This is a genomic window from Rhizobium sp. H4 (assembly GCF_003013335.1).
Classification (GTDB): Bacteria; Pseudomonadota; Alphaproteobacteria; order Rhizobiales; family Rhizobiaceae; genus Rhizobium; species Rhizobium sophoriradicis.
On sequence record NZ_PSOW01000018.1, the window covers coordinates 54,369 to 153,213 of the forward strand.

General features: G+C 61.2%; 98 protein-coding genes and 7 pseudogenes (1 of these 105 running past the window's edge). 40 read left to right on the top strand and 65 right to left on the bottom strand.

Annotated elements, in window-relative coordinates:
- A protein-coding gene (locus tag C4N04_RS24895; RefSeq protein WP_106797264.1) for a PBP1A family penicillin-binding protein crosses the window boundary here: on the top strand, nucleotides 1-612 show its end. 1,686 nt of this gene lie to the left of the window's left edge; 612 of the gene's 2,298 nt are visible here — the last part of the coding sequence; its start codon lies off the left edge, out of view; its stop codon occupies nucleotides 610-612.
- 82 nt (nucleotides 613-694) lie between these two features.
- Here C4N04_RS24895 and C4N04_RS24900 read toward each other — a convergent pair whose 3' ends face one another.
- Nucleotides 695-1,561, bottom strand: a complete 867-nt coding sequence (locus C4N04_RS24900) for a LysR family transcriptional regulator (RefSeq protein ID WP_184313585.1) — start codon at nucleotides 1,559-1,561, stop codon at nucleotides 695-697.
- 71 nt (nucleotides 1,562-1,632) lie between these two features.
- Here C4N04_RS24900 and C4N04_RS24905 point away from each other — a divergent pair, with 71 nt between their 5' ends.
- Nucleotides 1,633-2,604, top strand: coding sequence for a quinone oxidoreductase (locus C4N04_RS24905; RefSeq protein ID WP_106797266.1), 972 nt, complete (start codon nucleotides 1,633-1,635; stop codon nucleotides 2,602-2,604).
- A gap of 196 nt (nucleotides 2,605-2,800) precedes the next feature.
- Nucleotides 2,801-3,754 carry an NmrA/HSCARG family protein gene (locus C4N04_RS24910; RefSeq protein ID WP_106797333.1) on the top strand — a complete coding sequence of 318 codons (954 nt, stop codon included), beginning with the start codon at nucleotides 2,801-2,803 and terminating at the stop codon, nucleotides 3,752-3,754.
- Nucleotides 3,755-3,788: 34 nt separating this feature from the next.
- On the opposite strand, the gene C4N04_RS24915 is transcribed toward C4N04_RS24910, so the two are convergent.
- The gene (locus C4N04_RS24915) at nucleotides 3,789-4,709 is read right to left on the bottom strand and encodes a LysR family transcriptional regulator (RefSeq protein ID WP_106797267.1); all 921 of its coding nucleotides are present in this window, start codon (nucleotides 4,707-4,709) and stop codon (nucleotides 3,789-3,791) included.
- 112 nt (nucleotides 4,710-4,821) lie between these two features.
- Nucleotides 4,822-5,859: a LacI family DNA-binding transcriptional regulator gene (locus tag C4N04_RS24920; RefSeq protein ID WP_038687552.1), complete on the bottom strand. Its 1,038-nt coding sequence runs from the start codon at nucleotides 5,857-5,859 to the stop codon at nucleotides 4,822-4,824.
- A gap of 495 nt (nucleotides 5,860-6,354) precedes the next feature.
- Between C4N04_RS24920 and C4N04_RS24925 the strand changes: the two genes are divergently transcribed.
- A complete protein-coding gene (locus C4N04_RS24925) occupies nucleotides 6,355-7,857 on the top strand; it encodes a DegQ family serine endoprotease (protein WP_106797268.1) in 1,503 nt (500 codons plus the stop codon).
- A 432-nt stretch (nucleotides 7,858-8,289) separates the two neighbouring features.
- Complete coding sequence (locus C4N04_RS24935) at nucleotides 8,290-8,490, top strand: hypothetical protein (RefSeq protein ID WP_106797270.1); 201 nt, start codon at nucleotides 8,290-8,292, stop codon at nucleotides 8,488-8,490.
- Nucleotides 8,491-8,793: 303 nt separating this feature from the next.
- Here C4N04_RS24935 and C4N04_RS24940 read toward each other — a convergent pair whose 3' ends face one another.
- The 27 genes and pseudogenes from C4N04_RS24940 to C4N04_RS25080 all read right to left on the bottom strand — a co-directional run bounded on the left by C4N04_RS24940 (nucleotide 8,794) and on the right by C4N04_RS25080 (nucleotide 31,318).
- Entirely contained in the window at nucleotides 8,794-8,979 is a 186-nt protein-coding gene (locus C4N04_RS24940; protein WP_004669502.1) for a hypothetical protein, read from the bottom strand.
- Nucleotides 8,980-9,170: 191 nt separating this feature from the next.
- Nucleotides 9,171-9,446: pseudogene (locus C4N04_RS24945) on the bottom strand (DUF1515 domain-containing protein); the annotation flags it as partial.
- The gene (locus C4N04_RS24950; RefSeq protein WP_245425657.1) at nucleotides 9,445-9,879 is read right to left on the bottom strand and encodes a hypothetical protein; all 435 of its coding nucleotides are present in this window, start codon (nucleotides 9,877-9,879) and stop codon (nucleotides 9,445-9,447) included. The gene C4N04_RS24950 and the pseudogene C4N04_RS24945, both read right to left, overlap by 2 nt.
- Nucleotides 9,880-10,132: 253 nt before the next feature.
- Nucleotides 10,133-10,561 carry a hypothetical protein gene (locus tag C4N04_RS24955; RefSeq protein WP_039618517.1) on the bottom strand — a complete coding sequence of 143 codons (429 nt, stop codon included), beginning with the start codon at nucleotides 10,559-10,561 and terminating at the stop codon, nucleotides 10,133-10,135.
- 12 nt (nucleotides 10,562-10,573) lie between these two features.
- Nucleotides 10,574-12,433: a hypothetical protein gene (locus C4N04_RS24960; protein WP_106797273.1), complete on the bottom strand. Its 1,860-nt coding sequence runs from the start codon at nucleotides 12,431-12,433 to the stop codon at nucleotides 10,574-10,576.
- Entirely contained in the window at nucleotides 12,430-12,657 is a 228-nt protein-coding gene (locus C4N04_RS24965) for a hypothetical protein (protein WP_106797334.1), read from the bottom strand. The genes C4N04_RS24960 and C4N04_RS24965 overlap by 4 nt, the downstream gene beginning before the upstream one ends.
- Before the next feature lie 4 nt (nucleotides 12,658-12,661).
- A complete protein-coding gene (locus C4N04_RS24970; protein WP_106797274.1) occupies nucleotides 12,662-13,024 on the bottom strand; it encodes a hypothetical protein in 363 nt (120 codons plus the stop codon).
- Nucleotides 13,024-13,488 (bottom strand): lysozyme, encoded by a 465-nt coding sequence (locus C4N04_RS24975; protein ID WP_106797275.1) that lies wholly within the window; start codon nucleotides 13,486-13,488, stop codon nucleotides 13,024-13,026. Before C4N04_RS24975 ends, C4N04_RS24970 begins: the two co-directional genes overlap by 1 nt.
- On the bottom strand, nucleotides 13,463-13,717 hold the full coding sequence (locus C4N04_RS24980) for a hypothetical protein (protein ID WP_106797276.1): 255 nt from the start codon (nucleotides 13,715-13,717) through the stop codon (nucleotides 13,463-13,465). Before C4N04_RS24980 ends, C4N04_RS24975 begins: the two co-directional genes overlap by 26 nt.
- 96 nt (nucleotides 13,718-13,813) lie before the next feature.
- Entirely contained in the window at nucleotides 13,814-14,953 is a 1,140-nt protein-coding gene (locus C4N04_RS24985; protein WP_106797277.1) for an acyltransferase, read from the bottom strand.
- A gap of 449 nt (nucleotides 14,954-15,402) precedes the next feature.
- A complete protein-coding gene (locus C4N04_RS24990) occupies nucleotides 15,403-15,963 on the bottom strand; it encodes an acyltransferase (RefSeq protein WP_106797278.1) in 561 nt (186 codons plus the stop codon).
- 50 nt (nucleotides 15,964-16,013) lie between these two features.
- The gene (locus tag C4N04_RS24995) at nucleotides 16,014-17,372 is read right to left on the bottom strand and encodes a hypothetical protein (protein WP_106797279.1); all 1,359 of its coding nucleotides are present in this window, start codon (nucleotides 17,370-17,372) and stop codon (nucleotides 16,014-16,016) included.
- Between the two features lie 117 nt (nucleotides 17,373-17,489).
- Nucleotides 17,490-18,119: a hypothetical protein gene (locus tag C4N04_RS25000; RefSeq protein ID WP_106797280.1), complete on the bottom strand. Its 630-nt coding sequence runs from the start codon at nucleotides 18,117-18,119 to the stop codon at nucleotides 17,490-17,492.
- Between the two features lie 321 nt (nucleotides 18,120-18,440).
- Nucleotides 18,441-18,749 (bottom strand): hypothetical protein, encoded by a 309-nt coding sequence (locus tag C4N04_RS25005; RefSeq protein ID WP_106797281.1) that lies wholly within the window; start codon nucleotides 18,747-18,749, stop codon nucleotides 18,441-18,443.
- Nucleotides 18,746-19,750, bottom strand: a complete 1,005-nt coding sequence (locus C4N04_RS25010; protein WP_106797282.1) for a tail fiber domain-containing protein — start codon at nucleotides 19,748-19,750, stop codon at nucleotides 18,746-18,748. The genes C4N04_RS25005 and C4N04_RS25010 overlap by 4 nt, the downstream gene beginning before the upstream one ends.
- A complete protein-coding gene (locus C4N04_RS25015; RefSeq protein WP_106797283.1) occupies nucleotides 19,716-20,132 on the bottom strand; it encodes a GNAT family protein in 417 nt (138 codons plus the stop codon). Before C4N04_RS25015 ends, C4N04_RS25010 begins: the two co-directional genes overlap by 35 nt.
- Nucleotides 20,129-21,952, bottom strand: a complete 1,824-nt coding sequence (locus C4N04_RS25020) for a hypothetical protein (protein ID WP_106797284.1) — start codon at nucleotides 21,950-21,952, stop codon at nucleotides 20,129-20,131. The genes C4N04_RS25015 and C4N04_RS25020 overlap by 4 nt, the downstream gene beginning before the upstream one ends.
- Nucleotides 21,949-22,656 carry a hypothetical protein gene (locus C4N04_RS25025; RefSeq protein ID WP_106797285.1) on the bottom strand — a complete coding sequence of 236 codons (708 nt, stop codon included), beginning with the start codon at nucleotides 22,654-22,656 and terminating at the stop codon, nucleotides 21,949-21,951. Before C4N04_RS25025 ends, C4N04_RS25020 begins: the two co-directional genes overlap by 4 nt.
- A gap of 234 nt (nucleotides 22,657-22,890) precedes the next feature.
- Entirely contained in the window at nucleotides 22,891-23,454 is a 564-nt protein-coding gene (locus C4N04_RS25035) for a hypothetical protein (RefSeq protein WP_106797287.1), read from the bottom strand.
- A 264-nt stretch (nucleotides 23,455-23,718) separates the two neighbouring features.
- Nucleotides 23,719-24,504, bottom strand: coding sequence for a hypothetical protein (locus tag C4N04_RS25045; RefSeq protein ID WP_106797289.1), 786 nt, complete (start codon nucleotides 24,502-24,504; stop codon nucleotides 23,719-23,721).
- 21 nt (nucleotides 24,505-24,525) lie between these two features.
- On the bottom strand, nucleotides 24,526-25,500 hold the full coding sequence (locus C4N04_RS25050; RefSeq protein WP_064817688.1) for a phage major capsid protein: 975 nt from the start codon (nucleotides 25,498-25,500) through the stop codon (nucleotides 24,526-24,528).
- A 32-nt stretch (nucleotides 25,501-25,532) separates the two neighbouring features.
- Complete coding sequence (locus C4N04_RS25055) at nucleotides 25,533-26,558, bottom strand: hypothetical protein (RefSeq protein ID WP_106797290.1); 1,026 nt, start codon at nucleotides 26,556-26,558, stop codon at nucleotides 25,533-25,535.
- A 93-nt stretch (nucleotides 26,559-26,651) separates the two neighbouring features.
- Nucleotides 26,652-26,963 (bottom strand): hypothetical protein, encoded by a 312-nt coding sequence (locus tag C4N04_RS25060; protein ID WP_106797291.1) that lies wholly within the window; start codon nucleotides 26,961-26,963, stop codon nucleotides 26,652-26,654.
- Nucleotides 26,960-29,056, bottom strand: coding sequence for a hypothetical protein (locus C4N04_RS25065; RefSeq protein WP_106797292.1), 2,097 nt, complete (start codon nucleotides 29,054-29,056; stop codon nucleotides 26,960-26,962). Before C4N04_RS25065 ends, C4N04_RS25060 begins: the two co-directional genes overlap by 4 nt.
- A complete protein-coding gene (locus C4N04_RS25070; protein WP_106797293.1) occupies nucleotides 29,056-30,627 on the bottom strand; it encodes a terminase in 1,572 nt (523 codons plus the stop codon). The genes C4N04_RS25065 and C4N04_RS25070 overlap by 1 nt, the downstream gene beginning before the upstream one ends.
- Nucleotides 30,593-31,063, bottom strand: coding sequence for a terminase small subunit protein (locus C4N04_RS25075; protein ID WP_106797294.1), 471 nt, complete (start codon nucleotides 31,061-31,063; stop codon nucleotides 30,593-30,595). The genes C4N04_RS25070 and C4N04_RS25075 overlap by 35 nt, the downstream gene beginning before the upstream one ends.
- Before the next feature lie 18 nt (nucleotides 31,064-31,081).
- Nucleotides 31,082-31,318, bottom strand: coding sequence for a hypothetical protein (locus C4N04_RS25080; protein WP_004678143.1), 237 nt, complete (start codon nucleotides 31,316-31,318; stop codon nucleotides 31,082-31,084).
- Between the two features lie 1,061 nt (nucleotides 31,319-32,379).
- Here C4N04_RS25080 and C4N04_RS25085 point away from each other — a divergent pair.
- Entirely contained in the window at nucleotides 32,380-33,225 is an 846-nt protein-coding gene (locus C4N04_RS25085; RefSeq protein ID WP_183739156.1) for a dienelactone hydrolase family protein, read from the top strand.
- A gap of 783 nt (nucleotides 33,226-34,008) precedes the next feature.
- On the opposite strand, the gene C4N04_RS25090 is transcribed toward C4N04_RS25085, so the two are convergent.
- The 4 genes from C4N04_RS25090 to C4N04_RS25105 form a co-directional block, all read right to left on the bottom strand.
- Nucleotides 34,009-34,542: a YidB family protein gene (locus tag C4N04_RS25090; RefSeq protein WP_096763972.1), complete on the bottom strand. Its 534-nt coding sequence runs from the start codon at nucleotides 34,540-34,542 to the stop codon at nucleotides 34,009-34,011.
- Nucleotides 34,543-34,688: 146 nt separating this feature from the next.
- Nucleotides 34,689-35,030 carry a hypothetical protein gene (locus tag C4N04_RS25095; RefSeq protein ID WP_039618494.1) on the bottom strand — a complete coding sequence of 114 codons (342 nt, stop codon included), beginning with the start codon at nucleotides 35,028-35,030 and terminating at the stop codon, nucleotides 34,689-34,691.
- Between the two features lie 119 nt (nucleotides 35,031-35,149).
- Nucleotides 35,150-35,965, bottom strand: a complete 816-nt coding sequence (gene aac(3), locus C4N04_RS25100; RefSeq protein ID WP_106797296.1) for an aminoglycoside 3-N-acetyltransferase — start codon at nucleotides 35,963-35,965, stop codon at nucleotides 35,150-35,152.
- Between the two features lie 89 nt (nucleotides 35,966-36,054).
- The gene (locus C4N04_RS25105; RefSeq protein WP_086156146.1) at nucleotides 36,055-36,951 is read right to left on the bottom strand and encodes an alpha/beta fold hydrolase; all 897 of its coding nucleotides are present in this window, start codon (nucleotides 36,949-36,951) and stop codon (nucleotides 36,055-36,057) included.
- Nucleotides 36,952-37,123: 172 nt separating this feature from the next.
- Here C4N04_RS25105 and C4N04_RS32255 point away from each other — a divergent pair, with 172 nt between their 5' ends.
- Entirely contained in the window at nucleotides 37,124-37,363 is a 240-nt protein-coding gene (locus C4N04_RS32255; RefSeq protein WP_245425658.1) for an NUDIX domain-containing protein, read from the top strand.
- A gap of 340 nt (nucleotides 37,364-37,703) precedes the next feature.
- Here C4N04_RS32255 and C4N04_RS25115 read toward each other — a convergent pair whose 3' ends face one another.
- Both C4N04_RS25115 and C4N04_RS25120 read right to left on the bottom strand, forming a co-directional pair.
- Nucleotides 37,704-37,928 (bottom strand): hypothetical protein, encoded by a 225-nt coding sequence (locus C4N04_RS25115; protein ID WP_086156145.1) that lies wholly within the window; start codon nucleotides 37,926-37,928, stop codon nucleotides 37,704-37,706.
- A 44-nt stretch (nucleotides 37,929-37,972) separates the two neighbouring features.
- Nucleotides 37,973-38,335 carry a hypothetical protein gene (locus C4N04_RS25120; RefSeq protein ID WP_086156144.1) on the bottom strand — a complete coding sequence of 121 codons (363 nt, stop codon included), beginning with the start codon at nucleotides 38,333-38,335 and terminating at the stop codon, nucleotides 37,973-37,975.
- 168 nt (nucleotides 38,336-38,503) lie between these two features.
- On the opposite strand from C4N04_RS25120, the gene C4N04_RS25125 reads away from it, so the two are divergent.
- From C4N04_RS25125 to C4N04_RS25140, 4 genes are all read left to right on the top strand, one after another.
- Nucleotides 38,504-38,836 (top strand): metalloregulator ArsR/SmtB family transcription factor, encoded by a 333-nt coding sequence (locus C4N04_RS25125; protein ID WP_009986347.1) that lies wholly within the window; start codon nucleotides 38,504-38,506, stop codon nucleotides 38,834-38,836.
- A complete protein-coding gene (locus C4N04_RS25130; protein WP_106797297.1) occupies nucleotides 38,829-39,314 on the top strand; it encodes an SRPBCC domain-containing protein in 486 nt (161 codons plus the stop codon). Before C4N04_RS25125 ends, C4N04_RS25130 begins: the two co-directional genes overlap by 8 nt.
- A complete protein-coding gene (locus tag C4N04_RS25135; protein WP_199852500.1) occupies nucleotides 39,307-39,927 on the top strand; it encodes a glutathione S-transferase family protein in 621 nt (206 codons plus the stop codon). Before C4N04_RS25130 ends, C4N04_RS25135 begins: the two co-directional genes overlap by 8 nt.
- 172 nt (nucleotides 39,928-40,099) lie before the next feature.
- Nucleotides 40,100-40,912 (top strand): alpha/beta hydrolase, encoded by an 813-nt coding sequence (locus C4N04_RS25140; RefSeq protein ID WP_106797335.1) that lies wholly within the window; start codon nucleotides 40,100-40,102, stop codon nucleotides 40,910-40,912.
- Between the two features lie 36 nt (nucleotides 40,913-40,948).
- On the opposite strand, the gene C4N04_RS25145 is transcribed toward C4N04_RS25140, so the two are convergent.
- A complete protein-coding gene (locus C4N04_RS25145; protein WP_096770809.1) occupies nucleotides 40,949-41,293 on the bottom strand; it encodes an antibiotic biosynthesis monooxygenase in 345 nt (114 codons plus the stop codon).
- 141 nt (nucleotides 41,294-41,434) lie between these two features.
- Between C4N04_RS25145 and C4N04_RS32260 the strand changes: the two are divergent.
- Nucleotides 41,435-41,509 (top strand): annotated as a pseudogene (locus tag C4N04_RS32260) (glutathione S-transferase family protein); the annotation flags it as partial.
- A 48-nt stretch (nucleotides 41,510-41,557) separates the two neighbouring features.
- Here C4N04_RS32260 and C4N04_RS25155 read toward each other — a convergent pair.
- Both C4N04_RS25155 and C4N04_RS25160 read right to left on the bottom strand, forming a co-directional pair.
- A complete protein-coding gene (locus C4N04_RS25155; protein WP_106797336.1) occupies nucleotides 41,558-41,917 on the bottom strand; it encodes a VOC family protein in 360 nt (119 codons plus the stop codon).
- A gap of 275 nt (nucleotides 41,918-42,192) precedes the next feature.
- Entirely contained in the window at nucleotides 42,193-42,939 is a 747-nt protein-coding gene (locus C4N04_RS25160) for a glucose 1-dehydrogenase (RefSeq protein WP_038687527.1), read from the bottom strand.
- Between the two features lie 106 nt (nucleotides 42,940-43,045).
- Between C4N04_RS25160 and C4N04_RS25165 the strand changes: the two genes are divergently transcribed.
- Entirely contained in the window at nucleotides 43,046-43,417 is a 372-nt protein-coding gene (locus C4N04_RS25165) for a helix-turn-helix domain-containing protein (RefSeq protein ID WP_106797337.1), read from the top strand.
- Between the two features lie 184 nt (nucleotides 43,418-43,601).
- On the opposite strand, the gene C4N04_RS25170 is transcribed toward C4N04_RS25165, so the two are convergent.
- The 4 genes from C4N04_RS25170 to C4N04_RS25185 all read right to left on the bottom strand — a co-directional run bounded on the left by C4N04_RS25170 (nucleotide 43,602) and on the right by C4N04_RS25185 (nucleotide 46,418).
- Nucleotides 43,602-43,859, bottom strand: coding sequence for a GlsB/YeaQ/YmgE family stress response membrane protein (locus C4N04_RS25170; RefSeq protein WP_009986535.1), 258 nt, complete (start codon nucleotides 43,857-43,859; stop codon nucleotides 43,602-43,604).
- 179 nt (nucleotides 43,860-44,038) lie between these two features.
- Complete coding sequence (locus C4N04_RS25175; RefSeq protein WP_106797299.1) at nucleotides 44,039-44,446, bottom strand: GFA family protein; 408 nt, start codon at nucleotides 44,444-44,446, stop codon at nucleotides 44,039-44,041.
- 380 nt (nucleotides 44,447-44,826) lie between these two features.
- Nucleotides 44,827-45,093, bottom strand: coding sequence for a DUF2277 domain-containing protein (locus tag C4N04_RS25180; RefSeq protein ID WP_096763962.1), 267 nt, complete (start codon nucleotides 45,091-45,093; stop codon nucleotides 44,827-44,829).
- Between the two features lie 248 nt (nucleotides 45,094-45,341).
- The gene (locus C4N04_RS25185; protein ID WP_106797300.1) at nucleotides 45,342-46,418 is read right to left on the bottom strand and encodes a class I SAM-dependent methyltransferase; all 1,077 of its coding nucleotides are present in this window, start codon (nucleotides 46,416-46,418) and stop codon (nucleotides 45,342-45,344) included.
- Nucleotides 46,419-46,598: 180 nt separating this feature from the next.
- Here C4N04_RS25185 and C4N04_RS25190 point away from each other — a divergent pair, with 180 nt between their 5' ends.
- A complete protein-coding gene (locus C4N04_RS25190) occupies nucleotides 46,599-47,669 on the top strand; it encodes a helix-turn-helix domain-containing protein (RefSeq protein WP_106797338.1) in 1,071 nt (356 codons plus the stop codon).
- A 40-nt stretch (nucleotides 47,670-47,709) separates the two neighbouring features.
- Here C4N04_RS25190 and C4N04_RS25195 read toward each other — a convergent pair whose 3' ends face one another.
- Entirely contained in the window at nucleotides 47,710-48,612 is a 903-nt protein-coding gene (locus C4N04_RS25195; protein WP_096763959.1) for a LysR substrate-binding domain-containing protein, read from the bottom strand.
- A 138-nt stretch (nucleotides 48,613-48,750) separates the two neighbouring features.
- Between C4N04_RS25195 and C4N04_RS25200 the strand changes: the two genes are divergently transcribed.
- Nucleotides 48,751-49,629 carry an NAD(P)-binding domain-containing protein gene (locus C4N04_RS25200; RefSeq protein ID WP_106797301.1) on the top strand — a complete coding sequence of 293 codons (879 nt, stop codon included), beginning with the start codon at nucleotides 48,751-48,753 and terminating at the stop codon, nucleotides 49,627-49,629.
- Nucleotides 49,630-50,076: 447 nt separating this feature from the next.
- The gene (locus C4N04_RS25205; protein ID WP_245425659.1) at nucleotides 50,077-51,171 is read left to right on the top strand and encodes a PHB depolymerase family esterase; all 1,095 of its coding nucleotides are present in this window, start codon (nucleotides 50,077-50,079) and stop codon (nucleotides 51,169-51,171) included.
- A gap of 66 nt (nucleotides 51,172-51,237) precedes the next feature.
- Here C4N04_RS25205 and C4N04_RS25210 read toward each other — a convergent pair whose 3' ends face one another.
- The 7 genes from C4N04_RS25210 to C4N04_RS25240 form a co-directional block, all read right to left on the bottom strand.
- Nucleotides 51,238-53,013, bottom strand: coding sequence for an adenylate/guanylate cyclase domain-containing protein (locus tag C4N04_RS25210; protein ID WP_106797302.1), 1,776 nt, complete (start codon nucleotides 53,011-53,013; stop codon nucleotides 51,238-51,240).
- Nucleotides 53,014-53,322: 309 nt separating this feature from the next.
- Nucleotides 53,323-54,678 carry a PQQ-dependent sugar dehydrogenase gene (locus C4N04_RS25215; RefSeq protein WP_199852501.1) on the bottom strand — a complete coding sequence of 452 codons (1,356 nt, stop codon included), beginning with the start codon at nucleotides 54,676-54,678 and terminating at the stop codon, nucleotides 53,323-53,325.
- 63 nt (nucleotides 54,679-54,741) lie between these two features.
- Nucleotides 54,742-55,269, bottom strand: coding sequence for a cytochrome c (locus C4N04_RS25220; RefSeq protein ID WP_106797339.1), 528 nt, complete (start codon nucleotides 55,267-55,269; stop codon nucleotides 54,742-54,744).
- A gap of 162 nt (nucleotides 55,270-55,431) precedes the next feature.
- Nucleotides 55,432-57,204, bottom strand: a complete 1,773-nt coding sequence (locus tag C4N04_RS25225) for an adenylate/guanylate cyclase domain-containing protein (protein ID WP_106797304.1) — start codon at nucleotides 57,202-57,204, stop codon at nucleotides 55,432-55,434.
- Between the two features lie 227 nt (nucleotides 57,205-57,431).
- Entirely contained in the window at nucleotides 57,432-57,962 is a 531-nt protein-coding gene (locus C4N04_RS25230) for a nuclear transport factor 2 family protein (protein WP_106797305.1), read from the bottom strand.
- A 405-nt stretch (nucleotides 57,963-58,367) separates the two neighbouring features.
- The gene (locus tag C4N04_RS32265) at nucleotides 58,368-58,943 is read right to left on the bottom strand and encodes an alpha/beta hydrolase (RefSeq protein WP_245425660.1); all 576 of its coding nucleotides are present in this window, start codon (nucleotides 58,941-58,943) and stop codon (nucleotides 58,368-58,370) included.
- Between the two features lie 90 nt (nucleotides 58,944-59,033).
- Entirely contained in the window at nucleotides 59,034-59,816 is a 783-nt protein-coding gene (locus C4N04_RS25240; protein ID WP_245345060.1) for an AraC family transcriptional regulator, read from the bottom strand.
- Nucleotides 59,817-59,986: 170 nt separating this feature from the next.
- On the opposite strand from C4N04_RS25240, the gene C4N04_RS25245 reads away from it, so the two are divergent.
- Nucleotides 59,987-60,490: a nuclear transport factor 2 family protein gene (locus tag C4N04_RS25245; protein ID WP_106797306.1), complete on the top strand. Its 504-nt coding sequence runs from the start codon at nucleotides 59,987-59,989 to the stop codon at nucleotides 60,488-60,490.
- Between the two features lie 30 nt (nucleotides 60,491-60,520).
- Here C4N04_RS25245 and C4N04_RS25250 read toward each other — a convergent pair whose 3' ends face one another.
- Nucleotides 60,521-61,591, bottom strand: coding sequence for an acyltransferase (locus C4N04_RS25250; protein WP_106797307.1), 1,071 nt, complete (start codon nucleotides 61,589-61,591; stop codon nucleotides 60,521-60,523).
- Nucleotides 61,592-62,223: 632 nt separating this feature from the next.
- Between C4N04_RS25250 and C4N04_RS32270 the strand changes: the two are divergent.
- From C4N04_RS32270 to C4N04_RS25330, 14 genes and pseudogenes are all read left to right on the top strand, one after another.
- Nucleotides 62,224-62,487: pseudogene (locus C4N04_RS32270) on the top strand (DUF982 domain-containing protein); the annotation flags it as partial.
- Between the two features lie 382 nt (nucleotides 62,488-62,869).
- A pseudogene (locus C4N04_RS25265) lies at nucleotides 62,870-62,974 on the top strand (ATP-dependent DNA ligase); the annotation flags it as partial.
- Nucleotides 62,975-63,125, top strand: a pseudogene (locus C4N04_RS32275) (3-oxoacyl-ACP reductase); the annotation flags it as partial.
- 143 nt (nucleotides 63,126-63,268) lie between these two features.
- Complete coding sequence (locus tag C4N04_RS25275; protein ID WP_106797308.1) at nucleotides 63,269-64,279, top strand: substrate-binding domain-containing protein; 1,011 nt, start codon at nucleotides 63,269-63,271, stop codon at nucleotides 64,277-64,279.
- A gap of 42 nt (nucleotides 64,280-64,321) precedes the next feature.
- The gene (locus tag C4N04_RS25280; protein ID WP_106797309.1) at nucleotides 64,322-65,596 is read left to right on the top strand and encodes an ABC transporter substrate-binding protein; all 1,275 of its coding nucleotides are present in this window, start codon (nucleotides 64,322-64,324) and stop codon (nucleotides 65,594-65,596) included.
- Nucleotides 65,597-65,668: 72 nt separating this feature from the next.
- Entirely contained in the window at nucleotides 65,669-66,520 is an 852-nt protein-coding gene (locus C4N04_RS25285; protein WP_086156124.1) for a sugar ABC transporter permease, read from the top strand.
- Nucleotides 66,517-67,374, top strand: coding sequence for a carbohydrate ABC transporter permease (locus tag C4N04_RS25290; protein WP_106797310.1), 858 nt, complete (start codon nucleotides 66,517-66,519; stop codon nucleotides 67,372-67,374). Before C4N04_RS25285 ends, C4N04_RS25290 begins: the two co-directional genes overlap by 4 nt.
- 13 nt (nucleotides 67,375-67,387) lie before the next feature.
- Nucleotides 67,388-68,446, top strand: a complete 1,059-nt coding sequence (locus C4N04_RS25295; protein WP_106797311.1) for an ABC transporter ATP-binding protein — start codon at nucleotides 67,388-67,390, stop codon at nucleotides 68,444-68,446.
- An 18-nt stretch (nucleotides 68,447-68,464) separates the two neighbouring features.
- Complete coding sequence (locus C4N04_RS25300) at nucleotides 68,465-69,733, top strand: trehalase family glycosidase (RefSeq protein WP_096763944.1); 1,269 nt, start codon at nucleotides 68,465-68,467, stop codon at nucleotides 69,731-69,733.
- Between the two features lie 43 nt (nucleotides 69,734-69,776).
- Nucleotides 69,777-70,757 (top strand): AraC family transcriptional regulator, encoded by a 981-nt coding sequence (locus C4N04_RS25305; protein WP_106797312.1) that lies wholly within the window; start codon nucleotides 69,777-69,779, stop codon nucleotides 70,755-70,757.
- Between the two features lie 59 nt (nucleotides 70,758-70,816).
- A complete protein-coding gene (locus tag C4N04_RS25310; protein WP_106797313.1) occupies nucleotides 70,817-72,025 on the top strand; it encodes an MFS transporter in 1,209 nt (402 codons plus the stop codon).
- 502 nt (nucleotides 72,026-72,527) lie between these two features.
- Nucleotides 72,528-73,658 (top strand): TRAP transporter substrate-binding protein, encoded by a 1,131-nt coding sequence (locus C4N04_RS25320; protein WP_106797314.1) that lies wholly within the window; start codon nucleotides 72,528-72,530, stop codon nucleotides 73,656-73,658.
- 59 nt (nucleotides 73,659-73,717) lie between these two features.
- Complete coding sequence (locus C4N04_RS25325; protein ID WP_038687478.1) at nucleotides 73,718-74,362, top strand: TRAP transporter small permease subunit; 645 nt, start codon at nucleotides 73,718-73,720, stop codon at nucleotides 74,360-74,362.
- Nucleotides 74,359-75,786 carry a TRAP transporter large permease subunit gene (locus C4N04_RS25330; RefSeq protein WP_106797315.1) on the top strand — a complete coding sequence of 476 codons (1,428 nt, stop codon included), beginning with the start codon at nucleotides 74,359-74,361 and terminating at the stop codon, nucleotides 75,784-75,786. The genes C4N04_RS25325 and C4N04_RS25330 overlap by 4 nt, the downstream gene beginning before the upstream one ends.
- A 479-nt stretch (nucleotides 75,787-76,265) precedes the next feature.
- On the opposite strand, the gene C4N04_RS25340 is transcribed toward C4N04_RS25330, so the two are convergent.
- The gene (locus C4N04_RS25340) at nucleotides 76,266-76,631 is read right to left on the bottom strand and encodes a DsrE family protein (RefSeq protein WP_106797317.1); all 366 of its coding nucleotides are present in this window, start codon (nucleotides 76,629-76,631) and stop codon (nucleotides 76,266-76,268) included.
- 100 nt (nucleotides 76,632-76,731) lie between these two features.
- On the bottom strand, nucleotides 76,732-78,438 hold the full coding sequence (locus C4N04_RS25345; protein WP_106797318.1) for an adenylate/guanylate cyclase domain-containing protein: 1,707 nt from the start codon (nucleotides 78,436-78,438) through the stop codon (nucleotides 76,732-76,734).
- A 273-nt stretch (nucleotides 78,439-78,711) separates the two neighbouring features.
- Here C4N04_RS25345 and C4N04_RS25355 point away from each other — a divergent pair, with 273 nt between their 5' ends.
- A complete protein-coding gene (locus tag C4N04_RS25355; RefSeq protein ID WP_096763937.1) occupies nucleotides 78,712-79,002 on the top strand; it encodes a hypothetical protein in 291 nt (96 codons plus the stop codon).
- Nucleotides 79,003-79,025: 23 nt separating this feature from the next.
- Here the strand turns inward: C4N04_RS25355 and ligD are convergent, their stop codons facing one another.
- The 7 genes and pseudogenes from ligD to C4N04_RS25395 all read right to left on the bottom strand — a co-directional run bounded on the left by ligD (nucleotide 79,026) and on the right by C4N04_RS25395 (nucleotide 84,010).
- Nucleotides 79,026-80,078: a non-homologous end-joining DNA ligase gene (gene ligD / locus C4N04_RS25360; protein ID WP_096763936.1), complete on the bottom strand. Its 1,053-nt coding sequence runs from the start codon at nucleotides 80,076-80,078 to the stop codon at nucleotides 79,026-79,028.
- A 168-nt stretch (nucleotides 80,079-80,246) separates the two neighbouring features.
- A complete protein-coding gene (locus C4N04_RS25365) occupies nucleotides 80,247-81,209 on the bottom strand; it encodes a sterol desaturase family protein (protein ID WP_039618418.1) in 963 nt (320 codons plus the stop codon).
- A gap of 211 nt (nucleotides 81,210-81,420) precedes the next feature.
- Nucleotides 81,421-81,562: pseudogene (locus C4N04_RS32280) on the bottom strand (ATP-dependent DNA ligase); the annotation flags it as partial.
- Nucleotides 81,563-81,685: 123 nt separating this feature from the next.
- Nucleotides 81,686-82,021 carry a response regulator gene (locus C4N04_RS25375; protein WP_086156116.1) on the bottom strand — a complete coding sequence of 112 codons (336 nt, stop codon included), beginning with the start codon at nucleotides 82,019-82,021 and terminating at the stop codon, nucleotides 81,686-81,688.
- Between the two features lie 263 nt (nucleotides 82,022-82,284).
- Nucleotides 82,285-82,634 (bottom strand): annotated as a pseudogene (locus C4N04_RS25385) (DUF2200 domain-containing protein).
- A gap of 231 nt (nucleotides 82,635-82,865) precedes the next feature.
- Nucleotides 82,866-83,057, bottom strand: coding sequence for a DUF6494 family protein (locus C4N04_RS25390; protein ID WP_064830019.1), 192 nt, complete (start codon nucleotides 83,055-83,057; stop codon nucleotides 82,866-82,868).
- Nucleotides 83,058-83,338: 281 nt separating this feature from the next.
- On the bottom strand, nucleotides 83,339-84,010 hold the full coding sequence (locus tag C4N04_RS25395; protein WP_199852502.1) for a hypothetical protein: 672 nt from the start codon (nucleotides 84,008-84,010) through the stop codon (nucleotides 83,339-83,341).
- 383 nt (nucleotides 84,011-84,393) lie between these two features.
- Here C4N04_RS25395 and C4N04_RS25400 point away from each other — a divergent pair, with 383 nt between their 5' ends.
- The 4 genes from C4N04_RS25400 (at nucleotide 84,394) to C4N04_RS25415 (ending at nucleotide 88,737) form a co-directional block, all read left to right on the top strand.
- The gene (locus C4N04_RS25400; protein WP_106797320.1) at nucleotides 84,394-84,855 is read left to right on the top strand and encodes a hypothetical protein; all 462 of its coding nucleotides are present in this window, start codon (nucleotides 84,394-84,396) and stop codon (nucleotides 84,853-84,855) included.
- 687 nt (nucleotides 84,856-85,542) lie between these two features.
- Nucleotides 85,543-86,169: a class I SAM-dependent methyltransferase gene (locus C4N04_RS25405; protein ID WP_106797321.1), complete on the top strand. Its 627-nt coding sequence runs from the start codon at nucleotides 85,543-85,545 to the stop codon at nucleotides 86,167-86,169.
- Nucleotides 86,170-86,498: 329 nt separating this feature from the next.
- The gene (locus C4N04_RS25410) at nucleotides 86,499-87,203 is read left to right on the top strand and encodes a carbonic anhydrase (RefSeq protein WP_106797322.1); all 705 of its coding nucleotides are present in this window, start codon (nucleotides 86,499-86,501) and stop codon (nucleotides 87,201-87,203) included.
- Between the two features lie 4 nt (nucleotides 87,204-87,207).
- Entirely contained in the window at nucleotides 87,208-88,737 is a 1,530-nt protein-coding gene (locus tag C4N04_RS25415; RefSeq protein ID WP_106797323.1) for a SulP family inorganic anion transporter, read from the top strand.
- A gap of 86 nt (nucleotides 88,738-88,823) precedes the next feature.
- On the opposite strand, the gene C4N04_RS25420 is transcribed toward C4N04_RS25415, so the two are convergent.
- Nucleotides 88,824-90,596 (bottom strand): SLC13 family permease, encoded by a 1,773-nt coding sequence (locus C4N04_RS25420; protein ID WP_106797324.1) that lies wholly within the window; start codon nucleotides 90,594-90,596, stop codon nucleotides 88,824-88,826.
- A gap of 366 nt (nucleotides 90,597-90,962) precedes the next feature.
- Here C4N04_RS25420 and C4N04_RS31635 point away from each other — a divergent pair, with 366 nt between their 5' ends.
- Both C4N04_RS31635 and C4N04_RS25435 read left to right on the top strand, forming a co-directional pair.
- Entirely contained in the window at nucleotides 90,963-91,202 is a 240-nt protein-coding gene (locus tag C4N04_RS31635; RefSeq protein ID WP_141399558.1) for a hypothetical protein, read from the top strand.
- Nucleotides 91,203-91,938: 736 nt separating this feature from the next.
- On the top strand, nucleotides 91,939-93,570 hold the full coding sequence (locus C4N04_RS25435; protein WP_106797325.1) for an EAL domain-containing protein: 1,632 nt from the start codon (nucleotides 91,939-91,941) through the stop codon (nucleotides 93,568-93,570).
- 317 nt (nucleotides 93,571-93,887) lie between these two features.
- Here C4N04_RS25435 and C4N04_RS25440 read toward each other — a convergent pair whose 3' ends face one another.
- Nucleotides 93,888-94,283 (bottom strand): DoxX family protein, encoded by a 396-nt coding sequence (locus C4N04_RS25440; protein ID WP_106797326.1) that lies wholly within the window; start codon nucleotides 94,281-94,283, stop codon nucleotides 93,888-93,890.
- Between the two features lie 16 nt (nucleotides 94,284-94,299).
- Nucleotides 94,300-95,148: an SDR family oxidoreductase gene (locus C4N04_RS25445; protein ID WP_106797327.1), complete on the bottom strand. Its 849-nt coding sequence runs from the start codon at nucleotides 95,146-95,148 to the stop codon at nucleotides 94,300-94,302.
- 126 nt (nucleotides 95,149-95,274) lie between these two features.
- Here C4N04_RS25445 and C4N04_RS25450 point away from each other — a divergent pair, with 126 nt between their 5' ends.
- Nucleotides 95,275-95,664 carry a helix-turn-helix domain-containing protein gene (locus tag C4N04_RS25450; protein ID WP_106797328.1) on the top strand — a complete coding sequence of 130 codons (390 nt, stop codon included), beginning with the start codon at nucleotides 95,275-95,277 and terminating at the stop codon, nucleotides 95,662-95,664.
- Nucleotides 95,665-95,972: 308 nt separating this feature from the next.
- Here C4N04_RS25450 and C4N04_RS25460 read toward each other — a convergent pair whose 3' ends face one another.
- Nucleotides 95,973-96,473 (bottom strand): GFA family protein, encoded by a 501-nt coding sequence (locus tag C4N04_RS25460; RefSeq protein ID WP_106797330.1) that lies wholly within the window; start codon nucleotides 96,471-96,473, stop codon nucleotides 95,973-95,975.
- 487 nt (nucleotides 96,474-96,960) lie between these two features.
- On the opposite strand from C4N04_RS25460, the gene C4N04_RS25465 reads away from it, so the two are divergent.
- The coding region (locus C4N04_RS25465) for a cadherin-like domain-containing protein (protein WP_158775595.1) at nucleotides 96,961-98,845 on the top strand (1,885 nt) is incomplete at its 3' end.

Below are 98,845 nucleotides of genomic sequence, written 5' to 3' on the forward strand. Positions count from 1 at the left end.
CTGGCCGATACGCCGTCTTTGGCACTCGGCACATCCGAAGTAAATCTGCTCAACCTCACCAGCGCCTATGCCTCCGTCCAACTCGGCAGGGCACCCGTCAAGCCCTGGGGCATCATCGACTTCCAGGCGGCAGGGCAGCCCAACACATTTCGCGTTGGCCAACAATCAAAGCCGAATGTCGATCTTTCCCCCTACCAGTCCGATCTCCTCGGCCTCCTGCAGTTGGTGGTCGAGCACGGCACTGGACGCGGCGCCGATCCCGGCACCTTTGCGGCCGGTAAGACCGGCACAAGCCAGGACAATCGTGATGCCTGGTTCGTCGGCTTCACGGACGCGCTCGTCGTCGGTGTCTGGGTTGGCAATGATGATGACGCGCCGATGAAGGGGGTGACGGGCGGCAGCCTGCCAGCGCATATTTGGCGGGACTTCATCCGCGGGGCGACGACCGAACCGACGCTGAACGGCGTGCGATCGGCCGAAGCGGCAGTCGATGGTCAAGGCGCACCGCAGTCCTGCAACATCAGCGCCTGCTCGCGCAGTTACCGCTCCTTCCGGCCATCCGATTGTACCTATCAGCCCTATTCCGGCGGCCGACGGCTCTGCGAAAAGTAAAGTGGCTCCAGAGCGCCGGCCATGCTCGCCCGGCGTGCGGTGTTTCCGATCAGCTGCAGCAGGCGCCCGCGAACCAGACGCACTACTCCCCCAGAACGTCTTTCAGCGCATCGATGACGACGCGAATGGAGGGGACGTCTTTGATATCCGAATGAACAACCAGCCAGACCTCTCTCGTCAAAGGATGTTCCGTCTCGATGCGCTGGAGACCGCTGGACTCCAGGACGACGAAATCGGGTAGCATGACGACCCCTGCGCCAAAACCTGCGGTTGCGGCCTGAAACTCCAGAACGGACGACCTGACCGCGATCGGCCGGCCGGCAGCCAGCTCGATCAGCCGCAACTGTTGCGGCGAGGCATTCATGGTTTCGTCGTAGCCGATGAAGGTCCAGTCCTGCGGTGGAACGGTTTCAAGATAGGTCTTTGTTGCGTAAAGGTGAAACCTTGTCTCGCCGAGCTTGACGATTGAATAATCGCCGTCCTCGGGACGCGACATCCGCACGGCGATGTCGGCCTCTCGTCTGTTCAGCGAGGCGAGGCGCTTTTCTCCGACAAGCGTGATCTCAACGCCGGGATGGTCGCGCCTGACGGCCGCGATCGGCTTTGCCAGCAGCACGCTCGAGAGTGCGGGGGGCGCGCTGATCCTGACGTGACCGCGCAATTCCGTCGTGCTGCTGCGACCGAGCTGCTCGATGGCCGCTGTCTGGACCGCGACGAGAGCTGCATGCCTGGCAACCTGCTCGCCGTCCTGGGTCAAATTTATGCGCCGTCCGCGCCGGTCGACGAGCTTGCGATCGAGACTGGCTTCAAGCGATGAAATCCGCCGGCTTATCGTGGCGTGTTCGACGCCGAGCTGCTTTGCGGCGCCAAGCAGCGTTCCCGACTGGGCGAGCGCCAGGAAATGCCGAAGATCGTCCCAGTCGATATTTGTGAATTCTCTCCCAATCATTGTGAAACAATAGGGAATTTTCACACATCACGCCATCGCTTAATTTTCCGGCATAAAGGAGAGCACGAGCGATGACCGAGCAAATCGTATGGCTGAGCGCCCCCGGCGATGTCACCCAGTTCCATGTCGAGCAGCATGATTGCAAGCCTCCCGGTGACGGCGAGATCAAAATTCGTCATGAGGCGATCGGAACCAACTTTCTCGACGTCTATCACCGAAAGGGCCTTTATCCGATGCCGTCCTACCCCTCAGTGATCGGCGCCGAGGCGGCGGGCATCGTCGAGGACGTCGGCGCCGGCGTCTCGATGTTCAGAAGGGGTGACCGCGTCGCCTATGCCGGGCCTCCGGTTGGCGCCTATCGCTCCGCGCGGAATATTGCCGCTGAAAGGGCGATCAAGCTTCCGGATGCCGTTTCAGCAAAAACGGCAGCAAGTTCGCTTCTCAAGGGCATGACGGCCTACATGCTGTTCAAAAAGACTTATGATGTGCGTGGGGGAATGCAGGTTCTGATTCATGCTGCCGCGGGCGGGCTCGGCAGCATCCTCGTTCGCTGGGCCAAATCGCTGGATGCCACGGTGATCGGGACGGTCGGTTCTGCCGAGAAGGCCGTGCTCGCCGCATCATGTGGAGCCGATCACCTTATCGTTGGACGAGACGCCGATGTCGTCGCGGAAGTAAAGCGGCTGACGAACGGGCTCGGCGTAGACGTCGCCTATGACGGCATAGGCGGCGACACGCTCCTCAAAACCATACGCTCTGTCCGGCCATTCGGCATGGCTGTCACCATCGGTCAGGCCGCCGGTGCCATTCCGCCTGTGCCTGTCGAGGAACTTCGCCCGGGCAAGGCCCTCTGCCATCCGAGCATCATGGCCTGGTGTGCTGACATCGCACAGTATCGCGAGGCCGCGCTCGCTGCAGTCGGCGCGATGGAAACAGGAATCGTTTCGCAGATCGCTGCCGAATACCGTTTGGCCGATGTTGCCAAGGCGCACGAAGAGATGGAATCCGGGCGCTCGGCGGGCAGTATCCTGCTGATACCCTGAGTGCTGATAGGAGAGGCCTCGGTCATTTATCCAAAAATCGGCATTATATTATGCATTATAGATATCTACAGCTGTAGTCCGTGTTGAGCTAAAGGTGCCTGCCATTGAGGTGGGCTATCGGCATTGGCCGACCGCCCTCCCGGCATGAGACGCCCGGCTATCCAGCCGGCAGCCAATGAAGGGAAGGATGAAAGCCATGTCTACAGACAATAAGCCGCTGATCGCGGTTACCGGTGCAACGAGCAAACAGGGGCGCAGCGTCGTTGCGACACTTCTTGGAAGCCAGCGCTTCCGCGTCCGCGCTTTCACGCGCAGAAAGGATTCGCCGGAAGCTTTACGTCTGAAAAGACTCGGCGCTGAGATCGTCACCGTGCCTCTCGAACTCGGCCGTCAGGAGGATCTCGTTGCCGCCTTCAAGGGCGCGGATGGCGCGTTTGTGATGACGCCGCCGATCGCCGCGCCGGAGGAAATCGAGGCGCCTCTCGGCCGGCAATTGGCGGATGCGGCGGTGGAGGCCGGCGTCGGGCATATTGTGTTCAGCACGCTCGAGAATGTCGACAAGATCACCGGTGGGACGAAATATGCCCCGCATTTTACCGACAAGGCCAGCGTTGCAGATTACATTCGCGACCTGCCGGTCTCGCATTCCTTCATCATGCTGGCATTCTTTTACACCAATCTAATTGAATATTATGCGCCTCGCATGGAAGGTGACACCCTGCAGTTGCCGATTTATCTTCCTGAAGATTTCGCCGCACCTTTTGTCGATCCGCTGACCGCGACCGGACCGGTTGTGCTCGAGATCTTCTCACACCCCGAGCGCTACAACGGCAAAACGCTGCCGGTCATCGGCGAGATCATTTCTCCGCGGGAGATGGTCGAAACCTTTCAACGCGTGACCGGCCGCAAGGCCGAGTATCGGAACGCTTTCGACAGGGAGGGCCTGCTCAACTATTTTCCGGAGTTTGCCGCCAACGAATTTTTCGTTCGAGAGCTTCTCGGGATGGTCGAATATGCCGTCGAGTATGGCTATTTCGGCAAGGAGCACGATCTCGAATGGAGCCGGCGCCTGGCTCCCGAGACGCTCAACTGGGAGCAGTTTCTGCGGACGTCGGGGTGGCGCGGCGACAAGCGGTCTTTCGGAGCTTGAAGCCCTTCTCGCGATAACGGCATGCTTCAAAGACTTACGATGGCCGGATGCCCGGCAGCTTGGCGATCTCGGCGGCAAGAAAGTCGACGAGGAGCCGAACCCGGGCAATGGCTGCACGCTCCGGCACAATCAGCAAGCTCACCGGAACCGGAAAAGGCTGATAGTCTCCAAGCACGACCTCGAGCCGGCCATCGTCGAGAAGATCGTGAACCAGCCAGAGATGAGTAGGACCAATGCCGCGCCCGGCGGCCAGGGCTGCGCGCGCCGCAAGCCCGTGGTCAACACGCAACCGCCCGCTGACCGGGATTGTCAGGCTGGCGCCGTCGGGAGCGGAAAGAAGGAGCTGATTGCTGCCTGCGACGTTGGACATCACGACGGTTTCGTAGCGTGACAGATCGGCCGGGCGCTCCGGCCGTCCCCGAGCGGACAGATAAGCCGGAGCGCCGACCAGCAGGCGCTGGCTCTCTCCGACCGCATGAAGTTTCATCGAGCTGTCGGAGAGAGGTCCAAGACGCAGCGCCACGTCAACGCCTTCGCGAACCAGATCGATCCGCTCGTCCGTCAGGTTGAGATCGATGCGGATATCAGGATGCCTGTCCTGGAAGGCAAAAATCATTCGCGTGACATGCATGACGCCAAGCGCTGCCGTACAGGAAAGGCGAACTGCGCCGGCGGGCGCCTGGCGGGCATCTCTGGCTTCTTCAGCAGCCTGCTCGACCAGGCGCAAGATCTGCAGGCAGTTGGTATAATAGCGACTGCCTTCCTCCGTCAGGGTGACGCGACGCGTGGTGCGGCTGAGAAGCGCCACGCCGACAGCCTCCTCCAGTTCATTGAGGTGCCGCGTCACGGTGGATTGGCCGACGCCCAGCTCCCTTGCGACCACCGACAGGTTGGCGCGCTCGGCGACGCGAACAAAGGTACGCATTCTGTCGAAAGACAAGCCTAGCTTATCCATTTTTGAGCACAGTGATTGTCATTCTGTCCATATACGGAATAGTCCCGATGATGCCCAGCCCAGGCTTCAGCAAGGCTCGCCTACACGCCTATTGTCGCGGTGTCTTAACAGATCACCGTGTCGAGCCGCGCGGGATGATCGAAAAACCGCAATTGACCCTGTCTTCGTCAGGCGGTTCGTCGCGGATGGCGCGCAGCAGCATGTCGGCGACGCGGTAACCGATGTCCTGGCGCGGGATGTACACCGTCGTCAGCGACGGCTCGATGAAGGCGGAGAATTCCAGATCGTTGAAGCCGCAGATGCCGACCTCCTCCGGCACGCGGATGCCGCGCGCCTTGCATTCGATAAGGACGCCGAGCGCCAGTTCGTCGCTCTGGGCAAAGACGGCATCGACATCGGGCACGCGTTCGATCAGCCGGGCAAACAGTTCCCTGCCGAGGCCGGTGCGGCTTGTCGCATCGCCGCCGATAATGAGAGCGGGGTCGAAACACCGGGCTTCCCGCATCACCGCCTCATAGCCTTCTATCCGCCGGCGCGAGCGGACATCGGCGCCGCGGCCGAAGAAGGCGATCCTCTTATAGCCTCTCGACAACAGGAAGCGGGTGGGTTCGGCACCTGCCGTATAATGATCGAGGCCGACGACCAGCTTCTGCGGCTCCTGGCTGAGATCGGTGACATGGGCGATGGGACAGGCGGCATTGTCGATCAGCGGCAGAAGATCGCGGTAGGATTCTGCGCCGGCAATGATGACGCCGGCCGGCTTCTGCGTCAGGAAGGATTTCAACAGGCCGGCTTCGCCCTCGGCATGGCGCAGCGTATTGGAATATTGCACGGTGAGATCGGTGTCGCGGAAACGATCCTCGATACCGACCATCAGGCTGGTAAAGCCGTATTGGTGCAAGGCGGGCGTGATGACGGCGACGATGCCGTTGTGGCGGCCGGCCAGCGCCCGGGCGGCGAGATTAGGAATATAGCCCATCTCCTCGACCGCGCGCAGGATCTCCTCGCGCAGATCCTCCGAGACGATTTCGGGATTGCGCAGCGCGCGCGAGATGGTGATCGGGCTGACACCCACCTTCTTCGCCACATCGCTGAGCTTCACAGGCGCGCTGCGCCTCGGCTTCTTCCCCCGCTCCACCGACTTGCTCATCGCCTCCCCGTCTGCCGCTGCGGACTCGGCGATTCTCCGCCATTACTTTCTGCAGAAGAAATAATTTAGAGTCTACTAACATCGTATGATGACGACATATTTCGCGCAGGCAGCGGGATCGTCTGCTGCCAATAAGCCTATTGTTTTCGATGGAAATCCGAGCGGAGGGGATATGCCTGAGAGAACCAGTCGGCATTTGCCGATGCGCGCAGCCGCCTTGAGCGGCGGTGGAAAATGAAGGTAAACCCAAGTGAAACCTTACAAATCGGCAATATAAACATGATCGATATTTAATTTGTAAATCGGTCCGGCGGGATCATATGAATCCCAAGCGCGAATTCTTCCATTCGCCAGGCCGCCGCCCCCGACGACTGCGCGTGTCCCAAAGAGAATTGGCGCCATACGCCATCCGACGCCAGGTCCCATGACATGGAACCACGACGCCATCAAAAGCCAATCTTCTTCCAAAGGGCGACCGCCCAAGGGATTACCGCCATGTCACACACCCTCCGCAAACACCGCACCGCAGCGCTCGTCGGAGCCGCCATCATCGCCGGCGCGGCTTGCCTGCCCTTTGCGATCAACAGCACGACCGCGCTGGCCGCCCCTTCGGATAGCGGCGGCATCCTGGCCGCAGGCGGCTCATTCGCCGCAATCGTCGAGGCCGACAAGCCGGCTGTCGTCACCATCACCACGACGATGAAGGCGAGCGACGTCAGCGCCGATCAGCAATCGCCAATGGACGAACAATTCCGCCAGTTCTTCGAGGATCAGGGCATCCCCCTGCCCCGGCAGGCGCCGCGCGATCGGCCCTCGCAGCATGCGATGGCGCTCGGCTCCGGCTTCATCATCAGCCCCGACGGCGTCATCGTCACCAACAATCATGTCATCGACAATGCTCTCGACATCAAGGTGACGCTCGACGACGGCACCGAACTGCCGGCCAAGCTGATCGGAACCGATCCCAAATCCGATGTCGCCGTGCTGAAGATTACGGCCGGCAAGCCGCTGCAGACCATCGCCTGGGGCGATTCCGACAGGCTAAAGCTCGGCGACCAGATCCTGGCGATCGGCAATCCCTTCGGCATCGGCACCACGGTGACGGCCGGCATCGTCTCGGCGCGCGGCCGCGACCTGCACAGCGGGCCCTATGACGATTTCATCCAGATCGACGCGCCGATCAACCACGGCAACTCAGGCGGCCCGCTCGTGGACCGCGAGGGCAAGGTGGTTGGCATTAACACCGCCATCTATTCGCCGAACGGCGGCAGCGTCGGCGTCGGCTTCGCCATTCCCTCCGACGAGGCCAAGGCGATCGTCGCCAAGCTTGAGAAGAACGGCTCGATCGACCATGGCTATCTCGGCGTGCAGATCCAGCCGGTCACCAAAGACGTCGCCGATGCCGTCGGTCTCGACAAAACAGGCGGGGCGCTGGTGGCCGCCGTGTCCGCCGATACGCCGGCCGCCCAGGCCGGCCTGAAACCCGGCGATATCGTCACCTCGGTCGGCGGCGAGGCCGTCAAGACGCCGAAGGACCTGTCGCGGCTCGTCGCCGATCTTTCGCCCGGCACGCGGGAATCCCTCGGCGTCTGGCGTGACGGCAAGACGATCGATCTCAACGTCACCGTCGGCACCCACGAGGACGGCCAGAAACAGGCGGCGGCCGAAAACCCGGAAACGCAGGGCCAGGCTTCGGGCCAGCCGAGCCTCGGCATCGGCCTTGCCGACCTGACGCCCGACGTGCGCCGGCAGCTCGACCTGCCGCGCTCCGTCAGCGGCGCCGTGGTCGCCAGCGTCAATCCCGACAAATCGGCGGCCGCTGCCGGCATTCAGTCGGGCGACATCATCGTCTCGGTCAACGACCGGCCGGTGCACAATGCCCGCGACGTCAAGGCTGCGATCGCCGAAGCCGGCAAGGCCGGCCGCAAATCGGTGCTGCTGCTCGTCGAACGCGACGGTAGTAAAACCTTTGTCGCCGTACCCTTCGCCGCGGCCTGAGAGGGGCGGCTCGTTGCGTCATCCGAACTGGAGATGGAAGCCCGTGGAGAGGGGCTCTTCCTTGCCTCCGTCCCGGCCCGGCACATGGCTGCAGCCTCCGGGCCATTCCCGCCGCTCCGCATGGTAAATTCCGACATTTTCGGCGAAAACCCGACGAGGCCGGCGGTTTTCCGTGCCGGAAAGCGACACCAAAACAAGCTGTTGCGCCATTGCCTGACAAGCCGGCGTGCGGCAACATGCTGCCGCCGGGCGAATTAACCCTACCGGCTTACCTTAATATCAGCATCCGCTTGAATGCCCCCCGCCCTATGCCATCGTATTTTCACGATTACTAATTGTCCGGAACAGCTCACCGGACCCATAGCCCGCCTTTCCCTGGAGAGACCGGCTTCATGCAGCAAGGGCGCAGCAACATCAAACGGAGGATATGCCATGAGCAATGTCGTGGAATTTCGTGCCAAATGCCCGCATGTCGAAACTGTGTCGGACTGCCGGCAGGCGCTTGAAGCGCATGTGATGAAGATCGTCGCCGAGGCGGTCGGCTGGGGCTTTGCGCCGGCGGAAGCGGCCATGGTGGTCGCCGACATTGCAGATGATTACATTCTGATGCTGTCGCGCCAACTGCGGCATTGAACGGCCGGCGCGGACGACCGCATGCCGCCCCAGCCAAGGGTGGTTTCAGTGGGCCGCGCAGCGCCTGCAGGGGTAGCAGGGGATACAGGAGACGAAAACCCTGCCACGCGGCCCTGCGACCAAAACACCGGCTCGCGCCGGAAGTTCCGAGTGGAGATACTGAAACGGCAGAGTATTTCCTAACTTATTTCTCGATACGGAAATATTCCGTGAGGCACAGTCGCGCAGCCCGAGTAAAAATTTACTACACTATTTGTAGCTGCCGGAGTTTCTGCTTCCGTCTTCGGAAATACAGACAGCAAGTCACCGCCATTTCGGCTGGCGCGGCGGCGCATTGGCCTGGATCTCGTGTAGCGGCGCGTGAGACCCGAGCAGCTTTTTCAGCTTCTTCTCCTCCGCCGGCCCAATGCCAAACTTGCGGCAATGCTCCGCGACATCATGCTCCCGCGGACCGGGAATGCGAACTTGGCGATTGTTCATGCTCTTCATGTCTGTTTCCTCCTGAAAAGGATAACAAACAGACGGCGGTTTGGTTCGTTAGAGAATGCTAAAATTTCGATATGCTGGTTGAGCTTCGGCTGTAGCAATATATCAAACCGGGCGGCTGGCGCTTTGCTGCGTTTACTTGGAAATGTTTCCGCCACATGCTGGATTGCGAGCACCAGGAATGATGATCTTGCTCAACTGATCTTCAACCAATGCCTGAGCGCCGCCACCGCGCCATCGCTGGCATAGGCGACAATCCCGCCGGTCGTCAGTCCGGCAAAAGCGATCAGCCCCGAAATGCCGTAGCCGATCGATTTCATCCGTTTCCACTCCTCAAGCGCCGGCCCGACGGTCTCCTGGTTCTTCTCAACGGTTTCCTTGAGCGTGCCGATCTCGGCGCGGTCTGCGCGTTCCGCTCCGCCTGTGATTGCCACTCTCGTGTCGAGCTAGGCGATCTGCCACCTGGCCTCAATCGCCAACACTGTTTTTCGCACTGGATTGGCCGGCAAACAGCGCCCAGATTCCGAGACTTAGTCCAGCTACTGCAGGAACGCCCATGAGAACTCCAATATAAACTGCGATTGGAAAGTCATGAATTCCGATAAATAATTCCTGCCCAGCGCACTTATCAGCCATGTATCCTATGAAATGTTCACACTTCCCGGCGTCGAGAAACAAAAAGAAAAGCCCGTCAACAACAAGCAGGACACTCAGGCAGATGCCCATGCCGCGAAACTCTTTCACGCCGGGACGCCTGAGAGACAGCTCCGGTTTCGTTTTTTGAACGGACCACAGGAACTTGCCAAGCAGGAAGCACGCACCCGTTCCGAGAAGTTGGGCTATCATCAGAGCAAGTGTCTGGTCGATGGCGGGCCTCACGACTTGGGCAGTGAGTGCTGCCATGAATGCCACCAGCCCCAGTACTGAAACTACTGAAGCCCACGTAACTCCATCGCGTGTTACAACTGCACGGTAAAGACCGTAAGACGCCCAAGCAGTCATGGCTATTGGAATGGGACCGATGGGCCAAGGGAACGAGAGATCAAGCATGCCCTGACTATGCCTGATCAAATGGGTTACTCAACCTCGAAGTCAGTTATACACAAACACAACCCGACCTTCGTCGTAGCAATTGGTAAGGCCGGGCAAAGCGCGTCTAGTTGATCTTCAGCCAATGCCGCAACGCCCCCACCGCTCCGTCGCTCGCATAGGCAATGACCCCGCCGGTCGTCAGGCCGGCGAAGGCAATCAGCCCAGAGATGCCATAGCCGATTGTTTTCATCCGTTTCCACTCTTCGAGCGCCGGGGCAACCGTTTCCTGGTTCTTCTCGACGGTTTCCTTGAGCGTCAGGATCTCGTCGCGGAGCTGCGCATCGGCTCCGCCGCTGATCGCCGCCCTGGTATTGAGATGGGCGATCTGCCTTGCCTGCTCGTCGAGGCGCTTGTGGATCACGGCTCGGCTCTCATGGGCATTGGCTTTTTCCTCGCTCATCTCCTGGCGCAGCAGCGCGACATTTTCCTCGATGCCGGTCAGCCGGCCCTCCACGCGCCCGAGGGCGCGCAGGATATCGTCATTCGATGTCATATCGGCACCCTGTTATGAATTGAATTTCAGCTTTTCGGATTGGGGAATGCCGCTCGCGATGCGGTCGATCATGATGGGTTGCGGGTGAACAAGGGATAGCGGCGAGAGCTCGCCGACAGATGGGGCTGGGCGAACGATGGAGCCCACCGGCAGGATGACGGCGCTGGATCCCATATAGGTGACCACATTGCCCGAAATGCCGGCGATGGTCTGGGTGCTGAGACGAACGACGCCCTCGGGACCGGCGTAAATATGCAGCTGCTGCTCAGGCCTGAAAATGCTCGCATCCGCGACGGTGATCTGGTTATACGTCGTGACGCCATCCGTTCCGGCCTGCACGGCGATTGTCGTACTCGGAAGCTCCAGCATGCCGGGCCAGGCGCCGCCTTTCTCGGTCGATGCCCAGGCTGCGTAGGTATCAATTGCGTCATCGCAGCAGGCCGAAGTCCCGGCGAGAATGTCGTCACGCAGACGCCATTTACCGGAAGCGTCGGTTCCGTCGGAAGGGTAAATGTTGTTTGCGCCGTAAGACTGCCAGGCGGCCCGCATGCCCAAATCATTGACAATGATTGATCCTGTCGCCGGAGAGGTGGCCGAGCCGGCGAACTGATAGGTAAACTGCGTCGGGCTCAATACCGTCACCACGACGTTGCCATTGTATTCCGCCTGAGCTGCACCAGAGATCGTGACTGTCTGCCCTGTCACAAGTCCGCCCGTCGCAGTGGAATGGGTTGCCGTGACCGTCGTTCCCACCGACGTCAGCGTTGCGGACTTGGTGACGGTCGTGCGGCCGAGCGGAGGGAACGCGACGATCTTGACGCCGGCATATTCGGCGCGGATGCGGTTGACCAGCGACCGATAGTTCGTGTTGAACCAGGTGCTGTAGGACGTCGAAGTATCGTTCTGCCCCATCTGGTTGGCGATGACGGTGAAGGGCAGCTTGTTGCCGTTGAACGCCTTGATCTCGCGGACGATATCCCTTCGCCGGGTTGCGATGGACGATCCGGATCCGGTGTATTCGCGGACCGATCCGGCGCCGGGCATGCCGATCAGGCAATGCGGAATTCGTCCGGCGCCACCGTCCTTGTCGAGCCAGCGGCGCAACCAGCCGAGATTGCCGCGGCTGTCGGCGGCAGAGGAATATTCCTGGCGCGCCTCGCCGATGCTGTCGACGAAACCGAGGGCGACCGGCCTTCCGTCCCAATCGCCCTTGGCGACCATGAAATCGGCCCCCCAATATTGCGGCTGCGCCTGCTGGCCATAGTTCACATCGAGTGCAGCCGTGCTGTCGGCGAGCGGCGTGTCCTTGAAGGCAAGCAGCGTGTCGAGATCGCCGGCGCCCCAGACGCGTTCGCCGCGATGCTTCTGGATGCGATAGACCGGCCACACCTTTTCGCCGACCGCGGTGTGATAAAACAGCCAGATTTCGATTTCGCTTTCCGGCGCGACGTCGGCAATGGTCAATTCGTCCGTCCAGGCGCCGTTCGTCTGGTCGGCGACCGTCACCGTGTTCGAGCCGGCGAAGCTGCATTGGTAGAAGATGCCGGCGACGCGGATGAACATGGCATCGGCGATGACCGAATTGCCGGGCGCGCCGATCGTGCCGGTGACGACAGTTTCCTGCGGCGAGTTTCCACCCTCCGTCGAGGCGAAGCCGGAGAGGTGAAAGCGGAAGGTCCGCGTCTTATATTGCGGCGTGCCGACGACGATCTTGCTGCAGACATAATTCGTGCCGGCAGCGGCGGTGACGATGCCGCCCGACGGCATGCGGTTGCGGGTGGCGAAGAACATGTAGCGGTCGGGATCTCCCGCATTGCCGCCCGTCCCGCTCAGCAGCGGATTGGCAAGGGCAAGCGAAATGGCGTTCATCATCGGCGTGTTCCGTATCGGCTGGTGAGGTCGTCGTAAAATTGCACTGTGCGCCCCTGACGGGCATTGGCGCGGTCGAGCGCCTGGCGCTCACGGGCGAGGATGGCGATCAGCGGCTCGCCTTCGCGCACGGGCGCATGCGCTTCCTGCCTTCTCAAATCATCGGGCAGCGGCGGCAGCACAATACCGGCCGCAGCCCTCCCCTTGGCAACCGCCGCCTGGTTCAGGCGCTCAGTGGCGGAGCAGCCAGTCACGATCAGCAGCAGTGACAGCGCAAGCGCGGTTCTTTTCCGAAAGCTCGAGTTCATAGGATCGGATCTCGTTTTCCAACGTGTCTCTGGCGGTCTGCTCGGCGGCCTTGGCCGCCTCCAGCCGCTTGCGATGCTCTTCACCGGCGCGGGCCGCCGCATCGCGCTGGCGCTGCATCTCGGCGGCCCAGGCTTCGGCCGCCGCCTTCTCGGCCAGCACGACGTAACCGGCGCGCGCCTCACGCTCTGCGGAGGGATAGCCGATCGCGACGGCATAGAGGTGATAGAGGAGGAGCCCGGCGGCGATGCCGGCGGCCATCTTCAGCGTATCGAGAAGGCCGAACATCAGTTGCCCTCCAGGCAGAAGGCGCGTTCCTTCTGCCGGCGCCGCGTCAGGCCGGGAAAGGTGATGCCGGCGGCGCGGTTCCATTTCAACAGCGCCTCGCAGCCCTCGGCCGTCCTGCCCTGGTTGATCAGCCGGACCGCGCTCGACCCGCAGGCAGCCTTGACGCCGACATTGTAAGCAAACGAGGTCAGCGCCACGAAACGCGCATCCGGCAGCGGCACGCGCACGCAGCTTTCGATGCCGCGCGCATAGGTCTGAAGCTCCAGCGCCAACAGCGCCTTGCACTGCTCCACCGTCTTATGATCCCCGGGCTTGACCCCGCTGGTGCTGCCATAACAAATCGTCCAAGGCGGCCCCCCGGTCGCCGGATCCGGATAGGCATGCTGCCGCAGCCCCTCGAAGCTGCCGACGAGTGCCACGGCCATGGCAGCCGCAGCACTACCCTTCTGAAGGCGGTTTGCCATTCAGTTCTCCTGAGATTTGCTGTTGAAAGACGATGCGCGCGACGATCGCCGCCGCGGTGAGGAGGCCGGTCATGACCGACATGCCGAGCTGGATGTAGAGGTTGCGAGGCACCCAGGTGCCGGCGATGAAATTGGTGACGGGCTCGAGGACGATGAAGACGAGCGCCAACGCCATAAGGCGGACGCTCCAGGCGCGCCTCAGCACGGCGCGCCAGTTGTGGACGAGCATGGGGTGGGCTCCGGATTGTGAATGTAGAAAAGCACCCGACTATATAAGGCGGGCGACGTATTTCGGTTATTCAGAAGGTGCCGCGTTCAACGAACGCTATCGATTAGTCGGATAGATCCGATCACGAAGCCTGAATATCGGCCGCTCGATGTACTTATACGACAAAGCGGCGAGCAACAGCGTGACAGCGCCAAAGACGCAAAGCTCGACGAGCCCACGAAACCCGAGCTTCACGCCGAAAATGGGCTCAAGCAAGCGCGGCGTCACGACGAAATAGAACGTATAGCTCACGACCTGGTGATAGACATAGGCACCGTAACTACGATTGCCTATGAATACCAGAACAGGATTTTCCATCAACTTTGCTGCGGTTGTTGCCTTGCCAACAGCCCAAAAAAATATGAGCGATGAGGCAATCATGTAAACCGGCACGTCAGCAAGTACTTTGCCGTGGAAACTACTCCGATACGCGAGTGCACCTTCGCTGATCTCTGCCAATGACAGCAGACAGACTGACGCGATGCCAATGATCATTATTGCGGCGAAACAGCGCGACAATGCCGGCGTAATCCGGGTCGTCGATGTGATGATGGCGACTGCTGCACCAGCAGCCAGCGAGTCTAAGTTTCCGAATGTAACGAGGACACTCGCCTGGCCAAGATCGGCATACCAAGCGAATGTGCGCCAGCCGATTGCAACGGCAAATGCCCCCACTAGGGAAAGCTTCCAAGCTTTCGGTTGGAGAAAGATGACGATCGGGGCCCAGAAAACATAGAACTGCTCTTCAACCGCGAGCGACCACCAGGGGGCAGCGGGTCCATAGGTTCCGATGTCGTTTCGCAGCAGCGCATTTGCTAGATTCTGCACGAAGAAGACGTGATAAAGCACGTCTTGCCGCACAGTGTCATTCAGTCCTGTGCAGATGACAAATATGAGCGCCAGATAGTAGATGGGCTGGATGCGGAAGAACCGACGGCCATAGAATCCCTTAAGAAGCCGTATCCCTCCAACCTCAAGCCGTCTTCCCGCTAAGTCGATCAGTATTCTCGTGATCAGAAAGCCACTGATCACGAAGAATATCAAAAGACCGCTTCGTCCCCATTCCAAGACAAGATATGTAAGCGGCGCCCAGTGGGCCACCAAAACCAGGAGCAGTGAAACTGCTCTGAGCCCGTCTAAGCCGCGTATGCGACCCCGCGCCTGCGTGTCTGCCTCTTGATGTGCAAGAGCATCCAATGCCCAATCCCTCCACCTTTCGGCGGAATAGCGCAATCCTGCCGGGATTGAAAGCGCTCCTAAACGTTTACTCGCGTCAGATTGCGATTTGACGGCGCCTGCTGCCCCTCTGGCCGCCTATGTACCGGCTGCCGCGTCGATAAAAGGATACTAGCGGAATCGACCTGAGGATTAGGTTTTTACGCGACTTCCGATTCCACCGCCTCCGTTGGTGATTTGGTCGGAGGTAATTTGACCCGTGCTTTTCAGCGCGATCGGTGTCAGCCCGGTTTTGGGATCGGGTCTCGACAGGGCCTATGCTCCGTTCCGTGGCCGAATCGGCGTTAGGCATTCTGACGCAATCCTTCAAACGACCCGACAACCGCCACGGCCGTGGCGTGAGACGCTGGTGGGGCCGACTCCTTACCGCGGCACGTCTATCAAATTTGAACACGAGCCAAGTCTGACCGCTATTCGCGATATTTGACAACCCTTGCCGGTGAACCGACAGCGATTGCATATTCCGGGATGTCGCTTATCACAACGGCGTTCGCTCCGATCACGGCGCCATTGCCGATTTTGACGTTCATCAGGATCTTCGCTCCGGCGCCTATCCAGACATCGTTACCGATCTCAACTGTACCGATCGCAGCCTTCTGAAGCCTGATTGGCATATCGCGCCTCATGCCGTGGCTGTGATCGATGATCTGGACATCAGAGCCGATCAGGACATCATTGCCGATTGATATCCGGTTCTTCGCCGTGATGATGTTGCGCCGACCTATTACGGTGTTGTTGCCGATGAAGACTCTGGGCTCTGGCATTGTAAGTTGAAAGAATGACTGATCTTGGATGGTGACGTTATCCCCAACCTCAAGGACGGCATGACCGACCAGGCGGAACTCTGCGCTGCGCTTCACCACGAGATTTTCGCCGGCCGCGGTGAAGTAGCGGAAGCGCTTATAAGCAGTGACGAGTCGCTGGATTACGCCGCCTCGATTGCGATATGATGCCTTGTCGACCTGTGCCATTTCTACTCCCGGCGTGATGGCAGCATGTCAAACACAGGTGTGGAGCTTATTCAAGAGCTCCTTCCGCATGGGAAATGGAAGCCATCATTCCAGATCCAGATGCTGCCGATAGAGCCGCCCAATGCCATGCGAATTTGCCGACTTGTATTTGTCCATATCTCCTGCGATCCCACTGCGAAACCGTTTGCTACCTGGATAGTGCCGACATTGGCGCCATCGCTGCCGGCGCCGGCAACAAGCGCACCTTGTGCAGGGTCCGACAGCAGAGCTGCGTTAGTCGTTGCCGACGATGTGAACTCGAAACGCAGCTTCGCTTTGACTTTCACCCCATTTGGCACTGTCAGCGCCAGAAGCGTCGAGGTCGTAGAGATGCCGGCACCGATAGCATCCTTGACCGGCGTAACAAAGGTATATTCGTCACGCGGATACATCACGAACTGGCGGATAAGCGAACTTGCATCCGTCAGCACCACGCCGACGCATTTGACGATAGTATAGCCGGTGAGCAGCGTCGTGCTGACGCCGCCGATCGTCGCCGAGGTCGAGAGAACAACGTCGAAAGACAGGTCGGCGTCCTTGCGCAGAGCATAGGCAAAGTAAGTCGCATTTGCTGCGACGGCGCCGGAATCGAGGCCGCCGGCGCCCGTTCCCGCCGCAAATGTCCCCGTCACCCGTTTGGTGAATGAGGCGGCGCTGGCAACGAAGCTTGCCCCCGACCTGGCGGAACCCGCGGAAAAATCGACATGGGTGGTTGGGCTGCTGGCGTTATTGGAAAGGATCAGCCCAACGACGAAATCGCCGACGGCCGAACTGTCTGCTTTGCTCTGGATCCTGGCGTAGAGCTTGTTGGTTAAGAAAGCGACGCCCGAACAGATGATTTCGACGCTGTAGCCGTCCTTGAGGACAAGTGTGGCCGCGCCGTCGATCGTCTCCAACCCGCTCGGGTCAATCGTCACATCGCCGCCATCGGCGATGACGCAATAGTGCCAGTTTGCGCCGAGTGTGGCCGCTGCGGTCAGGCTGAGCGTGGCGGCCGCGGTGAAGCGGTGGACGGCGTTGTCGTCGGATGCAAGCGCTGTGTAATCGCCTGATTTCGTCGCATAGACCGACGCTTTATCGAAAACGATGTCGACGCCGTTCTGGGTGAAACCCAGCACTCCGCCGCCCTTGAGATAGATCCCGGTCTGCGGGTTCGAGGCGAAGCCGACACCCGGCGCCGAAACCGTGCCGCCTGCCGCCTTGAGCGGCGCGGCCATCGGCGCCGAGCCGTCGCGCGGCAGCGAGTTGGTGATTTCGTTGCCGAGATCGGTCGTCAGTGCGTTCCATGGCGCCGGGTCGATGACCTGGCCGACGGAAGGGGTCGTTCCGGCGGGTTTGGAATAGACGCCGGTTGATGGGTTTCTGGGCATTCATCCTCTCCAAAAGAAAGAGGCCCCGCGGATTGCGAGGCCTTGAATCGATAGTCAGCCTGCCAAACTCATCACCTGGGCCATACCGAAAGCGTTGGCGCTGGGGATGGGGGTAGATTACCAGCCACCACCGCCGTTTCGACCGCTTGCTCTAAGAAGCGCGCGCGTAAGAGCAGCCTTCGCGTCGGCTTTTCGACCCGTTTCGGGACCGGCCTGCGCCGACATACCGCGCCCTTTTAAGGCATCTATACCGAATACTTTCAAAGCCTCTTCAGCTGCGTCATGAAAGGCGCGCTCGGCTCGGTTGCTAAAACCACCTTCCCCCGACCCGAAACCTTCAATTCCAGCGGCCGCAATGTCGCCTATTATAAGCTGCGGAACGGCAGCGGCTGAGCCTGCCTTCCCGAGGAGCTGCAGCGCTTGGGAAATATAGGGGTGCTTGTCATCGAAGGCTCTATCCGCCCCGCGCTGCCTATCCAGTGCGTTGTCATACCGCTCTCCTAGCGTTCGACCCGGCAGGTCCGGAATCCAACTCTCAGGCATCAGCGGGTCCATATACGGTGCCAACACTGCATGTGTCCCAGCGTCCACCTCATCGAGATAGGGACCGGCAATAATAGTACCGCGGCCGATGGCACGCATTGCGTTGTCGACCGAGAGATCGCCGGTAAACCCCGCGTAGGGGTCTTTTCTAAGCTCGGCAACTCTTCTCGGCGGTACAACCGGTGCTCTATTCGTATCTGACATTGTGATCTCCTGTGGATGGTGATTGGGCTCGCCAAAGCTTCCGAACAGCAGTTTGAAAGTCTGCCTCAGTTTAGGACGGCCGGAGCGAACCCGAGCCGCACGCCGGCTTCCCAGGCCTGCAAGGCTTGAATCGCCACAGCGTGCGCCACCGTGGGATGTTCGCGTTGGCAATTGGCCTCAGAAGGCCGAACTTGCAGCTGTTCATCGGAATTTGGTTTGAAGGAAAGGCCACCGTCCGTTCGGCAGAAAAGGCCGACGACGGTAGGAGGAGCCTAAACCGCGCGCGCTAGCGATCTTTGACAGCAAAAGACTCCAGCATTGTCATGGAATATTGCGCTGGCCGCTGAACAGCGACGGCAGGAAACTGGGAGGCTTTGCCGGCGAGGCGGGAGGCACGCCCGTCGACGCCGCAGAACCCTTGGCCGTAACCGCCTGCCGCTCCTCATCCTGCTGCCGGATAGCCAGGCCGCCCATCAGCGCCTGCGCCAGCCGCGCCGCGCCCTGCCACGACGATTGCACCGGGCTCGTATCCATGCCCTGCTGCAGCATGGCGGAGGCCAGCCGCTTGCGTTGGTCGTCGATGTCGCCCTGTGTCTTGCCGGTATCACCGCCGAAAATGGTTGGGATCATTCGACGGCCCTTTCGTAATCGACGCGGTCGAAGCCGTCTGCATGTTCGAACACGGCGTCCGGATGGATCTCGCGCACATCGTCGGACATCAGGCCGAGCTGCATCGGACCGCCCGCCTTGTAGCGGAAGGCGTAGACCGGCAGGCCGTTTTCCAGCGTGCCGACGCGTTTGATGTCTTCCTTCAGCCGCCGGTCGGACTTCGCCCAGCCGCCAAGGAGTGTTCCGCCGAGGCCGAAGAGGCCGCCCATGGCGGCGTTCGATTGGGCGAGCTGCTGGTTGTAGATGCCCATCTTCTGGTTGAAGTTCTCGTTGATCAGCCCGGCCTGGTCGACGGTGGGAAGCTGCGTCGATGGTGTGTTGACGTAGCTCGGCTGGTGGACCTGCGAGCCCGACATCAGCGCCGAGATCTCGTTCAGCGGCTGGTTGCGCTCGGTCAGGATCGAATTCTGCGCGTTCGAATACATGTCGCCGAGATACTGGTCGGAGGCAGCCTGCTTGCGGGTGGAAAAATCGCGCATGGCGTTGTCGTAAGCCGCCGAGCCCATCGAGATGCCCTTGTCGGCCAAGCTCTGCTCGAGGCTCGCCTGGTCGCGGTCCCACTGGTTGTTGAAGCCGGACTGCCAGTGATTATTGACATATTTGTCGACATTGCCGGCGCTGAGATCGACATTGGTGCCGAGGATGCCGGAAATCTTGCCGGTCTGGTCGTTGGCGAGCCTGGCAAGGCCGAGCTGCGTCTGCTGCGTCTGGTCGTAGATCGCCTGGTTCTCGGGCGAATAGGTCTGATAGGCGGAATAGGTCGGCAGCTGGTAGCTCTTGCCGTTCTGATCCTTCATCGTCTGGTAGCCGGTGACCTTGTATTCCAGCGCGCCATCCGGCGTGTACTGGTTGGTGTGGCTCAAGCCGGCATTGGCGATGGCGGTGTCGACGTTGGTGGCCGTCTGTGCCGCCGCGGTCTGGGTCGGATCAGGCGCCTTCGGGGCCTTTGGCGTGGAGACCATAGGGAAAATCCTCTTTGATGATTCCGTAAAGCAGACCGTCGCAATCGCCGAAATAGCCGCGCTGGCGGCCTTCCGGCTCAGCGCCCAACCTGGCGAGCAGCTTCTGGGCGTTGCTGTTGTCGGCGCGGGTGCGGCAGGTGGCGCGGCGGCAGCCGAGCTGGCGGGTGACATAGTCGAACACCGCCCGCATCAGTGTCAGCGACAACCGGTCGGCGGCGAGCGAGATCTCGACATCGTGGCCGGTCCAGACGTTGAAGACGAAGCCGGCGATGATCCGGCCGCGGTCGATGTGGGCGAGCGTGGTATAAGGCGGGTGGAACCCCACCCCGATCCTGGCCCCGACCCAGGCGGCGATCTCGGCGCTGGGTTCTGAGACGATCAAATTGGCGCGCCTCGCTCGTAAAGCACCGAGCCGCCGACGACCGCGGCTTCCGAGACGGAGCCCGACGAACCGGAGATCAGCGCGCGGATCGTCGGCGCCAGCGCTGAACCGGCGCCGCCAGCGGAGGCGAATTTGCGCACCAGCGAAATGCCGGGGAATTTCGCGACACCCCAGACCGCCGTTCCCCATTTCGCCGCCGCATTATTCTCAACCGACGACAGCAGCGCGGTCGGCACCTTGGTCTGGTAGTCGACCGAAATGCCGCCATACATCAGCGTCGAGACGCCGATCTGCGCCGTCACACCGATCAGCTTCGAGAGCTTGGTCGAGAGCCCGTCGCCGAAGCGGCTCCAGGCTCCGACCATCAGCGCGTCGATCGCCGCGCCATTGTCGTTCGCCCCGACCTCCGCCTCGTAAAGCGTGCCGTCCGCCGCGCCGAAGAACAGCCGGTCCTGCCAGGTCGCCCAGCAGGAGGCGGGCATGCCGACGAAGCGGCACCAGGCGCCGGTCTCGGTGTTCATGACATATTGATAGGGGCCGAAGGAGGACGGCAGGTTGACGATCGCCATCTGCCGCGCCGGAAAGCTCGAGAGCTGCCACTCCTCAGAGCTCGTGCCGGCCGCCGCCACCGTCTCGCGCCATGTCGGGCCGATTCTGGCAGTAATCGCGCCGAGGCTGGTGGCGCCGCGATCGAGCTGCACCGCCTTGGTGATCGGCACGATGCCGTCGGTCGTCATGATCGCCAGATCGGCGCCGACCGACAGCAGGCAGCGGTCGCTGCCGAGCGGCCGGCCGAGCTTGAAGGTGCCGATCAGACCCCAGTTCGAAGCACTCGAAGGGTCGGATCCCTGGAAGACGATCACCTCGCCCTCCGAGGAGACCAGCACCAGGCATTGCTGCAGGCCCGTCGCAACCGGGATCGTCCAGACATTGATCGCCACCAGCGTGCCGCCATATTTCATGTTGCCGCCGACCGGCAGAACGGTGGCCGCGCCGCTGACGGCGTCGGTCGCGAGGTACCAGACATTGGTCGAATCCCGCTCGATGAACCACAGGCGCGAGCGATAGGCGGTGACGGCGGCAAGCAGCGAGGCATCCGATATGCCTGTGATCATCGTCGAGGCCACATAGGGCGTGGCGACCGTGCCCTTTTCCAGCTGCGCATTGGTGACCGTTCCCGTCACGGTGACGACAAGCGTGCCGGCCGCCGGCGTGAAAGAGAGCGACACCCGGTTGCCGGCGCCCGTCCCGTTCAGTGTGCCTGAGAAGGCGCCCGAAATCGTGACCGAGCCGGTGCCGAAGAAGCTCAGCGTATAGGCCGTGTTCCGCACGGCGACATTCTGGGTGGCGAGCGCTGCCGTGCCCACCAGGAAATTATTCGTCCAGGAGGTGCCGTTGAAGAGCAGCGGCGTGTCGAGGCCGTTGACGAGGCGCAGGAATTCCTGCCCGGCCGGATTGGTATATTGCTGCACCGACCAATGGGCGCTGGCCAGGCTCGAGACGACAGGCGCGCCGGCGGCACCGCCCGCCGTAACGTCGAAGATCTTGTCGCCGGCGGCAGCAAACAGCCGGTTGGTCACGCCGGAATAGGGAATGACCGTCTGCACGTCGGCGCCGAGACCGGTGGAAAAGGCAAGAAAACCGTAGCGGGCGCGCACCCGGTTTGCCTCGGGAAAGAAATTGTCGAGCTGGAAGGCGGCATCCTCGGGCATATCGGCCATCTCGACATCGGTTCGCCAGCCGCCGATCGGCGCTATCCAGTCCTTGCCTGGCGAAACGCGGCGGGTGCGGCCGTTCGGGGGAACAGGTGTGCGGGTCATGGGGTTTCAACCGTGATTGTGCCGGCCCAATAATTCTCGAGCCCCTCACCCCGCGCCCGCAGCGAGAGATCGACGGGGCTTGCGGCGCGGTCGGCGCCGATGGCGGCTTCCTTGGTTCGTTCGAAGCTGGCGAGTTCCTCGCCATAGTCGAGGCCCTTGGCGCGCTTCCAGCGCCAGATCAGCGACAGTTCGAGAAGCTCTTCGGGAAAACGCGCCGTATCCGTGTCGTTTTCCCAGTTGCCGGCCCCGGTGGCGCCGCCGTTCACCGCCACCCAGAAGCCGGAGATATAGGCATATTCCATCGTCTCGCCGGCAACGTTCGGGAAGATGTCGAGCTTGCCGCCGGCCATGCGCCAGATTTGCGGCACCGGATTGGCATTGAGGATGGTCTGGCGCTGCCAGGTCTGCGGCTCCACCGGGCCGTTCAGCGCCCAGAGGCGGGAGACGTTCCAGATCCTGGCATTGGCGGCGAAGCGGTCCCAGTCGCCGGGCGGCTCGTCCGGCTCCGGGTTGGCGCCGGTCGCCTGGAATTGCCGCCGCACCATCAGCGCCGACCAGTCATGGGCCCGCATCAGGTCGCGGCCGGCGCGGGTGGAGAGGATGCGCAGCTGCATGATCTGCGGATCCGCCGAAGACATGACGGCCGTCGGCGGATCGAGGTCGATCTCCGCGCAGACGTTCTGAATAATGGTCAGGAGCGACATGCGGGGGATCTCCGGTTCAGCGCGGTGGACGTGGGCGTGGCTTGGAAGGTGTGCCGTGTGGCCCCCTCATCCGCCTGCCGGCACCTTCTCCCCGCTGGGGCGAAGGGGTTATGCCGCAAGGTCTCGATTCCCTCTTCTCCCCAGCGAGGGTCCGAAGGACGGGTTGAGACCAGTGGCTCAACCCCGGTCGGTGCCCGTAGGGCGGATGAGGGGGCGGCTTGCGTCAGCGCTTCATCAGGCAGCAGCGCGACCGCGGGACTTGCTGCCGCTTTCGCTTTCGAGCGCCTCGAAGCGGGCGGCCATCTCCTTCATCTGCGCCTGCAGGCGGCCCACCTCGTCCTTCAGCCGCTCGTTTTCGGCGGCGAAGGCGGAAGCGGCGCTGGAGTTTTCGGCAGTGGCGAGATAGGCGCGGGCGGCGGCGGTCAGCTCGTTGGCGCCCATGCCGATCTTCTGCTTGGCGGTGTCGGAAAGCGCTGCCAGCTGCTCGACGGTGTAGATATTGACCGCCTCCAGCTCCTTGATCTGGCTCGGCTTCAGATAGGGCCATTGTGCCAGCGGCGTGCCGGTCAGCTGCTCGCGGGCCGCCGCCCCGTCCTTGAAGCGCTTATAGGCGTCGGCGAAGCGGATTTTGTCGTTGTCGGTGACCTCGCGATAGACTTCGGTGTGCTTGTCGCCGGCGATGAAGATACGGACGAATTCCTTGTCGGCAAAAATCGGCCGGCCTTCTTTCTCGGTCAGAAAGGTCTGTTCGACCGGTTCGAGGCTGAAGGAGGCATAGATTCCGGTGTTGTCGGGCATGTGCTGGTCTCGCTGTTGATGGCGGGGAGATGGGATGGGCGGCGAAGCGCCGCTTGTGATGTCGTGCCGGTGGCTGCCCCTCACCCTAGCCCTCTCCCCGCTTGCGGGGAGAGGGGACGTGCCCTGCGAAAGGTCTGTGGGAACGGAGAGCTCGCAGCCTGCCCCCTTCGCCCCGTTTACGGGGAGAAGGTGCCGGCAGGCGGATGAGGGGCACGCCAGGCATGAGAAGTCGGCGAACGGGCGCCGAAACGCCCGTCGATTGCTTTAGTTCACCTTCGACAGAAACGGCCGCATCAGCGTCGCCTCCAGCACGCCCGTCGCCGTGACGGTGACGCCGGTGCCGTTGGCCGTCGCATTGGCCGAGAGCGTGATGCTCTGAACGACGCCGTTCGGGCTGTAGCTGATGCCCGCAATCGTCGTGCCGCCCGCAATGCCGGTGCCGGCGACGGCCGCGCCGATGAACGGGCCGGAACCGGCATTCAGGCCGGCGAGACCGGTCAGCAGGCTGGAGCCGTTGACGGTGGTTGCCGTAAACGTCTGGTTGGCGGCGGCGAAGTTGACGTTGGCGATCGCCTTGGTGCCGACGGTCGCCGAGGCAGGCGCACTTGCCTGGCCCGCGGTGGTGGTGGTTTCCGCAACGACGAGGGCCGCCGTTGCGCTCGCCACCTGCGACGGCGCCTGGCCGTTGCGCTGCAGCCAGAGGTAATAGGTGCCGGCGGCAAGGGTGATGCCGCCCACCGGACCGCCGGTCAGCGTCGGCGGCTGGGCGGCGCCGGAAAAGACGCCGCAGCGCTGGCCGACGACGGCGGCAGCCGTGGTCAGCAGCGAAGCGGCATAATCCTTGGTCCACTGGAACCACTGGCCGGGCTGAAGGGTCGTCTGCGCAGCCAGCACGAGCTGGCAATAGACCCATTCGGATTCACGGTCGCCGCCGGCGGTAGCGCCGAGGGCGAAGTTCGGCCCGGGAATACCGGAGCCGGAGACGATCGGGCCTTCGACGACGAACGGGTTCGCGCCAAGACGATCGGACTGGATGGTTGCGATCGACATTTGCTTGTTCCTTTCGTTCGATCAGGCGAACAGCACGCCCTGCAGGAAGGCGTTGTTCATGGTGAGGTTGCCGGCAAAGCCCATCAGCTGCACGAAGGCATCCTGATTGGTGTTCATGCGCTCGTCGCCGATCGGGGCCATGTCGCGGTCGCGATGCGGGCGGTAGAACAGGTATTTGGTGTTGAGGAAGAACATCTGATTGAGCGGCGCGCCGCCGCCGAAGCCGCCGTCGAAGATCACGTCGGCGCCCATGTACTGCAGCGACTGGAAGCCGGCCATGCCCTTGTCGGCAGAAGTGATGCGCTGGATTGCCTGCAGCGATTCCCAGTAGAGACGGAAGAAGTTGTTGTCGGCGACGACGAGATCGGGGGCGTCGGAGCCGCGCACGCAGGACATATAGAGCCGGTTCATGTAGCTCTGGATGTTGGCATTGGTGGCCGCCGCACCGCCATCCGCCGAAGCCGAGAATTTCTGGTTGCGCCAGAAACCCCAGGTGGCGCGCGAGATGCCGCCGACGGTGCCCGAGGTCGGCGAGGTCGAGATCAACAGCTGCAGGCCGCCGATCTGCCGGCCGCCATCGGCCGTGCCGTCGGAATAGCAGTCGAGCGCGATGTTGTTCTTCAGCGTCGTTTCGGCATTCTCGATGCGCTGCTCGAGCAGGTCGAGGATCGCATCCTCGCCGGAGTTCTGCAGCTGTTCGAGGCCCGACATGGAGACGGCGACCGCGGCCTGCTTCAGGTCGTATTCGGCGGCGGTGATGACGTCGGAGGGCTGCACGTTCAGGATGTCATAACCGGAATATCTCTTAAAAGTAGAGTTTTCCTGGTATTGCAACTCCTGGACGATGGTGCGGCCGCCGGAGACGGGCTTCTTGCGGCCGCGGCTGTTGAGACGAGTGAGAAGACCGTTGTTCTTCGTCACGTCGTCGGCAACCGTGCCGCTGCGGTTGCGCAGCGTCGTGGTGACGATTTCAGAGAGGTTGGGCGAAATGGGCATCGATCGTTCCTTTGATCAGACTTGGCCTTTGATCAGACCTGGCCGCGCGAAAAACGCATGGCGTCGCGCAGCGAGTCGCGGATGGAGGTGGGCTGGCCCCTTGCCGCATCGCGGGTCGGGCCCGGGGCGGAAGAGCCAGAGATGGATCGCGAGGCGCGGCGGGCTTGATCTGCCGCTGCGGCTCTCTGGGCATGCTGTTCTCGGACGAAGGCCGGCGCAGTCTGGCTGATCAACTGCTGGCGAATGTCCGGTCGCATCCAGCATGCGGCGTCGTAGGCGTCCTGCAGTGTCGATGCCCGCCCTGCATTGATAAGGGCGACCATGTCGTCGAGAACGTCTTCGGCATGCGCATTGGCCGGATCGGAAAGAAAGGCATCGACTTGAGTTTCGGTGTCTCTCTTGCGTAAAACATGTTCGACCGTGGCCTCGACATTGACGGGCCCGGCCTGGCGCTGGAACTCATGCCCTGCCTGCTGGCGCTGCAGGGCCTCCCCGCTCTCGCCATTGACCAGGGCGTGAAGATTGACCCCGGCCACCTTGGCGACGTGGAGGACGGTATTGACGGGATCGCGGATCAGCGCGTTTTCCCAGTCGATCGCCCGGCGCATGACATCGGCATGGGTCATGCCGGCCCGGCGGACGATCGGGGTGAATTCCTCCAGCCCCTTGTAATCCTGCAGCACGCGGAAGCCGCGATCGACCTCCTGCTCCCGCTTGGCGATCGCCGCCTGCACTTCGCTCGGCAGGCTCGTGAAATGCGCCTTGGCCTCCGTCGACCAGCCGGGCGGAACCCGGTTGCCGATGGCGGCCGGCTGGTCGCCGCCCTGCTCCCGGCTCGGTACCTGCGGCGTCTGCTGCGCGGCGGCCTGCTCCTGCCCCTTGGCCAGGAAGCGGCCGTTTTCGCCGTCGCGCGGCCGGGCCGGCATATCGTCCGGTCCCGTGCCTTCGACGGTGTTGATCGCCGCCTTCAGGCTGTCGCGGATGCTGACCGGCTTATCGCCGGACACATCAAAATCGTCGCTGCCGTTACCGGCCTCGTTCCGGTCTTCCATATCCATGTGGGAAAGTTCCTATTTCGGGGATTGATGCCCGTTTAAGCCTTTGTGCATGTCGTTGTCCCGGAACCGCTGCACACTTCCGGGCGACACGCGTCAGGCGTTGTATTCGGCGTAGACCCGCCGCAACTCGTTGCGGATCGCCTTTCGGTCCGCCTTGGGTTTTTCGATCGGCTGCGGCTTCTCATTGCCGATTTCTTCGACGCCGGCGGAGCGGTACTCGGCGCGCAGCTTGGCTTTCGATGTGTAGCGTCGGCCGTCATGCATCGACCGGATGTCGATGCTGTCGCTGACGAAATGCGGCGCCGGCAGGTCGGAGCGCGCCAGGTTTTGCGCCGGCAGGCAGTTGTGCGGCCATGTGTCGAGCTGGTGCCAGCCGCCGCAGACGCGGCAATAGCGTTCTCTCATGCTGTTGCTCCCGGGTAGAGGGACTGCGCGGCGCGCATCTGGTCGATCGCCTGCGCCGCCATCTCGCCGCGCGCCTGTTCGACCGCGGCGCGATGCTCGATCTCGGCCTGCGCCACGCCGAGTTCCGCCTTGCGCTGTTCGGCGCCGGCCTTCACCTCGGCCGTCTTCAGCTTGAGCATCTCGCCGGGCGAAGGCTGCGGCTCGGGCTTCGGCGCACTGGCAGCCTGGGAGAGCTGGCCGCCGACCTGCTCCAGCATGCTTTCGAGCTGGCGGCCGGCCCTAAAGCCGCGGGCGGCAAAGAGCAGCGTCTCGACCATGACCGGCACCAGCATCGGCGACTGCTGCGCCATGGCGCCGGCCTGCTGCATGAAGCCGCCGACCATCTGGACGAATTCCATGCGGCGCTGCTTTTCGGCGTCCTCGTCGGGCTCGATCGTCGAATCCGTTTCGATCTCGATCTGGAAGCCGCGAATGCTGTCATTGCGCAGGAGCTGCACCACCTCGTCGATCGTCGGCTGCCCCATCATCTGCTGCAGCTGCGGCGGCAGTTCCGGGGTCGGCGGTGCGGGCTGGCCCATCTGCTCGGCCCGCATCGCCGTCTGCTGTGCCGCCATCTGCATCTGCTGCATTTGCATCTCGACCTGCTGCTTCTGAGCCATCGTCGGCAGCTTGATGCCGCTCACCAGCATCAGCGTTTCCGGCTGGAATTGATCGCAGATGATTTCGCCGGCAAGGCGGATGATGTCGCGGGCAAAGCGCGCCAGCTCGGCCTGGCGGTCGCGGATGCGGATCGAGCCCCACTGGCTCTTGATCCGCTGCGCCGTCGCCGTCTCGGACGCCTGGGTGTCACCGCGCACGATGTCGGAGATGCCGGTGATCTGGTAGACGTCCTCGATCAGCTGCTTGCGCGCCGCCATGCAGGCGACGATCACCTTCTGCACCTCGTCGATCGGCAATGTCACGACCGCCTTCGAGCCGCCCTTGTCGGTGAAAGCCGCCCATTCCGGGATCGGCACCATCACCATGTCGTTTTCAGGCCGCATCGCCTTCTCGATCGCCGGCGAGATCGCGCCGTCGCCGGAGGGATAGAACACCTTGAGGCGCAGCTGATCGGTCAGCTTGTTGATGCGCTTGGTCAGGAGATCGATCTCGTCGCATTGCTGCTGGTAATAGACATAATCGGGAACCGGGATCAGCGAGCTGGTCGACACCGTGCCATAGGCCGGGCGCGGGCAAGGCCAGAAATGCGTCAGATCGAGCGGCGGCTCGGACACTTCCAATGCGACAGGCGAACCGTCGGCGATCCAGACAGTATAGTTCTCGCTCTTGCACCAGATTTCCCAGACATGGGTCTTGCCTTCGTTCTCGGCGCGCTCGGCCTGGCTCGTGCCCTTGCCGCCTGCTGCCGCCTGCGCCGCCCCGGAAGCCATCGCCTCACGGCCGAAGCGCTTTTCCATCTCCTCCTCGGTCATCGGCACGCGCCGCGCCACCCAGGTGACGTCCTTCCAGCGGCGCGCCGGCGAGTGCAGGAAATCCGACCAGTGGACATAATCGATGCAGACGCGCTCGTCGGCGATCGCCTCCATGGACGGGCCGCCCATCTCGCCGAGCAGGCCGTCCGCCGGCGGGTCGGAGGGCGCCACACCCATGTCGAGCGGCTCGAAATCGGCCTCGTAGCGCAGCCACACCGTGCCGCGGGCGCAGAGCAGGAAATCGTCGCGCACCGCCCGCATGATCGAATCGAGGTCGGCCTCGTCGCCCGTATAGGCGAGATTGCGCTCGACGATCTCGGAGGCGATGCGGGCCACCGGCTCGGCATCCTTGAAGCGGCGCTCGACGACCGGCTGCGGCACGCGGGCATAGACGGCCGGCTGCAGCACCGCGGTGTTTGCCCAGAGCATCGGAAACCGGCGCTTTGCCGCGCTCGTCTGGTCTGACTGCTGGTCGAGATAGATCTTCTCGATCTTGACGCAGCGGTCGTGCCAGGACTTGAAATAGCGCTGCGCGCGTTCGAGCTCCTGCTGCCAATGGGCGCCAACCTTTGCCGGATCCCAGCGCTCGTCGCCCTCAAAAGCCGTTATCTCGTCTTCCATCAAACACGCTCGCTGGATCTGGGGGTGGCATCGGCAAATTCGTTGAAGGTCATCGTCTGGAAGGTCGGCAGCCGCTTGGGCTCAGGCCTCAGCGGTTCGGGCGCCAGGCCGGTGAAGATGATGGCGAGACCGCCGAAAGCATCCGCCCCATGCGAGGCCCAGTTGTGCAGCGGCTCGTCGCGGAAGACGCCGAGATCCTCGTCCCAGTCCTTGCGGTAGTTGCGCAGGCATTTGATGCCGTCGGCGCAGCCGGCCTGATCGAACTCGACCTTTGCGAGGATGCGCCGTGTGCCGTTGATGCGGTCATGGACATAGGCGCGCTCGACCTTTCGCACCGTGCCGAGGCCGCGCGCCCTCACCTCTTTCAGCATGATTTCGATGCGGGTCATGCCGCCGCGCGTCCATTCCCGCACCTTGATGTCGTGCGGCATGTTGTGGACGCCATAGACATAGCCATTGTCGGCCGCGCGCCGCTCGAGCTCGTCGAGCATGCCGTCCATGCCGGTGCCGGTATGCTCGAAATAACCGATCATGCGAACCCGGCCGGGCAGCACCTGGAACAGCCAGACGCTGTTGGCATCGTCCATGCCGATGTCGGAGATGGTGTGGACGGGATAGCCGTCGACATGCGGGAAAAAACCGATGCGCTCTTCGGCGTCGGCGATCGCCATCTGATCGGCATAATAGGCGCCTTCGACGCTCGCTTCGAAAGCTTCGGCCGGCGTCGAGGGATATTCGCGCTTCATGTCGCCGAGCTGGATCTCGGCCTTCTTGACGTACCAGGCCTTCTGGCCCTCTGTCAGATGGATGCCCTGCTCGGCAAGCTCGCGGAAATATTTGGCGAAGGCGTCGCTGATGATGACGCCCCCGGGCGCGATCGCATAGTGCGGCTCCTTCCACCAGGGGAAGAAATGGAACTTGAAGTCGAGCTCGGTCAGCTCCAGCGCCTGGCGATGCTTGACCTGCGCATCCTCGCAAAGCGAATAGAAATGCCCTTCCTGGCCTTCCGCCGTGCTTTCGACGAAGACCAGCTGGCCGGCCTGCACCGTATTCAAAGCGCCGGTGCGGACCTCCCGCGCCTTGTCGGGATATTTGGCGCAGAGCTTTCCATATTCCGAAATGTGAAGATACTGCAGTGTCCCTGAACGTAGCGAAGTGCCGACGCGGATGCTCGAATTGTTGGCGAGCAGCAGTTCGGTCTGGTTGGTCCTGACGACAGGCACGGCGTTGCGGATGCCTTCGGGCAGATTGTCATAGGGGTATTTGATCTTGTCCCGGAAGATCGTCTGCACGTCGCCGAGCGTATGGGCGATGGTGCCCGCCCTGATGTCCCGATTGAAGACGCAGGCATCGAGCATGAAGATCTGGATGAAAGTAGTCAGCCCCAGCTGCCGGGCCTTCAAGAGCACGTTGAGATAATGCATCTCCTCGAAGAAGGTCATCTGCATCAGGTTCATTTCGAACCGGACGCGTTTGCCCGCCTTGTCGGTGATCCAGTAGAGATTGTTCAGCCGCCAGCGCCAGTCGGAGAACCGGTCAACCGCCGTTTGGAAGTCCGCGCGTCTTGCCATTGATATCTTCCAGCAGTTGCGAGACTTCGCCGGTCACGCCCTGTTCGGGCTCGATCTTGGCGCCGTATTTCTTCGGCCGCAGCTTCTCGGCGACCCATTGACGGGTGGCGATGCGCAGCTGCGAGCGGCGGATCGCCTCGCCATTTTCCTGCCAGCCGGTGGTTTCGCCGGCGGCATTCTTCTTTTCGATCCAGTCATTGCTGCTGTCGTCGGCAATCTCGACCAGCTCATCGACAAAGCCGTCGGCGAGGATCTCGCGCGCCAGCGCGTAGCGCGCCCGAAACGCCGCCTTGTCCTCGTCCGCCAGCCAGGAGAGCACGGTGGATTTCGCCGGCATCGCCTCGTCGCGACAGATCGATCGCAGGCTTTCCCGGTCGGCAATGCGATCGCAGATCTTCTCGGCCAGCGCCTGGCTGAACTTGCTCGGTCTGCCCATGGGTCCGCGTCTGAACGCTCAGAACAGTGCGACGATATTCGACGCCGTCGTCCCGGTCAGCGCCACGATCGCGGCATGCACGGGAAGGATCGTCCCGGCCGGCACGCTCTTGAAAATGACCGGATCCACGTCGCGGCGCGGCGCGATCGCCACATCGCCGGCCGTGCCGATATAAAGCGCACGCGCGCCGACAATCGCACTGTCATTCGGCGTGACCACCGCTGCCCGCGAGGCCGGAGCAATCGAGGCGTCCATTGCAGTTCTCCTTGTGAGGGGTCTTCGATGTGGGTGGCAGCACGCTGCACGAGCAAGTTTGGCAAACCGGCCTCTCGCCGACCCCGTCCCGCCAGGCGCGAGGGAAACGGAGTAAGATCTCGCGCCATTTGTAATCACGCCGGCGCAATCAAGTGCGGGTTTGGCGCGACTTTGGCAAAGCGCCCTTACCACCCTCCGTCATCCCAGGCCTTGAGCCTGGGATCCATGCCGGGTCCCCATCGAACTGGTGTGGATCCCAGGGTCAAGCCCTGGGATGACGGAGCAAGGAGTGGACTCTCGGCAAACCTGCGCGGGAAGCCTACGAAGGGCGCATACGATCAAAGAACGGTATCGACGTAATCGCCGACATCACCTCTGGATTCAGTCTTCGCAGCTTGGATTTACGGTATTGGTAAATGATCGGCCGGGGGGTGATCAAGCTAAAGATTGCGGGTGTCGCACAAGTGTAAAATCGAGCCTGCTCGACCAAGCGGACGCCCCGAATACCACGCCGCTCCGGCTGCGGATTGGCAAAACGCCACCCCACCCTCCGTCATCCCAGGCCTTGAGTCTGGGAGCCATGCCGGGTCCCCATCGATCTGGTGTGGATCCCAGGGTCAAGCCCTGGGATGACGGAGCAAGGGGTGGACTCTGCGGCAAACCTGCTCTGCAAAGATGGCGGGAAAGCCTTCTAAGGGCGCATACGATCAAAGAGCGGTATCGACGTAATCGCCGACATCATCTCTGCATTCAATTTTCGAGCTTGGATTTACGGTATTGGTAAATGATCGGCCGGGGGGTGATCAAGCGCTGATTGTCGATCTCGCGCTAGTGTAAAATCCAGCCCTTCTCGACCAGGTGGACGCCAGAATTTCACCCGCTGCTCCGCTCGCGGATTTGCTCAAACACCAGCCCCACCCTCCGTCATCCCAGGCCTTGAGCCTGGGATCCATGCCCGCTCCTGTTGACCAACGTTTGTCCCAGGACAGCAAGCAATACCATCCACGGTCATCGAGGATTATATTAGCAGCAGGCCGTCGATAACACGGGTGGAGGAGCCTGTGAAAACCGCGAGACTTTTTCTGTGCTTCGTCACTTTTCTTGGCGTCACCGCGCCTGAGAACCCGGCTGATGCCGAGGAATTGGTGCGGTTCGAAAGCGTGCCGGTTAAGCTGAGCCCGTTTCGAATCCGCAAAGCCCGGGAACTGGGGGAAATCCTCCCGCAGCCGCAAGGCACGCCGCTGCTCGGATATTTGTCTCGGCCTCCGGGCGATGGTCCCTTCCCGGCAATCGTCGTCATGCATGGATGCGATCACTTGCGTTCGAGCGTCAGGGAGCTTTGGCCGAAGCGGCTGGTCTCATGGGGCTATGCCGTGCTTGTTGTCGACAGCTTCACCACCCGCAACGTCAAGGATCCCTGTCGAAGCCATGTCCCCGATCGCGCCTTCGACGCCTATGGCGCCTTGAATTTCCTGTCGCAATCAGGCTTCGTCGATGTGGAGCGCGTCGCCTTGATGGGCTTTTCGGCCGGCGGCACCACAACGCTGGATGCAACAAAAACCGGAGGATTCGAGCAACTCGTCGAACGCAAGTTCCGGGCGGCGATTGCCTATTATCCCGCCTGTGACGCAGACCGCGGCGATGCGACGGTGCCGAGCCTGATTTTGATTGGCGAACGGGATAATTGGAGCCGGCCCGAACGATGCCAGAAGAGGCTCGCCCGTCTGAGCGGCGATGGCCCGCCGATCGAGCTCAACATCTACAAGGGCACGTATCACGGTTTCGACGCCCCGGAATTCGTGATGGGAAAGCGGGTCTTGGGCCATATCGAAAAATACGATCGCGACGCCGCAGGAAAATCCATCCGCGCGGTGTACACGTTTCTTCGCAAGCATCTGGGAAAGTAGAACTCTTGGCGTATTCGGGCAGATCAGGGCCGATTGCTCGAGGTCATCTCCCGTCTCCGCCGTGACTGGCAACCACGCCCACCCCACCCTCCGTCATCCCAAGCTTGAGCCCACTGCTGTCCGGTTTAAATTTTCCATTTTTAAATCCTTATAAAACAAATGGTTATTGGGAAATTGGCATCGACTTTATAGTGCGTGATGCAGGCAAAACTCGAATTTTTTGCACAATTTCCGCCTCGGAACTTTCTCTGACGCGGATGCCAAGTCTCGCCATCATTCGTCTTGTCGCGAAAATAACGAGTCAAAACAGTAAAGCGGCACATCTACTGCGAGTCTCAGAATCCTCTGCAACCGTTTTTGCTAAACCGGACAGCAGTGGCTTGAGCCCGGGATCCATGCCCTGCGGCGGTGGAGACGTGCTTGGATCCTCGGGTCAAGCACTGGGTCAAGCCCGAGGAGGACGGAGCGTGGGGCGACCTTTGCGGCAAATTCAGTGACGCCTGAGCGAAAACACGCCCTCGCCGAGGTCAGCCCGAATCTTCCCGACGGTTCTAGGTCATGTCCGCATCCCGGCCGTGTCTGGCACCCACGCCACCCCACCCTCCGTCATCCCAGGCCTTGAGCCTGGGATCCATTCCCAGCGACGGTGGAGACGTGCTTGCGTCCTCAGGTCAAGCCCGAGGAAGACGGAGTGCGAGGCGATCACTGCGGTTCAAACCTGAAGAGGCTGGGGCGATTTCGCAAGGGCGTTTCAGCGATGCCCGCGGCACGGCCTGAAAGCGCCTAGACGCCGCTCGGCCGCCCGGAACTTGTCGCCTGGCTCGCCGAAGACAGGAACGCCTCCTCTTCGCTCGGCACCTTCCCTTGCGGCGTCAGATCGTCGACGGCCTTGGGCAGATCGCGGCGCAGTCGGCCGAGAATCTCCTCATGCGACAGGCCAGTATTCCTGGCGATCTCGTTCAAGACATCCGGGCCGAGCGCTTCGGCAAGTTCGCCGTCATTGATGTCGGCATTCTGGCCGGGGCGCACCCAGGATTCCATCTTGTCGCCGTGGCCGTTCTGCTGAAACGTCTTCAGGAGATCGCCGAGACCACCGCTGACGATGCCGCCGGAGGTGAGCCCGCCGAGAAGGCCGCCCAAGCCGCCGGAGCCGCCAAGCTTGCCGAGCATACCTCCAAGCCCGCCCGACTGCTGGCCTCCGGGCCCTGGTTGCTGCGGGTTCTGGAGACCGCGCAGGAGCTCGCCGATCTTGTCCCTGTTCTGGTAGCCGGCAACGGCAAGCACGGCGAGAAGCGCCTTCAATTGACCGCTCATCATGATGAATCCTCCATCGTTGTTCGAAGCAGTTCAGCTTTTCATGCAAGACCGCAGGCGCCCTCAAACAGCGTCGGCAGCCACCAAACCGTCCACCTGGCCGCATTCATTGCGGAGGTGCGGCCGTGCATCTGGCGCTCAGGCGCCGGTCAGATTTCCGGGCAGCCGCGCCGGTTGGCGAAGACCATCCGTTCCGGCCCGCGGCGCGTCATTCCCTGGACGACGATGCTGCGCGGCGACATGCGGACGATCTGGGCGCGGCGAAGGCCTTCGCTGCGGGCAATGTCGAGCGCGTCATCGGGATCGCAGCCGCGCGGCCGGCGGCGGTCGTAGCGGTCGTAACGGTCGCGGTCGCGGTCCCGGTCGTAAACGCCAACCCCGCCGGGGCCGAGGCGCAATTCCAAATCCTGCGCGGCGGCAATGGTCGGCGCGATCGTCAAGCCGCTCATGGCGGCCAGGCCGATCAGTATGAACTGCAGAGACTTGTGCATGGATTCCTCCCATGGTCTTTTGCTTATCGCCATACCAACATCGCCGCCGGGATTTTGTTCCGTCGGCAGGAGAAGCCGGGGCGGTAAGCGAAAGTTTGCGAATGCCCGGATCGCGCGGCTCAGTTCTCCGGCTGAACATGCTGCTCCAGCCAGGCGACGGCGAAGCTGCAGATCGACGCCGCATCGACCAGAACCGACGGCGCTTCGCCAATCGGGCCTTGCGCACCCTGCCCGCCGGCAAGGAATTCGGTGACGATCCGGGCGAAATAATCGCTTTCGAGCCCGTCCAGGACCGGCTCGCTGGTGTCGAATTCCTCCAGCATGCGCCAAACCACGCCCGCCGGCGTGGCGAAGGGCGCCTCATATCGGCGCAGGCGCTTGCCCGGAATTCGTGTGAGATGCTCGGCATGGTGGAGAAGGGTCATCGTGTCGAGCGGGGCGCCGACCATGAGGACCTTGCCGCCCGCCTCCACCAGTTTGGCGAGCGGAGACGCCTCCCCGTAGCCGTAGTCGAGCGGATGGTCGGCGGTCAGCCACTCGGCCCTGGCGCCGATTGCCGCGACCGAGGCGCCCGGATTGCCGCAGCGTCGCGCCCCCGGCGTCGTGCGCAGGAATTCGGGGAAGACGCCATTGTCGCGGATGGCCCTGGAGAGAGCCGGATCGAAGGGCGCGATATGGGCGCGCCATTCCTCGGGAACGCGTCCATCACAGTCGAGCAATTCGTCATAGGCGCCGTTCCAGTCGGTATAGGCGACGATCGTGCCCGAAGGCCCCACCGCATCGCGCAACGCATCGATCAGCACGTCGGGACCGCTGAGCAGCCGCCCGACCGTGCTGATTGCGGCATGCACCATGACCATGTCGCCCGCGCGCAGGCCGAGCTCTTGGAGATCCTTGCCGAGCGAAAGGCGTGTGTGAAAATGCGGGACGGTCATCAGCCAAGGATCATGGCGCCGCCTGCGGGAGTCAATACTTCCCAGGAAAGGCGACGATCCTCGGTGCAACTGCGGCCGATCTCCAGGGTTCACGCGACGTCCGTCAATCGCGGAGGATCGACCGCCGATAAGGGAGAACGCTCTTCGATGATCGCGTTCAGCATCCGCAACACCACGGCCGGGGCCACGTGATGCGGCATATGGCCGACGCCTTCAAGGCGTTTCACAAGAAGGCCGGGATATCTTTGCCGAAGCCAAGCGATGTGCCGGTTCGGATCGACGATGAGGTCTTGCGAGCCGAAGAGCACATGGATAGGAAGCTGCTCGGGCTCGCCTGCCAGCAGAGCCATGTCCCGGTTGAAAACCCGCAGCTCGTCGGCCATCGTCTCAATAGCGCTTGCCCGAATCATATGGCCGGCAGGCAACAGGTTCAGATGGGCGGGAAGAGCATTGGGGAATGAGGATGACCGAAGCCCGTGCCGGAGAAAGAAGGATGCCCAGCGGGGCATGATGTGGCGGCGGATCGGCGGCCCGATCAAGGGGGCAACCGCGGCGCGCAGCAGGATCAAGGGCTTCGGAGGAAGCGGACTGCAGCAAGGCGAGATCAACAGGAGTGCTTTTATGAGCTCAGGTCGGCGGGCAGCCAGATGAAGGGCCGAGGCACTGCCGATCGAATGGGCGACGATCGTTACGGGCCCGACCGCTGCGGTCTCGAGAAAGCGCTCAAGCCAGAAAGACTGCCCGAGCGGACCCCGTTGCGGTGGCGGCAGCGGGGAACTCAAGCCGTAGCCGGGACGATCGACGGCAATCAGCCGGTGTTTGCTGTTTTCGAGAGGAAGCAGCACCTCTTGCGCCAGACTGCCACAGCCATGCAGAACAACAACCGGGCTTCCGTCTGGTGGACCGCTTTCAAGGAAATGAACCTGTTGGTTATCGATGACGTCGATCGTCCCGAGTCTGGGCTGGATGGGGTGCTTCTTCAACATGCGAAGCAAACCCGACAGGCCGGCAAAAGTTCCGGCGGCGAGAGCGCAAGCGACTGATAATGTATGATTTACGCCGTCGCCGGGACATCACCGCAGGGCTCGGGACACTGTGCGCGGCGATGGAACCGGTTTCATCCGCGCTGGTTAGTTTGGCGTATAGGAGGGAACCGCGATGGATCGCCTTATCCATATCGCAGCTGGTGGTATTCGGCTCCTGCTGCACGGACATGCCCAAGCGGCAGCTCTATGCGTCCGGAAAACCAAGAACGGACGTGAGGTCCTGTTGTTGAGCAACCGGAGCGGCGTCAGGTGGGGCATTCCGAAAGGCAATATCGACATCGGCGAGACGAGCTCAAAAGCGGCAGCGCGCGAGAGCTACGAAGAGGCAGGGGTGCGAGGTCACAAGCGATGAGGTCCTGGGTACGTTCACCTACCGCAAACCCGGCCGCAGCTTGCCGTATCATGTCACGGTTCACGCTTTGGAAGTTTCCGAGATCGACGACGATTTCCCCGAGAGCGCGGAACGGCGGCGCAAATGGGTGTCTCTGGCGGAGGCCGCCCGCCACGTCCATGAGCCGGGGCTGAGGGATGTGCTTCACCGCCTCCGGTCGCACCCGAGGAAACAGTATCTTGCTTAATCCGGGCGCCTGCCGAGAGAAGCGCATTTGTGAGAGCTGCCGATCGACTTGCCAGCTTAAAGCCCGATCGCGCTTCTGCACGCTAGCGTCTTGAGTATCGCCTCGCCTCGTCCTTTAAGATTCCTCTCCTTCATCCACGCTCCCGTTCTCTTTGGTGGCGTCACCACCCAAGATCCGTTTGCCGGCTTCGCTGACTCCAACCGCAAGCCCTCTCGCCGCCCCCGAAGCAACCAGTTCGGCGGCGATCAGCGGGTGCTTACGCAGCAGTTTCCCGATCATTTTTGCTGTAGCGGCCGCTTTGGCCTGCTCCAGCACTCCGTCGTCGGCACGATCGCGCATCAAGGCTTCCAGCCGGCGCTTCTTCTTCCGGGGCGGCGCGGTCGCTAGTGAACGGCGACGCCCTTCCGAGGGTTTTGATCTGCGAGTTTCTTGGATTTTTTCGGCAGCATATCGCCGGCTGCATCGCGCACGACATCGATTGCTGCGTCCGATGCACGTTGGAATGCTTCTCCGATCAAGCCCAGCGTGTTGGCGCCTTTGCGCCCGGCAGTCTTTGCAGTATCCGCGATCTCCTCGCGCTCTTCGACAAGGACAGCCGCCGCCGCGCCCGCACCAGCAACCAGGGCGCTGGCGAGAACATCACGTCCCGCCTTGTTGGCGAGCATGCCCTTGAGAATGGAATTCTTTCGGATTGTCTTCGGGATCTTGTATCCGCCAATCTTCTTCGGGATTTTCATTTTGGCCATGACGGGCTCCTTTCGAGCGGGGGAAACGTCGGTAACTCCCCTCAAGTTCCTGCCTGAGATGAAGTCGCAATCGAAATTCCGTCGCTTCGGCTGAAACGCACGCAAATAGCTTTTGACATTTCGCTGCATAGAATATATCCATTTGGCTATATAGCTATATGGTGATGTATGGACGACAGGCTCGACGCGATTTTCTCGGCACTCTCCGATCCCACAAGGCGAGCCATTCTCGCGCGGCTTGCGACGGGCAAGGCGACGGTGGCCGAACTCGCTGATCCCTTCGAGTTGTCTCAGCCTGCCATATCAAAACATCTCAAGGTCCTGGAACAAGCCGGATTGATCCGCTCCGGCCGTGAAGCGAATTCGCGTCCCCGCGTCCTCGAACCGGCAGCGTTGAAGACGATTGCCGATTGGATGGGCGATTACAGACGCTTCTGGGATCAGAGCTTCGATCGCCTCGATGACTATCTGTCCAAGGTACAAGGATACGAAAATGACTAATCCGGAAACAGCCACCGACAACAGCCGCGACCTGGTTCTTGTGCGAAGGTTTAATGCCCCATGCAATCTCGTTTTCAGGGCATGGACCGACCCGGAAGCCCTGGTGCAATGGTGTGGTCCTCACGGTTTCAAGGCGGTGGGCGACAGACTTGAAGCCTGGCCCGGCGGCAGACACCGCGCCTGCCTGATTGCACCGGATGGAGAAGAGCATTGGGTCGGCGGAAAATACCTGGAGGTCGAGCCGCCGCACAGGCTTGTCTTCACCCATGCCTGGGAGCGCGGAACCGGGCAAACCAGTCCCGAAACACTCGTCACCATCACCTTCAGGGAAAGCAACGGAGGCACGGAAATGACCTTTCGCCAAAGTGGGTTCGAAAGCGCATCCTCCCTTGCGGGTCATGAAACCGGCTGGTCGGAAAGTTTCGAGCGATTGAGCTCTTTTGTCGGGACTGAATCCGAAGGGCGGAACCATGCGTAAGGCGGCGATGAAGCTCTATTATTGCGAGACTCTCAATCCCCGCAAGGCCTGCGCCGCCGCTCGATTTCTGCAGGCCGACGTCGAATTCGTCAGGGTTGACCTCGCAGGCGGAGAACAGCGCAGCGCAGAATTCCTGGCGCTTAACCCGAACGGGAAAGTCCCGGTGCTGCAGGATGATGCCGGAACCTTATGGGAAGCCAACGCCATCATGTGCAGGCTGTCTGACACAGTCGCATCGGATTTCTGGCCGCATGACCACCGGCAGATCGACGTGCTGCGCTGGTTGAGCTGGGATGCCAGTCATTTCACCCTGCACGGGGCAACGCTGTGGTTTGAAACCCTGATCAAGCCGTTGTTCGGCGGGAAGCCTGACTCAGCCTTGATCGACGATGCGAAGGCGAGTTTTCGGCTGCATGGTCGCGTGCTCGACGATCATTTGGCCACCAATAGCGTCGCCGTCGGCAAGACGCTGACCGTTGCGGATTTCGCACTGGCCGCTGCACTTCCTTATGCAGCCGCTGCCGATATTCCGCTTGCCGAGTTCCGGCATATTCAAAGGTGGTACGAACGGCTTGAAGAACTGGATGCCTGGCGAAACCCTTTCCCAGCCTGAGAGGCCATAGGCGCAGGGCCTTTTACGAGCCTGAAGGCGTTAGGTGTCTCGACCTCTTCTCCATCGGAAGGCTTCGTGCGAATATTGCCGCTACGCTGAGCACACCACGCCGCAACGGGCCGCGGTTGCTGCGAAACGTTCCGGGCATTGCCAAACAGTGGGTCCATTCTTCGTGAGCGCTACAAGGTACTTGCTGATCTTGCCGCTGATGGCGGCTATCGCCTACATGGCGGTCGTGGCCCTGGTCTTCTTTTCCCAGCGGTCGCTGCTTTATCCCGGCGCCGGTGCCGCACCTCTTCCGCAGCCCGCGAGCTGGGGCGAGACGGTCCACGTCAAGACGCCCGACGGCGAGATGCTTCATGGACTGTACAGCCAGGGCGACAGCGACAAGCCCAGCGTGCTGCTCTTTTTCGGAAACGGTGACCGCGTCGACAATTACGCGTTTCTCGCGCAGGCACTGGCCGCGCGGAAGATCGGACTGCTGGCGATTTCCTATCGCGGCTATCCCGGGTCGACCGGCTCACCCAGCGAACAGGGGCTGCTGACAGACGGCATCGCCGCCTTCGACTGGCTTTCGGCACAGGCCGGAAGCGGCATCGTTGTGCTCGGCCGGTCACTCGGCACCGGCGTTGCCGTCAATACGGCCGCGAACAGGCCGGCTGCGGGGGTCATTCTTGTGTCTCCGTACCTGTCGGTTCTGTCGGTTGCGCAGACGCGTTATCGGTTCCTCCCGGTCGGGGCTCTTCTCAAGGATCCCTTCCGCTCGGACCTCAACATTGGCAAAGTCAGACAACCGAAGTTGTTCCTGCACGGCCGGCTCGATGACAGCATCCCGCTTTCTTCAGGCGAGGCGCTGTACCGCCTCGCACCCGAGCCCAAGCAGATGGTGATCTATGACGGTGCGGGTCACAACGACATCTTCAACGATAACATGGTCGGTGACGTCATCCGTTTCGTGGAAGCGCTGAAAGCAAACCAGCCTTGAACCCCTCACCGACGGCGCAAGATGCGGGGGCGAAGATCATCCCAGTTTGCCGGCTTCGGCTTCGAACCCATAGGCGCGTTGAACCAGCCCGACACGGATTTCATAACGCTCATACCAGTCTGCCCGGCCCCGGCGTTGCGCTTCAACGTGATCGACGACCGCTTTCCATGCCCGGATGCTTTCCTCGTCCCGCCAATAAGAGTTGATGATGCCGAATCCGTCGGCACGGCGGGCGCTTTCGAAACCCAGAAATCCGGGCTGCTGCTGCGCCAGTTCCACCATCGCAGCGCCGACGTCACCATAGCCGTCTTCGACCTCCGTTCGTTGCGATGAGAAGCAGACGACGTAATAGGGCGGTGCAGGTAAGGTCGCGATAGACATGCCAACCTCTCGTTGCGGACAGACAGAGATCTTTGCAACCATCCGCCGGGCGGTCAATCCCGCAACGTTCATACGGGCGCTGATCCTGGAATCCATGGCCACAGCCGAGGAGGCCGTTGTTCGGTGGGAAGCCTGACCACCGAGTTCCGGCATATTCGAAGGTGGTACGGACGGCTTGAAGAACTGGATGCGTGGCGAAACCCTTTCCCAGCCTAAAGGCGCGTGAATCATCGGGAGCGGCCAACGAGCAGCGGCCATTCGCCATCAACCCTGCGCCGGCTCCCACAGCTCGACTGGATTGCCCTCGGGATCGTGAATGCGGGCAAAGCGGCCTACCTCCGAGTTCCACTCATCCCGAGTTTCCACCGCGATCCCACTTGCCGTTAGGCTGGCCATAAGCCCATCGAGATCATCAACGCGGAAATTGACCATCCATTGTTGTTCCGCGCGACCGAAATAATCGGTGTCCTTCGAAAACGGACCAAAAATCGTCATCCCGGCCTCCTGCTGCCATACCGATTTGTGCAGGTCGTCAATACCGAGATGCTTTTGATACCATTCCGCCAGGCCAGCCGGGTTCGCCGCCCTAAAGAACACACCGCCGATTCCAACGGCCTTTGGCATAGAATTCACCTCACCTTGCAACAGCACAATGCAATCGCTCGGGCGCGCGTGCAACCTGTCAATTAGGACGGGCATTGAGTTTGCAGTATCGCCAATGCGATCATCACGGCCGGGGCGCTTACAACCGCGAGCACTGCGAGAGCATGATGCCGATAAGCGTGAGCGGCTTCTGACGACATCATGCTCTTACTCTTTTATTCAGAACAGGATCGAGGTTTCAGGCCGACCCCGGCCTAAACACCCGACTCTGTGATCCGAAGAGAACGGAAATGCCTTCAACGGAAGCCGCCGCTGGCGGCCAGCCGTTCGCCGGTCAGCCAGCGGGCATCGTCGGACGCGAGGAAGACGGCGACGCCGGCGATATCGTCCGGCTGGCCGATGCGGGCAAGCGGCGTCTGGGCGACGACGGTCTGCTCGAGATCCGAGCCGATGACGCCGGCCGTGTGCGTGCCCTCGGTCTCGACCATGCCCGGCAGGATGGCGTTGACGCGGATCTTGCGCGGGCCGAGTTCCTTGGCGAGCACGCTGTTGATGCCCTCGACGGCGCCCTTGGTGCCGGTATAGACGGCGGAAGCGGGCGGCGCCATGCTGGTGACGACCGAGGAGATGTTGATGACGCTGCCGCCCTCACCGAGGTGCTTGACCGCCGCCTGGGTGGTCAGGAGAACGCCGAGCACGTTGACGTCGAAGATGCGGCGATAATGTTCCTCGGTCACTTCCTCGATCGAGGCGAATTCGTAGACGCCGGAATTGTTGACCAAGACGTCGAGCTTGCCGAATTCCCTGACGGCGGCATCGACCACGCCCTGGGCCTGTTCGGCCTTGGAAACATCGCCCTGAACCGCAATCGCCTTGCCGCCGGCCGCGCCGATCGCTTCGACCACCGCATCGGCTCCCGCCTTGCTCGAGGCGTAATTCACCACGACTTTCGCCCCTTCGGCCGCCAGCGCCTTGGCGATGGCGGCGCCGATCCCCTTGGAGGCGCCCGTAACCACTGCGACTTTACCCGTGAGCTTCGCCATATTCGATTCCTTCTGATCTGGACTGCCGCCGGGAGTGGCGGCTTGTTCCATAGTTCAGAAATTCGGAACTGTTGATCTTGATGTCAAGGGGCGCTATATGAAATTCATGAGACCGCTCTTTCACCCAGCCCTGGAGGACATACGGCCGGAGGCGATCCTCTATGCGCTGTCCGATCCCGAGCGCGTCGCCATCTTTGCAAAACTTGCCACCGCCGGCTGCGGCGGCACCTGCTCGGCGCTTGCCGACCTCGGCGACCGCATCATCCCAAAATCGTCGCTGTCGAACCATTTCAAAGTGCTGCGTGACTCCGGCCTGATCCGCAGCGAGCGCCAGGGGGTGGAGATGCGCAACCAGACCCGCTGCGCCGAACTCGACCAACGCTTCCCGGGGCTGATCAGGTCCATTCTGGTGGCTTACGGGCAGTTTCCCGGGCAGTTGGAGACGATGTCGGGGGAACAAAGCCGCGACAGGCAATGAGCCGAAGCGGTATTGGCCGAGGCTTTACGCCTGACCGATGAGACGGAGATCCGCCCCTGCCCTTAAACGCCCGGCAAACGTCATGGTTCGCCGGGCGAATTGAACACAAGATGCCTCAAGCCACGCTCGCGGGCGGCAGGAGTGCGTGAAGAAGGCGGCCGGTTTGGCGGCGCCTCCTGTTTCGTCAGGCCGGACGTCTGATCATTCTTGCAATAGCGATCAGGATGCAGGCGCCGATGAAGCCCGCGATCAGATAACCCAGCCATCCGCCAAGGGCGACGCCGAAGAGCGACAGGATAAAGTTGGCGACGATGGCGCCGACAATACCGAGAAGAACGTTCATCAGCACGCCCATGTTGCTCTTCATGAACATCTCGGCGAGCCAGCCGGCGATGCCGCCGATGATGATTGCGGCAATCCAGCCGATACCTTCATTTTCCATAGGATTTCCCCATTGTGAATAATTGAGCGCCGGCTGTCCCGCAGATCGAGCGACGATGGCCAAGCGACAAGACTATAACCTTCAGCGAGGCGAGTTGGTTCCGTAAGCCCCCGCCCCCAAGGCGGTGCGTGCCGACGCCGTGGCTTCTCGGACGCAATTCAAGCGTCTCCCGGATAAGTTCAACCCTCCCCATGACGCTCGATCGCCTCGGCGAGGCCGATCCATTGCGGACGGTTGTTCCACCAGTGGACATGATCCGGGGCGGGAAAGGTCGGATCGGCGAATGTGCCGCCGGCGATGATGACGGAGCCGGGAAAATAATCTCCGGATTTCGAGAATCCACCGCCGCCGCAGATCCGACAGAAGGCTTTCATCACATCGGGCGTGCTTTCGCCTTGCGGAAACCAGGTCGAATAGTCGCCGGAGACGATCCGGACATCCCCCTCGCGGAACCAGACATTGTGTGACAGCGCGCTGCCGGATGCACGCTGACAACGGGTGCAGGTGCAGATGTGGTTGTGCAAGGGGTCGCCATCGACCTCCAGGGAAAGGGCGCCGCAGGGACACTTGGCTTGAAAGATGGGCATGTCGATCCTCGGGCTGACAAACACTTGTCGACCTCACGGCTGCGGGGTCGACAGGTTGCAGCATAAATTTCCGCCTTGCCGAAAGCGAGACGGCCGGGACAAAGATCACTCGGTGAATAGAGCCCGGTGACACGCCGCGGTGCCGCGCCACAGCTCACCCCACCCTTCGTTATGGCTTGACCCGAGGACCCATGCCGGTCTCATCGATTGCGGCCTTGGATCCCAGGCTCAAGGCCGCTCAAGGCCTGGGATGACGGAGACGGGGGCGGTTGGTGCCATGCCTGCTGCCGGCGTGGCGGATGGATGCGGGATTGCATGAAGGCGGCTGAGGCGACATCGCGTCAGATCACGCGAATTCTCTGCTGCCTCCCCTCGGGCCTTCATGCAAAGCGCATTGCTGATCGCGCACGCGCCTTCGCCGCGACTTCGGCGCGGTCGCGAGGCGGCTGCGAAGTCTCCAGCGAATGCAGCAGCTCGTGGGCGCATTTCGCGATCGAATTGACCGCATGCTCGAACGCGGCCTCATTGCGTTTCGAAGGCTTGTTGGTTCCGCTCAGCTTGCGCACGAACTGCAATGCGGCATCATGGATCTCCTCATCCGTCGCCGGCGGATCGAAATTGAAGAGAGGCTTGATATTTCGGCACATGACTTGCTCCCGGTCGTCTCCCTCCCATTCGGGAGGATTGCTTCCCCTAAACTAGTCGCGCGAGCGGAAATGACAAACAGTCTGGTCGTCAGCAACTCACTCGACAAACACGCGGCAGCCGAAGTATGGCAGCAACAGCACCCCCACCCTCGGTCATCATCCCAGGCCTTGAGCCTGGGATCCACGGCCGCAATCGACGACGACGACGGAGGGTGGGTGGAAGTCCGGCGCCCTCAGCGCCGGTCTCGTCAGAGGCGGGCTTCGAGGATCAGGTTGAAGGGCGTTTGCATGGCCTTGCGGAAGCGGGTGAAGCCCGCCTTGCGGAAGACGTCCTTGAGCCTTGCCTCGCCGGCCTGGGCGCCGAGCACGATGTGACCGCCGTCGGAAATCGCATGGGCGCAGCAGATCGTCGTCGAAGCGGCGTAATAGAGCCGGCCGACAGGCGAGATGTTGTCCTCCACCCGGTCGTTGGCGAAGGGCTCGACCAGCATCACCGTGCCGTCCTTGGCAAGGGCCTTGGCCGCATGCGTGGCGGCTGCCACCGGATTGCCCATGTCGTGCAGGCAGTCGAAGAAGCAGATGAGGTCATAGCCCGTCCCCGGATAGGTCTCCGCCCGTGCGGTCGAAAAGCTCGCGCGATTGGAAACGCCCGCCTCGCCCGCCACCCTGCGTGCCTCGTCGACCGACTTTTCGTGCGTGTCGAAGCCGTGAAATTTCGACGTCGGGAAGGCCTGCGCCATCAGCACCGTCGAATGGCCGTGGCCGCAGCCGACATCGGCGACCAGCGCGCCTGCCTTCAGCTTCTCCACCACGCCGTCGAGCGCCGGCAGCCATTCCGGCACCAGGCTGGCGCGGTAGGCGTTGCGGTAGAAGGAAGCGACGCCGCAGAAGAGCCGGCCATCATGGTCACCCCAAGGGATGCCGGCGCCGGTGCGGAAGGCCTCGACCGCCTTTTCCTCGTCGGCCCACATGGAAGCCGGCGTTGCCCAGGCATTCGGGATGAAGACGGGGCTGTCCTCGTTCGCCAGCACGAAAGCCTGTTCCGGCGTCAACTCATAGGTGCCGCTGACGGCATGATAGGTGACATAGCCGCCGGTCACCTGCGAATTCAGCCATTCGCGCACATATCGTTCGGCGCAGCGGGCGCGGGTGGCGATCTCGCGAGAGGTGAGCGGACCGCGATCGGCCATTGCCTTGTAGAGACCGAGGCGGTGGCCGAGGCTGACCATGACCCCGCCATAGCCGGCGGAAAGATCGCTGACGACGCGGCCGACCAGCGTGTCGAGCTTGGCACTGTCGATGGTCCTGCTTTGCATTGTATCCATGATGTTTCTCCCTGTCTGCAAACCTCCGTTTGAGGTCCAGGGAAGGATCGCAGACCGGGAGCATGAGCGGCAGAGCGGTGCCGGCCATGATCGGGCCATTTGCGCCACGCCAGCAAGCTGTCGCGTCCGCAGTGGCCCCCGCTGCGCTCCGGGGTTATCATTGCTGCCAAGGGGGAACCGATGATGACGGGAACGCAGCAGGAGGCGGAGCGGGCGCCGGGGCCGCAGCCGCTCCATGTCAGCCTGGTGGCGCTGCCGGAGGCGGCAGTCTCGACGCTGAGCGGCATCTTTGATGTGATGAACGCCTTTTCCATCGTCCCGCCGGAGGACGGCATTACGAAGACGCCTCCTTTCCACGTCGAGATCGTCGGCGAAAGGGCCGGCCCGCTGACGCTCGCCAGCCGCGTGCCGCTGGTGGTGCAACGGCCGGTCGCAGACATCGAACGGACCGACATCGTCATCGTGCCGTCGGTCGTGCTCGGGCCGGAAGGCTGGGTGAAGCGCCGCTATCCTGAACTGGTGGAATGGTGCCGGAGCATGCACGTGAAGGGGGCGCTGATCTGCTCGGCCTGTTCGGGCATCTTCCTGCTTGCCGAGACCGGCGTCTTCGATGGCGCCGCTGCCACCGTCCATTTCGGCTATAGCAAGACGTTCCGCGACGCCTATCCTGAGGTCACGATCCATCCGGAGCAGGTGCTGGTGGTCGCCGGCCAGCGGGACGAGTTGATTACATCAGGCGCCTCGATGACATGGCACGATCTCGTGCTCTACCTGATCGCCCGCCATGCCGGGGCGACGGCGGCGCAGACGGTGGCGCGCTATTTTGCGCTGCAATGGCACCAGGACGGGCTGGCTCCCTACATGGTGTTCGAGGGGCGGCGCGACCACGGCGACCAGGCGATCCAGACTGCACAGGACTGGCTTGCCGCGCATTTTTCGGTCGCCAATCCGCTGGAGGAGATGGTCAGGCAGGCGGGGCTGACGGAACGGACCTTCAAGCGGCGGTTCACCCGGGCGACCGGCATGAGCCCGATCGCCTATGTCCAACGGCTGCGGATCGAGGAGGCGAAGCGGCGGCTGGAGCGAACCGAAGCTTCCGTCGACGAGATAAGCTGGCAGGTCGGCTACGAGGAGCCCGCCTTCTTTCGACGCTTGTTCAGGAGGATAACCGGCTTGGCTCCGGGGAATTATCGTCGCCGGTTCCAGGTGCCGGCGTATGCCAAGCGGCCGTCATCGCAGCAGCACGGCTGATGCGGCCCTTCCGTCGCTTCCCAGCGCCTCCGCTCCACGATCAGGCGTCTTGGCGTGGCCGGGAGAGTTCTGCGATCAAATAGTCCGCCACCATTCGAACCGAGGGGAGCTGCCCGCGCCGATGCGGCATCAGCAGGGTTGTCGTCACGCCGCCTCCCGTCCACTCGGGTAAAATGCGAACAAGTGCGCCAGATGCAATGAGTTGTGCACAGAAGCTGCTCGGAAGGCAGGTCACGCCGAGTCCGGCCTTGGCTGCTTCCAGGAGCGAGATCGTCTCATTGGCCACGTAGCGCGGCATCGGTGTGATCTTGGCGACGGTGCCATCGCCATTGCGAAGCGTCCAAACCGATTCCGAGGGCGATGCCATCAGCCCATCGAGCTCACTCGCTTCCTCGGGGCGCGAACACACGCCTTTCTCCCTGATATAATCCGGCGAGGCGACGAGCCAGGTGGGGTCGTCATCGATCCGGCGTTGCACGAGGTCGTTGTCGGGCAGCGGGGAGAAATGGTTGCGGATCGCGATGTCGAAACCTTCCTGCACGATATCAACGAACCTGTCGGAAACGTCGAGCGTAATGCGCATTTTCGGATAGCTCGCTGCCAGACGCGGAAGCAGCGCCGCCAAACGAAATTGGGCAATTGGCAGCGATGCGGTGATCCGAACAGTTCCGCTTGGTTCCGCAAGACGGCCCTTAATGACATGCTCGGCTGCCTCCGCCTCGATCAGCATGGCGGCGGCATGACGATACAAATCCCGGCCAATCTCGGTCACGGCGAAGCTGCGCGAGGTCCGCTGGATCAGGCGGACGCCGATCTTCCGCTCCAGCTCGGAAAGCCGCTTGCTGAGCGTGGACTTGGGAAGGCGCAGCGCGCGACCGGCTGCAGCGAAACCGCCGTGATCCACGACCTGTACGAAAACGAGAAGGTCGTTGAGATTAAACATTCACCTATCCGTCGTTCCGATTTGCAGACGATGGGTCTACAAATAGCCTACTACTCCGTGATCGTCCAATATTGCATCTTTCGCCAAATCGCCCACAGGGGCGGTATTGCAACCGGAACGTGGAAGGATGACTCATACATGGCCAATATCTCGGTTCTCGGCTTGGGAGCGATGGGGCAGGCGCTGGCCGCCCGATTTCTGCAGCAAGGGCACTCGGTCACCCTCTGGAATCGCACGGCCGGCAAGGCTGGCTTTCTGGTCGCCAAAGGAGCACGCGAAATCAGCAGCGCGGCAGACGCCATCGCCTCGAGCGACGTCGCCGTGATTTGCCTATTGGACTACACCGCGTCGAACTCTGTGCTCGACAGTGCGGCCTCGGTGCTTGCCGGGCGTGCGGTGGTCAATCTCACCAATGGCACGCCGGCTCAGGCACGCGCCACCGCCGAGCGGCTCGAAAGCCTCGGCACCGCCTATCTCGACGGCGGCATCATGGCGACGCCTCCAATGATCGGAGGCGAACATGCACTTATCCTCTACAGCGGTTCGAATGCGACTTTCGAGGCGCATGTCGGCACGCTTGAGGCGCTTGGCGCCGCCACCTATCTCGGTGCGGATGCCGGACTGGCGTCGCTCCACGATCTCGCCCTTCTCAGCGGCATGTATGGGCTTTTTGCCGGCTTCTTTCACGCCACCGCCCTTGTCGGTTCCGAAGGCATCGGCGCGAGCGCATTTCTGAAGCTGCTCGGCCCCTGGATGACCGCAATGATGGGTGAGCTTCCCGGCTATGCGGAGAAGATCGATACCGGCCGTCACGGCGTCAATGTCGCGTCGAATCTGGCGATGCAAACCGCAGCGCTCGAAAACATCCTCACTGCCACCCGCGAGCAGGGTGTCGCCACCGATCTGCTCGACCCGATGCTGGACCTGTTCCGCAAACGGGACGGTGCTGGACATGGCAACGAGGATATTTCAGGCGTGTTAGAGCTGATCCGGAGCAGGAACAGCGCTGTGAGCTGAAGGGCTCACGGACCATGTCCCCCAAATAGAAAAGCCTGCCGCGGGAGGAGGTGCGGCAGGCTTTCCTAAAAGAACCGAACAGCGACTGGGAGGAGGAGTGCCGCTGTTCCAACAGACGTCCCTTCGGGAGGAGGAGTGGCCGTCTGAATGACGAAGCGTTGCGGGAGGAGGAGCATCGCTTCGATAAAAATAATCATACTCGCACCAGCGCCGTCCGCCAGCGTCTATGTTGCACTGCAGCTATGCACTCGCTGCAACGACCCGCGGGACAGGTGGGCATTCCTGCCCCTGATTTGTCGGCTGCACTGCGCTCCTATGGAATTTTCAGCGCCTCAAAGGCCTCGGATAAATCTGCGCGGACGAATTAACCTGGGAATCCCATTGTGCGGCGCAGCAATCGTCCCCACATCGAAAGCTCAGGCCGATTGGCGGCCATAGGAGACGACAGTGCTCGACAAGCCCCCACAAAATCACAGCTTGGTCGAAATCGGGAGGTTTGGCTCCAATCCGGGGTCATTGAAGGCGTGGCTGTATCTGCCTTCGATCATGGCTCCCGGCACCCCGCTTGTCGTGGCGCTGCATGGCTGCACACAGACGGCAGAGGGCTATGCCGCCGGTTCCGGCTGGTCCGAGCTCGCCGAGCGGCGCGGATTTGCGGTGCTTTATCCCGAGCAACAGCGGTCGAACAATGCCAATCTCTGCTTCAACTGGTTCGAGCCCGGCGACATCAGCCGGGATGCGGGCGAGGCATCGTCCATCCGGCAGATGATCGGCCATCTCGTCCAGTCGCAGGGCATCGATCCCAAGCGTATCTTTATCACCGGCCTGTCGGCAGGCGGTGCGATGGCGAACGTCATGCTGTCGACCTACCCTGAGATATTTGCAGGCGGCGCCATCATCGGCGGGCTGCCCTATGGCGTGGCAGGCACCGTGGCAGAGGCTTTCGAGCGCATGCAAGGCCGCAACCCGCCGACTGTCTCCAGGCTGCAATCGGCCCTCAAGCGCGCATCGAACCACCGCGGGCCCTGGCCCAAGATTTCGATCTGGCACGGCACGCATGACCAGACGGTCCGAGCCAGGAATGCCGATCAGATCGCCCAGCAATGGAGCGGCGTGCATTCCCTTGCCGTCGAGCCGACGCGGAACGAGTTTTTACACGGCCATAGCCGCAGAGTCTGGCTCGACGCGAAAGGCAGGGAGGCCGTCGAGATCTATCTCGTCAAGGGCATGGGCCACGGCGTTCCCCTGGCGACGAGCGGCGATCGCGCCATCGGCAGAGCCGGCCCGCATATGCTCGAGGCAGGGATTTCCTCGACCGTTCGTACAGCCCATGCATGGAAGCTGGCGACGGAAGCAGACGTCGAGGAGGCTGAAGCAGCCGGAAATTTCGTCCGTCGGGAAGAGCCCGACGCCGCTCCATCGACGACAGGAAGAGCATCGCGCTACGCCAGGTCGCGCGCGAATGCCGCCAGCGCCGCCCCCGACGGCAAGATCGCCAAGGTCATAAACGACGCGCTTCGAGCGGCGGGGCTGATGCGATAGCCAGACAATCGCGGCAAGGGAAATGATCACCTTGATCACAAGGCGGGAAACTTCGACAGGGGTATACTATTCTTCGATCAGACGCTTCTCTCCCGGTGGGAGCCCGTGCTCGATCAACCTGTCGAGGTAGTCGCAATAAGGACTAACTTCATAGAATGGGTAGGCCCCCTCTCGGACGTATTCCGCGTTCAGGTTTGGAAACTTCTTCAAAGCATCAGAGATCCACATCCTCACCTCATCGGTATTGCCCGCCCTGAGGGCGAGCAACGCTGACCCAATGAATGGATAATAGGTTGTGCGTTCGAAGGACGCGCCTTCCCGTAGATGCATCCGGGCCGTTGACAGGTCATCGGGCTCGCCTCTCAGCATCAAGCCAATACCGAGCAGTGTCTTGAACGCAAACATAGACGGATCGTGAGGGCTGAGATCGATCGCATTTTGTGCGGCTCTAATCGTTGTATCGGCGTCCCTGAGCCGCACGGCTGCCATTCCATGTGCGAAGTGAAGAAACGCGTAGTTTTGATTCAATGCAAGGCCCTGTTCGGCGACAGGCATGGCCTCGGCCGCTCGCCCACCCACCGTAAGAAGGAGGGACATCACCGCGTATGCGATATCGCTCCGCCTGTCGATTTCCAGGGCCTTCGTGGCGAAGGATAGTCCTTGCTCGATGGCGACCGGCACATCTGCGGCGCGCCCCCAAAGGACGAGTGCGTATCGGTGACGAGCTAAATAGGCGTAGGGAAGTGCGAAATTCGGATCGTGTTCGAGCGCTTGTCGAAGGAACTTCTCGGCAGTGGCTTGCGAGCCTGCTTCGAAGGAAAGCAATTCAGCGAAGCCGCGGTGACAAAGTTCCCAAGCAGTAAGGTTGTCCGTCGATTTGGCGAGGGCGAGGCTCCGTTCGTGCGCTCCCAGCTCTGGTTCGATGCCCGCGATAATCCGGCGCGTTATCTCGTCCTGCACATCAAAAAAATCGGCGATCGGACGATCCCAGCGCTCGGCCCAGATGTGTGCTCCGGACAGCGCGTCGATTAGCTGTACAGTGATCCTCAGCCTTTCACCGGACCGCCGAACCGATCCTTCCACGACATAGCGCACACCAAGTTCCCGGGCGATCTTGCGTACGTCCTTGGCTGTTCCCTTGTAGGCGAAAGTCGAGTTGCGAGCGATCACGAACAACCATCGAAAGCGACTTAGTTCCGTAATGACGTCTTCGACCAGACCGTCGACAAAGAAGTCCTGATCGGGGGTGACAGAAAAATTCTGGAATGGGAGAACCGCGATCGAAGCACGTACCTGTCCAGAGAGCCGAACCGGGCTGGGCGCCGTGCCATCCAGCTCGACCTGCCACACGTCAATTGGTTCGGGGATGTTCTTAACGGACTGTGGCCCGAGCCACGTCATCCCAGCGTCTATCTTGCTTTGCACATGATCGTAGATTGCACGAGATATGCAGATGCCTCCGGCGGGTGCGATGGTTTCCAAACGCGCAGTGATGTTGACGCAGTCGCCGAGGATGTCGTCGCCATCGATCACCACATCTCCCAGATGAATACCGATGCGGAAACGCAGACGTCGGTCTTCCCTTTGAGGAGACTCGCGCGAGATCAAATTGCGCTGCATGAGAAGAGCCGCTCTTACCGCCAACACCGGCGATGGGAAATCGACCAGGAGCCCGTCGCCCATGGTTTTGACGATGCGGCCACCGCCCTCCATAATTGCCGGGTCAATCACGGAGGTTCGCGCGTCGCGCAGCCGCGAAATGGTGCCCTCCTCGTCCGCCGCCATGAGACGAGAATAGCCGACCAAATCGGCAGCCATTATTGTGGTAAGACGACGTTCCACGCTTGCCCCTCCCCCAGGAAAATACACTACCGCCTGATAAGCAAATGCGAAAGCGCTCCGGAGCCGGGCGAATCAGGCTAGGAAAGAAAAATCCAGAGCGAATGCGCTGATGCTGCACCCGAGGGATCCGCTTCTCTCTTCGGCTTTCCGATGCCGAGCGGGAACGCCCGGTCGCAACAGCGTGTGCGATGCGCAAAGGGCTACAGAGCGGATGGTCCCCCCTAACCGCCGGCTTCAACCTGCTCGTTGTCAGGATGCGAACAGCTCCGCCAAGCGATGCGACGGCTGGAGACGCCACACGGGCGAACGCTATCCGCCCTTCTTGTAGCTCACCCTGTAGATCACGCCGTTTGTATCCTCCGAGACGAGCAGTGAGCCGTCGGGAGTTATCGCCAGCCCGGCGATGCGGCCAAATTCAGTCTTCCGGTCCTCGCTCAGGAAGCCAGTAAGGAAGTCCTCCGTGCCAGTCGGCTCGCCTTTGTCGAAGTTGACCCGCACGACCTTATATCCGGCCGGATCGGCCCGGTTCGCTGAACCGCGTAGCGTGACGAAGGCATCGTTGCGATAGTCCTCCGGAAACTGCTGCGCATCGTAGAAGCGAATGTTGATCACCGACGCATGCGCATCAAAAGTCAGCGCTGGCGCGGCGGTCTTGGTTTTGCAGAAATCATCCTTGGGCGCACCCTCGGGCATGGTGAAACTCGCCCAGTCGGGCTGTCTGTCGCCGTAGCAGAACGGCCAGCCGTAGTGCGAGCCTTGCTCTATCTTGTTCAGTTCCTCGCCCGGCAGCTCGTCGCCGAGGTGGTCGACACCGTGGTCGACGCCCCACATGACCCCGGTCTCCGGATGCCAATCGAAGCCGAGCATGTTTCTCAGCCCCTTCGCAAAGACCGTGCGTTTCTTGTCTGTTATGTCGAGCCGAAGGTTGGCAGCCTTTTCGTCGCTGCTTTCGAAGCACGCGTCGCAGGAACTGCCGACGTTGATGTGCAGCGCTCCGTCGGGCGCGAAGGCGAGCGTCCGCCGCCCGTGCTGGCCGCCGTCGGGCAGGTCGTCGATGATCTTCTCCATTTTGCCGATCGTCCCGTCCTCGTTCAGCTCGGCCGCCATAACGGCATGGACCGTGGAAAGGAAGATACGACCGTCCCGGATTGCAATGCCATGGATGCCGTCAAGATCAGAGGCCATCTTGCGAGGCTTCGGATCGCCTTCCTTGACGGCGATCACATCCTTTTGCTCGGGGCGCGTCACGTAGACGGTGCCGTCTTCGGCGACCGCCATCATGCGGGCATTGTCGAGGTCACGGGCAAAGATGCTGACCTCGAATCCTTCCGGAACCTTGAGCCGATTGACGACATCCTCGCTGAATGGCTGATGCTTCGGCCTGAAAACATTCGTCTCGACCTTGTGGAGCACGCCTTCTTGCTGCGCCCAGGCGGATGCTGAAACAAGCGCAACACTCAACAGCATAGCTGCTTTTCTGGTCATATCTGCTCTCCCAATCTCCGGCGCTTCCGGACCTGTCGAGTGCCTACAGCGGTCCGGCCTCGCGCTCAGCCACACCCACGCGATGCCGGTAGACCATCTCCCAGCCTTTCCAGCGTTGATGGCGAACTGGCTGACGCGGACTCCAGAACCGCGCACGCCGATTTGGAGGCGGACAACCATCGAGTAATGCAGCAGTCGCTGCTATTGTGCTTTCTCCACTTGTCCGCGTGCGGTGGCGCTGTTCTAGTTTGGCGCGGCAGCCGCGGTTTCACCCGGCGGCAAGATCCGGAACATGAAGGTTGAAACCTTCTCTCCCGGCTTGAAAGGTCCAGGGACCTGATGGCTGACCGGTTTCAGGCTTTGAAGGAAGACTGCAATTGATGTCACGTCTTCTTCAGTGAGCTGCGCGAATGCATGCCACGGCATGATTGGCGCCAGGAGGCGGCCATCCGGCCGCTGCCCGGTCTGAAGCGCCGTCACAATCTGTTCCCTGGTCCAGCTGCCGATCCCGGTCTCCTTGTCAGGCGTAATGTTGCGGCCGACGAAAACACCCTGCCCCGGGATCTCAAAACCGACATCCGATCCACCCAGAAATCGCGAGCTGTCCGGGTTTCCGAAAAAATATCCCGGTGTGTGGCAATCGTTGCAGCCGCCGATCGTGACGAGATATTCGCCGCGCGCCGTCTGCGTATCGTCGGCAGCTGCCACGCTCGCGTGCAGCCCCAATGCAAAGGCGGCCAAAAAAGCCAACTGAACGCTCAATCGAAACATCATCCCCTCCATGGCACAGAAGCTCGCAACGGCCATCGAACTGAATATCACGATGAACATGTTCCATATATTAGCCATATTGAATTAACGAAGATTGCGACTGGTTATTGCTCATCCTCGGGGCGAATGGCGGCAACAGGTTCAGGATCGGACATTGACCCCTCATTGTACGACCCCGCCCTTGCGCAGCCCCTCCATGACGAGCTCGAAATCGGCGGGGTTCTTGAAGGGCAAGACTTTGCGACGGTATTCCAAGGAGTAGTCGGGATTGACGCGCAGCACCTCTTGCCACCTCGCGCGAGCCTCTTCGAAACGGCCGAGATGTCCGTAACAGGCGGCCAGAAGCGCGCGCGAGACATCGGTGACGGGGTTGCGGCTCACGCGCTGCAGCAACGGCTCGACGGCCTCTTCGTACCTTCGCAGTTGAAACAGGGCCAAGGCCTGAAAATGGAGAACGACATCCGGAAAGTACGGGTTCAGGACCCTCGCCCGATCGAAATAGGCGAGTGCCTCCCCGGATCTGCCTGAATAGATGAGTGCCTCGCCGAGGCTGACCTGCCCTTCGGCGAAGTTCGGATTGAGGACTATCGCGCGCTTTGCCTCGCTGATGGCTCTATCGTGCTGTCGCGAGTAAAGCTTGACCACGCTCAGTGCCCAGTGCGCAAGGGGATCGCTATCGTCGCGCGCTACCGCCAACGTCGCGGCCTCTTCGGCTTGCTCGATAGAGCGCTGCGGCGACTCGCTCCACCGGTTCAGGTAGTCCAGCCCGTGGGTAAGGGCGAGGAAGGCGTGCGCTGAGGCGAAGTTCGGGTCCAATTCGACGGCACGTTGCAAAAGCTCGCGGGCGTCGCTGTTGGTTTGCTTGGTCAGCCGGTGCCACAGCTCCCGGCCGCGCAAGAAGCAGTCATACGCCTCGGGGTGCCGGGTCTGTCCCGGCGCCAGTTTTTTCCGATCGCCCTCTGTCAGGTTGACCGCCAGCGCGTCGACGATCTGCTGCGTGACATCGTCCTGAACCGCGAATATGTCGGTGAGCTCGCGATCGAACCTCTCCGCCCATAGGTGCCCGCCGGTGGTCGCGTCGATGAGCTGCGCGGTGATGCGTACCCTGTTTCCCGATTTGCGGACGCTGCCCTCAAGGACATGCCGCACGCCGAGCTTCGTGCCCACCTCCTGCACCTCGACGTTCTTGCCCTTGAAAGTGAACGACGAATTGCGGGCGATGACGAAGAGCTGCGACAGCTTCGATAGCGCCGTGATGATGTCTTCCGAGATGCCGTCGGCGAAGTAGTCCTGTTCGGCGTCACCGCTCATGTTGGCGAAGGGCAGGACGGCGATCGACAGCTTCGGCGACGCTGCCGTCGCCGGCCGGCTCGCCGCGGTTTCCGAGGTCGCGGCTGCCTTGGTCCCGGCGCCGCCGACTTGCAGCGAATAGACCCGGATCGGCTCGGCGATGTTCTTGAGTTGCGTGTTGCCAAGATCGCTGACCGAGAGGTCGAGCCTCGCCTTGACCTGGCGATAGGCATCCTCGGACAGGCAGATCGCGCCCGCCGCGGCGACGCCCTCCAATCGCGAGGCGATGTTGACGCCGTCGCCCATCAGATCGCCGTCGCTTTCCTCGACGACGTCGCCCAAATGGATACCGATCCGGAACTCGATGCGACGGTCCTGCGGCACGCCGTCATTGCGCTCCACCATGCCGTTCTGCACCTCAATGGCGCAGCGGACGGCGTCCACTACGCTGCGGAACTCGACCAGCGCACCATCGCCGGTGCGCTTCACCACCCGGCCATGGTGCACGGCGATCGTCGGATCGATGAGATCGCTGCGCAGTGCCCGCAACCTCGCCAGGATGCGGTCCTCGTCGGCGCCGGCAAGTCGGCTGTACCCGACCACATCAGCGGCCAGGATTGCAGCCAGCTTTCGGGTCTCGCTCATGGCGCCGTCTCCTCGCTTCCACGATAGCAGGGAGACAGAAGGCAAGAAAGAACTTTGAGCCGCTGCTCAGAGCGATCTTGGGTGAGATCGAGTTGGCCAAGTAGCCCTACGCAATGACTGCCCTGTCAGGCTCCCGGCCGTTCGACGCGGCCGTTCCGGATGGGCCATCGCTTTGAAACCTGGCCATGGAAAAAGCAAAGACCACATGAGGGCCTCGGAGATTCCGCCTAGTCCATCTTCTTCGCAGCGCGCTCGGCGGCTTTGCCGACAAGGCCGCGATCACCGGTCTCGTGAGTGGCAGTCATCGTCATATGTGTGACCTTCCAGCCCTCGGCTGATTTCACCAGCCCGTAGCGATAGTGGCCGGAGAGAACCCAGAGATCCTTGCCTAAACTATGCGTCGCCTGGAAATCGGCCTCGGCCGTCGCCGTGTCGCCTGATGCCTCCACAATCGCGTGGTTGGTGACGAGATGCAGCGTCCTGTCGAAGCCCGGCAGGAAGTTCGACCACTGCGCGACCACTTCATCGGCTGACTGTGTGACAGCTTCGCCGCCCCAGAGGCTGGTATAGTCGAGCGTCACCTTCTCGGCGAAGGCGCCGCGCACCCGCGGCCATTGATGGCGGTCGGCGCCGGCGGCGATGTCGGTGATGGCATCGATGATGGCGAGGCGGTCTTCAGGCTTCATGCTTTCTGCCTTCGCGATGGAGGGTGCCACCATCATCATGACGGCAACGAGACTTGCAACGATCATTTTCATGGGCCCGCTCCTCAATTCGACTGTCGGCCGAGAACTCTTTCGATGTGCTCGGCCACCGCGTCGGCCGCGGCGTCGACATGCGGCTGGCGGTCATAGAAATCGAATTGGGTGACGCCTTCGAACCAGCGTGTCGTCGCATCGACCTTCAGCAGGCCAAGGAAGGCATGCGCGCCCTCGGGCACGGCCGCTGCCTCGGAATGGACGAGCAGGACCGGCTTGTCGACGCGCGAGCCGGTGGCGACAGAGTCATACGTGAGCCAGGGCTCCCAGGAGCCGAGATTGAACTTGTTGTCATATTGGGGAACGAGACCGCGATCGGCTTCGGTGTAATAGGGGATCCGGTACATGAGCGAGGATTCATCGGTGGCGCTGGCCGCAAGGATGACCCGTGGGCTTCCCTTCTCTTCAGCGCGCTCGGCGCTGCGCGAAACAGCGATCAGCTTGGCGACGCCCTCGGCACCGCCATAGACCTCTTCGACGATCGCTTTGTTGTGCAGCCATGGCGCGACGAGCGATAGGGACCTGAATTTCGGATTGCCGCTGACGGTCATCGGCCATATAGCCGGCCGAGGCGCATATGCCGAGGCCGTTGATCGCGTCCGGATCGACCTCCGACAGCGTCGACAAGAAATCGGCGGCGGCGATGATGTCTGCAGTCTTCATCGCCGGGTCTTCCTTGAAACGGATGGTGCCGCTCGATTCACCCCAGCCGCGATAGTCGAACGCCAGCGCCACGAAGCCTCGCTCGGCCATTTCCTTGGCATAAAGGCCCGACATCTGCTCCTTGATCGAGGTCCAGGCGCCGGCGACGATGACACCGGGCCGCCGCGTATCGGCAGCCGTGTCCGATGGCACGTAGAGTGTGCCGACGATTGTTTCACCATTGCTTGGAAATGTGACCTTTCGGCTGGCTACTTCCGCTGCGCTCACCGTCGTTGCCGCCACAGTGGCAAGGATTGCCGCAAGTGCAAACTGTTTCATCTGAACTCTCCGCTGGTTGAACAAGGCGAGAGTGCCAGGATCGCCGGCGCGGTGCAGGCGCGAAAATTGCTCGACTTACGGCCTATGTTGCTATTGCGACCGGAACTGTGCGGGCGTGATGCCCACCCGCTTGCGGAAATGCTGGCCGAAGCGCGAGACATCGGCATAGCCGACGCGGAAGGCGACCTCGGCGACCGTTGCCGACGTGGTCTTGAACAGAAGCCGTGCCCGGTCGAGGCGCTCGTCTATGACATACTGGATCGGCGATCTGCCCGTCGCGGCCTTGAACGCGCGCGCGAAGTGATACCGGCTCATGGCCGCCTCCGAGGCGAGTTGGTCAAGCGAGATATCGTCGGTCAGATGCTCCTGGACATAGGCAATCACCTTCCTCAGCCGGCGATCATCGAGGCTGGCGCAGAGTTCGGCATGCGGCGCCAGCAATCGGGCCAAATGGGCGGCCAAGGCCAGATCCATCGTCTGCCGATAGAGCGAAGACGAATCCTCCCCGCGATCCGCGGCAAGCCGGACGAGCTGCGCTAGAAGGGGTTCCAGGCCTCCGACGTGCGGTCTGAACGCCGTGCGCGTATCCAGCCCGACATCATCGAGCATATGCTTGTCGAAGGACACCGTCAGGTAGGAATGGGCGTCCTCGAATTCGCATATGCCGGCTGCGCCCCCGGGCAGGATCCAGCCCTCATCGGCGGAAAGCGGAATATGGTGACGGCGGTCCGAGCCGAGGGCCAGGCGATGCTCGTCCTGCGCGACTAAAAACAGGCCGATCGTCAGATCCGACAGTGCGAAAGCGCCGCCGCCGGCAGGAACATCGTGCCTGCTTGCCGTCACTCCCCAGTCGCGCCGCGCTGCATTGCTCATGGAAAGAAGCTGGTGAGGCGCGGCGGAAAATCAACCTGCATGTGCGCTCATCGACGATGGCCCCCTTAAGCAAAAGCAACAATCGCCCAAAGACGCGCAAGAATTGCGCATGTCGAAGCGCCCGCATTCCGGCACCCTCGCCGCGAAACCATGTGGGAAAGGGAGCATCAATGTCACTCAGAGCCATCGCCGGCGGCGCCGTTTTAACATCCTTCATCCTGATGGGCGGGATCGCCCGGGCGGCAAGCCCCGAAGAGAACCGCAAGATGATTTCCAACTATTACGCCGCCTATGCCTCGGGCGACATGGACAAGGTCGCATCCTTTTTTGCCGACGACATTTTATGGCACATCCCCGGCCATCATCCGCTCGCCGGCACCAAGCGCGGCAAGCAGGAAGTGGCCGCCTTCTTTCAGCAGCTCGGGAATGGCAATTTCCGGGCAGAGCTGATCGCGCTGATAGCGGACGAGAACTGGGTCATCGATATGCATCGCGGCTGGTCGAACCGTGACGGCCTTGCCAATGTCGATACGGTCTGGGTACTTGCGTTCAAGATCGAGAACGGCAAGATCAAAGAAGCCCGCAACTTTTCTTTCGATCAGGCCGCCGCGGACAGCTTCTTCTGGCAAGCATATCGGCTCAAACCGCTGCCCGACCGTCTGAAGACTGAGTGAGCATCAGACAGTATGGCTCGGGGCCATCGCTCACGGACTGACAGGCTGCCGTTGGAGGAATGAGATTCGCTTCAACCGCAGCGCATGCTTTTCCAGCAGATGCCATGAAAGCCAGCCGAGCAACAATGTTATCGGCAGGGAAAGGCCGAACACTGTCCACCACGTGCTGTACTGACCGAGGGCATGGTTCACCACCTGCTCCACTGGCCAGCCGTAGAGATAGGTCCCGTAGGAAACATCGCCCAATCGGTCGAGAGTCGGCAGCTGTATGCTCGGCGAGATCGCGATGTAGACAAGCGGATAGGCAAACAACATCGGCCCGTAAGAATAGGCGGGCAAGAAGACGAGGCAGAGCACGCCGAGCGCCGCGAAGATCGACGCCAGGACAAGGTTCGGCTGCCACTTTTCCATCACGAACCAGAGAAGCGAACCGCAGAAGAAGTAGGGCGCGATAAAAGTGAAATCCGTTATCAACTGCGTGTCCGGCCACGGATGCTCGAAGAAAAGCTGCCAGGTCACGCCCACGGCAAGGGCAAACGCCATGAACGGCGCTCGCAGAAGACCGATGGCCATCAACGCCGCAAGGATCAGGTAGCAGAAGATTTCCTGGCTGATCGACCAAAGAGAGCCGTTGGTGAAGGTGGCAAGCCAGGAGATTGCAGGATCATAGAACTGCACATTCGGCAGTTTCATGCCATAGCTCGGATTGAGCACCGAGAGCACGGTCGTCTCCAGGGGATTCGACCAGCGCAAGTAACGCCTGATGCCCAGCGGGCTGAACAACGGGCCCAGAACATACACGCTGAGCAGGATGCAGACGACAAGCGCCGGATAGATCCTCAGCGCCCGTCGCCAGAGAAAACCGCCGACGCTGCCGAACTGCGCGCTCTGCGTGACGAGGAAACCGCTCGTGATGAAAAATGCATAGACCCCGAATATGCCAAGGATCTTGTCGTCGCCGAGCAACCGCACAAAGGGCTCGTTGGCCTCGGTCTTTTCCGAGATGAGAAAGGCATGCGAGAAGATGACGGTGGAGGCTGCGATGAGCCTGATGATGTTGACGTTTGGGTAAAATGGCCTTGTGACCCCGCGCCCGGGCATGCGATTCCCCGCTTTGACAATTCCGCAGAGCATTAAGGTGGGCTTTGAATGTTGTCACGAGCCGTTGTGCAACAGTGCGCGATAATCTCTGGTCCACCGGTGGCGGCTCGCCCCCGGCCTGGTTGAGGGTCGCCCCACCGCGTTGGTGTTTGAGCAGGGCGCTGTCCTGCGCACCCCTGCTTATTTCATTGTTCTCAACTGGGCCGGGGATTCGCTGCTTGCGATCCGTGACTTCCGTTACGCGCGCTATGCGTTGGAAGCGGCGGACGTTAAGCCGATAGGCGCGGCTTTCGTCAGAGACGCTTGCGTCCGACAGTCGGGGGCCGACCAATATGGGTCCGAATTTCCGATCGGCGTCATCTCGGCGGGCTGCTGCCCTCTTCTTCTCGTGCAAGGATGCGGTCGCAGCACGCTATCAAACCACAGCCGCATTGAGCCGGGTTGAGCCGTTTTGAGGAAGTTGGCGGCGAATTTGTCGTTGCCGGTGGACGCGTTAATCCCGCCTGCCTTCTTCTGCGATCGCGGCTCGCGTTCAGGCAGCGCGGCTTGTACTTTTTTCAATTCCAAATTTCAGAATACGCGCGTATATTGCAGACGGGGTTGCAGTATCGGTGTCTTGAGGGGTTGGAGACATGGGCTGGAATACGTCATCGGCATTCACGCCCGTCGCGCTTGCTTTGCGCGGCCCGGCAACGCGCAAGATCGTTCGGACGCTGGGCGACGCAGCGCATCTCCTGCTCAAAGACTGGCCTTCCGACGATGGCGAGGAATATGTCGCCGCCGTAAAAGCCTGCGTCGACGCGATTACCGGGAAAATTGCCCCGGAGCGATTCCGGGAGGCCCTTTTGCGTGCGGCCAATGAGGCGGGTATCACAGTTCTAGCGGTCGTCCAGCAGCCACCAACGTCCGTGCGGCGACCGAGCATGTCCTCGCAGCGTGAGGTAAGTCCTCTGCCGAACAGCCGCTCGGCTGTCAGCCTAGCGTTGCCCTTGCGAGATCACGTCGCGGGCTCGCAAAGCGTGAGCTATGATCGCCAAAGCTCGTTTGCCTCCGACACCGGCTCCCCCGCCGCGGAGACGATCGTCGAACCATAGGGCTCCCGTGACGATGCGGGGGATATAATTTCCGCTTGCGCCTCGCGCCCTGCCGCGGCCAATCCAGCGCTAGCGACTAGATTTAAACGCGGGTAAATGTTTTCAACATCTCCCGCGTATTGAGCCCAGTTGGTCAATGAGATCCGTGTCTACCTCACGTAGCGCATTGGAAAGTTCGGGCTACGGCATCATCGCCAAGCATCGCGACCGCCCCTACCCGCAGTGGCCGCGCGGGCGCTGGCTGAAAATAAAATGCGTCCAGAGCGAGAGCTTCATGATCGCCGGCTATGCCGGCCATGGTCCGCGCGCCCAGATTATCGAAATTACCGACGAGCAATGGCATACCGGCATGGACGTCTATCTGATGAACGTCCTCAGTTCAGGCGGCTCGTGACCTCCGACATGACAGATCCGGCGCGATCATCAACAGATCCACCGCTTGCCGGCAACGGAAGAGCGCCGCGTAAATGTGCCGATGCCACGGCGCGAGGCAGCAAGTCGCTGGTCATAGAGCAAGTCCAAAACGTTTTGGCTTGACTCCCAAAACGTTTTGGACAATCGTTTCCACTTCGGGAGGAAGAGCTTGGCCAATCTTAAACAACTCGCGCAATCCTTGGGGCTTTCGATCACCACTGTGTCGCGAGCTCTCGACGGTTATGCCGATGTGTCGGCCGTCACGCGCGAGCGAGTTCGCGAGGCTGCCGACAAGGTCGGCTACCGGCCGAATGCTTCGGCCCGCCGCCTCCGCAAGCAGCGCGCCGAACTGGTTGCCGTCACGCTGCCGAGCGATCCTGGTCATATCGGCCCTCCGCATTTCCTCGATATGTTGTCGGGCTGCGCCGAACATCTTGCTGCTGCCGGCCTCAATCTGGTGATTGCGCCGGTACCGCGCGGCGAGAGCGAACTCGACATCTGCCGCCGCTTCGTCGATGGCCGCCGCGTCGATGCCATGCTTCTCGTTCGCACCAAGCGGAAGGACGAGCGCGTCGAATTCCTGCAGTCGCGCGGCATCCCCTTCGTCACCAACGGCCGCACAGAAAGCCTGATGCCCCATCCCTATATCGATGGCGACGGTTTTGCCGGCTTCCGGGACGCGACGTTGCGCTTCCATGCCGCCGGCCACCGCCGCATCGCCCATATCGCCGGCCCGCAGGAATATTACTTCGCACATGACCGCTGCCGCGGCTGGCGGGCGGCGATGGAGGAATGCGGCCTTGCGACCGATCTTTGCGCCGAGGGCGCGCCGCTGGAACAGGGCGGTTATCTCGCAGCACTCGAACTTCTGCGCCAACCGTCGCGTCCGACCGCACTCGTCTGCGCCACCGACGAAATGGCGATCGGGGCACTCCGCGCACTGCGCGAGGTCGATGGCGGCAACCAGATCAGCATTGTCGGCCACGACGACCTGCCGATGGGCGCCTTCACCAGCCCGCCGCTCTCGACCATGCGCATGACTGGCGAACACCTCGGCGCGAGCTTCGCCTCGCTGCTGCTGCGCGCCATTGGCGGCGAACCCGCCGAAGAACTCCAGGAGCTTCACGCGATCGAATTCGTCGATCGCGACAGCCATCGCCGTCCGCTTAGAGCGGCATAGATAGCAGTGCATCTCAAACAAAGAACAATGAAGGAGGAGAAGATGAAACATATCATGTCATTTGGAATTCTGGCTTCCACCGTGCTGGCCTTCGCCTCGCCGGTGCTCGCCCAGACGGTTTTCGTGTCCACCCAGCTTCGCCCGATCGAGGAGGCGACCGTCGTGCGCGAGGAACTCCTGAAGGACGTCGGCCCGGTCGATTACGTAGTCGAAGAGCCGCCGCAGTTTGCCGTCCGCATGGAAGCCGAGCGCCAGGCCGGCAAGCGCACCGTCAGCCTCGTCGGCGCGCTGCATGGCGAGCTTTCGCCGCTCGCCGACAAGGACACGCTCGAACCGCTCGACGACCTCGCCAAGAAGCTGGCGGCGAGTGGTATGCCGCAGTCGCTGCTCGATCTCGGCAAGCTCGGCAAGCCGACCCAGCAGTACATTCCGTGGATGCAGGCGACCTATGTGATGGCTGCCAAGAAGGAAGCCCTGCAATACCTGCCGGCCGGCGCTGACGTAAACGCATTGAATTATGATCAGTTGATCGAGTGGGGCAAGAATATGCAGGAGGCGACCGGCCAGCCGCAGATCGGCTTTCCGGCCGGTCCGAAAGGGCTGATGGCGCGTTACTTCCAGGGCTATTTCTATCCGTCATTCACCGGAGGTGTCGTGCGCACCTTCCAGAGTGCCGACGCGGCTGCCGGCTGGGAGAAGCTGAAGGCGCTGTGGGCCTATGTGACACCGAACTCCACCAGCTACGACTTCATGCAGGAGCCTCTGGCTGCCGGCGAAGTCATGGTCGCCTGGGATCATATCGCCCGCCTGAAGAATGCCATTTCCGCCGCACCGGATGATTATGTCGTCTTCCCCGCCCCCGCCGGTCCCAAGGGTCGCGGTTACATGCCGGTGGTTGCCGGTCTCGCCATTCCGAAAGGCGCGCCCGACAAGGCCGGTGCAGAAAAAATCATCGAACACCTGTCCATGCCGGACACGCAGCTCCTGACCGCCTCCAAGGTTGGCTTCTTCCCGACCCTGAACGTCAAGCTGCCGCCGGATCTCGATGCGGGCGTCGCCTTGCTGGCTGGTGCGGTCGCGGCCACCCAGGCTTCCAAGGACGCTGTCATCTCGCTGCTCCCGGTCGGCCTCGGTGACAAGGGCGGCGAGTTCAACAAGGTCTACATGGACAGTTTTCAGCGCATCGTGCTGCAGAACGAGCCCGTTGCAGACGTGCTGAAGGCCCAGGGCGCCACGATGGCCAAGCTGATGGCCGACACGAAGGCTGCCTGCTGGGCGCCCGATGCCAAGAGCGATGGGCCCTGCCCGGTTCAATAAATCCACGTAGCAAGCGTCCGGACAAACTGCCCGGACGCCCTTTCACCTCTCTGCTCGTCAAGGCCGGAGCCGATGACCAACAGCCGACCCTGGATCCCTTATCTGCTGATCCTACCATCCGTCGCCTTCCTGGCACTGCTCTTCGTCGTGCCGCTGATACAGACGATCTGGCTGGCGGTTTCGGACAATGGCGCGCCATCGCTCGCAAATGCCGAGCGGATGGTAACGGACATCAATTTCACCCGCTCGGTGAAGAACACCTTCCTGCTGACGATCGCGGTCGTACCGGTACAGATCGCCATCGCGCTTGCCATGGGTACGATGGTCGCCAAGGTCGGCCGCGGACGCGAGACGATCCTGTGGATCTGGACGATCCCGCTCGGCATTTCCGACCTCGCCGCTGGTCTCGTCTGGTTGTCGATCCTGCAGAATACCGGCTATCTGAATTCGCTGCTCTTCGGTCTCGGCATCATCAGCAGGCAGGCAAGCTGGCTCTCCTACCAGACGCCGGTCGCGCTCTTCATCGCGATTGCGGTTGCTGAAATCTGGCGCGGCACGGCAATCGTCATGGTCATCATCGTCGCCGGTCTCAACCAGGTGCCGAAGGAATTCAAGGAAGCCGCCGAAATCTTCGGGGCTGGCCCGTGGACGCGCTTCTGGCGCATCACCCTGCCGCTGATCCGCCCCGCCCTGCAATCGGCGCTGATCCTGCGCACCGTGCTCGCCTTCGAGGTCTTCGCGGTGGTCTATGCGCTCGGCGGACGCAACTTCCCGGTTCTCGTCGGCGAGGCCTATAACTGGCAGAACCAGAACCAGAATTACAGCGTCGCCGCCGCCTACGCGGTACTGATCATGATCATCTCGCTTGCCGCCACGCTCATCTATCTGAAAGCCTTGAAGGTCGATCCGGAGCGCCTGCCATGACCGCGGTTACCGTCAACACGAGCGCCGACACCCGCAACGCCGCCAGCTTCGTCTCCTCGCGGCGCTGGCTGCTGTGGAGCGGCATCGCAGCACTTTGCGCCTGGGTGCTGGTGCCGATCTATCTGGTCGCGCTCGGCGCACTCGGCGGCCGCCAGGGTGTTTATGTCTGGCCCAAGACGGGATTGCCGACGGGTCTGTCGCTGGATCCCTTCATTCTCTTCCTGAAGACCGAAGGCGTCGTCCAATCCTTTCTCAACTCGCTGGGGGCAGCCGGCATCACGGTGGCGCTTTCCATCCTGCTCGGCGCGCCGGCCGGTTACGCGCTCGCCCGCTACGAATTCCGCGGAAAGGACAGCTACCGCCTCCTGGTGTTGCTGACCCGCGCCTTTCCGCTGGCAATCCTGGCATTGCCGCTGACGGTCTCCTTCATCCGGCTCGGCCTCTACGACACAATCGTCGGCGTCGGCCTCATCCATACGGTCCTGGCGCTTCCGTTCGCGGCACTCGTCACGCAGGGCATTTTCCTCGGCGTGCCCAGAGAGTTGGAAGAAGCCGCCTGGGTGTTCGGCTGCACCCGCATCCAGGCCTTCTTCAAGGTGGTCGCGCCCCTGGCTTTGCCCGGCATCGTCGCGACAGCGGTCTTTGCCTTCGTCATCTCGTGGAACGAGGTCTTTGCCGCGTCGGTGCTGACGGTGCGCAACCGCACGCTGACCGCCTACCTGCTGACGGTGCTCTCGGAAAGCCCGATGCACTACCGCTTTGCCGGGGGCCTGATGCTCATCCTTCCCTCGGTTGTCTTCATCTTCGCGGTCAGGCGTTACCTCTTCGCGATCTGGGGCATTTCCTCCAAATAACGGGACCATCGACATGGCCAATATTGTCATCGACCGCATCCGCAAGAGTTTCGGAGCCTTCCAGGCGCTGAAAGAGGTCTCGCTGACGATCAACGACGGCGAATTCGTCTCGCTGCTCGGCCCGTCCGGCTGCGGCAAGACCACGCTGCTGCGGATCATCGCCGGCCTCGAGACCGCAACATCGGGCGATGTCCGCATCGGCGACAAGTCGGTGATCGGCTTGCCTCCCAAGGATCGTGGCCTTGCGATGGTCTTCCAGAACTACGCCGTCTTTCCGCATATGACTGTTTACGAGAACGTCGCCTTTGGGCTGCGGATGCAGAAGGCCGACGATGAACACGTGAAGACGCAGGTCGAAAAGGCCGCCGGCCTTTTGCATATCGAACAATATCTCGACCGCTACCCGAACAAGCTTTCCGGCGGCCAGCGCCAGCGCGTCGCGGTCGCTCGCGCCCTTGCCGTCGAACCGAAGGTTCTATTGATGGACGAGCCGCTTTCGAACCTCGACGCGCTGCTCCGTCTCGAAATGCGCACTGAGCTCAAGACCGTGCTGCAATCGGCAGGCACCACGACGATCTATGTCACCCACGACCAGACGGAAGCGATGGGCCTTTCCGACCGCATCGCCGTCATGCATGGCGGCGTGGTCGAGCAGGTCGGCCATCCTGTCGAGATCTACAACCACCCGGCAACACGTTTCGTCGGCGGCTTCATCGGCAATCCGCCGATGAACTTCATCAAGGTGCCGGTTGAGAACGGCCAGGTGGCGGTAGGCGACGAACGGCTCGTGGCGCCGCAGGAATCCGGCGATCAAATCGTCCTCGGCCTGCGCGGCGAGGCCGTCGAACTCGCGCCGCTGCCGCAGGGTCTCGAAATGCGGGTTCGCGTGGCCGAGCCGATGGGCTCGCATCTGCTGTTGACTGGGTCGATCCATGACCAGCCGGTCCGCGTCATCCTGCCGGCTTCGGAGACCGTGAAGAGCGGCGAGACCATCGGTCTGAAGCTCGACCAGAAGCGCATCACCTGGCTTTCGCCCGAAAGCGGCAAGTCCTTTCCGGCCGTCTTGGCCTGAGAATACTGGAGCATCGAAATGAACATGCATATCGACCAGGCGAAACGCATCCTCGCCCAGAACGATCGCGGCGGTTATACCGTACCGACCGACCGGCTTTATCCCTTTCAATGGAACTGGGATTCGGCGTTCGTCGCCATGGGATTCGCGCTCTACGATACCGATCGCGCCTATCGCGAGCTGGAACGGCTGGTCGAGGGCCAGTGGGCGGACGGGATGATCCCGCATATCGTCTTCCACGCGCCAAGCGAAACCTATTTCCCTGGACCGGATGTCTGGCACACGAAACACGCGATCCCGACCTCCGGCATAACCCAGCCGCCGGTCTTCGCGATCGCATTGCGCAAGCTGCATGAAGCCGCCGGCAAGGGGGCCGAAGCCCGTACCCTGCCGCTCTACGAAGCGGCGCTGAAATGGCACCGCTGGTGGTATTCCGCCCGCGATCCCGATGGCACCGGGCTCGTCGCGCTCCTGCATCCCTGGGAAAGCGGCAGCGACAATTCTCCCGCCTGGGACATCGCGCTCGCTCGTGTACCCACGACCACAGATACCCTTGTCGTGCGCAAGGATACCGGCCATGTCAATGCCGACATGCGTCCGCGCGACGAGGATTACCGCCGCTTCATTCATCTGGTCGATACCTATGCCGCCTGCGGCTGGGATCCGGCGAAACAATGGGAGAAGGCGTCCTTCAAGGTCGCCGAGATCCAGACGACCGCCATTCTGCTCAAGGCCGGCGAAGATCTGGAACACCTTGCCAGCCTTTTCGATCGGACCGAGGAGGCGATCGAGATCGCTGCCTTCAACGACCGCACCCGCAAGGCGCTAATGGCCCAGTGGCGGCCGGAGCTTGCCCGCTTCGTCTCTCGAGACCTGATCTCTGGCGAAGATGTCGAAGCCGCCACGCAAGCCGGCTTCATCCCCCTCCTCTCGCTGGACCTCGACAAGCAGGTTGCCGACGCCTTGGTCTCGGAAATGAAAGCCTGGTCCAAGGATCTCAAGGTCGCCTTCCCGACGACCAAACCCGGCATCGCCAGCTGGGAGCCGAAGCGCTACTGGCGCGGCCCCGCCTGGGCGATCATCAACTGGCTGCTGATCGACGGACTGAAGCGCAATGGCCACACGGCTGTCGCCGAAGAGCTGCGGAAATCCACCCTCGCCGCGATCGAGACGGAAGGTTTCGCCGAATATTTCGACCCGGTCACCGGCCAAGGCTGCGGCGGCCTCGGCTTTTCCTGGACGGCTGCGGCCTATCTGTGGCTTGAGCGACACGTCAGCGTCGCCTAAGCCCTGACTTGCAATCCGGACGGTCGGCATATAAATTATCCCAATGCTTGATCGTTCATCCCAGCCTCCGACGCAGATTCCTACGGACGCACTCAGCGAAATTCTTCGGGATTTTCGCCTGAGTGGAGTCAACTACGGCCGCTGCGAGCTGCGTCATCCATGGAGCATCGCCTTTGCGCAGCAACAGCTGCTTCGCTTTCATTTCGTCAGTGAGGGGCCGTGCTGGATCCATACCGAAGCTCAAGGGTGGCAGGAGTTGCAAGGCGGCGATCTGGTGTTGTTGCCACAAGGTGTCGAACACCGACTGGCCAGCAAGCCCGATGTTGTCGGGGACTCGCTCAAGAGCTGCCAGGTCACCAAGCTGGGCGGCAATGTCTGCGACGTGGTGCAGGAAGGAACAGGAGCGACGAGCACCTTGTTCTGCGGTTCCATGGCTTTGGGGGCGAATGCCCTCAACCCGTTGATCGCTCTGATGCCACCGATCATCAAGGGTTGTGACGTTGCCGGCAATGATCCGATCGTCGGCCCCCTCCTCGCCGCCATGACGGCAGAGGCGTCGCAGCCCCAGCTAGGCAGCGCCACGGTCTTGTCACGCATGGCTGATGTCCTCGTCGCGCGGCTTATTCGCTGCTGGGTCAATTGCAGCGGCGCCTCCACCAGCGGCTGGCTCGCCGCGATCCGTGATCCTCATATCGGTCGTGCGCTGGCAGCCATGCACCGAGATCCCGGCCATGACTGGACGCTCGAGACCCTTGCCGGCGTGGCAGGTCAATCGCGCTCGATCTTCGCGGAACGCTTCAGCGCCATCTTGGGGGAAGGCGCGGCACGCTATCTCGCCCGACTGCGCATGCAGCTTGCACGAGAGCTGCTCGGTCAAAACATGTCGGTTGCCGCGGTCGCTTCGCAACTGGGCTATGAATCCGAAGCTTCTTTCGCTCGCGCCTTCAAGCGCATCACCAGCGTCTCTCCTGGCGTTGTGCGCCGCACCATTTCCGGACGAACGGATATGGAATTCGGACTTTAGGACACATATCATCCTGAAAGACTGCGTTATTAAGACCTCCAACACTTGGAGGTACTTCAATGACGGACACAACATCACAGCTTGACGGCCCCGCGATCGGCGTCGATTCTGCCGTTCCGAGTCCATGGAGCCCAACAACCTGGTTTGCCGTTATTTCAATGGCAGCCACAAGCTTTGCGCTCGTCTCAGCTGAATTTCTGCCGGCAGGTCTGTTGACGCCAATGGCGCGCGACCTTGGCGTCAGCGAGGGAACCGCCGGTCAGGTTGTCACCGCCACCGCGTCTGTTGGCGCGGTGACGGCCTTGTTGAGCAATGTTCTCATCGGCAAACTGAACCGGAAGACTGTCCTGGTTGGCCTAAGTGCCTTGGCGATCGGCTCCAATCTCCTGGCCGCGCTCGCGACGGATTTTTGGCTATTGTTGTTGGGCCGGGCCGGGCTTGGCGTCGCGCTCAGTGGTTTCTGGGCGCTTTCGGTTGCCATCGTGGCGAGATTGGTTGGCACCAATGCGACAGGTCGGGGTATGGCTATCGTCACCCTCGGTGTCTCTCTTGCCACCATAGCTGCACCATCCATCGGTGCCTTGATCAGCGATTGGATCGGCTGGCGTGCCGCCACGGCCATGACCGCAGGGCTTGCAGCGATTGCGATGCTGCTGCAGATACTCAGCTTGCCGACGCTGCCCGCAAGCACAAGCAATAGTCTTTCCGACGTCTTCCGGCTGACGAAACGGCGCACTGTTCAACTCGGAATGCTTGCCATCCTCTTGCTGATGACGGGACATTTTGCCGGTTCGGTCTATGTGCGACCCTTCCTCGAACAAGTGACGCTCCTTGGCACCGGCCCGATTGCCCTGGCGCTCCTCGGGTTTGGCATCGCCTCTGTGATCGGCAATGTCGCCGGCGGTCGATTGGCAGACGCCAATATCCACACGGCGCTCGCTGTCACCGGCGTATTGATGGCGTTTTCGGCGCTTGCTCTCGTACTCTGGGGTGCACAGAGCGGCATCGCGTTTGCCCTGGTGACACTTTGGGGCTTCGCTTTCGGGATGGCTCCGGTGGTACTGCCCACCAACCTGTCCCGGGGCGCAGCAGACGCCTTGGAGGCTGCCGGCAGCCTGATGGTCGTTTCGTTCCAGGTCGCCATCAGCATAGGTGCGCTGTTCGGCGGCTATGTGGTCGATCACTTCGGTGCCTCAGCGCCATTGGCATTTACAGCCGTCTTGGCGGCATCGACTATCGTACTGGCCTTGCTTCAGCCCCGCAGCTGACTCTTGGAGCTCCGGCCAGGGTGAGCAGATCATCGCTATCACGTGACTAGGGGCCCTCGGCAAAGGGCCCCGCATTGCCACGATCTATCGGATCGAACTGAAGCTCAACCGGACCTCGCAACATCGGGCGAGCCTCAAGCGACGAACCGGCCTGGATCGCGCCAAGCGGCTCGAAGCCGTAGCGCCGACGAGCACCTGGTTCCAGTTCAGCACATGGCTCCAGTTCATCGTCGACGGGCGAAAGCAGCTCTTTCTTTCAAGCTGAGGTAGTCCGGACAACGCGGAGTAGAGGTACTGTGCCTTGGCCGTTGGACCACAGCCCCAAGCGGTCATCAACAACATTTGAACGTCTGTCAGAATTGCAAAAAGTGTGCATAATAGACAAATGAGAACAATCAGTTGTTGATACTGGTCGCGAAAAGGTTGGGAGCCCTCCTCTTCAACTGAGCAGACCATCAGGAAATGCAGGGAGAATTCGACTACAATCCAGGGAGGAAGAACAATGAACAAAAAGGCAGTATCGCGTCGAGAGTTGCTGAGAGCATCTACCCTCGTTGGAGCAACCGCAGTTGGGGCTCTTGCCGCCCCGGCGGTGCTGGCCCAGGCACCCACCGTCATTAAAATGCAAACATCCTGGCCCGCGTCGGACATCTGGATGGATTTTGCCCGCCTGTACGTCGAACGGGTCGAGCGAATGTCCGGCGGACGCCTGAAGTTCGAGCTAATGCCTGCCGGTACGGTCGTCGGCGCGTTTCAGGTGCTCGACGGCGTCAACGATGGCGTGATCGACGCAGCCCACACCGTTCCCGTCTATTGGTACGGAAAGCACAAGGCAGCTTCCCTCTTCGGTACCGGGCCGGTATTTGGCGGCAGCGCAACCACCATGCTCGGATGGTTCCATCAAGGTGGCGGCAAGGATCTCTACCGCGAACTCACCCAGGACATCATGGGGCTGAACGTTTACGGCTTCTATGGCTTCCCGATGCCCGCGCAGCCGTTCGGCTGGTTCAAGAACCCGGTCGCGACCGTGAACGACATCAACGGCCTCAAATACCGTACGGTCGGGCTCGCCGCCGATCTCATGCAGAACATGGGCATGAGCGTCGCTCAACTTCCGGGCGGCGAGATCGTGCCGGCAATGGAGCGAGGTGTCATCGACGCTTTCGAGTTCAACAATCCCTCCTCTGACATACGGTTTGGTTCGCAGGATGTCGCCAAGAACTACATCCTGTCGTCCTATCATCAAGCGAGCGAATCTTTCGAGTTTCTCTTCAACAAGGATGTGTTTGACGACCTTCCCGAAGATCTGCAGGCGATCCTGGAATATGGCGTGGAGGCAGCAAGCACGGCGATAACAGCGTCCGCGATGGACAACTATTCAAGCGACCTTCAAAAACTCCAGGCCGAACATGGTGTGACCGTGCACCGCACTCCAAAGGAAATTCTGGATGCGCAATTGAAGGCCTGGGATGCGATCATCCCGACGCTTGAAGCGGATGCGTTCATGAAGAAGGTGCTCGACAGTCAGCGGCAGTGGGTGGAGAGGGTCGTGTACTACGAATTGATGAACTCCGCCGATCTCGCACTCGCCTATGAGCACTATTTCCCCGGAAAATTGAACCTCGGAAAATAGATGGTGAAGGCCCGGTATTTCCGGGCCTCGTCCCTCATCGAGGTCAGGGAGGCGCTTGCATGCTCCGTTACATTGCATTCGCCGACGAATTGTCGGCGTGGTTCGGCAAGGTGTTCGCGTGGGGGATACTGATCATGGCCTTCGGCGTCGGCTATGAGGTTGTTGCACGCTACCTCTTTCGCGCGCCGACCCCCTGGGCCTTCGATCTGAGCTACATGCTCTATGGAACGATCTTCATGATGGCGGGAGCCTATACGCTCTCGCGTGATGGCCATGTGCGCGGCGACTTCATCTACCGGCTCTGGAAACCGCGCACGCAGGCCAGGCTGGAACTGGTGTTGTACTTCATCTTTTTCTTTCCCGGTATAACCGCGCTTGTGTTCTCGGGCTGGAAATATGCCGCACGCAGCTGGCGCTACCTGGAGGTCAGTTCCAACAGTCCCGCCGGCGTGCCGATCTTCCAGTTCAAGGCTGTGATCGTCGCCGCCGGCATTCTCCTGTTCCTGCAGGGCGTGGCTCAGGTCTTCCGCTGCATTCTCTGCATAAGGACGGGCGAATGGCCGAAGCAGGCCGAAGATGTCGAAGAACTGGAAAAGGTACTACTGGAAACAAAAAGCCTGGACGTGCTCAAGACCGAGGACGAGGGTTTCCTTCCATCGCGGGAACTTGACGCTGGACGTGAACCACGGGATCGGGACACATGACGGATGCACATATCGCCGTCGGGATGCTCCTCATCCTGATCCTCGCCATCTTCCTCGGCTTCCCGGTGGCGTTCACCTTGATGGCGCTGGGTGTCGGCTTCGGATACTATGCCTATTTCGATGCCGGCCGCATGTGGCGCGGCTATGACCGCGCGCTCGAATCCGGCGGCGATACGTTTACACTGGCGCAGACCTGGATCGGCGGTTTCTTCAACAACCGGATCTTCGATCTGTTCGTCAACCAGACCTACTCGGTCATCCAGAACGACGTGCTGACGGCTATCCCGCTGTTCCTGTTCATGGGCTACATCGTTGAGCGAGCCAACATCGTCGATCGGCTGTTCTCGACGCTATTCAGCGTCACGCGCCGGGTGCCCGGCTCGATGGCCGTCGCCGCCCTGGCCACCTGCACACTCTTTGCCACGGCAACCGGCATCGTCGGGGCCGTGGTGACGTTGATGGGACTGCTCGCCCTACCAGCGATGCTGAAAGCAAAGTATGACGTGCGCTACGCGACGGGCGTGATCTGCGCGGGCGGCACGCTCGGGATCCTGATCCCGCCTTCCATCCTGCTGATCGTCTATGCGGCTACTTCCGGGATCTCGGTTGTCCGAATGTATGCGGCGGCGCTCCTGCCCGGCCTCGCCCTGGCGGGGTTTTATCTCATCTATGTCGTGGTGCGAGCAATCCTGCAGCCGCAACTGGCACCGCGGCCAACGAAAGAAGTAGTGGGCGAGCACACGCCGGTCCAACTCGCCTGGATGATGCTTACATCCTTCGCGCCGCTCGCCTTTCTGATTCTTGCGGTGCTGGGTGCCATTCTCTTTGGCCTGGCGACGCCGTCGGAAGCCGCCGCAATCGGCGCATTGGGGGGACTGGCGCTTGCTGCGGCCTATCGGGCGCTGACCTGGCAGCGACTGAAGGAGTCGGTGTATCTGACGGCACGAACGACCGCGATGGTCTGCTGGTTGTTCGTCGGTTCAGCGACCTTCGCATCGGTATTCGCCTATCTCGGCGGTCAACAGTTCATCAGTGACTTCGTGACCGGCCTGGACATGTCGCCGTTGATGTTCCTGATCCTGGCCCAGATCATCATCTTCCTTCTCGGCTGGCCTCTGGAATGGACTGAAATCATCGTCATCTTCATCCCGATCTTCATTCCGCTGCTGCCGCATTTCGGGATCGATCCGCTGTTCTTCGGTATCCTCGTGGCAATCAACCTGCAGACGGCCTTCCTGTCACCGCCCATGGCGATGTCGGCATACTACTTGAAGGGCGTCTCGCCTGCGCATGTCAAACTGACCGACATCTTCCGCGGCATGATGCCGTATATGTTGATCGTCATTCTCTGCATGGTGGTCATCTATCTGTTCCCGAGCATCGTCTACATGCTGCCGAATCTACTCTATGGAGGACAGAGATGACGCAGCGTCTGGCCCATTCCGAAGGGATAGACCGATGAACAGAAGCCGGTTTTTTGGAATATTTGCATTCGTGACGCTTGTCGCGTTCTGCGCGGTCATCCTGGCGTTTGTTCCACGGTTCGATTTGGCCGCTGCACTGCTGATCGGGATTGTCCCTGCGGGGTACGACATCTGGGATCAGCTGTTTCGGCGACGCCCGTCGAAAGCGTCTGGATAGACTGCAATCGTTCAACCGCCGCCCTTTCGTGACGGTAATCCACTGCAAAAAGCCCGTTCGTCCATCGACCTACGGGCTCTTGGCTTGGAAATTGATCACCCGTGGCCTCTCCCTGTGAAAGCGAGAGGCACCGTCGTTACGCGAACTCCGGTTAACTCGCATCGAGAAGGTGTCGGGGCGCGACGTCCGCGATGAGCCCAGCAGTTCGCTGCAGCCCCCGCTGGCTCGGCCGCCTTTTCAAGATGTCGGCGGCCTGCGTCGTTTAATAGCTTATGACCTTGTCGCACTCTGCAATCAATTGCACCAACTTGTTGGGGTTGCCCGGTGTAGCACCCCGCAACACGATGTCATCGGGAGCAATGTTGCGGACCTTGGCCGACATCCCCGAATAGTAGATCTCGGTTGTGGTGGCGGCATTGATCGCCTCGAAGTGATCGGAAAGCCTTCCGCTGCCGAGTCCTTCCACGCTTGCTGCACTCTTTGCGGTGAGGAGATGCACACCATCGCCGGCGACAAACAGAACCAGTTGCTGGCTCTCCTCGATGACAGCTCTAGCGACGAAGAATGCAAGAGCAGCCTTTGTCGGGTCGCTCGGCCCTACGGTCACATGCACGAGTATCTTTGCCATCATCACCCTCCCTGGAAATGGGCGAAATCCACCATATCACCCCGATTCAAGTTTCCGGAGATGATTTCGTCGACCTCCGCCTTCGTGGCCTCATCCGCTGTCACATCTCCGGCAGGCCGGCCTTTCGGAAGCCGTCGACAAAGTGGTCTCGTACAGCTGCATCACGCAGCGGCTGGGAGCTAAGCCAATGGGCGATGGTGAAATGAGGGTGGGCGATGAGAAACAATTCTGCTTCTCGCCGCGCTTCCTCGCTGTGGCCCAACTGCGCAAGCGCAGCAGCCAGGAATTTGCGTGAGTTGGTACGATAGGTTTCTTTCCTGCGGAGCGTAGCGGTTGCCGCCTCATAATCACGGGCGGCATATTGCGCCTGCCCAAGATGACAAAGATACCAGCAGGTTGGATGGGGATTGAGCCGCAGCGCTTTTTCGATCTGCGCCAGTCCATCGGCAACCCTGCCGTCCAGCACGGACATGTCCGACATGGCGGCCCAGGTGTCGGCGTGGTTGGGGTCCAGCTCCAGGGCCTTGGCGAAGGCGGCATCCGATTCCTCCCATCGCCGCTCATAAGCCAAAATCGTACCGAGAACGTAACGGCAGCCGGCATCGTTGGGATCCAGGTCTACCGCCTTCTGCGCTGATGTCACCGCCATCTGACGGTTAGGATCTTCGGGCTCGCCGAAATGAGTCCAGGCAAGCCAACGGTTATAGGCGAGCAGACCGAGCGCCTCGGCATATGATGGATCAAGCTTAACCGCGCGTTGGAGCAGCATATAGGCCTCACGCTCGGTTTGCGGCGACTCTTCCGTCAGGAGGCGGGCGCGCACACACAGATCGTAGGCCTCAAAGTTCTTCGGCCGATTGCGCGGCGCGGGGATGGTCAGCCGGCCGACGAGGGCTTCGACGATCTTGGCGTTGACTTCATCTTGTAATTCGAAAACATCTTCCACCGTCCTGTCAAACCGGTCGGCCCACAGGTGCTGGCCTCCAAGCGCATCGACCAATTGGGCATTGATGCGGACACGGCCCATTGCGCGTCTGGCGCTCCCCTCCAGGACGTAGCGGACGCCGAGTTCCTGGGCGACCAGCCGTACGTCGACCGGCTTGCCCTTGTAGCCGTACACGGAATTGCGGGCGATGACGAACAGGCCAGCCGTACGGGAAAGGTCGGTGATCAGGTCTTCGGTCAAGCCGTCGACGAAAGACGCGTCCGCTTCATCCCCACTCATATTCGTGAACGGCAGGACAGCGAGCGAGGGACATTCGGGCAGCGGCAATATGCTCTGCAGCGCATCCGGCCAATGCCACACGTGAACCGGGCGAGTCAGGTTCTTCAGGTAGCGTTCGCCTGCATCAAAGAACCGGTCGTCGATTTTGCCGACGATCTCGCCGTGAACGCTGCCTGAAATGCAGATACCTCCCGGTGCGGCCTGCGTCTCGAGGCGCGCCGCGACATTGACGCCGTCGCCGAGGATGTCTGAACCATCGTCGATGACATCTCCCAGATTGACGCCGATACGCAAAAGCAGGCGCCGGTCTCCGGAAGCCTCGACAGCAGTGGTGGTCTGTTGCATTTCCAACGCTGCAGCGACCGCGTCCACCGCGCTGGCGAATTCGATCAGGAATCCGTCGCCCATGATCTTGAAGATGCGACCGTTATGGCGCATCACAGCCGGCTCGATGACGCCAGAACGGAGTTCCCTGAGGTTATCAAGCGTTGCCGCTTCATCAGCCTCCATCAGGCGTGAATATCCCACCACATCGGCAACGACGATGGCGGCAAGGCGACGCTGAAGAAATCGATCCGTCATGTGAGGACAAGCCCAACGACCGGGGGTCCATAAGTTATTGCTCAATTACGGGTCAGTCAACAAGTGGCAAGAGGTGATGTCCAGGCGATCTCCACCTCCAATCCTCCGCGACGTGACCGGTGAACTGGGACTTACGCGCAACGACACGATCATGTACATCGTGCGAGAGTGGATGGAGAACACCTATCTGCCGGTGCATAGTCTTGATCAAGACGGCGACGTAGATGGCACGGCTTGAGCGGTCCGGGTTCAGTCAGTCCGTGAGGGAATAAAATGCCTGCTGAAGCTCGTTTTTGGGTCCTGCCGTTCTGCCTTGTCGGAGGCGTGTGTGCTTGGAGCTGGTATTGGTATATCAGGTCTTTCATTTTCTATTATAGAAATGGCTTCGATTTCAGCGAAGATTTCGGCCCTAAAATTTCGGAATTCCCGGACGACGAACGCTTTACGGCGAAACCTAAAGAGAAGTTCTTGGTAGCGTGGCCTGTTTTCGTAATTGTTACCACTGCCAATTTGATCCCAATTACTTTGGCTTTGCTGGGAATTATCAAGCCTAGCCACAATTGAGAGCCTAAGTGGCGCTGGACGAATTATTCTAGTTCATTAACGCTTGCATTATCAGCTGCATCGCGCAGCCCCTTATATGACGGGTGGCGCAGCTTGCCGTCATGCGTCAAGCCTCCGTATTGGATCTCGGCGACCAGCTTAGGCTTTATCCAGATCAGGTTCTTGCGCCCACCGGAATATTTGACGGCCGGTTTGGTCGCCTTGATCTTGTCCATCGTTGCGCGAAGCCTCATTGCCTCGTCTGCCTTAAAGCCCGTTCCTACAGATCCGACGTAAACCAGCTCTCCACCCTTTCGAGCAGCCAGCAGAAGCGCTCCGATATTCCCGAACGCCGCGCTTGAGCGCTGATAGCCGACGATTGCGAAACCATCGCTCTGAATGCATTTAATCTTCAGCCACTCGCCGCCACGGCCGCTGCGATAGGTGCTGTTGCGGTCCTTCGCGATGATGCCCTCAAGTCCATGCTCGCAGGCGGTGAGCAGGAGCACGTCTCCATCCGCCTCGATTTCCTCTGACAACCGAATGGCATCCTCGCCGCCGGCAGGCACCAGCCCCTCGAGGAGGTGGCGCCGGGCGGTGAGTTCCGTTCCGGTCAGATCACGGCCGTCAAAATAGAGGACGTCGAACGCCATCATGACCGCTTCCCGCGACACCCTATTCCCGCCGCGGCCGCCGAGCGATTGCTGAAGCCGACCGAAGTCGGAGCGGCCCTGCTCGTCGAACACGACGGCTTCGCCATCTAATATCGCCGTCGCGACAGGAAGGCGCTTTGCAGCCGCCAGGATTGCGGGAAAGCGGGCCGTCCAGTCGTGCCCACCCCGCGTCACGATCCGCACTCCAGACGGTTCGATGTGCACCGCCAGACGGTAACCATCCCATTTCACCTCGAAAGCCCACTGCCTGCCTTTCGGCGGCTTCGGCTTGAGGAGAGCGAGGCAGGGATCGATGCGCGCCGGCATTGGATCGAGAGTAAGTTGAGGCTGGGCCGGATCACGCTTCTTCCGCGGCCGGCTGCGGATCGGCGCTTCGGCTTCACCGAGCAGCGGCTTGGAAGACTTGCTGGGCGGCTTTGTCATGCCACCATCCCATCAGCAATGCCTTAAAAAGCAATTGCCTAATACGTGTTATTGACTTCGACTAAGACGACAAGCGGCGGCGGCGATCGACCTTTTCTGTCAATCGGAGCGAGTTCGTGGATTCCAGAAAGCTGCCGCTTAGCACAACAGAGCGATGCCAGCTTCGCGCTAGGGGCGCTGTTCCGAGCCCGACAGTCCCTGCGGCGAGGCAGGTTTTCCGCTTATGCGGCTTATGCCGAACTTGGCCTTGGCAGCCTGCCCCGCGCGCTGGAAGAAACGGATTTCTGTGGCGACGGTTTCGCGGAACGGATCGGTTTTGTTGAAGTAGTCGCGGTCCAGACCGAGCTTTGCACCGTGTGCATCGCCCTCGTAATAGGTGCCAAACAAATGGTCCCAGATCGGGAAATAATTGGCGAAATTCTTGTCGTGATGTTCCCGCACTCGGGAGTGATGGATGAAGTGGTCGCGTGGTGACTGGATCACGTATTTGCCAAACCAGCCATGCCAGGGGATGGCACTGTGCTTGACCAGACCAATGGCGCCAAAGGCGATGGTCACGATGGCGAATTCGGCCGTTGGCAGGCCGATAAGCAGCGCCGGAACGACCATAATGGCCACATTTATGGCCTTCTCCAGCGGATGCTCCCGCGACGAAGTCAGCGCGTTGAACTCTTCGGCTGCGTGGTGAAATTCGTGCAGCCGCCATAATACGGGCAGCCGGTGCATCAACCGATGCTGCCAGTAGCTCAAGAAGTCTGTCAGTACTAGGAACAAGAGAACATGTGCCCAGCCCGGCAGCGTCCGGGCAAGGTCCAGGTGGGGGGCATCCTGAGCCGCGCTGGTAATGGCATAGGACAGACCAAATGATGCGAGCGCCGCGAAGAGCGTAATCATTCCCGTCGCCTGAAGGACGAAATAGACGATGTCGGTGATTGTGGATTTGCTGCGTTCGAAGAAAACCCGACGGAACCCGGAATTGCCGAACCCCACATAGGTGAGTTCCACCGCGAAAACCGTCAGAACCAAGCCAATGGAAATGGCGAAACTGAGCGCCATTGCCTTACCATTCAGATAGTAAGTGTTGTAAAAAAAGCTTCCAAGCTTGTGTACGCAGTATTCAACCAGCCACATGGCTTACTCCAAACACGAACCCGTACAGCTTAGTCTTGACGATGCGCTTGTTGCCAGATTGCTCAAAGGACGATCGGGGCGTCCTTTTGATGTATTACCGGCGGTGGAAGTGCAGTCCCAGGAGGCATGCAGGAGGGTCGAGGAGCACTGCGAAAAATTACAACTGGCCGAAAGGTTCACAAAAAGTACTATCAGGACGAGAGCAATTAGGTAGGCACGTTTCGATGCGCGGCGGCATCGGGTCGAGAAGTAGCTGAGAGTGGGCGGGGTCGCGCTTCTTTCGGCCGGCTGCGGAGCGGTGCTTCGGCTTCGCTGAGCAGCGGCTTGGCAGGCTTGCAAGGCGGCTTGGTCATGCCGGCAGTTCATCAGCAACAGCTTAAAAAGCAATTGACCCAGATGGATTATCGCGGGCCTCGACGCGGGGCAGGAAGTATTCGAGAAGCTGCACAGCCGATCGCGGGATACCCTGTGCTGACCTAAAGAGACCGGATCGTCTCGACGAGACGCTGCAAATCTGTTGGCTTCCCGAGATTCAAAGCGTCGGCGAAGAGGAAGCTCGAGGCTAACCGCGCTTTGTCGTACGCCGTAGTGAGGACATAAGGCACTCCGAGCGTCCTTAGATGGAGTGCTACCGGTGTGACGCTCTCACCGCCGAGATTGAAGTCTAATACCGCTGCATCAGGCCGTTCACCGTCGATCAGTTCCACCGCCTGCGAAACTGTTGCGGCTGGGCCAAGCACCCGAAATCCTCCTGCCTCAAGTGCGTCTTGGAGTTGATGTGCAATAAAAAATTCGTCCTCGACGACCAGCACTGTTGAAGCTGACCAAGAATATCAGCCTCGATCGACTGCCAAGCCGGTTCCGTTGCCAGCGCTGCGATCGGGCAGACTATGTGTCGCTCAAGGAAAGGGCCGGGCATGTTTTCCGCCAGGATCAGAGGCGATCGGCTCGGGCGTACCAAGGGGCATGCCCGTCGCCAATCGCCTCTGCCCTGACAAAAACCTGCTCCGGCAGAACGCTTCAATCTAACCAGGAAAGGCTCTAACTCTCCAGATGCGGCCGGTCTCCTCGCCGCCTATTTTCGCAGGATTTTCTCCATCGCCCTGCCCTTGGCGAGTTCGTCGATCAGTTTGTCAGGTAGCGGATTTCCCGCATGGTCGTTTCCTGGATCTCTTCCACGCGGACGCCGCAGATCACGCCTGTGATCTGCGATCGGGAGGGGTTCATCTGCGGTGCTTGCGCAAAGAAATCCTCGAAGTTGGTGTTCCTCGCCAACTGATCGTCCAGGCTCTCTCGGCTATAGCCCGTCAGCCAGCAGATGATTTCGTCGACCTCCGCCTTCGTGCGTCCCTTCTTCTCCGCCTTGGCGACATAGTGGGGATAGACGCTCGCGACGCTAACCGAATAGATGCGATGCTTCGTCATGCGTTCTCCGAGCCGATGGCCGACAATGAGCAACCCTCCTGCGGCGGGGCGCAGGGAAGCTTGGCTCATGGACGCAAACTCTACAGCGCCGCCGGCCATGACCGCAATTGGCGCAATCCAGCCGAAGCCACTGGTCTGCTGTCGCCCCAGAGCGGCCATGCTTCGATTACGCGCGGACGTGGACAATGAACTTGGGACAGCCGGACGGTTCGTACGATCGCTTCGCCTGGCCTACGGAAGTTCGATCTCGCCGTCCACCACGTGGTTGAGGCCGGTGCCTTCCGCCGTTAGCGTCATGCGGACCTTCAACGTCTTGCCGCCGACTTGCCCCTTGCGCACCGTCTCCTCGATCTTGCGCTGCGACGTGACGCCGACTTCCTTCAGGAACTTGCGGATCGACATGTTGAAGGCGTCTTCGCTCATGGCGGAACTCCTCTATGTGCGGAAGGGATTGTAATGGAAGGTAAATCGTCAAGGAAGCAGCAATGACGCCCCAGGCCCCAGAATCTGACGCGAAAAATTTCGGCGACAGATGACCGCTCCTGGCCCAAAGCGGGCATTCGGGAGTGGTTCACTCTTGTCTGCGATGGGGTGGTTAGCGACCGGTCAGCTTCAGGGTCTGAACGGGCAAAAGGCGACGTTGCGTGTGCCAGCCAAGCCGCGATGCGCCAGGTTCCCGAGAGTAACGATGGAGGGCTAGTGCGTCACCGTTGGTCAAGATCGACATGGCTCTTGTAGACGGCACCTTCCCGATATCTCATCGGAAGTTCGGCCGCAGGCAGATCGTGCGCCTCGAACGGTTTCCCGCTGGACCAGGGGAGCGCGTTCAACGCCACGCCGAACCCTGTGCTGAAAAGCAACGGCGCGAGCTTCGCAAGGGGCTTCTTCCACGCGATTGCAAGAACACCGAGCGGCAACTTCACGACTATGAATAGGATGAGGACGAGCGGGGCGACGAAGAGGGTCAGCACCATCGGAATCGCCGTTTCCAACATGGGATCGCCGCCGTATCGCAAGCGGAGCGGTGGGTTCCGTGCGGCCGCAAACCGAATCAGTTCTTCCATGAAGCGAACGTAGTCGGCGGACCGATCGACGCCCGTTTCTCCGAGCCAATCGAGCGAGGAGATTTCCCTTGACACGAAGAGCGTCCTTAGGCGCGCGCTGTAGACTGGAAAGCCAGTGGTGCCGACCCCACTCGTGACGTGGAGGTGCAGGAATCGAAGCGACGTCCACGGGACGAGGCTGACGGACCGCCCTCGCGTCACCGAGAGGCCCCGGTCCTCGATGACGTAGGCCATCTCGACCTTTTGCGGGGTATCGCGATACCTCGGGATCTTCGCAGTGAAGCGGTAGTTGGGAAGGTCGTCTGTCTGCAATCGAGCCCCCCACTACGGTCCGCTAGTCGAAATGCTGCCTATCCCGCGATAGGATTCGATATCTGATTTACACGCAACTTGTTCTGCTGGGAATGACCGCTTGCGGCGGATCAGAGATCAGCCGCTATCTTCGCCTTGCTCGGGAGCAGACCGACTTAAACGCTTCAAGCACGTCCGAAATTGGCGCATTGCGGTCAGTGCAATTCAGTTTGGGTAAACTGTCGATCTGCATTCATGTTTTCACCTGCCTTCTCAATTGCTCCGGATCATCTTCTTGAGCCACTTGTCCCAATCGTCGTTGCTCATTATTGACAGGGTCTTCGCGGCGTCCCCCGGTACCTATTCTCATGGCAAACGTCGCAGGTAAGCATTGGAGCTGTTGCATGGCAATCTACAAGGGCGCGCTGGCATTGCTGGGAAAGTCGGAAACCGACGCAGCGGTCGTGGACTACTTGAAGTCGCTGGGTGCGACGCTCCCGCTCAAGCGGCCGCCACGCGGCGAGAAGGAAACGAACGTCGAGGTCCCCGGTCAACAGATTGAACTGCTCTTTACTCTCGGAAGCGAGTTGCCGAACGGGACGCGCTTTGCGGAAGGGGAGTTGGTTCTGCGTACATTCTTCGTTCTTCCGGAGCAAGCAGGAAGACCGATCGATGGAACGCCTTTCGATCTCGATATGACCATGACCCGGGAGCAGGCGCGGGCAAAGTTCGGGGAGCCGGAATGGAGCAGCCGTGGTAGTTTGAAAAACGATCGCTGGGTGCTTGGAGACAAGCGGATGCTTCTAAGCTTCACCTCGGACGAACGGCGCATCCGACAAGTGTCGGTGTCGCAATTGTTCGAGTGAACGGGTGTCCGAACACATCCCTCATTGCAAGTCCGAGGTTCTGAGCGGGGGCGTTGGACATTACACTTTCTTGCCTGAAGGTTTTGAAGGAGGCGGGCCGCTGCCCCAGAGCTTTTCGCTGATCTGAAAGAATTATCTAGAACCGCGATCCACGACATCGTTGCGATAAGGGCAGCAGAATTTTGCGAGCACACGACAGGATGTCCACTGATGGCGCTTTCCGGTCGAGGAAATCTCCCTCGTGAAGACCGTTTCGGGCCGACAGGAGACAGAAAGCCGCACAACACCGCCGTGCTCCAATGCCGCGAGATGAAATGCGTTGACCGCTTCTCGGCTAGGGGCTGCAAAGGCCAGATGGTGCCCTGAGCCACCGGAGATCGCGGCACCAGCGCGAAGCTTAATGGCGAACTTGTCTCCGGAGTTTGGTGGTCGGTAGCCGATAGCCTGATCATCACTGCCGGGCGTTAAATCTTCCCAGACTCTGGAATACCCCAGTCAGGCCCCTGCGCCTGAAGCAATGTCCGCTTATGGCGCATTGTCGTCGGCAGCATTGGCAGTCCTTCGGTGGTGTTTCTGACCTCATTTCTGCTAAAGCTGGGGAGGAAATCGCCCGCGATGTCACCAACTGCCGAAGTGTGAAGGGCGCAATGGGCTGATAGGCTGTTGTCTTGAAGGAGGAGCGCTGGGATGAGCACCGACCGGGATACTGTGCGGTCCTATGATGCGGTCGCGGCGGAGTACGCTGCCGAGGCCGCGGTGATGCCCGAATGGGTCGCGACAGAGATCGATGTGTTCGTGACCGAGCTGGGTGGCTCGGGCAGGGTGCTGGAGATCGGAAGCGGCGGCGGGCGAGATGCACTTGAGCTTGAGAAGCGGGGCATCAGCGTCCGGCGCACCGACATTTCGAAGGGTTTCGTCGAACTGCTGCGCGAAAGTGGCTTCAAGGCCGACCTGTTGGACCCGCTGACCGATAACCTGGCCGACCCGCAGCGTCCCGGCATGCCGTATGACGGGATCTGGGCCTGTGCCTGCCTCATTCATGTCGCGCGCGAGGACTTCGGCACGGTGCTGGGACGACTTGCCGAGGCGACCCGGACCGGTGGCCGACTGCACGTCTCGGTTCGGGAGGGCGAAGGCGAGGATGTGTCCACACACGGCAGTGCTGCAGCACCCCGGCGCTACGTCGAGACGTACTGGCGCGAGCCTGCCCTGCGGTCAGCACTCACAGACGCCGGCTGGATTGTCAGCGATGTAATTCCGTACGTCGGAAAACCCCATGATCGGTGGCTGAGCGTTCGGGCGAATCGGGCCTGAGGCAAACAGAACTTCTGGGAATGGCCGGTTGTGGCGCGACCATGAACTCGAGGTAATCACCGGACTGTCGGCTTCCCGGCGAAGGCAAGATCGCCACTGTGGCGACATGCGGACGCATTGCTGACCTTGCGTTCCAGGCGAAGGAATGGCCACCCCTCGTCGGACCTCGGCACCCTCTTCACGTGTTGTTGATCGCGATCTCGCATCGGCTGGTTGCACCGCACACTTTTTGCTGTTCTTTTCGCACCTGCGAACAACTCGCTTCTGTAACCCGCCGGACGAGAGACATTCCTCCCAGTCCGACGTCCGGCCAGAAAGAGGATCCGAACATGGGTGATCTCCTGAAAGGTATCTCCAGTTTTCGCGGCGCGGTTTTTCCCAACCAGTCGGCGCTTTATCGCAAGCTGGCGCGGGAAGGCCAGCAACCACAGGCTCTGATGATATCCTGCGCCGACAGCCGGGTGATGCCCGAAACCATCACGCAGGCCGGTCCCGGCGATCTCTTCGTCTGCCGCAATGCCGGCAATATCGTTCCGCCTTTCTCGACGCTCAATGGCGGCGTCTCCTCCGCCATCGAATATGCGATCCTGGCGCTCGGCGTCAGCGACATCGTCGTCTGCGGTCATTCGGATTGCGGCGCAATGAAGGGCCTGTGCCATCCGGAGCTGCTCGAACCGATGCCCAATGTCGCAGCCTGGCTGCGCCACAGCCACGCCGCCCATTCGATCGTCTGCCGGGCCTATCCGGACGACCTTTCCGAAAGTGATCGCGTGCGCGCAGTGGCGATGGAAAACGTCGTCGTTCAGCTCGATCACCTGAAGACGCATCCTTCCGTGGCCGCGAAACTCGCCACCAGCGAGATCACCCTGCATGGCTGGTTCTTCGACATCGAGACCGGCGAAGTCCAGGTCTATGACGGGGCGAAAGCGACCTTCACCGTGCCGCAGGAGGGAGAGCCGCTGCCGGTTGCGGTGACCGGCCGCGATCGGCCGCATGTCATGGCGCAAATCGCAGCAATGCTTGCCGCGGAGTAGCGCCATGACAGCAATCAGCTCCGCCTTTTCGCGCGACCTCGCCTCGTCGCTGGTCGTCTTTCTCGTCGCCATCCCACTGTGCCTCGGGATCGCCATCGCCTCCGGCGTGCCGGCGTCGATGGGCCTGATCTCCGGCATCATCGGCGGCATCGTCGTCGGCGTCCTGTCGGGGTCGCCGCTGCAGGTCTCCGGGCCTGCCGCCGGACTTGCCGTCATCGTCTTCGGCTTCGTCGAGGAATACGGCGTCGCCATGCTCGCCCCCGTCCTGATCGCCGTCGGCTTCCTGCAGATCGCCGGCGGGTTCCTGCGGGTCGGCTCCTGGTTCCGGGCAATCTCGCCGGCCGTCGTTCACGGCATGCTCGCCGGCATCGGGATCCTGATCATTTTGGGGCAGATTCATGTGCTGATGGATGCCAAGCCCGCTGCCGGCGGGATGGAGAACGTCGCGGCGATGGAGGACAGTCTCGCCCGTCTTTGGGGAACTGGCCTGACGAGCCAGGCAACCGCTTTGAAGGTCGGCCTCATATCCCTGCTTGCAATGGTGTGCTGGGAGAAGTGCCGGCCGAAATCGCTGGCGCTGGTTCCGGGAGCGCTGGTCGGTGTCGCGGCGGCGACGGTTCTTGCCGCCGCGTTGCAATTGCCGATCGCCCGCGTCGAGGTGCCCACCTCGCTCGTCGACAGCATCACACTGCCGACCGCGGAAAACTTCGCCCGGTTGCTGGAGCCCGGCGTCATTCTCATGGCGGTAATGATTGCCGTCATCGCGAGTGCCGAAACCCTTCTCTCGGCCGCCGCCGTCGACAGGATGCATGACGGCGTGCGCACCCGGTTCAACAAGGAGCTGTTTGCCCAGGGCGTCGGCAACGGGCTCTGCGGCCTGCTCGGCGGATTGCCGATCACCGGCGTCATCGTCCGTTCCTCGGCCAACATTCAGGCCGGCGCACGCACGCGGGCCTCCGCCATCTTCCACGGGATCTGGATACTGGGCCTGGTGGCGCTGGCGCCAAGCCTGTTGACCCTGGTTCCCTTGTCGGCCCTCGCCGCGGTTCTGCTCGTCACCGGATGGCGGTTGATCAGCCTGCGCCATGTCAGACACCTGTTCGAGCATCATGGGTTGGTTCCGGTCGGCATCTGGGCGGTGACCGTCGCCATGGTCGTCCTGCAGGACCTGCTGGTCGGCGTGGCGCTCGGCCTGGCGCTGTCGATCATCGAGATCGTGCCCTACCTGAGGCGCAAACTCGCGATCAGACACGCCGAGATAGACGAGGAAATCCATGTCCAGCTCGGCGGTGCAGCCACCTGCAAGGACGTGCCCGTTCTGCTCAACACGCTCGAGCAGCTGCCCGAGGGCCGCAAGGTCAAGATTGTCGGCGAGGACCTCCATTACATGGATCACACCAGCGCCGAAACCATCAGCGAATGGCTACGACGCGAGGCAAGGGCCGGTCGTGCCATTGAAATCCATCCGCCGCCGGCGGCACGCCACCCCCGCCTGACACCGCTGTTTCAGCGCTTTGCGACCGAAGTCGCCTGATAAAATCTGGGGAGGGCAAACGCCCCTCCCCAATTCACTTCCTGTCCATGAGGCTTCAAACCGACCGCGGCCACCGCCCCAGCGGTCTATCTCACCGGCCAGACAAAAAGCAGCGCGGGCACGCTGACCAGGATGATCAATGCCGACAGCGGCAGGCCGAGACGCGGGTAATCGGAGAACTTGTAGCCGCCGGGTCCAAAGACCAGCGTGTTGCATTGATGGCCGACCGGGGTCAGGAAGTCGCAGCCGGCGCCAATTGCGACCGCCATCAGAAAGGCTTCCGGTCTGAAGCCGAGACTGGTTGCAAAACTCGCGGCGATCGGCGCCATGACGAGAACGGTGGCGGCGTTGTTGAGGAAGGGTGTAACAGCCATGGCGCTGACCAGGATCAGGCCGAGTGCCCCCCATGCCGGCAGATTCATTGCCACCGCACCCAGCCAGCCGGCGATCAGGTCGCTGCCGCCGGAAGTGCGCAAGGAATCCGAGACGGGAATAAGGGCGGCGAGCATAACCAGGATCGGCCCGTCGACCGCTTTATAGATATCCGTCAGCGGAATGGCGCGGAAGACGACCATGCCCAGCGCCGCTGCGAAGAAAGCCACCGGAACCGGCGCGAGGCCGACGGCGGTCGTTGCCATGGCGAGGGCCAAGATCAGCAGCGGAATGAAGGCACGGCGGCGGGTGCCGAGCATCACCTCGCGCTGGGCGAGCGGCAACAGGCCAAAATCCTGCAGAAGTGCGGCCAGGCTTGCCCGGCTGCCCTGCAGGAGGAGAACGTCGCCGACGCCGAGGGTCATGCTGCCCAACCGTTCCTTGAGACGTTCCCCGCGCCGGCTGATCGCCAGAATGTTGACCCCGCGCGTGTAGGAAAGCGCCAGCTCCTTGGCCGAAAGACCGGCGAGAGACGAGTCCTGGCTGACGATCGCCTCGAGCGAAATAATATGCGTGTCCGGCTGACCCTCTTTCGTCAGCGGCTTGCCGGACAGCTTCAATTTGCCTTGTGATACGATGCGGTCCATTGCCGCCGATGGACCTTCCAGCATCACAATATCGTCGGAGCGGAGGGTCAGATCGGGAAAGGGCGCCATCCTGGTGCCGCCGCGCAGGACGGCCGTGGCGATGACCTCGCCATCGCCGAGCTTCACGAGATCGCTCAATGCCCGCTCAAGCAGCGGCGACTGGCCGGTGATTGCGACTTCGCTGGTGTAATTCTTGATCTCCACCACATCTTCGATGGCGTGGTCCTGCTTGGTGCGGCTCGGCACCAGCCAGTGGAAGAACAACAGAAAGGTAATGCCGACGACCGTCAGGATGGCGCCTGTCGGCGTGAAGTCGAACATGGTGAAGGATTCTCCCGTCATCTCGTGGCGAAGCCGCGATACGACGATGTTCGGCGAGGTGCCGACCTGCGTCATCAGTCCGCCGAGCAGGGCAGCGAAGGACATCGGCATCAGGTATTTCGAGGGAGAAGCGCCGGATTTCCTGGCGAACTGAAAGGCGACAGGCATCATGATGGCGAGCGCGCCGATATTCTTGATGAAGGCGGACAGCAAGGCCACGGCGATCATCAGGAGCGCGAGCTGGGTATGAAGCGTGTTCAGGTTCGGGAAAAACCGCTTGATCGCGGCATCGACGATGCCCGAGCGGGCAACGCCGGCGCTGACGATCAGGGCGCTGCCGACGATGATGACAATGTCATCCGAAAAGCCGGAAAAGGCCTTTTCCGGCGGGACGATCCCCGTCACGACCGCCAGAACGAGCGCGCAACAGGCGACGACATCATAGCGGAAGCGATCCCAGATAAAGACCGCCATCATGAGCCCGATGACAGAAAATGCGATGATCTGCTGTGTCGTCATGCGGACCTGGAAAGAGGCTGGGATGTTTGCCGACAACCGAGCGGAAGACGATATTCCTGAACGTCGTTTGCTTGCGCAAGTTCCCTGCCGTCCTGATCAACCTCCTGACCAGCATGTGCGTGAGCGGATAAGCTGGACACGCCGGCGGGCCGCCACCACCAGACATTGCAACATGTTGACGGCCGGCGGACTGATGCGAGTGTCACCCGATTGGTCGCGGCCGCTGCCACTCCGTGGAATTCGGCCCTTTGCGGGATCGCCATATCATCGCGCCGAATAAAGGGTATAGTACTCCAGTCGGCGATTTTACAGGGCGATGCCGACTGGGCGATCCGACGTGCTCTTGCCTTGGGTGAGGCCACAAGAATGTCTCTAAACCTCTTAAATCTTCCGGAACTCTCCGAGCGGCAGATAGAGATGCTCGCGAAGGTAATTGCCGACTGGTGCGACGCGAACTCCGTCGACGCAGGCGGGGATTGCGCGCAAGCCGCATACGCTGCCGCCGTTGATCTTTTAAGTGCAAACACAAACCTGTCAGCGGGCCAGTTGCGACAGGCGCTCGACGTCAGAATGGCTGAAAAAAAGCGCGAGGAACCTTCATCGTAGACCCTGGTTGGGGTGAAGCGGCGCCTTTGGGTTGGCCGCTGGCGATGGAGCCTGTGTCTTGTGGAAGAGTGTCGTTATTCTACGTCTGCGAAAGCCGACCACCGTCAGATCGGCAAAACAGGCGTTCGACCTCCTATCGGCCCGTTGGCCAGTCTCTGACGGAAAGGCTTACATCGCGGCTCTTGAAGCCTGTGAAGGCGCCGAGGACGGACATGTTTCAGACGAAAGCGCCCGGGAGTTGTTCCTGTTGGCTTTGAAGGAAGCCGCAATCCCCTACTCGACCGATATAGAATGAGGCGAACGAACACGGGACTATAAATTGGTCGCATGCCAAAGCCGGCAGGCATTGCGGCGCTGACAGTAAGAACGCAGTAGCCGGGGTTGACCGACACGCTTATCTTCATTTGTCGCAATGACATCCGCACCCTCCCCATCGCGGAACGATACTTGTTGGCTCCACTTCAAAGGCACGGCCGGCCTCGACGCGCAGGTTGCCCGAGAGGCGGCAGCCATTAGGCACCGCTCCGCAGTTCCTTCGCTCCAACGCGAGCGCGGGTGTGGCCGCAGCACGACTGTTCACGTTCTATTTCAAGAGAAGAAGGCCGCTTGCATAGCGGCAGGCATCAAAGCCGTACTTTTGATATCCACAGGGCAAGATTGAATATTTCTACTGGGATGTTAGCTTTCGCACATGACTCAACAAGTTGGGAGATGAAAGATCCAACGCGGAGCGCCTATGTCCGGTCAACCTGATGAGCTCGTGTCGTTTTATGGCAATAGCCTGAAACTTGCCAAATGCTCTCTGGCGGTTTCGAAGGCCTACAAAACTGCAGCGGCTCCAGGTGCGACCCTATGGGATCTATATCCGGAGCTGCTTGATCCTGGCGCCAGATCGATGATCGAAGCCGTGCTCGCCGGCGGCCTGCCCCGCAACATCGAGATCGGATCCAGTTCGTCCGGCGACAGTCGCAGTCTTCTCGTTTTCGGCACTGAACGAGGCCTTGGGGTCATCGAGACGCGCGATGCAAGCGCGAGTTCGGAAGCGTCGACTGCGGAGGCCGATCGCGCCCTCCTTCTTCATCAAGCCAGGCATGACGTTCTGACGGGACTGGCAAACCGTCGCCAATTCACCAGTGATCTCGAGACAAGCTTTCCCGTGCCGAAAAGTCAAAAGCTCGCGCTGATGCAGCTCGATCTCGATGACTTCAAACCCGTCAACGACACGCTTGGGCACGGCGCCGGCGACGCGGTTCTAAAGATGACGGCGGAACGAATCCAGGCGGTGCTTCGCGACGGTGAGACAGCTTACAGACTCGCGGGCGATGAGTTCGCCGTCATTCAGCGGCGCGGGGACCAGCCTGGGGAGGCGGAAGGTCTTGCTGGATCCCTGGTCCGTGCGTTCAAAGAGCCATTCACCATCGGCGGGATCGATGTGTTCGTCGGCGCGAGCGTCGGAATTGCCATTGCGCCGACCGATGGCAATGACGGCGAACAGTTGATGAAAGCAGCCGACATTGCGCTCTATGCTGCCAAGAACGATGGCCGCGGCCGGGCAAGGACGTTCAACCGCTCGATGATGATCATGCTGGAGCAGCGTGAAACGTTGCGGCGCAGTTTGCGTGTGGCCCTCAAGGAGCGGCAGTTTTTCATCGAGTATCAGCCGCTGGTGGAGCTATCGGAGGGGATCGTCGGCTTCGAGGCGCTGCTGCGGTGGCGCCATCCCTATGCCGGAGTGGTTCCGCCAAGTGTTTTCATCCCGATGGCGGAAGCCGACGGTCTCATGGGAGATATTGGAGCGTGGGTGCTTGAACAGGCGTGCCGCGAGGCGTCGAGGTGGCCCTCGCATTTCATCGTGGCGGTCAATCTCTCACCGGCTGAATTCCTCCGCCGCGGCTTCACCGATCGCGTATCCGGAATTCTTGACGCGGTCGAGTTTCCTGCCGAAAGGTTGGAGATCGAAATAACCGAAACCGTCCTGCTTGAACGCAACACCAAAAATCTCGACATACTCCATACCCTGGAAGTCCTGGGTGTCCGAATCGCGCTCGACGACTTTGGCACCCGCTATTCATCCCTCAGCTACCTACAGAACTTTCCGTTCGACACGATCAAGATCGATCGGCACTTCATCAAGGACGTCGAGACCAATCCGAAGAGCCAGACCATCGTGCGCTTCGTCATCGGGCTTGCCCATGGGCTGGGGATGCGGATTACGGCCGAAGGCGTCGAAACGGCCGGTCAGGCGACGTGGCTTAGAAGAGAAAATTGCGATCGACTACAGGGACATCTTTTGGGCGCGCCGATGTCTTCGGATGCCATCGGCGATTTTCTGCGTCAAGGGTCGTTCGCCACGGGTTGGGTCGGCTAATCCGATAAAGAGCCGATGGTGCATGGGCTCCGGCGGGGCGGTAAGCTTGACGCTGTCAAGGCAATTCCTCGAAGCTGCTTGACGACCTGAACGAGAAAAAAGAAGCCATGAGAGCGGCTGATCCGTCAGTTCGCAGACCGGTCGGAAGTATACGGGACAACCGATCGCCGGATACACCAATCATTCCGCTGCTTCGGACTCCAGGGGCGTGCGAATCCGCTACGGCCGAGATGAGGGCGCGAAGCAGCCGGCCCGTCATGGCGGCAATCATCGACGACTGCGCCCGAAACTGGATCGGGACGCAGATCGCAAAAGTTTCAGCTTCCGACCGGCTGGGAGGCCGCATACGGCGATGGCTTTGCTCGTGCGGCATTTTGGGTCGTGAAAGACACGACAAGGACGCCCAGACCGAGGAGTGCCGGAACGGATCCGGCGTAGTCGGACGCGTTCAGATGAGCCGATAGCGCCAGCAGCAGGTGAAAAAACATTCCGGAATAGGCGAGATCGCTCAGTCCGACGCTGACGCGGGCAAGGATCGCCGCCACTCCCAACAGTTTGACCGAAATCAGGAGCGGCACCAGATAGCCAGGAAAGCCAAGCTGACCCAACAGTTGTCGCACCGTGTCGCTTTGGGTGAGATAGAAGGTGGCGGACATAAGGTACAACGCCGAAAGAAGCGCGGTGCTGATCCAATAAATGTATTTGCGGGTCATGTTTACGCGGTTCTCCTCAGGACTTCGTTGCCGCGAACACGTTGCGGAAAGAGACAGGCGCACGGCCCGACAGCCGCTCGACATCATGTGTAAGCACATCGAAGTGTCCTTCGACAAAGGTCTTCTTGATGTCCGTGATGGCATTGACAACAAGATCGGGCAGCCCGGCCTGGCCTAAGCCGCCACGCAGTTGCTCCTCGGTAATCGAGGCAAACACGATGGCCTTGCCAAGTGCCTCCGAAGCAACGGCGGCGACGTCATGCCCTGTTAGCGCATCTGGTCCCGTCAGATTGTAGATCGCGCCCGCGTGACCTTCGCCCAATACGGCTCCTGCTGTCGCTGCGGCCACGTCGTTGCGCGAGACATACGCGACGCGATCTTCGCCAAGTCCAGCGAGCATTCCTTGGCTCTGTGACATCATGACCTCGTCGATCATGGACTGTGCAAAGTAGTTCATGCGCAGGATCGTCCAGTGTGGAGCTGACTTGATCAGATGCTGTTCGGCTGTCCAGTAGGACTCGCCGAGTGCAGGAATGGCAGCCTCGCGTGTGCCTGCCGCCGACACCAGGACGATATGCTGCACACCTGACTTCACGGCCACGTCGATGGCGGACTTGAGCTGTGCACCGCGCACGCCCGGACGCAGGTCTGCGCTTGGGATCAGCACCAGACGGTCGAGCACGGCATAGGCGTCCTGAAGCGTCTCTGGCTGGTCATAGTCACCCTTGCGAGCCTCAACCCCGCTACCTGCCTTCTCCGGCGAGCGGGAAATGGCGACGATTTGGTGGCCGCCTCCGCGTGAGCTGAGTTCTTCGACGATGGCCGCACCCAGTTTCCCACTTGCGCCGTTGATGCCGATCTTCATGTCGTCGTCCTCTTCTGTTAACGAACAAAATGTACGTGACGATATGATCGATATCGGGTACATGCACAAGAATGCACACGAAAGTGCGCCACGCACAGGGATGTGCGTGCCTCGATGGAGTTGCCAATGAACACCGCCGCCGCCACGCAGGCCGGGGACTTGCCTGCGAGCGAAGATCACAACAACTGCCGTGCGCTCGGCCAGATTCTTGATCGCATTGGCGACAAGTGGACCATCATGGTTGTCGGAGTGCTGTCACGGGGACCGTTGCGCTTCAACCAGATGATGCGCGAGATCGGCGGCGTGTCTCACCGGATGCTGACCCTCACTCTCCGCAGTCTTGAGCGCGATGGATTGGTGTCGCGCACGGCTTATGCCACCATCCCGCCGAAGGTGGAATATGCTCTCACCGACGCCGGGCGTTCACTGATCGAGCCATTGCGGGTACTCAGCGATTGGGCAATCGACAATCGCCCTGTGATCGAGAAGGCTCGGGCGGGCTTCGACAACCGCTAGAGCTTTTCCGGATTAGCTTGAAGCATTCTGCCGGAGCAGGTTTTCGTCAGGGCAGAGGCAATTGGCGGTGGGCATACCTCCAGGTACGTCCGAGCCGGTCGCCTCTGATCCTGGCGGAAACATGCCCGGCCCTCCGGCCGCACCGCTTCGTCGTGGCGAAGCGGTCAGTGCGTCCGGCGATTGTCAGTCTTGCAGATTTGCCGGGCAATCTGCGGAAGGGGCGCCGAGGCGGATGGCTGTAGCGCAACCGCCATGTTCAATGATCCCCGCGCCATTTCGGTGCTTCATTCCGCCGGCAGCGGCAGGTCTCAGCCGTCACGCCCCCTCACCGTCCACGAAGCGGTATCGTGATCGGGGTGCTGGTTGTTGCTCGCCTTGATCGCCGCGGCCCAGTCGGCGCCGTTGGTCTCGGTCGCACCGGTATTTTCCAATCCCGTGATCGTCTCGAACCAGGCCACCATGTTCTCGGTGCAGGTATTGGCAAGCGGCGGGAAGGCGTTAGGATCGTCAAGCGACCCGATCATCAGATTGGTGCGGCCGTTTTCGAGGTGATGGAAAAACAAGGGCGTGCCGCAATTGGCGCAGAAGCCGCGCTCGACCAGTTCCGAGCTCTTCCAGAGGCTCGGCTTGCCGCGTGTCCAGGTCAGCGCATCATCGGGCGCGGCGACGAGCGCGGCAAAGATGCTGCCCGAGGCTTTCTGGCACATGCGGCAATGGCAGAGATGCGAATTGTCGAACATGACGCTTGCATGGTAGCGCACGGCACCGCACTGGCAGCCGCCGCTCACCTTCCTCTCGATGCGCTGCATTTTTCTTCTCCTGCAAGAGGCGGGTTTGGCCGCATCTCTTTTAGGTTGTCGTCTTCCGATCGTCCAGCTCCATCGCCTGCGTCGACACGGATTTGTCCGCCAACCATCGAAGCTCTTCGCTCGCGTTTTCTGGGAGCAGAGTTCCCGCAGCAGGTTCCAACCTTTATCCGCGCAGCGCACCACGCCGTCGGCGGTGGGGAACTCTTCCGTGTCGATAAACGGAAAGTGCGGGCCATTCGGACGCTGGCGTAAATAATCATATGAATTGGCGAACGAGTTTATCCACAATCAACTTTAGCTCTATTGTATAGTTGGTACCATTTTATGCATCTTCTGGGTTACTATTTGGGAAAATATAATATACCGTGCAGATGGGGCATGTTTATTCCGCGATTTCTTCGGCGACGTGGTGGGGCACCCAGATTGGAAATAGTAATTGGGCGGCAAACACTTTCGTCGTCCGCAGTATCACTGGGGGGAATTGTAAATGGCGACTACGACAGTTTCAGGCACGACCGTCACGTTTTCGAATTCAGGTGCGGCAGCCAATCTGACACAATCCGGCACCGAGGACGGCAGCCTTCAGTTCACGTTCGACGTCCTGGCCGCAAGCGGCGGCGGCGTGAAGACGACGATCTATTCGGTGGATGACGGCTTCAAGAACGATGACGGAGGGGCAGCGATCATCGTCACCAACAAGGCGTTTGTCGATTACAACAAGGACCTGCTGATGCAGGACGGCGTCGGCATTAGCTTCAGCCAAACCAGCCAGATGGGTGCAACATTCTGGATCGGCAGTGACAACAAGATCCACTATGACGCAGCCGGTATAAGCGCGCAGATCAACGCGCTCGATGCCGGAGAAATGTTCAAGGACACGATCCAGTACACGATCAAGATGTCGAACGGCACGCTCAGCGTCGGCACGCTGACGGTTATGATCAACGGCATCAACGACGCACCCGTCCTCAGCGGCAACCCAGCGACGCTCGCGGCAGGCGCCGAGGACACACCCTACACCTTCAGCACTGCTGACCTGCTTACCGGCTTCACCGATGCCGAAGGCGACCAGCTGTCGGTCTCCGGTCTCACCGCCAATCATGGCGCGCTCATCGACAACAATGACGGCACCTGGACCTTCACACCTGATGCCAACTACAACGGCCCGGTCAGCCTCAGCTACACCGTCACCGACGGCAATGGCGGCAGTGTGCCGGCAACGCAGAGCTTCACGCTTGATGCGGTCAACGACGCGCCGGTTCTCAGCGGCAATGCAGCGACGCTTACGGCAGGAACCGAGGACACACCCTACACCTTCAGCAGCGCTGACCTGCTTGCAGGCTTCACCGACGTCGATGGCGATCAGCTGTCGGTCTCCGGCCTCACCGCCAACCATGGCGCCCTGGTCGACAACAATGACGGCACCTGGACCTTCACGCCTGATGCCAACTACAACGGCCCGGTCAGCCTGAGCTACAGCGTCACCGACGGCAACGGCGGCAGTGTGCCGGCAACGCAAAGCTTCACGCTTGATGCCGTCAACGACGCTCCGGTCCTCAGCGGCAATGCGGCGACGCTGGCGGCAGGCAGCGAGGACACGCCCTACACGTTCAGCAGCGCTGACCTGCTTGCCGGCTTCAGCGATGTCGAGGGCGATCAGCTGTCGGTTGCCGGCCTCAGCGCCGACCATGGCGCGCTGGTCGACAACAACAACGGCACCTGGACCTTCACCCCTGATGCCAACTACAACGGCCCGGTCAGCCTGAGCTACAGCGTCACCGACGGCAACGGCGGCAGTGTGCCGGCAACGCAGAGCTTCACGCTTGATGCCGTCAACGACGCTCCGGTCCTCAGCGGCAATGCGGCGACGCTGGCGGCAGGCAGCGAGGACACGCCCTACACGTTCAGCAGCGCTGACCTGCTTGCCGGCTTCAGCGATGTCGAGGGCGATCAGCTGTCGGTTGCCGGCCTCAGCGCCGACCATGGCGCGCTGGTCGACAACAACAACGGCACCTGGACCTTCACCCCTGATGCCAACTACAACGGCCCGGTCAGCCTCAGCTACACCGTCACCGACGGCAACGGCGGCAATGTGCCGGCAACGCAGAGCTTCACGCTTGATGCGGTCAACGATGCGCCGGTCCTCAGCGGCAATGCGGCGACAATGGCGGCGGGCACCGAGGACACGGCCTATACGTTCAGCAGCGCTGACCTGCTGGCCGGCTTTACCGATGTCGACGGCGATCAGCTGTCGGTCTCCGGCCTCACCGCCGAGCATGGCGCCCTCATCGACAACAATGACGGCACCTGGAGCTTCACGCCCGATGCCAACTACAACGGCCCGGTCAGCCTCAGCTACTCCGTCACCGACG

What these genes read in the sequence shown, in the direction of transcription:
- C4N04_RS24900 (WP_184313585.1), bottom strand. Translation starts at nt 1,561, where the DNA reads ATGATTGGGAGAGAATTCACAAATATCGACTGGGACGATCTTCGGCAT.
- C4N04_RS24905 (WP_106797266.1), top strand. Translation starts at nt 1,633, where the DNA reads ATGACCGAGCAAATCGTATGGCTGAGCGCCCCCGGCGATGTCACCCAG.
- C4N04_RS24910 (WP_106797333.1), top strand. Translation starts at nt 2,801, where the DNA reads ATGTCTACAGACAATAAGCCGCTGATCGCGGTTACCGGTGCAACGAGC.
- C4N04_RS24915 (WP_106797267.1), bottom strand. Translation starts at nt 4,709, where the DNA reads ATGGATAAGCTAGGCTTGTCTTTCGACAGAATGCGTACCTTTGTTCGC.
- C4N04_RS24920 (WP_038687552.1), bottom strand. Translation starts at nt 5,859, where the DNA reads ATGAGCAAGTCGGTGGAGCGGGGGAAGAAGCCGAGGCGCAGCGCGCCT.
- C4N04_RS24925 (WP_106797268.1), top strand. Translation starts at nt 6,355, where the DNA reads ATGTCACACACCCTCCGCAAACACCGCACCGCAGCGCTCGTCGGAGCC.
- C4N04_RS24935 (WP_106797270.1), top strand. Translation starts at nt 8,290, where the DNA reads ATGAGCAATGTCGTGGAATTTCGTGCCAAATGCCCGCATGTCGAAACT.
- C4N04_RS24940 (WP_004669502.1), bottom strand. Translation starts at nt 8,979, where the DNA reads ATGAAGAGCATGAACAATCGCCAAGTTCGCATTCCCGGTCCGCGGGAG.
- C4N04_RS24950 (WP_245425657.1), bottom strand. Translation starts at nt 9,879, where the DNA reads ATGGCAGCACTCACTGCCCAAGTCGTGAGGCCCGCCATCGACCAGACA.
- C4N04_RS24955 (WP_039618517.1), bottom strand. Translation starts at nt 10,561, where the DNA reads ATGACATCGAATGACGATATCCTGCGCGCCCTCGGGCGCGTGGAGGGC.
- C4N04_RS24960 (WP_106797273.1), bottom strand. Translation starts at nt 12,433, where the DNA reads ATGATGAACGCCATTTCGCTTGCCCTTGCCAATCCGCTGCTGAGCGGG.
- C4N04_RS24970 (WP_106797274.1), bottom strand. Translation starts at nt 13,024, where the DNA reads ATGTTCGGCCTTCTCGATACGCTGAAGATGGCCGCCGGCATCGCCGCC.
- C4N04_RS24975 (WP_106797275.1), bottom strand. Translation starts at nt 13,488, where the DNA reads ATGGCAAACCGCCTTCAGAAGGGTAGTGCTGCGGCTGCCATGGCCGTG.
- C4N04_RS24980 (WP_106797276.1), bottom strand. Translation starts at nt 13,717, where the DNA reads ATGCTCGTCCACAACTGGCGCGCCGTGCTGAGGCGCGCCTGGAGCGTC.
- C4N04_RS24990 (WP_106797278.1), bottom strand. Translation starts at nt 15,963, where the DNA reads ATGGCACAGGTCGACAAGGCATCATATCGCAATCGAGGCGGCGTAATC.
- C4N04_RS24995 (WP_106797279.1), bottom strand. Translation starts at nt 17,372, where the DNA reads ATGCCCAGAAACCCATCAACCGGCGTCTATTCCAAACCCGCCGGAACG.
- C4N04_RS25000 (WP_106797280.1), bottom strand. Translation starts at nt 18,119, where the DNA reads ATGTCAGATACGAATAGAGCACCGGTTGTACCGCCGAGAAGAGTTGCC.
- C4N04_RS25005 (WP_106797281.1), bottom strand. Translation starts at nt 18,749, where the DNA reads ATGATCCCAACCATTTTCGGCGGTGATACCGGCAAGACACAGGGCGAC.
- C4N04_RS25010 (WP_106797282.1), bottom strand. Translation starts at nt 19,750, where the DNA reads ATGGTCTCCACGCCAAAGGCCCCGAAGGCGCCTGATCCGACCCAGACC.
- C4N04_RS25020 (WP_106797284.1), bottom strand. Translation starts at nt 21,952, where the DNA reads ATGACCCGCACACCTGTTCCCCCGAACGGCCGCACCCGCCGCGTTTCG.
- C4N04_RS25025 (WP_106797285.1), bottom strand. Translation starts at nt 22,656, where the DNA reads ATGTCGCTCCTGACCATTATTCAGAACGTCTGCGCGGAGATCGACCTC.
- C4N04_RS25035 (WP_106797287.1), bottom strand. Translation starts at nt 23,454, where the DNA reads ATGCCCGACAACACCGGAATCTATGCCTCCTTCAGCCTCGAACCGGTC.
- C4N04_RS25045 (WP_106797289.1), bottom strand. Translation starts at nt 24,504, where the DNA reads ATGTCGATCGCAACCATCCAGTCCGATCGTCTTGGCGCGAACCCGTTC.
- C4N04_RS25050 (WP_064817688.1), bottom strand. Translation starts at nt 25,500, where the DNA reads ATGCCCATTTCGCCCAACCTCTCTGAAATCGTCACCACGACGCTGCGC.
- C4N04_RS25055 (WP_106797290.1), bottom strand. Translation starts at nt 26,558, where the DNA reads ATGGATATGGAAGACCGGAACGAGGCCGGTAACGGCAGCGACGATTTT.
- C4N04_RS25060 (WP_106797291.1), bottom strand. Translation starts at nt 26,963, where the DNA reads ATGAGAGAACGCTATTGCCGCGTCTGCGGCGGCTGGCACCAGCTCGAC.
- C4N04_RS25065 (WP_106797292.1), bottom strand. Translation starts at nt 29,056, where the DNA reads ATGGAAGACGAGATAACGGCTTTTGAGGGCGACGAGCGCTGGGATCCG.
- C4N04_RS25070 (WP_106797293.1), bottom strand. Translation starts at nt 30,627, where the DNA reads ATGGCAAGACGCGCGGACTTCCAAACGGCGGTTGACCGGTTCTCCGAC.
- C4N04_RS25075 (WP_106797294.1), bottom strand. Translation starts at nt 31,063, where the DNA reads ATGGGCAGACCGAGCAAGTTCAGCCAGGCGCTGGCCGAGAAGATCTGC.
- C4N04_RS25080 (WP_004678143.1), bottom strand. Translation starts at nt 31,318, where the DNA reads ATGGACGCCTCGATTGCTCCGGCCTCGCGGGCAGCGGTGGTCACGCCG.
- C4N04_RS25090 (WP_096763972.1), bottom strand. Translation starts at nt 34,542, where the DNA reads ATGATGAGCGGTCAATTGAAGGCGCTTCTCGCCGTGCTTGCCGTTGCC.
- C4N04_RS25095 (WP_039618494.1), bottom strand. Translation starts at nt 35,030, where the DNA reads ATGCACAAGTCTCTGCAGTTCATACTGATCGGCCTGGCCGCCATGAGC.
- C4N04_RS25105 (WP_086156146.1), bottom strand. Translation starts at nt 36,951, where the DNA reads ATGTTGAAGAAGCACCCCATCCAGCCCAGACTCGGGACGATCGACGTC.
- C4N04_RS32255 (WP_245425658.1), top strand. Translation starts at nt 37,124, where the DNA reads ATGGATCGCCTTATCCATATCGCAGCTGGTGGTATTCGGCTCCTGCTG.
- C4N04_RS25115 (WP_086156145.1), bottom strand. Translation starts at nt 37,928, where the DNA reads ATGCGCGATCGTGCCGACGACGGAGTGCTGGAGCAGGCCAAAGCGGCC.
- C4N04_RS25120 (WP_086156144.1), bottom strand. Translation starts at nt 38,335, where the DNA reads ATGGCCAAAATGAAAATCCCGAAGAAGATTGGCGGATACAAGATCCCG.
- C4N04_RS25125 (WP_009986347.1), top strand. Translation starts at nt 38,504, where the DNA reads ATGGACGACAGGCTCGACGCGATTTTCTCGGCACTCTCCGATCCCACA.
- C4N04_RS25130 (WP_106797297.1), top strand. Translation starts at nt 38,829, where the DNA reads ATGACTAATCCGGAAACAGCCACCGACAACAGCCGCGACCTGGTTCTT.
- C4N04_RS25135 (WP_199852500.1), top strand. Translation starts at nt 39,307, where the DNA reads ATGCGTAAGGCGGCGATGAAGCTCTATTATTGCGAGACTCTCAATCCC.
- C4N04_RS25145 (WP_096770809.1), bottom strand. Translation starts at nt 41,293, where the DNA reads ATGTCTATCGCGACCTTACCTGCACCGCCCTATTACGTCGTCTGCTTC.
- C4N04_RS25155 (WP_106797336.1), bottom strand. Translation starts at nt 41,917, where the DNA reads ATGCCAAAGGCCGTTGGAATCGGCGGTGTGTTCTTTAGGGCGGCGAAC.
- C4N04_RS25160 (WP_038687527.1), bottom strand. Translation starts at nt 42,939, where the DNA reads ATGGCGAAGCTCACGGGTAAAGTCGCAGTGGTTACGGGCGCCTCCAAG.
- C4N04_RS25165 (WP_106797337.1), top strand. Translation starts at nt 43,046, where the DNA reads ATGAGACCGCTCTTTCACCCAGCCCTGGAGGACATACGGCCGGAGGCG.
- C4N04_RS25170 (WP_009986535.1), bottom strand. Translation starts at nt 43,859, where the DNA reads ATGGAAAATGAAGGTATCGGCTGGATTGCCGCAATCATCATCGGCGGC.
- C4N04_RS25175 (WP_106797299.1), bottom strand. Translation starts at nt 44,446, where the DNA reads ATGCCCATCTTTCAAGCCAAGTGTCCCTGCGGCGCCCTTTCCCTGGAG.
- C4N04_RS25180 (WP_096763962.1), bottom strand. Translation starts at nt 45,093, where the DNA reads ATGTGCCGAAATATCAAGCCTCTCTTCAATTTCGATCCGCCGGCGACG.
- C4N04_RS25185 (WP_106797300.1), bottom strand. Translation starts at nt 46,418, where the DNA reads ATGGATACAATGCAAAGCAGGACCATCGACAGTGCCAAGCTCGACACG.
- C4N04_RS25190 (WP_106797338.1), top strand. Translation starts at nt 46,599, where the DNA reads ATGATGACGGGAACGCAGCAGGAGGCGGAGCGGGCGCCGGGGCCGCAG.
- C4N04_RS25195 (WP_096763959.1), bottom strand. Translation starts at nt 48,612, where the DNA reads ATGTTTAATCTCAACGACCTTCTCGTTTTCGTACAGGTCGTGGATCAC.
- C4N04_RS25200 (WP_106797301.1), top strand. Translation starts at nt 48,751, where the DNA reads ATGGCCAATATCTCGGTTCTCGGCTTGGGAGCGATGGGGCAGGCGCTG.
- C4N04_RS25215 (WP_199852501.1), bottom strand. Translation starts at nt 54,678, where the DNA reads ATGGTTGTCCGCCTCCAAATCGGCGTGCGCGGTTCTGGAGTCCGCGTC.
- C4N04_RS25220 (WP_106797339.1), bottom strand. Translation starts at nt 55,269, where the DNA reads ATGTTTCGATTGAGCGTTCAGTTGGCTTTTTTGGCCGCCTTTGCATTG.
- C4N04_RS25225 (WP_106797304.1), bottom strand. Translation starts at nt 57,204, where the DNA reads ATGAGCGAGACCCGAAAGCTGGCTGCAATCCTGGCCGCTGATGTGGTC.
- C4N04_RS25230 (WP_106797305.1), bottom strand. Translation starts at nt 57,962, where the DNA reads ATGAAAATGATCGTTGCAAGTCTCGTTGCCGTCATGATGATGGTGGCA.
- C4N04_RS32265 (WP_245425660.1), bottom strand. Translation starts at nt 58,943, where the DNA reads ATGAAACAGTTTGCACTTGCGGCAATCCTTGCCACTGTGGCGGCAACG.
- C4N04_RS25240 (WP_245345060.1), bottom strand. Translation starts at nt 59,816, where the DNA reads ATGAGCAATGCAGCGCGGCGCGACTGGGGAGTGACGGCAAGCAGGCAC.
- C4N04_RS25245 (WP_106797306.1), top strand. Translation starts at nt 59,987, where the DNA reads ATGTCACTCAGAGCCATCGCCGGCGGCGCCGTTTTAACATCCTTCATC.
- C4N04_RS25250 (WP_106797307.1), bottom strand. Translation starts at nt 61,591, where the DNA reads ATGCCCGGGCGCGGGGTCACAAGGCCATTTTACCCAAACGTCAACATC.
- C4N04_RS25280 (WP_106797309.1), top strand. Translation starts at nt 64,322, where the DNA reads ATGAAACATATCATGTCATTTGGAATTCTGGCTTCCACCGTGCTGGCC.
- C4N04_RS25285 (WP_086156124.1), top strand. Translation starts at nt 65,669, where the DNA reads ATGACCAACAGCCGACCCTGGATCCCTTATCTGCTGATCCTACCATCC.
- C4N04_RS25290 (WP_106797310.1), top strand. Translation starts at nt 66,517, where the DNA reads ATGACCGCGGTTACCGTCAACACGAGCGCCGACACCCGCAACGCCGCC.
- C4N04_RS25295 (WP_106797311.1), top strand. Translation starts at nt 67,388, where the DNA reads ATGGCCAATATTGTCATCGACCGCATCCGCAAGAGTTTCGGAGCCTTC.
- C4N04_RS25300 (WP_096763944.1), top strand. Translation starts at nt 68,465, where the DNA reads ATGAACATGCATATCGACCAGGCGAAACGCATCCTCGCCCAGAACGAT.
- C4N04_RS25305 (WP_106797312.1), top strand. Translation starts at nt 69,777, where the DNA reads ATGCTTGATCGTTCATCCCAGCCTCCGACGCAGATTCCTACGGACGCA.
- C4N04_RS25310 (WP_106797313.1), top strand. Translation starts at nt 70,817, where the DNA reads ATGACGGACACAACATCACAGCTTGACGGCCCCGCGATCGGCGTCGAT.
- C4N04_RS25320 (WP_106797314.1), top strand. Translation starts at nt 72,528, where the DNA reads ATGAACAAAAAGGCAGTATCGCGTCGAGAGTTGCTGAGAGCATCTACC.
- C4N04_RS25325 (WP_038687478.1), top strand. Translation starts at nt 73,718, where the DNA reads ATGCTCCGTTACATTGCATTCGCCGACGAATTGTCGGCGTGGTTCGGC.
- C4N04_RS25330 (WP_106797315.1), top strand. Translation starts at nt 74,359, where the DNA reads ATGACGGATGCACATATCGCCGTCGGGATGCTCCTCATCCTGATCCTC.
- C4N04_RS25340 (WP_106797317.1), bottom strand. Translation starts at nt 76,631, where the DNA reads ATGGCAAAGATACTCGTGCATGTGACCGTAGGGCCGAGCGACCCGACA.
- C4N04_RS25345 (WP_106797318.1), bottom strand. Translation starts at nt 78,438, where the DNA reads ATGACGGATCGATTTCTTCAGCGTCGCCTTGCCGCCATCGTCGTTGCC.
- C4N04_RS25355 (WP_096763937.1), top strand. Translation starts at nt 78,712, where the DNA reads ATGCCTGCTGAAGCTCGTTTTTGGGTCCTGCCGTTCTGCCTTGTCGGA.
- ligD (WP_096763936.1), bottom strand. Translation starts at nt 80,078, where the DNA reads ATGACAAAGCCGCCCAGCAAGTCTTCCAAGCCGCTGCTCGGTGAAGCC.
- C4N04_RS25365 (WP_039618418.1), bottom strand. Translation starts at nt 81,209, where the DNA reads ATGTGGCTGGTTGAATACTGCGTACACAAGCTTGGAAGCTTTTTTTAC.
- C4N04_RS25390 (WP_064830019.1), bottom strand. Translation starts at nt 83,057, where the DNA reads ATGAGCGAAGACGCCTTCAACATGTCGATCCGCAAGTTCCTGAAGGAA.
- C4N04_RS25400 (WP_106797320.1), top strand. Translation starts at nt 84,394, where the DNA reads ATGGCAATCTACAAGGGCGCGCTGGCATTGCTGGGAAAGTCGGAAACC.
- C4N04_RS25405 (WP_106797321.1), top strand. Translation starts at nt 85,543, where the DNA reads ATGAGCACCGACCGGGATACTGTGCGGTCCTATGATGCGGTCGCGGCG.
- C4N04_RS25410 (WP_106797322.1), top strand. Translation starts at nt 86,499, where the DNA reads ATGGGTGATCTCCTGAAAGGTATCTCCAGTTTTCGCGGCGCGGTTTTT.
- C4N04_RS25415 (WP_106797323.1), top strand. Translation starts at nt 87,208, where the DNA reads ATGACAGCAATCAGCTCCGCCTTTTCGCGCGACCTCGCCTCGTCGCTG.
- C4N04_RS25420 (WP_106797324.1), bottom strand. Translation starts at nt 90,596, where the DNA reads ATGACGACACAGCAGATCATCGCATTTTCTGTCATCGGGCTCATGATG.
- C4N04_RS31635 (WP_141399558.1), top strand. Translation starts at nt 90,963, where the DNA reads ATGTCTCTAAACCTCTTAAATCTTCCGGAACTCTCCGAGCGGCAGATA.
- C4N04_RS25435 (WP_106797325.1), top strand. Translation starts at nt 91,939, where the DNA reads ATGTCCGGTCAACCTGATGAGCTCGTGTCGTTTTATGGCAATAGCCTG.
- C4N04_RS25440 (WP_106797326.1), bottom strand. Translation starts at nt 94,283, where the DNA reads ATGACCCGCAAATACATTTATTGGATCAGCACCGCGCTTCTTTCGGCG.
- C4N04_RS25445 (WP_106797327.1), bottom strand. Translation starts at nt 95,148, where the DNA reads ATGAAGATCGGCATCAACGGCGCAAGTGGGAAACTGGGTGCGGCCATC.
- C4N04_RS25450 (WP_106797328.1), top strand. Translation starts at nt 95,275, where the DNA reads ATGAACACCGCCGCCGCCACGCAGGCCGGGGACTTGCCTGCGAGCGAA.
- C4N04_RS25460 (WP_106797330.1), bottom strand. Translation starts at nt 96,473, where the DNA reads ATGCAGCGCATCGAGAGGAAGGTGAGCGGCGGCTGCCAGTGCGGTGCC.